98 protein-coding genes, 3 pseudogenes and 1 riboswitch (1 of these 102 running past the window's edge) are annotated in these 115,343 nt (G+C 71.0%); of the genes and pseudogenes, 44 read left to right on the forward strand and 57 right to left on the reverse strand.

The window, feature by feature from the left end; translation table 11 throughout:
• From ACIP89_RS11980 to ACIP89_RS12000, 5 genes and pseudogenes are all read right to left on the reverse strand, one after another.
• Positions 1–135, reverse strand: a pseudogene (locus tag ACIP89_RS11980) (ketol-acid reductoisomerase); the annotation flags it as partial.
• 97 nt (positions 136–232) lie between these two features.
• A complete protein-coding gene (gene ilvN / locus ACIP89_RS11985) occupies positions 233–760 on the reverse strand; it encodes an acetolactate synthase small subunit (protein WP_073738667.1) in 528 nt (175 codons plus the stop codon).
• A gap of 22 nt (positions 761–782) precedes the next feature.
• On the reverse strand, positions 783–2,639 hold the full coding sequence (locus tag ACIP89_RS11990; protein WP_401920078.1) for an acetolactate synthase large subunit: 1,857 nt from the start codon (positions 2,637–2,639) through the stop codon (positions 783–785).
• 217 nt (positions 2,640–2,856) lie between these two features.
• Positions 2,857–5,694: a putative bifunctional diguanylate cyclase/phosphodiesterase gene (locus ACIP89_RS11995; protein WP_401928175.1), complete on the reverse strand. Its 2,838-nt coding sequence runs from the start codon at positions 5,692–5,694 to the stop codon at positions 2,857–2,859.
• A 283-nt stretch (positions 5,695–5,977) separates the two neighbouring features.
• Positions 5,978–6,940, reverse strand: coding sequence for a 2-hydroxyacid dehydrogenase (locus tag ACIP89_RS12000; RefSeq protein WP_402114610.1), 963 nt, complete (start codon positions 6,938–6,940; stop codon positions 5,978–5,980).
• Positions 6,941–7,038: 98 nt separating this feature from the next.
• On the opposite strand from ACIP89_RS12000, the gene ACIP89_RS12005 reads away from it, so the two are divergent.
• The 3 genes from ACIP89_RS12005 (at position 7,039) to ACIP89_RS12015 (ending at position 9,790) form a co-directional block, all read left to right on the forward strand.
• Complete coding sequence (locus ACIP89_RS12005; protein ID WP_401928170.1) at positions 7,039–8,031, forward strand: aldo/keto reductase; 993 nt, start codon at positions 7,039–7,041, stop codon at positions 8,029–8,031.
• 321 nt (positions 8,032–8,352) lie between these two features.
• The gene (locus ACIP89_RS12010; RefSeq protein WP_402114613.1) at positions 8,353–9,528 is read left to right on the forward strand and encodes a PQQ-dependent sugar dehydrogenase; all 1,176 of its coding nucleotides are present in this window, start codon (positions 8,353–8,355) and stop codon (positions 9,526–9,528) included.
• Between the two features lie 31 nt (positions 9,529–9,559).
• Positions 9,560–9,790, forward strand: a complete 231-nt coding sequence (locus tag ACIP89_RS12015; RefSeq protein ID WP_402114616.1) for a DUF6191 domain-containing protein — start codon at positions 9,560–9,562, stop codon at positions 9,788–9,790.
• A gap of 248 nt (positions 9,791–10,038) precedes the next feature.
• On the opposite strand, the gene ACIP89_RS12020 is transcribed toward ACIP89_RS12015, so the two are convergent.
• From ACIP89_RS12020 to ACIP89_RS12085, 14 genes are all read right to left on the reverse strand, one after another.
• The gene (locus tag ACIP89_RS12020; RefSeq protein WP_402115197.1) at positions 10,039–13,218 is read right to left on the reverse strand and encodes an AAA family ATPase; all 3,180 of its coding nucleotides are present in this window, start codon (positions 13,216–13,218) and stop codon (positions 10,039–10,041) included.
• A 58-nt stretch (positions 13,219–13,276) separates the two neighbouring features.
• Positions 13,277–13,456 (reverse strand): hypothetical protein, encoded by a 180-nt coding sequence (locus tag ACIP89_RS12025; protein WP_401920092.1) that lies wholly within the window; start codon positions 13,454–13,456, stop codon positions 13,277–13,279.
• Between the two features lie 230 nt (positions 13,457–13,686).
• Positions 13,687–14,349 (reverse strand): hypothetical protein, encoded by a 663-nt coding sequence (locus ACIP89_RS12030; RefSeq protein WP_402114619.1) that lies wholly within the window; start codon positions 14,347–14,349, stop codon positions 13,687–13,689.
• Positions 14,350–14,475: 126 nt separating this feature from the next.
• Positions 14,476–16,701, reverse strand: a complete 2,226-nt coding sequence (locus ACIP89_RS12035) for an MMPL family transporter (protein WP_402114622.1) — start codon at positions 16,699–16,701, stop codon at positions 14,476–14,478.
• A 197-nt stretch (positions 16,702–16,898) separates the two neighbouring features.
• Complete coding sequence (locus ACIP89_RS12040) at positions 16,899–18,158, reverse strand: SLC13 family permease (protein ID WP_401928317.1); 1,260 nt, start codon at positions 18,156–18,158, stop codon at positions 16,899–16,901.
• An 82-nt stretch (positions 18,159–18,240) separates the two neighbouring features.
• The gene (gatB, locus tag ACIP89_RS12045) at positions 18,241–19,752 is read right to left on the reverse strand and encodes an Asp-tRNA(Asn)/Glu-tRNA(Gln) amidotransferase subunit GatB (RefSeq protein ID WP_401928158.1); all 1,512 of its coding nucleotides are present in this window, start codon (positions 19,750–19,752) and stop codon (positions 18,241–18,243) included.
• 16 nt (positions 19,753–19,768) lie between these two features.
• The gene (locus ACIP89_RS12050) at positions 19,769–20,002 is read right to left on the reverse strand and encodes a hypothetical protein (protein ID WP_073738655.1); all 234 of its coding nucleotides are present in this window, start codon (positions 20,000–20,002) and stop codon (positions 19,769–19,771) included.
• Between the two features lie 5 nt (positions 20,003–20,007).
• Positions 20,008–21,516 (reverse strand): Asp-tRNA(Asn)/Glu-tRNA(Gln) amidotransferase subunit GatA, encoded by a 1,509-nt coding sequence (gene gatA, locus ACIP89_RS12055; RefSeq protein WP_401928155.1) that lies wholly within the window; start codon positions 21,514–21,516, stop codon positions 20,008–20,010.
• A gap of 6 nt (positions 21,517–21,522) precedes the next feature.
• Positions 21,523–21,819 carry an Asp-tRNA(Asn)/Glu-tRNA(Gln) amidotransferase subunit GatC gene (gatC, locus tag ACIP89_RS12060; protein WP_003966094.1) on the reverse strand — a complete coding sequence of 99 codons (297 nt, stop codon included), beginning with the start codon at positions 21,817–21,819 and terminating at the stop codon, positions 21,523–21,525.
• Positions 21,820–21,999: 180 nt separating this feature from the next.
• Positions 22,000–24,171: a putative bifunctional diguanylate cyclase/phosphodiesterase gene (locus ACIP89_RS12065; RefSeq protein ID WP_401920105.1), complete on the reverse strand. Its 2,172-nt coding sequence runs from the start codon at positions 24,169–24,171 to the stop codon at positions 22,000–22,002.
• Positions 24,172–24,416: 245 nt separating this feature from the next.
• A complete protein-coding gene (ligA, locus tag ACIP89_RS12070) occupies positions 24,417–26,708 on the reverse strand; it encodes an NAD-dependent DNA ligase LigA (protein ID WP_402114624.1) in 2,292 nt (763 codons plus the stop codon).
• 30 nt (positions 26,709–26,738) lie between these two features.
• Positions 26,739–27,764 carry a methionine synthase gene (locus ACIP89_RS12075; RefSeq protein ID WP_371775991.1) on the reverse strand — a complete coding sequence of 342 codons (1,026 nt, stop codon included), beginning with the start codon at positions 27,762–27,764 and terminating at the stop codon, positions 26,739–26,741.
• A 34-nt stretch (positions 27,765–27,798) separates the two neighbouring features.
• A complete protein-coding gene (locus ACIP89_RS12080) occupies positions 27,799–28,488 on the reverse strand; it encodes an SDR family oxidoreductase (RefSeq protein WP_401928149.1) in 690 nt (229 codons plus the stop codon).
• Positions 28,489–28,540: 52 nt separating this feature from the next.
• On the reverse strand, positions 28,541–29,080 hold the full coding sequence (locus ACIP89_RS12085; RefSeq protein WP_401920112.1) for a TIGR00730 family Rossman fold protein: 540 nt from the start codon (positions 29,078–29,080) through the stop codon (positions 28,541–28,543).
• A 77-nt stretch (positions 29,081–29,157) separates the two neighbouring features.
• On the opposite strand from ACIP89_RS12085, the gene ACIP89_RS12090 reads away from it, so the two are divergent.
• Both ACIP89_RS12090 and ACIP89_RS12095 read left to right on the forward strand, forming a co-directional pair.
• On the forward strand, positions 29,158–29,493 hold the full coding sequence (locus ACIP89_RS12090; protein WP_371775992.1) for a DUF427 domain-containing protein: 336 nt from the start codon (positions 29,158–29,160) through the stop codon (positions 29,491–29,493).
• A gap of 116 nt (positions 29,494–29,609) precedes the next feature.
• Positions 29,610–30,410, forward strand: coding sequence for an alpha/beta fold hydrolase (locus tag ACIP89_RS12095; RefSeq protein ID WP_401928144.1), 801 nt, complete (start codon positions 29,610–29,612; stop codon positions 30,408–30,410).
• A gap of 94 nt (positions 30,411–30,504) precedes the next feature.
• Here the strand turns inward: ACIP89_RS12095 and mnmA are convergent, their stop codons facing one another.
• Entirely contained in the window at positions 30,505–31,635 is a 1,131-nt protein-coding gene (gene mnmA, locus ACIP89_RS12100; protein WP_402114628.1) for a tRNA 2-thiouridine(34) synthase MnmA, read from the reverse strand.
• A 61-nt stretch (positions 31,636–31,696) separates the two neighbouring features.
• Between mnmA and ACIP89_RS12105 the strand changes: the two genes are divergently transcribed.
• Positions 31,697–32,359, forward strand: a complete 663-nt coding sequence (locus ACIP89_RS12105; RefSeq protein WP_401920123.1) for an N-acetylmuramoyl-L-alanine amidase — start codon at positions 31,697–31,699, stop codon at positions 32,357–32,359.
• Between the two features lie 70 nt (positions 32,360–32,429).
• Here the strand turns inward: ACIP89_RS12105 and ACIP89_RS12110 are convergent, their stop codons facing one another.
• From ACIP89_RS12110 to ACIP89_RS12120, 3 genes are all read right to left on the reverse strand, one after another.
• Positions 32,430–33,599, reverse strand: a complete 1,170-nt coding sequence (locus tag ACIP89_RS12110; RefSeq protein WP_401920126.1) for a cysteine desulfurase family protein — start codon at positions 33,597–33,599, stop codon at positions 32,430–32,432.
• 128 nt (positions 33,600–33,727) lie between these two features.
• Positions 33,728–34,096: a DUF4190 domain-containing protein gene (locus ACIP89_RS12115; protein WP_402114630.1), complete on the reverse strand. Its 369-nt coding sequence runs from the start codon at positions 34,094–34,096 to the stop codon at positions 33,728–33,730.
• Positions 34,097–34,148: 52 nt separating this feature from the next.
• On the reverse strand, positions 34,149–34,310 hold the full coding sequence (locus ACIP89_RS12120) for a hypothetical protein (protein WP_401920130.1): 162 nt from the start codon (positions 34,308–34,310) through the stop codon (positions 34,149–34,151).
• A gap of 102 nt (positions 34,311–34,412) precedes the next feature.
• Here ACIP89_RS12120 and ACIP89_RS12125 point away from each other — a divergent pair, with 102 nt between their 5' ends.
• Both ACIP89_RS12125 and ACIP89_RS12130 read left to right on the forward strand, forming a co-directional pair.
• The gene (locus ACIP89_RS12125; RefSeq protein WP_401920133.1) at positions 34,413–35,048 is read left to right on the forward strand and encodes a TetR family transcriptional regulator; all 636 of its coding nucleotides are present in this window, start codon (positions 34,413–34,415) and stop codon (positions 35,046–35,048) included.
• Between the two features lie 113 nt (positions 35,049–35,161).
• Complete coding sequence (locus ACIP89_RS12130) at positions 35,162–35,365, forward strand: alpha/beta fold hydrolase (RefSeq protein ID WP_402114633.1); 204 nt, start codon at positions 35,162–35,164, stop codon at positions 35,363–35,365.
• Here ACIP89_RS12130 and ACIP89_RS12135 read toward each other — a convergent pair.
• The 11 genes from ACIP89_RS12135 to ACIP89_RS12185 all read right to left on the reverse strand — a co-directional run bounded on the left by ACIP89_RS12135 (position 35,313) and on the right by ACIP89_RS12185 (position 47,486).
• Entirely contained in the window at positions 35,313–36,305 is a 993-nt protein-coding gene (locus tag ACIP89_RS12135; RefSeq protein ID WP_402114635.1) for a helix-turn-helix transcriptional regulator, read from the reverse strand. The genes ACIP89_RS12130 and ACIP89_RS12135 overlap by 53 nt on opposite strands.
• 37 nt (positions 36,306–36,342) lie before the next feature.
• Positions 36,343–37,209, reverse strand: a complete 867-nt coding sequence (locus tag ACIP89_RS12140) for a thioesterase family protein (RefSeq protein ID WP_402114637.1) — start codon at positions 37,207–37,209, stop codon at positions 36,343–36,345.
• Positions 37,210–37,280: 71 nt separating this feature from the next.
• Positions 37,281–37,940 carry a trimeric intracellular cation channel family protein gene (locus ACIP89_RS12145; protein ID WP_401920141.1) on the reverse strand — a complete coding sequence of 220 codons (660 nt, stop codon included), beginning with the start codon at positions 37,938–37,940 and terminating at the stop codon, positions 37,281–37,283.
• An 18-nt stretch (positions 37,941–37,958) separates the two neighbouring features.
• The gene (locus tag ACIP89_RS12150) at positions 37,959–39,158 is read right to left on the reverse strand and encodes an ABC transporter ATP-binding protein (protein ID WP_401921035.1); all 1,200 of its coding nucleotides are present in this window, start codon (positions 39,156–39,158) and stop codon (positions 37,959–37,961) included.
• 59 nt (positions 39,159–39,217) lie between these two features.
• Positions 39,218–40,306 carry an ABC transporter ATP-binding protein gene (locus ACIP89_RS12155; RefSeq protein WP_401928132.1) on the reverse strand — a complete coding sequence of 363 codons (1,089 nt, stop codon included), beginning with the start codon at positions 40,304–40,306 and terminating at the stop codon, positions 39,218–39,220.
• Positions 40,303–41,313, reverse strand: coding sequence for an ABC transporter permease (locus tag ACIP89_RS12160; RefSeq protein WP_401920145.1), 1,011 nt, complete (start codon positions 41,311–41,313; stop codon positions 40,303–40,305). The genes ACIP89_RS12155 and ACIP89_RS12160 overlap by 4 nt, the downstream gene beginning before the upstream one ends.
• 149 nt (positions 41,314–41,462) lie before the next feature.
• Entirely contained in the window at positions 41,463–43,178 is a 1,716-nt protein-coding gene (locus tag ACIP89_RS12165) for an ABC transporter substrate-binding protein (RefSeq protein WP_402115198.1), read from the reverse strand.
• A 119-nt stretch (positions 43,179–43,297) separates the two neighbouring features.
• Positions 43,298–44,296 carry an ABC transporter permease gene (locus tag ACIP89_RS12170; RefSeq protein ID WP_371633613.1) on the reverse strand — a complete coding sequence of 333 codons (999 nt, stop codon included), beginning with the start codon at positions 44,294–44,296 and terminating at the stop codon, positions 43,298–43,300.
• A 470-nt stretch (positions 44,297–44,766) separates the two neighbouring features.
• The gene (locus tag ACIP89_RS12175; RefSeq protein WP_402114640.1) at positions 44,767–45,612 is read right to left on the reverse strand and encodes an enhanced serine sensitivity protein SseB C-terminal domain-containing protein; all 846 of its coding nucleotides are present in this window, start codon (positions 45,610–45,612) and stop codon (positions 44,767–44,769) included.
• A 171-nt stretch (positions 45,613–45,783) separates the two neighbouring features.
• The gene (locus ACIP89_RS12180) at positions 45,784–46,554 is read right to left on the reverse strand and encodes an enhanced serine sensitivity protein SseB (RefSeq protein ID WP_402114643.1); all 771 of its coding nucleotides are present in this window, start codon (positions 46,552–46,554) and stop codon (positions 45,784–45,786) included.
• A 251-nt stretch (positions 46,555–46,805) separates the two neighbouring features.
• Entirely contained in the window at positions 46,806–47,486 is a 681-nt protein-coding gene (locus ACIP89_RS12185; RefSeq protein ID WP_402114645.1) for an AAA family ATPase, read from the reverse strand.
• A 156-nt stretch (positions 47,487–47,642) separates the two neighbouring features.
• Positions 47,643–47,735, forward strand: a riboswitch (glycine riboswitch).
• 141 nt (positions 47,736–47,876) lie between these two features.
• On the opposite strand from ACIP89_RS12185, the gene gcvT reads away from it, so the two are divergent.
• The 4 genes from gcvT (at position 47,877) to ACIP89_RS12205 (ending at position 52,289) form a co-directional block, all read left to right on the forward strand.
• On the forward strand, positions 47,877–48,992 hold the full coding sequence (gene gcvT / locus ACIP89_RS12190; protein WP_401920155.1) for a glycine cleavage system aminomethyltransferase GcvT: 1,116 nt from the start codon (positions 47,877–47,879) through the stop codon (positions 48,990–48,992).
• A 92-nt stretch (positions 48,993–49,084) separates the two neighbouring features.
• Positions 49,085–49,462 (forward strand): glycine cleavage system protein GcvH, encoded by a 378-nt coding sequence (gene gcvH / locus ACIP89_RS12195; protein WP_401920157.1) that lies wholly within the window; start codon positions 49,085–49,087, stop codon positions 49,460–49,462.
• 19 nt (positions 49,463–49,481) lie between these two features.
• Positions 49,482–50,738: a serine hydroxymethyltransferase gene (glyA, locus tag ACIP89_RS12200; protein WP_401920159.1), complete on the forward strand. Its 1,257-nt coding sequence runs from the start codon at positions 49,482–49,484 to the stop codon at positions 50,736–50,738.
• 168 nt (positions 50,739–50,906) lie between these two features.
• Entirely contained in the window at positions 50,907–52,289 is a 1,383-nt protein-coding gene (locus ACIP89_RS12205) for an L-serine ammonia-lyase (protein WP_401920162.1), read from the forward strand.
• Positions 52,290–52,558: 269 nt separating this feature from the next.
• On the opposite strand, the gene ACIP89_RS12210 is transcribed toward ACIP89_RS12205, so the two are convergent.
• Positions 52,559–54,070, reverse strand: a complete 1,512-nt coding sequence (locus ACIP89_RS12210; protein WP_402114648.1) for an alpha/beta hydrolase — start codon at positions 54,068–54,070, stop codon at positions 52,559–52,561.
• Between the two features lie 166 nt (positions 54,071–54,236).
• Between ACIP89_RS12210 and ACIP89_RS12215 the strand changes: the two genes are divergently transcribed.
• The gene (locus tag ACIP89_RS12215) at positions 54,237–54,989 is read left to right on the forward strand and encodes a MerR family transcriptional regulator (protein ID WP_402114651.1); all 753 of its coding nucleotides are present in this window, start codon (positions 54,237–54,239) and stop codon (positions 54,987–54,989) included.
• A 216-nt stretch (positions 54,990–55,205) separates the two neighbouring features.
• Here ACIP89_RS12215 and ACIP89_RS12220 read toward each other — a convergent pair whose 3' ends face one another.
• Together ACIP89_RS12220 and ACIP89_RS12225 are read right to left on the reverse strand one after the other, a co-directional pair.
• On the reverse strand, positions 55,206–55,946 hold the full coding sequence (locus ACIP89_RS12220) for a MerR family transcriptional regulator (protein WP_402114653.1): 741 nt from the start codon (positions 55,944–55,946) through the stop codon (positions 55,206–55,208).
• A 180-nt stretch (positions 55,947–56,126) separates the two neighbouring features.
• Positions 56,127–56,738 carry a TetR/AcrR family transcriptional regulator gene (locus ACIP89_RS12225; RefSeq protein ID WP_401928112.1) on the reverse strand — a complete coding sequence of 204 codons (612 nt, stop codon included), beginning with the start codon at positions 56,736–56,738 and terminating at the stop codon, positions 56,127–56,129.
• Positions 56,739–56,889: 151 nt separating this feature from the next.
• On the opposite strand from ACIP89_RS12225, the pseudogene ACIP89_RS12230 reads away from it, so the two are divergent.
• Positions 56,890–57,123 (forward strand): annotated as a pseudogene (locus ACIP89_RS12230) (helix-turn-helix domain-containing protein); the annotation flags it as partial.
• An 80-nt stretch (positions 57,124–57,203) separates the two neighbouring features.
• On the forward strand, positions 57,204–57,497 hold the full coding sequence (locus ACIP89_RS12235; protein WP_402115231.1) for a hypothetical protein: 294 nt from the start codon (positions 57,204–57,206) through the stop codon (positions 57,495–57,497).
• Positions 57,498–57,531: 34 nt separating this feature from the next.
• Here ACIP89_RS12235 and ACIP89_RS12240 read toward each other — a convergent pair whose 3' ends face one another.
• On the reverse strand, positions 57,532–58,110 hold the full coding sequence (locus ACIP89_RS12240) for a TetR/AcrR family transcriptional regulator (protein WP_402114656.1): 579 nt from the start codon (positions 58,108–58,110) through the stop codon (positions 57,532–57,534).
• Positions 58,111–58,191: 81 nt separating this feature from the next.
• On the opposite strand from ACIP89_RS12240, the gene ACIP89_RS12245 reads away from it, so the two are divergent.
• The 3 genes and pseudogenes from ACIP89_RS12245 to ACIP89_RS12255 form a co-directional block, all read left to right on the forward strand.
• A complete protein-coding gene (locus ACIP89_RS12245) occupies positions 58,192–58,965 on the forward strand; it encodes an SDR family oxidoreductase (protein WP_402114658.1) in 774 nt (257 codons plus the stop codon).
• A gap of 31 nt (positions 58,966–58,996) precedes the next feature.
• Positions 58,997–59,365 carry a VOC family protein gene (locus tag ACIP89_RS12250; protein WP_402114659.1) on the forward strand — a complete coding sequence of 123 codons (369 nt, stop codon included), beginning with the start codon at positions 58,997–58,999 and terminating at the stop codon, positions 59,363–59,365.
• Positions 59,366–59,407: 42 nt separating this feature from the next.
• A pseudogene (locus ACIP89_RS12255) lies at positions 59,408–59,509 on the forward strand (IS5/IS1182 family transposase); the annotation flags it as partial.
• A gap of 7 nt (positions 59,510–59,516) precedes the next feature.
• Here the strand turns inward: ACIP89_RS12255 and ACIP89_RS12260 are convergent.
• Positions 59,517–59,813, reverse strand: a complete 297-nt coding sequence (locus ACIP89_RS12260) for a hypothetical protein (RefSeq protein ID WP_401928102.1) — start codon at positions 59,811–59,813, stop codon at positions 59,517–59,519.
• 113 nt (positions 59,814–59,926) lie between these two features.
• Here ACIP89_RS12260 and ACIP89_RS12265 point away from each other — a divergent pair, with 113 nt between their 5' ends.
• From ACIP89_RS12265 to ACIP89_RS12290, 6 genes are all read left to right on the forward strand, one after another.
• On the forward strand, positions 59,927–60,574 hold the full coding sequence (locus ACIP89_RS12265; RefSeq protein ID WP_402114661.1) for a hypothetical protein: 648 nt from the start codon (positions 59,927–59,929) through the stop codon (positions 60,572–60,574).
• Between the two features lie 112 nt (positions 60,575–60,686).
• Positions 60,687–62,300 carry an alpha/beta hydrolase gene (locus ACIP89_RS12270; protein WP_402114663.1) on the forward strand — a complete coding sequence of 538 codons (1,614 nt, stop codon included), beginning with the start codon at positions 60,687–60,689 and terminating at the stop codon, positions 62,298–62,300.
• Positions 62,301–63,319: 1,019 nt separating this feature from the next.
• Entirely contained in the window at positions 63,320–63,970 is a 651-nt protein-coding gene (locus ACIP89_RS12275; protein WP_401928095.1) for a GPP34 family phosphoprotein, read from the forward strand.
• A 70-nt stretch (positions 63,971–64,040) separates the two neighbouring features.
• The gene (locus ACIP89_RS12280; protein WP_402114665.1) at positions 64,041–64,775 is read left to right on the forward strand and encodes a DUF3159 domain-containing protein; all 735 of its coding nucleotides are present in this window, start codon (positions 64,041–64,043) and stop codon (positions 64,773–64,775) included.
• Between the two features lie 36 nt (positions 64,776–64,811).
• Positions 64,812–66,062, forward strand: coding sequence for a peptide synthetase (locus ACIP89_RS12285; protein WP_402114667.1), 1,251 nt, complete (start codon positions 64,812–64,814; stop codon positions 66,060–66,062).
• Between the two features lie 167 nt (positions 66,063–66,229).
• Complete coding sequence (locus ACIP89_RS12290; protein WP_402114669.1) at positions 66,230–67,651, forward strand: FAD-binding protein; 1,422 nt, start codon at positions 66,230–66,232, stop codon at positions 67,649–67,651.
• Between the two features lie 381 nt (positions 67,652–68,032).
• Here ACIP89_RS12290 and ACIP89_RS12295 read toward each other — a convergent pair whose 3' ends face one another.
• Positions 68,033–68,455: a hypothetical protein gene (locus ACIP89_RS12295; RefSeq protein WP_402114671.1), complete on the reverse strand. Its 423-nt coding sequence runs from the start codon at positions 68,453–68,455 to the stop codon at positions 68,033–68,035.
• A gap of 41 nt (positions 68,456–68,496) precedes the next feature.
• On the opposite strand from ACIP89_RS12295, the gene ACIP89_RS12300 reads away from it, so the two are divergent.
• Positions 68,497–68,916: a hypothetical protein gene (locus ACIP89_RS12300; RefSeq protein WP_402114673.1), complete on the forward strand. Its 420-nt coding sequence runs from the start codon at positions 68,497–68,499 to the stop codon at positions 68,914–68,916.
• 243 nt (positions 68,917–69,159) lie between these two features.
• On the opposite strand, the gene ACIP89_RS12305 is transcribed toward ACIP89_RS12300, so the two are convergent.
• Positions 69,160–69,423: a hypothetical protein gene (locus ACIP89_RS12305; RefSeq protein ID WP_401920164.1), complete on the reverse strand. Its 264-nt coding sequence runs from the start codon at positions 69,421–69,423 to the stop codon at positions 69,160–69,162.
• Positions 69,424–69,716: 293 nt separating this feature from the next.
• Between ACIP89_RS12305 and ACIP89_RS12310 the strand changes: the two genes are divergently transcribed.
• The 5 genes from ACIP89_RS12310 (at position 69,717) to ACIP89_RS12330 (ending at position 76,447) form a co-directional block, all read left to right on the forward strand.
• Positions 69,717–71,063, forward strand: coding sequence for a molybdopterin-dependent oxidoreductase (locus ACIP89_RS12310; RefSeq protein ID WP_402115199.1), 1,347 nt, complete (start codon positions 69,717–69,719; stop codon positions 71,061–71,063).
• Positions 71,060–71,566, forward strand: coding sequence for a hypothetical protein (locus ACIP89_RS12315; protein ID WP_402114675.1), 507 nt, complete (start codon positions 71,060–71,062; stop codon positions 71,564–71,566). The genes ACIP89_RS12310 and ACIP89_RS12315 overlap by 4 nt, the downstream gene beginning before the upstream one ends.
• A 388-nt stretch (positions 71,567–71,954) precedes the next feature.
• Complete coding sequence (locus ACIP89_RS12320) at positions 71,955–72,941, forward strand: alpha/beta fold hydrolase (protein WP_402114678.1); 987 nt, start codon at positions 71,955–71,957, stop codon at positions 72,939–72,941.
• Positions 72,942–73,595: 654 nt separating this feature from the next.
• Positions 73,596–74,576: a terpene synthase family protein gene (locus ACIP89_RS12325; protein WP_401920175.1), complete on the forward strand. Its 981-nt coding sequence runs from the start codon at positions 73,596–73,598 to the stop codon at positions 74,574–74,576.
• Positions 74,577–74,878: 302 nt separating this feature from the next.
• Positions 74,879–76,447 (forward strand): carboxylesterase/lipase family protein, encoded by a 1,569-nt coding sequence (locus ACIP89_RS12330; RefSeq protein ID WP_402114681.1) that lies wholly within the window; start codon positions 74,879–74,881, stop codon positions 76,445–76,447.
• A gap of 9 nt (positions 76,448–76,456) precedes the next feature.
• Here ACIP89_RS12330 and ACIP89_RS12335 read toward each other — a convergent pair whose 3' ends face one another.
• Positions 76,457–76,582, reverse strand: a complete 126-nt coding sequence (locus tag ACIP89_RS12335) for a hypothetical protein (RefSeq protein WP_402114684.1) — start codon at positions 76,580–76,582, stop codon at positions 76,457–76,459.
• A gap of 509 nt (positions 76,583–77,091) precedes the next feature.
• Here ACIP89_RS12335 and ACIP89_RS12340 point away from each other — a divergent pair.
• Positions 77,092–77,523, forward strand: a complete 432-nt coding sequence (locus ACIP89_RS12340; protein WP_401920181.1) for an STAS domain-containing protein — start codon at positions 77,092–77,094, stop codon at positions 77,521–77,523.
• A 64-nt stretch (positions 77,524–77,587) separates the two neighbouring features.
• On the opposite strand, the gene ACIP89_RS12345 is transcribed toward ACIP89_RS12340, so the two are convergent.
• Positions 77,588–77,803, reverse strand: coding sequence for an EF-hand domain-containing protein (locus tag ACIP89_RS12345; protein ID WP_018102550.1), 216 nt, complete (start codon positions 77,801–77,803; stop codon positions 77,588–77,590).
• A gap of 145 nt (positions 77,804–77,948) precedes the next feature.
• Between ACIP89_RS12345 and ACIP89_RS12350 the strand changes: the two genes are divergently transcribed.
• A complete protein-coding gene (locus ACIP89_RS12350) occupies positions 77,949–78,587 on the forward strand; it encodes a GNAT family N-acetyltransferase (RefSeq protein WP_402114687.1) in 639 nt (212 codons plus the stop codon).
• A 135-nt stretch (positions 78,588–78,722) separates the two neighbouring features.
• Here the strand turns inward: ACIP89_RS12350 and ACIP89_RS12355 are convergent, their stop codons facing one another.
• The 5 genes from ACIP89_RS12355 to ACIP89_RS12375 all read right to left on the reverse strand — a co-directional run bounded on the left by ACIP89_RS12355 (position 78,723) and on the right by ACIP89_RS12375 (position 83,200).
• Positions 78,723–79,910 (reverse strand): hypothetical protein, encoded by a 1,188-nt coding sequence (locus ACIP89_RS12355; protein WP_402114689.1) that lies wholly within the window; start codon positions 79,908–79,910, stop codon positions 78,723–78,725.
• The gene (locus tag ACIP89_RS12360; protein ID WP_401920190.1) at positions 79,910–80,716 is read right to left on the reverse strand and encodes a polysaccharide deacetylase family protein; all 807 of its coding nucleotides are present in this window, start codon (positions 80,714–80,716) and stop codon (positions 79,910–79,912) included. The genes ACIP89_RS12355 and ACIP89_RS12360 overlap by 1 nt, the downstream gene beginning before the upstream one ends.
• 411 nt (positions 80,717–81,127) lie before the next feature.
• Positions 81,128–81,643 (reverse strand): ATP-binding protein, encoded by a 516-nt coding sequence (locus ACIP89_RS12365; protein WP_401928065.1) that lies wholly within the window; start codon positions 81,641–81,643, stop codon positions 81,128–81,130.
• Between the two features lie 251 nt (positions 81,644–81,894).
• Positions 81,895–82,662 carry an enoyl-CoA hydratase/isomerase family protein gene (locus ACIP89_RS12370; RefSeq protein WP_401928062.1) on the reverse strand — a complete coding sequence of 256 codons (768 nt, stop codon included), beginning with the start codon at positions 82,660–82,662 and terminating at the stop codon, positions 81,895–81,897.
• 103 nt (positions 82,663–82,765) lie between these two features.
• The gene (locus ACIP89_RS12375) at positions 82,766–83,200 is read right to left on the reverse strand and encodes a cold-shock protein (protein WP_401920197.1); all 435 of its coding nucleotides are present in this window, start codon (positions 83,198–83,200) and stop codon (positions 82,766–82,768) included.
• Positions 83,201–83,468: 268 nt separating this feature from the next.
• Here ACIP89_RS12375 and ACIP89_RS12380 point away from each other — a divergent pair, with 268 nt between their 5' ends.
• The gene (locus ACIP89_RS12380) at positions 83,469–84,317 is read left to right on the forward strand and encodes a metallophosphoesterase family protein (protein WP_402114692.1); all 849 of its coding nucleotides are present in this window, start codon (positions 83,469–83,471) and stop codon (positions 84,315–84,317) included.
• 87 nt (positions 84,318–84,404) lie between these two features.
• Here ACIP89_RS12380 and ACIP89_RS12385 read toward each other — a convergent pair whose 3' ends face one another.
• Together ACIP89_RS12385 and ACIP89_RS12390 are read right to left on the reverse strand one after the other, a co-directional pair.
• On the reverse strand, positions 84,405–85,661 hold the full coding sequence (locus tag ACIP89_RS12385; protein WP_401920201.1) for an Ig-like domain-containing protein: 1,257 nt from the start codon (positions 85,659–85,661) through the stop codon (positions 84,405–84,407).
• A gap of 311 nt (positions 85,662–85,972) precedes the next feature.
• Positions 85,973–87,214, reverse strand: coding sequence for an Ig-like domain-containing protein (locus ACIP89_RS12390; RefSeq protein ID WP_402114695.1), 1,242 nt, complete (start codon positions 87,212–87,214; stop codon positions 85,973–85,975).
• 154 nt (positions 87,215–87,368) lie between these two features.
• Between ACIP89_RS12390 and glgX the strand changes: the two genes are divergently transcribed.
• Positions 87,369–89,612, forward strand: coding sequence for a glycogen debranching protein GlgX (gene glgX / locus ACIP89_RS12395; RefSeq protein WP_402114697.1), 2,244 nt, complete (start codon positions 87,369–87,371; stop codon positions 89,610–89,612).
• A gap of 9 nt (positions 89,613–89,621) precedes the next feature.
• On the opposite strand, the gene ACIP89_RS12400 is transcribed toward glgX, so the two are convergent.
• Genes ACIP89_RS12400 through ACIP89_RS12415 form a run of 4 tightly spaced genes read right to left on the reverse strand, consistent with a single transcriptional unit; the run spans position 89,622 to position 93,353 of the window.
• The gene (locus tag ACIP89_RS12400; RefSeq protein ID WP_402114700.1) at positions 89,622–90,272 is read right to left on the reverse strand and encodes a response regulator; all 651 of its coding nucleotides are present in this window, start codon (positions 90,270–90,272) and stop codon (positions 89,622–89,624) included.
• 44 nt (positions 90,273–90,316) lie between these two features.
• Positions 90,317–91,606, reverse strand: a complete 1,290-nt coding sequence (locus ACIP89_RS12405) for a sensor histidine kinase (RefSeq protein WP_402114703.1) — start codon at positions 91,604–91,606, stop codon at positions 90,317–90,319.
• A 21-nt stretch (positions 91,607–91,627) separates the two neighbouring features.
• On the reverse strand, positions 91,628–92,416 hold the full coding sequence (locus ACIP89_RS12410) for an ABC transporter permease (RefSeq protein ID WP_401928048.1): 789 nt from the start codon (positions 92,414–92,416) through the stop codon (positions 91,628–91,630).
• Between the two features lies 1 nt (position 92,417).
• Positions 92,418–93,353 (reverse strand): ABC transporter ATP-binding protein, encoded by a 936-nt coding sequence (locus ACIP89_RS12415; RefSeq protein WP_402114705.1) that lies wholly within the window; start codon positions 93,351–93,353, stop codon positions 92,418–92,420.
• A gap of 170 nt (positions 93,354–93,523) precedes the next feature.
• On the opposite strand from ACIP89_RS12415, the gene ACIP89_RS12420 reads away from it, so the two are divergent.
• The 5 genes from ACIP89_RS12420 (at position 93,524) to ACIP89_RS12440 (ending at position 100,260) form a co-directional block, all read left to right on the forward strand.
• On the forward strand, positions 93,524–95,386 hold the full coding sequence (locus ACIP89_RS12420; protein WP_402114708.1) for an ABC transporter ATP-binding protein: 1,863 nt from the start codon (positions 93,524–93,526) through the stop codon (positions 95,384–95,386).
• On the forward strand, positions 95,383–97,242 hold the full coding sequence (locus tag ACIP89_RS12425; protein ID WP_402114710.1) for an ABC transporter ATP-binding protein: 1,860 nt from the start codon (positions 95,383–95,385) through the stop codon (positions 97,240–97,242). The genes ACIP89_RS12420 and ACIP89_RS12425 overlap by 4 nt, the downstream gene beginning before the upstream one ends.
• Positions 97,243–97,410: 168 nt before the next feature.
• On the forward strand, positions 97,411–97,539 hold the full coding sequence (locus ACIP89_RS12430) for a hypothetical protein (protein WP_401928042.1): 129 nt from the start codon (positions 97,411–97,413) through the stop codon (positions 97,537–97,539).
• An 84-nt stretch (positions 97,540–97,623) separates the two neighbouring features.
• Entirely contained in the window at positions 97,624–98,028 is a 405-nt protein-coding gene (locus ACIP89_RS12435) for a hypothetical protein (RefSeq protein WP_402114713.1), read from the forward strand.
• A 186-nt stretch (positions 98,029–98,214) separates the two neighbouring features.
• A complete protein-coding gene (locus tag ACIP89_RS12440; protein WP_401920224.1) occupies positions 98,215–100,260 on the forward strand; it encodes a M4 family metallopeptidase in 2,046 nt (681 codons plus the stop codon).
• Between the two features lie 81 nt (positions 100,261–100,341).
• Here ACIP89_RS12440 and ACIP89_RS12445 read toward each other — a convergent pair whose 3' ends face one another.
• The gene (locus ACIP89_RS12445; RefSeq protein ID WP_402114715.1) at positions 100,342–101,556 is read right to left on the reverse strand and encodes an alginate lyase family protein; all 1,215 of its coding nucleotides are present in this window, start codon (positions 101,554–101,556) and stop codon (positions 100,342–100,344) included.
• Between the two features lie 226 nt (positions 101,557–101,782).
• Positions 101,783–104,389, reverse strand: a complete 2,607-nt coding sequence (glgP, locus tag ACIP89_RS12450) for an alpha-glucan family phosphorylase (protein WP_402114718.1) — start codon at positions 104,387–104,389, stop codon at positions 101,783–101,785.
• Positions 104,390–105,152: 763 nt separating this feature from the next.
• Between glgP and ACIP89_RS12455 the strand changes: the two genes are divergently transcribed.
• The 4 genes from ACIP89_RS12455 (at position 105,153) to glgB (ending at position 113,180) form a co-directional block, all read left to right on the forward strand.
• Positions 105,153–107,204, forward strand: coding sequence for an alpha-1,4-glucan--maltose-1-phosphate maltosyltransferase (locus ACIP89_RS12455; RefSeq protein WP_402114721.1), 2,052 nt, complete (start codon positions 105,153–105,155; stop codon positions 107,202–107,204).
• Positions 107,201–108,907: a maltose alpha-D-glucosyltransferase gene (treS, locus tag ACIP89_RS12460; RefSeq protein ID WP_401920233.1), complete on the forward strand. Its 1,707-nt coding sequence runs from the start codon at positions 107,201–107,203 to the stop codon at positions 108,905–108,907. The genes ACIP89_RS12455 and treS overlap by 4 nt, the downstream gene beginning before the upstream one ends.
• A gap of 239 nt (positions 108,908–109,146) precedes the next feature.
• Positions 109,147–110,550, forward strand: coding sequence for a maltokinase (locus tag ACIP89_RS12465; protein ID WP_401920235.1), 1,404 nt, complete (start codon positions 109,147–109,149; stop codon positions 110,548–110,550).
• Positions 110,551–110,636: 86 nt separating this feature from the next.
• A complete protein-coding gene (gene glgB / locus ACIP89_RS12470; RefSeq protein ID WP_402114724.1) occupies positions 110,637–113,180 on the forward strand; it encodes a 1,4-alpha-glucan branching enzyme in 2,544 nt (847 codons plus the stop codon).
• A 69-nt stretch (positions 113,181–113,249) separates the two neighbouring features.
• On the opposite strand, the gene ACIP89_RS12475 is transcribed toward glgB, so the two are convergent.
• Positions 113,250–114,539, reverse strand: coding sequence for a haloacid dehalogenase-like hydrolase (locus ACIP89_RS12475; RefSeq protein ID WP_401920240.1), 1,290 nt, complete (start codon positions 114,537–114,539; stop codon positions 113,250–113,252).
• A gap of 351 nt (positions 114,540–114,890) precedes the next feature.
• Between ACIP89_RS12475 and ACIP89_RS12480 the strand changes: the two genes are divergently transcribed.
• Positions 114,891–115,343, forward strand: partial view of an IclR family transcriptional regulator gene (locus ACIP89_RS12480; RefSeq protein WP_401920242.1) — the 5' portion only. The gene runs 267 nt beyond the window's last position; only the first 453 of its 720 coding nucleotides appear in the window; it begins with the start codon at positions 114,891–114,893; its stop codon lies off the right edge, out of view.

The raw sequence follows: 115,343 nt of genomic DNA on the forward strand, positions 1-115,343 counted from the left end.
GACACGGACGTCGACACCCGAGTCGCGCAGCGACAGCGCGTGGGCGTGGCCCTGGCTGCCGTAGCCGAGGACCGCGACCTTGCGGCCCTGGATGATGGACAGGTCGGCATCGTCGTCGTAGAACAGCTCGGCCACTGGGTCTTCTCCTTGTGTGCGGGTGTTGCGTCCCACCGTACGGCGGGGTGCGTCGGTTGCGTTTTCGGGTCTCGCCATACGAGCGGCGAGGAGGCGGCTACGCCGTGCGGTCGAGGGCGCGCAGCGACCGGTCGGTGATCGAGCGCGCGCCGCGTCCTATGGCGATGGTGCCGGACTGGACGAGCTCCTTGATGCCGTACTGCTCCAGCATCTTGAGCATCGCCTCCAGCTTGTCGGCTCCGCCGGTCGCCTCGATCGTGACGGCCTCCGGGGAGACGTCCACGGTCTTGGCGCGGAACAGCTGGACGATCTCGACGATCTGGGACCGGGTCTCGCTGTCGGCGCGGACCTTCACCAGGACGAGCTCGCGCTGGATCGCAGCGGCGGGCTCGAGTTCGACGATCTTCAGGACGTTGACCAGCTTGTTGAGCTGCTTGGTCACCTGCTCCAGGGGCAGGCCCTCGACATTGACCACAATGGTGATGCGGGAGATGTCGGGATGTTCGGTGGTACCGACCGCGAGCGAGTCGATGTTGAAGCCGCGGCGGGAGAACAGCGCGGTGATCCGGGCGAGGACACCGGGCTTGTTCTCGACCAGGACGGAGAGCGTGTGCTTGGTGGACATGAAGTCGGTCTCTCTCTGTCTCTCAGTCGTCTTCGTTGTCGCCGAAGTCGGGGCGGACGCCGCGGGCGGCCATGACCTCGTCGTTGGAGGTGCCGGCGGCGACCATCGGCCACACCATCGCGTCCTCGTGGACGATGAAGTCCACCACGACGGGGCGGTCGTTGATCGAGTTCGCCTCGGCGATGACCTTGTCCAGGTCGGCCGGGTCCTCGCAGCGGATCGCGTAGCAGCCCATGGCCTCGGACAGCTTGACGAAGTCGGGCACCCGGGTGCCCTTCGCCGCGTTGCCGTCGGTGTCGGCGCCGGAGTGCAGCACGGTGTTGGAGTACCGCTGGTTGTAGAACAGGGTCTGCCACTGGCGGACCATCCCGAGCGCGCCGTTGTTGATGATCGCGACCTTGATCGGGATGTTGTTGAGCGCGCAGGTGGTGAGCTCCTGATTGGTCATCTGGAAGCAGCCGTCACCGTCGATCGCCCACACCGTGCGGTCCGGCATCCCGGCCTTGGCCCCCATCGCCGCCGGCACCGCGTACCCCATCGTCCCCGCACCGCCCGAGTTCAGCCAGGTGGCGGGCTGCTCGTACTTGATGAAGTGCGAGGCCCACATCTGGTGCTGGCCGACGCCCGCCGCGAAGATCGTTCCCTCCGGGGCGAGTTCGCCGATCCGCTCGATGACCTGCTGCGGCGAGAGGCTGCCGTCGTCCGGCAGGTCGTAGCCGACCGGGTAGGTGTCGCGCCACCGGTTGAGGTCCTTCCACCAGGCGGTGTAGTCGCCGGTGTTGCCCTCGGTGTGCTCGGCCTGGACCGCCTGGACGAGATCGGCGATGACCTCACGGGCGTCCCCGACGATCGGCACGTCGGCGGCGCGGTTCTTGCCGATCTCCGCCGGGTCGATGTCGGCGTGCACGATCTTGGCGTACGGGGCGAAGCTGTCCAGCTTGCCGGTGACCCGGTCGTCGAACCGGGCCCCCAGGGCGACGATCAGGTCGGCCTTCTGCAGCGCGGTGACGGCGGTGACCGCACCGTGCATGCCGGGCATCCCCACGTGCTGGGGGTGGCTGTCGGGGAAGGAGCCGAGCGCCATCAGGGTGGTGGTGACGGGCGCTCCGGTGAGCTCGGCCAGGACCTTCAGCTCGGCGGTGGCGCCGGCCTTCATGACGCCGCCGCCGACATACAGCACCGGGCGCTTGGCCTGGGCGATGAGCTTGGCGGCCTCGCGGATCTGCTTGGCGTGCGGCTTGGTGACCGGGCGGTAGCCCGGCAGGTCCATCTGCGGCGGCCAGGAGAAGGTGGTCTTCGACTGGAGGGCATCCTTGGCGATGTCGACGAGGACCGGTCCCGGGCGGCCGGTGGACGCGATGTGGAAGGCCTCGGCGATCGTGTGCGCGATGTCCTCGGCGCGGGTGACCAGGAAGTTGTGCTTCGTGATCGGCATGGTGATGCCGCAGATGTCGGCTTCCTGGAAGGCGTCCGTACCGATGGCGGCGGAGGCCACCTGGCCGGTGATCGCGACCATGGGCACGGAGTCCATGGCCGCGTCGGCGATCGGGGTGACGAGGTTGGTGGCACCGGGCCCCGAGGTGACCATGCAGACACCGACCTTTCCGGTGGCCTGTGCGTAGCCGGTGGCCGCGTGGCCCGCGCCCTGCTCGTGACGGACCAGGACGTGACGGACCCGGGTGGAGTCCATCAGCGGGTCGTACGCCGGGAGAATGCAGCCGCCGGGGAGGCCGAATACCGTATCGGCCCCGACTTCCTCAAGAGAACGAATCAGGGACTGCGCGCCCGTGAGGTGCTCAACGGCGGCGGAGGACGATCCGCCGGTACGGGCTCGCGGCTGGGGATGGTGGGCCCCGGTGGCCTGCTCGGTCATCGGCATTCTCTTCTCGAAGCTGAGGGTTTTTGCGAGTGTTTTACGACGTTTTGCGTGGTACCGGTGCAACAAAAAACCCCTCGTGCCGTGAGGCAAGCGAGGGGAGCGCGCCGGTGCGGTCTGCAGAGTGTCAGTGAGGGACTCTGCTTCAGCCGACGCGCTTTCCAAGTACGAGAATTCGGGTGCGCATGGCATTGACCCTCTCTCCGACGCACTCGGCGTGTCAAGTGGGTGGGACGGGCGTCTCAGTATGTGATCCGGTGAGGAGCGGGATCGAGCCGCCCGTCAGGACCTGCTGCGCGATGCTGCCGCCGGGCACCGGGAAGTCACCGCGGACCAGCACGCGGCGCAGCCGGTACTCGTCCAGCGGTCCGGAGAAGGCCAAGCCCTGGCCGTGCGTACAGCCCATGGCGCGCAGGGCGAGGACCTGTTCCGGTACGTCGACGCCGTCGGCCACGGACTGCATGCCGAGGTCGCACGCGATCCGCAGCAGTCCGCTGGTGATCTTGTGCAGCCGGGCGGACTCGACGACACCCTCGACCAGGCCGCGGTCCAGTTTCAGTACGTCGATGGGGAGCCGGCGCAGGGCGTTGATCGCGGCGTAGCCGCTGCCGAAGCCGTCGAGCGCGATCCGCACGCCGAGTCGGCGCAGGGCCACCAGCCGCTGTTCGAGTTCGTCGAAGGAGACTCTCGGGTCGCTGTCGGAGACCTCGATCATCAGCGCCCCCGACGGCAGCCCGTAGCGGGTGAGCAGTGCCTCGACGGAGCCGAAGGGCATCGCCTTGTCGAGCAGCCGGCGGGCGGAGAGCCGGACGGCGACGGAGACGTGGTGTCCGGCGCGGGCCCGGTCCGCGGCCTGCTCGACGGCCTCTTCGAGGAGCCAGCGGCCCAGCTCCGCGGTGCGGTCGCTGTCCTCCGCGACGCGGAGGAACTCGGCGGGGGTGAACAGGATGCCCTGGGCGGAGCGCCAGCGGGCCTGGGCGGCGACGGCGGCGACCGTACCGCTGGTCAGATGCACCACGGGCTGGTGGAGGAGTGCGAACTCGCCGTCGCGCAGGGCGGTGCGCAGCCGGACGGCCAGTTCGGAGCGGCGGACCACCTCGGCCTGCATCTGGGGGGCGTACAGCTCGACGCGGTCCTTGCCGCCCGCCTTGGCGCGGTACATGGCGAGGTCCGCGTTGCGCATGAGGTCGTTGGGGGTGATGGCCGGCTCCGCGAAGGCGACGCCGATGGAGGCGGTGACCCGGACCTCTCCGGCGCCGATCCGGTAGGGCCGGGAGAGGGTGAGGCGCAGCCGGTCGGCGATCTCGTGGACCTGGTACTCGCGGGCGGTCTGCTCGCGGCTGCCGTCCCCGACGATGAGGGCGGCGAACTCGTCACCGCCGAGCCGGGCGGCGGTGTCCCCGGCCCGTACGGAGTCCTGGAGGCGGCGGGCGGCCTGGATGAGGAGCTCGTCGCCCGCCTGGTGGCCGAGCCGGTCGTTGGCCGCCTTGAAGCCGTCCAGGTCGATGAAGAGGACGGCGGTGCCCGCGTCACCGGACCGGCGGCCGCCGAGGGTGCGGCGGACCCGGTCGGTGAAGAGTGCGCGGTTGGGCAGGTCGGTGAGCGGGTCGTGCTCGGCGTTGTGCTGCAACTGGGCCTGCAGCCGGACCCGTTCGGTGACATCGCGGCTGTTGAGGATCAGCCCGCCCTGGTGGCGGTTGACGGTGGACTCGACGTTCAGCCATTCGCCGCTGCCGGACCTGAAGCGGCACTCGATACGGGTGGTGGGCTCCTCTGCCGGTGGGGCGGCGAGGAAGCGGCGCACCTCGTGCACCACGGCGCCCAGGTCGTCGGGGTGGATGATCGAGGAGAGCTCGGCACCGACGAGGTCCTCCGCCTCGCGCCCGTAGACACCGGAGGCGGCGGGGCTGACGTAGCGGAGTATGCCGGTCGGGGCGGCGATCATGATGACGTCGCTGGAGCCCTGCACCAGGGAGCGGAAGTGGTTCTCCTTCTGGGCCAGTTCCTGGGTGAGGGCGATGTTGTCGACGAGCATGATGCCCTGCCGGACGACCAGTGCGAGCACCACCGTGCAGCCGGTGAAGACCACCACCCGGTCCACTCTGCGGCCCTCGATGACGTTGTAGAGGATGCCCAGCGTGCAGACGGCGGCGGCGAGGTAGGGCGTCAGCGCGGCCAGCGAACCGGCGATGGGGCGGCTGGTGGTCCGCGGTACGGGCCGCTCCTGGACAGCATGGTCCTCCGCCCGGCCCGCTCCCCAGGGGGCGTAGGCGAGGAGCAGCGAACCGGCGAACCAGCCGGCGTCGAGCAACTGCCCCGAGTGGTACGTCTGGCGCAGCAGCGGCGAGGTGAACAGGGCGTCGCACAACACGGTCAGGGCGAGGGCGGCGATGGCCGTGTTCACCGCGGCGCGGTTGACGCTGGCACGCCGGAAGTGCAGCGCGAGGACCATGGAGACCAGCACGATGTCGAGCAGCGGGTAGGCCAGCGAGAGCGCCGCCCTCGCCACGCTGGCGCCCTCGACGTCCGCCAGATGTGCCGTGTGGGCGAGGGCGAGGCTCCAGGAGAGCGTGAGGAGCGATCCGCCGATCAGCCAGGAGTCGAGTGCCAGGCAGACCCAGCCGGCCCGGGTGACGGGGCGCTTGGCGAGGACGAGCAGTCCGACGATCGCGGGCGGCGCGAAACAGAGATAGAAGAGGTCCGCGAGGGAGGGGCTGGGCACCGGCAGCCCGCGCACGAACTCGTACCACCCCCAGACCGCGTTGCCCCCGGAGGCCATCAGCGAGGAGAACGAGAACAGCAGCCAGGCGGGCCGGAACCGGTTGTCCGCCGCGCGTGCGAAGAGGAAGCAGGAGACGGCGGCGGCCAGGGCTGCGGTGCTGAGGCCGAAGTCACCCATGAAGAGCGCCAGCCGCACCGAGCCCCAGCCCAGGCCCGCGCCCACCGCGTATCCGGCGCAGGCGAGGCCGAGGAGGAGCTGAGGGAGGAGGGCGGGCGTCCTGCCGACGGCCGACCGCCGGGCCAGGAGCGCTCCGCGGGTGCTCGCCGGCGCGCTCAACGGGGCGCTCCCGCGGTCTGCGGACGGCCGCGGCGCCGGCGCACCGGACGCCCCGCCGGCCGTCTGCGGTCACCCCGCCATGTCGGATCGTTCACCCATCGGCCGTACATCGCCCGTCGCCCCCTCGCGTGTGGCTTCCTCCCCGGCGCCGTCCCTTCCACGGCGCAGCCTCCCTTTCGGACGATACACCAGACTCGTCACGCAGGGACATAGTTCCTCTACTCTCCGTGACGACCTGGGGACTTGTCGCCACGGAGTGCCGTGGAGCGTGCTCGCAGCGTGTTCAGCCGGTGGTGCGTACGACGTTGTGGACCGGCTCCCCCGCGGCGAAGCGGCTGAGCTGTCCGGCGATCAGACGCTTGGCCCTCGGCAGGAACGCCGAAGTGCTGCCGCCCACATGAGGAGTGATCAGGACGTTCGGAGCATGCCAGAGTGGATGGCCGGAAGGGAGCGGTTCCGGGTCTGTGACGTCGAGTGCGGCGTGCAGCCGGCCGGACTCGAGTTCGGACAGCAGGGCCTTGGTGTCGACGACGCCGCCCCGGGCGACGTTCACCAGCAGCGCCCCGTCCCGCATCGCGGCGAGGAAGTCCGCGCCCACCAGCCCTTGCGTGGAAGGGTTCAGCGGGGTGGACAGAATCACGATGTCGGCCTCGGGCAACAGCGCGGGCAGGTCGTCGAGCGTATGTACGGGCCCGCGTGCGGTGGTCCGCGCAGAGCGCGCGACGCGCGCCACCCGCGCGCACTCGAAGGGCGCGAGCCGGTCCTCTATCGCCGAGCCGATCGATCCGTACCCCACGATCAGCACCGACTTGTCGGCGAGCGCCGGGTAGAACCCGGACCGCCACTCCTCGTCGTCCTGGCCGCGCACGAAGCCGGGGAAGCCGCGCAGGGAGGCGAGGATCAGGGCGAGCGTCAGCTCGGCGGTGGACGCCTCGTGGACCCCCTTGGCGTTGCACAGCCGCACACCGGCGGGCAGCAGGCCGAGCCCCGGCTCGACGTGGTCGATGCCCGCGGAGAGCGTCTGCACGACCCGTACCGCGCTCATCCCGGCGAGCGGGCGGACCGCGACCTGCGGGCCCTTCATGTACGGAACGACATAGAACGCGCAGTGCGCGGGGTCGGCAGGGTACTCCTGTCCGCCGTTCCAGAAACGGTAGTTGAGACCCTCGGGAAGCCCTTCGATCCCGTCGGCCTCGATCGGCAGCCACACATCGGGGGCCGCGGTGGAATTCATGGTGGAAGTCATGGTCAGGAGGCTATGCGACGGCGCGCGGGGAGCAGAGGTTAGTTTGTGGGTGCGGAGTGTGGCCCCCTGCCGGCGGGGCCGAGGAAGGGTGCGGGGAGTTGGAGCGCAGGAGTCTCGGCGCGGCGGCGCTCGCCGTGGGCGCGGTCGGTCTCGGCTGCATGCCGATGAGCTGGGCGTACGGCGCCCCGCGGCAGCGCGGCGACGAAGCCCTGCGCGCGGTGCACGCGGCGCTCGACGCGGGCGTCCAAGTGCTCGACACGGCCGACATGTACGGACCGTTCACCAATGAGCTGCTGTTGGGGCGGGCGCTCAAGGGGCGCCGCTCCGAGGCCTTCGTCTCCACCAAGTGCGGACTGCTGGTGGGCGATCAGCACATCGTGGCCAACGGCCGGCCCGGCTATGTGCGGCGGGCGTGCGACGCCTCGCTGCGCCGGCTGCAGACCGATGTGATCGATCTGTACCAATTGCACCGGGCCGACCCCGAGGTGCCGGTCGAGGAGACCTGGGGCGCGATGGCGGAGCTGGTGGCCGCGGGGAAGGTCCGGGCGCTGGGGCTGTGTGCGATCGGGGCACGGGCCTCGCGCCGGCCGGGTGCGCGACTGCACGACGGAACGATCCGGCAGCTGGAACGGGTGCAGCAGGTCTTTCCGGTGAGCGCGGTGCAGGCGGAGCTCTCGGTGTGGTCGCCGCAGGCGCTGGAGTCGCTGCTGCCGTGGTGTGCGGCGCGGGGTGTGGGGTTCCTGGCGGCGATGCCGCTGGGCAACGGGTATCTGACGGGGACCCTCACGCCGGGGCAGGGCTTCGAGCCGGAGGATCTGCGGGCCCGGCACCCCCGGTTCACCGCCGAGATGATGGCGGCGAACCAGCCGGTGGTGGTGGGGCTGCGGCGGGTGGCGGAGCGGCACGGGGCGACGCCCGCGCAGGTGGCGCTGGCCTGGGCGCTGCGGCAGGGGCCGCAGGTGGTTCCGGTGCCCGGGACCAAGCGGGAGCGCTGGGCGGTGGAGAACGCGGGGGCGGCCGGTCTGCCGCTGACGGCGCAGGACCTGGCGGAGATCGACCGGCTGCCGCCGGCGCGGGAGTCGTGGGACTGAGCGCGGGCGCGCGGACACCGGCCACTGGCCTCGATCACCGGCCGCTGGTCCGTGAGCACCGGCCGCTGAATATCTGGTCTCTGGGCTGGTCCCTGGTCTCTGATCGAGAAAGTCTGCCGTCATCGGGAACCTCGGGGCGGGCCGCGGTGTAAGAACAGTAGACAGGCGGCCGTCGAAGGGATCGGTGCGGTGATCGGATCTGGGCAGGACCCGATGAGGAGTCGGACGACGCCTCATGGGAGTGGTCGCCTCGCGCGGCTGAGCAGGACACGGCTGAGCAGGGCGCGGCTGGGCCCGGGGGCCGGGGTGCGGCGTGGGGCGGTGGCTCTGCTGGCGAGCGGTGCCCTGGTGCTCGCCGTGGGGTGCTCGTCGCAGGAGGGGGCGGAGAGCACGGCGGGCCAGGGCGCGAGCTCACCGGCCGGGCCCCGGAAGACCGGATCGAGCACGCCGGCCCCGTCCGCCTCGCGTCCGGCGGCCGATCTGCCGCCCGCGAAGGGCTCGGTGAAGGTGGTGTCGACCCTCACGGAAGGGCTGGACTCGCCGTGGGGCCTCACGGCCCTGCCGGACGGCGACCTTCTGGTGTCCTCGCGCGACAAGGGGACGATCACCCGGGTGGACGCGGAGAGCGGGAAGAAGACACTGCTGGGCGCCGTGCCCGGGGTGGCTCCCGACGGGGAGGGCGGGCTGCTGGGGATCGCGGTCTCCCCCACCTTCGGCACGGACCATCTGGTGTACGCGTACTTCACCACCGCCTCGGACAACCGCATCGCCCGCATGCTCTACGACGAGAAGGGGACGACACCCGGTCAGCTGCTGGGCGCTCCCGACACGATCCTGCGGGGCATCCCGAAGGGCTCCATCCACAACGGGGGACGGATCGCGTTCGGCCCGGACCACATGCTGTACGCGGGGACGGGCGAGACGGGGGATCACGGCTATGCGCAGGACAAGAAGTCGCTGGCCGGCAAGATCCTCCGGATGACGCCGGACGGGGAGCCCCTGCACGGCAACCCGCAGGCCGACTCCGTGGTGTATTCGTACGGTCACCGCAATGTGCAGGGCCTCGCCTGGGACAGCCACAAGCAGCTGTGGGCTTCCGAATTCGGCCAGGACACCTGGGACGAGCTGAACCGGATCGTGCCCGGTGGGAACTACGGCTGGCCGGACGCCGAGGGCAAGGCGGGCGAGAAGGGTTTCCTCGACCCCGTGGCACAGTGGAAGACGTCCGAGGCGTCCCCGAGCGGCATCGCCTACGCCAAGGGTTCCATCTGGATGGCCGGTCTGCGGGGTGAGCGGCTCTGGCGGATTCCGCTGTCCGGTGACGAGAGCAAGGAACCTCTGGCGGCCCCGCAGTCGTTCCTGAAGGGGAAGTACGGCCGTCTGCGCACGGTGCTGGCGGCGGGCGGCAACAAGGTCTACCTCGTCACGAGCGAGACGGACACCCGTGGCACCCCGAAGCCGGGAGACGACAAGATCCTGGTGCTTGAGGTGCGGTAGCGGCTACAGCAGGCGGAAGGGTGCGCGGCCCGTGTTCAACTTCTTCGAGGAACTCTTCGCACCCGGACGCAAGCACGCCGCTGAGGAGCAGCGGCGGCTGGAGCTGAGCCGGGTGGATCTCGGCATCGGTGACCCGGCGCGCGGCCCGATAGACCTCACCTCGGGCAAGGTGGTGGTCCGCCGGCCGGACACCGAGGACACAGCACCCGGGGACGCGGAGCCCGGGGACGCGGGTACCGGAGAGCGCGGCGGAACGGTGTAGCTGTCCGCGTCCCCGCGAGGGAGCCTCGGCATCCTGGCGCTCGCCCTCGGCACCGTCCCCGCGTCCCCGCGTCCCCGCGTCCCCGCGCGTCCCCGCGTGCCCGCATCCCCGCGTCCCCGCGTCCCCGCGCGTCCCCGCGTGCCCGCATCCCCGCGGGCGAGCTGCCGGACAGCGCGGCCCCTCCCCCGCCCTCCCCCTCGTCCCCCGTTCCGGTCGCAGGCCCCCGCCCTGCCGCCGGCTCCGGGGCCTCAGGAGCCCGTGGGCGTCCGGTAGAGGCGGAGCCGGTGGGCGAGCGCGGCGGCCTCACCCCGGCTGGCCACCCCGAGCTTGGCCAGGATGTTGGAGACGTGCACGCTCGCGGTCTTGGGCGAGATGTACAGCTCCTCGGCGATCCTGCGGTTGGTGTGGCCGTCCGCGACGAGCCGGTGCACGTCCTGTTCCCGCCGGGTCAGCCCGAAGGACTCGACCGCAGCGGCGGCCGCGGCCCGGAGCTGCCCCTCGGAGCGGTCCCGGCCGGTCCGCTCGTCGGTGGCGCCGTCGCCGTCGGGGACCGTGACGGCCTCCAGGATCTCCGCCCCGGACCCCGAGCCGGAGCCGCCGGCCGGACCAGGGCCGCGAAGCGCGTCGGGGGTGGCGAGGGTGATGCGGGCGCGGCCGGCCAGCAGCTCGATGGTCTCGGTCAGCGGGCGCGCGCCCAGGCGCAGGGATGTGCCGTGTGCCTCGCGCAGCAGGGCGGTGGCCGCGGCCCGGTCTCCGGAGGCCACGAGCAGGGACTCGGCCCAGCGGTGACGGATCTGGGCCAGCTCGTACGGGCGGCACAGCGGGGCGAAGGCCTTGGCCGCCCGGGACCAGTGGCCGGGGGTGTCGAGGCCCTCGGCACGGGCCAGTTCGGCATCGACGAGCAGACCGTAGGCCGCCCACACCGGGACGAGCATCGGCAGTCGCTTGAGGTGGCTGCGGATCAGCGCGAGGTTCGCCGGCCGCCCCGGCTCGGTGGCGGGCAGGCCGCGGGCATCGGCCTCGGCCGCCGCGACGGCGTACAGCAGAGGCAGGGCGTAGCGCTGGGTGCCGGTCGGGAAGCCGGTCTCCGCCTGGGCCTCGAAGGCCGTCCGGGCCTCGCTGAGGCGGCCCTGCTGCACGGCGAGGACGACGGTGTGGCGCACGGCGTTGATGAAGTGCTGGGGCTGCGGGTCACGTGAGCCGAAGCTTCGCTTGTTCAGGGCGAGTTGCCGTTCGGCCTCGTCGAAGTCTCCGCGCGCCAGGGCTACTTCGGTGCGGCGGGCGGCGACCAGGCCCTGGGCCTTGCGGGACTGCGCCACCCGGGCGGCGGCCTCCGCGGTGGCCAGGGCCTCGTCCCAGTGGCCGAGCGAGTACAGGGACATCGCCTGGTTGGTGCGGACCCAGGCCTCCGTGTCGGCTATGCCGTGGCTGTGGCAGATCTCGATCCCGTGATCGGCGGCGGAGACCGCTTCCAGGGAACGGCCCATGGCTTCGAGGGTCGAGGGGAGGTTGATGCTCGCGCGGCCCATGACGCCGACGAGGCAGAGCTCCTCGGCCCGGTCGCGGACGGCGTACATCTCCGCGATGCCGTCGTCGGCGTCTCCGGCGTCCGCGGTCAGCCAGCCCCGGGTGAGACGTGCGTGCAGCTCGATGTACTCGTCACCGACCAGCCGGGCGTACTCCACGGCGCGGTCCGCGGCGGCGAGGGTATCGGCGCCGGGGCGGTGCAGGGCGCCCCAGCCGGCCACGCTCATCAGGACATCGGCGTGCACGGCCGACGGGGGCAGTCCGCGGACGAGTTCCTCTGCGGTGGCCAGTTCCTCCCAGCCGTCGCCCCGGGTGAGGTCCTGGACCAGCCGGGAGCGCTGGACCCAGAACCAGGCGGCGCGCAGTGCGTCGTCCTCGCCCTCCAGGATGCGCAGGGCCTTCTTGCAGAGAGTGAGGGCCCGTTCGCGGTCGCTGCCGAAGCGTGCGGCGACGGTGGCCTCCGCCATCAGGTCGAGGTACCGCAGCGGGGTGGCGTTGTCGCAGCCACAGGCCGGGTAGACCTCGGCGTAGTCGATGGGGCGCAGCGTGGCGCGGATCGCCTCCGGGGCGTCGTCCCACAGCTCCATCGCCCGTTCCAGCAGCCGCAGCTGCTCGGAGAAGGCGTGCCGGTGGCGCGCTTCGACCGAGGCCCTCAGTACGGCGGGCAGCGCCTTGGCCGCGTCGTGCGCCCCGTACCAGTAGCTGGCCAGGCGGGTGGCGCGCTCCCCGTCGCGGACGAGGGTGGGGTCGGCCTCCAGGGCTTCGGCGTAACGGCGGTTGATCCGGGAGCGTTCGCCCGGCAGCAGGTCGTCGCTGACGGCCTCGCGGACCAGGGAGTGCCGGAAGCGGTAGCCGTTGCCCTCCGGGGTGGTGAGCAGCAGATTGGCGCCGACCGCTCCCCGCAGGGCTTCGATGAGGTCGTCCTCGGCGAGGCCGGCGACGGCGGCCAGCAGTTCGTACTCGACGGTGGAACCGCCTTCGGCCACGACCCGGGTGACTCGCTGGGCGTCGTCGGTGAGTGTTTCGACCCGGACGAGCAGGAGGTCGCGCAGCGAGTCGGGGACTCCGGCGCCGTCACCGCACTCCAAGCTGCAGGCGAGCTCCTCGACGAAGAAGGCGTTGCCGTCGGAACGCTCGAATATCTCGTCGACCAGGGCGGGTTCCGGGGTGTCGGCGAGGATGCCGGCGAGCTGGCGGCGGACCTCGGCCCGGCTGAAACGGTTGAGCTCGATGCGGCGGACGGTGCGCAGCCGGTCCATTTCGGCCAGGAGCGGGCGCAGCGGGTGGCGGCGGTGGATGTCGTCGGCCCGGTAGGTGCCGACCACCACGAGGCGGCCCGTGCGCAGCGTACGGAACAGGTAGGCGAGGAGGTGCCGGGTGGAGGCGTCGGACCAGTGCAGGTCCTCCAGGACCAGGACGACCGCGCGCTCCGCCGAGATGCGCTCCAGCAGCCGGCCGGTGAGCTCGAAGAGCCGGGCGGTGCCGTGCTCGTCGGCCGAGTCCCGCCCGGGTTCGCCCAGTTCGGGAAGGAGCCGGGCCAGCTCGCTCTCCTGCCCGGCGCAGGCCGCGGCCATCTCGTCGGGGAGCGTGCGGCGCAGGGCGCGAAGGGCCGCCGAGAACGGGGCGTAGGGCAGACCGTCCGCGCCGATCTCCACGCAGCCGCCCACGGCGACGACGGCCCCCCGGCGGGCCGCCACCGCGAGGAACTCCTCGACCAGACGGGTCTTGCCGACGCCCGCCTCGCCGCCGACGAGCAGCGCCTGCGGTTCTCCGCAGGCGCTGCCGTCCGGTCCGGCGCCCTTCGCGGTGGCGCGTGCGAGCGCGTCGGTGAGCGAGGTGAGTTCTTCTGCGCGGCCGACGAACACGGGGCTGACTGACCTGGTCTCCACGAAGCCGAGCATCGCATACGCGTCTGACAGCCCGGATCCGGGAAGCTGGACCGGCATGGTCTTCCGGCCCTTACGCGGCGTGCGCGAACCGCTGCCGTTCGCGGTCCGCACTCACCTTCCCCCCGCGTTCCTGGCGTGCCGAACTGCGGGCGGCCCGGTCGGCGCGACGTGCTTCCCGGGCGAGCCGCTCGGCGTCGGCGCGGCGGATCAGTTCGGCCTGCATGACCTTGTGGAGCTCGTACTCGTACATGCGATTCCCCTGGTGACGTGGGCCGTTGGGCCCGGTGGCGGCAGTTCGTCTGCCGTGTCTCCACTCTCGTCCTCCGAGGGGTGCCGGCGCATCGGGCGAGTTCCGCATCTCCGGCGGGCCGGTGCCTTAGGCGGGTGCCCGTGTCACCGCACACGGACCGTGAACGCCCCCGCGGATGCCTTAGGCGGCTCCGGGGGGCGCCGTACGGGAGGGGGTGCCTGTCCGCCGGGTCAGCTTCCCGCGGTCGTCGCGGCCGCGGTGGGCAGGGCGACGATGAGGTCGAAGTACATGCCCACGGAGACCAGTACGCCGATCACGCCGAGCGCGATGCCGCCCTTGGCCACCGCGCGGACCCAGCCGGCCTGCGGGTGCGCGGAGGGGGCGCCGAACGCGGGCCGGACCAGGACGTAGCAGCCGACCAGCAGGGCGACGATCCCGAAGAGGCCGTTGACCAGGGCGGTGGCGTGCCAGGCGTCGCCGTAGATCTCGGAGATCTGCTGGGCGGCCGAGCCGCCGGACGATGTCTTGATCTGCCCGATCAGGGTCTCGCGCTCGGCGGCGACCCGGCCGCTCCAGGCTCCGGTGAGCGAGACGATGCCGAGGCCGACGGAGACGACGGCCGCGGCGGCGGTGCCGAGACCGGCGGACTCCTTGTCGGACCCGTCGTCGTCCAGACCGTCATCGAGGCCCTCATCGAGGTCGAAGCCCTGTTCCGCCCCGTCGCCGCGGTCCGCGGGCTCCGTGTCCGCCTTGTCGAGCCGCCCCGCCGTCTCGGGTCGCTCCGCCGCGCCCTTGGCGCCGGCGGTGTCTGTGGCGGCATTCTCTGCCGTCTTCTTCTCTCCGTCGCCCTCGGCGACGGGAGCTGTGGGAGTGAGGGGAGTGGTGGGGTTCATTTCCCGCACGCTAGGCGTCCCGGATGAGAACGTTCTTAACGCGCCGCGGCACCCGGCTCCCGCGCCCCGCTCCCCCGCCCGGCACAGCCGCTCCGAGCCGCTCCGGTCCGCTCTGAGCCGCTCCGGTCAGCGAACGCGCCGGGTGGCCGGTACCGCCGCCCCGTCCGGGCTCGCGTCCGCCGCCGGGATCCGCGTGCTCGGCGACCGGCGTTCGGGCGGCTCGATGCTGAGCCGCGGCAGTCTGCGGTCCAGCCAGCCCGGCAGCCACCAGTTCGCCCCGCCCAGCAGATGCATCAGGGCGGGAACCAGCAGCGTGCGCAGCACGAAGGCGTCCAGCGCGACGGCCGAGGCGAGCGCGATCCCGAACATCGCGATGACCCGGTCGCCGCTGAGCACGAAGGCGAGGAAGACCGAGATCATGATCACCGCGGCCGAGTTGATCACCCGGCCGGTCTCCGCCAGGCCGACCCGGACCGCCCGCCGGTTGTCGCCGGTCTCCAGCCACTCCTCGTACATCCGGCCGACCAGGAACACCTGGTAGTCCATGGAGAGGCCGAACAGTACGGACACCATGATGACCGGCAGGAAGGGTTCGATCGGGCCGGAGCTGCCCAGCCCCAGCAGTTCGCTGCCCCACCCCCACTGGAAGACCGCGACGACCACGCCGAACGAGGAGGCGACCGCCGCCATGTTCATCACCGCCGCCTTCAGCGGGATGCCGACCGACCGGAAGGCCAGCAGCAGGAGCAGGCAGCCGAGCCCTATGACGACCCCGATGAAGAGCGGGAGTTTGCCGATGATGATCTGCGCGAAGTCGTCGTAGCTGGCCGTCACGCCGCCCACATGGGTGCGCAGGGAGGTGTTGTCGGCCGCCCGCGGCAGTACGTCCGTGCGGAGCCGGTCGACGAGCGCGCTGGTCCGCTGGGACTGCGGTGCCGAGTCCGGTACGACGGTGACGAACGCGGTGTCGCCGCTGGAGTTGTACGTGACCGGGTAGGCCCACGCGACTCCGTCGGTGTTCCGCAGCGTCGCGGGCAGCGCGTCCATCGCCAGCCGGTCGTCCGCGCCGTCCAGCTGCGCGGCGATGGTCAGCGGTCCGTTGACGCCGGGGCCGAATCCGCCGGCCAGCAGGTCGTACGCCTGCCGGGTGGTCGAGGACTTCGCGTTGTTCCCCTGGTCGGAGCTGCCGAGGTGGAGCGAGAAGGTGGGGAGCGCGAGGACCAGCATCACCGCCACCGCGATTCCGCCGAGCAGCTTGGGGTGCCGCTCGACGAAGGCGGACCAGCGCGCGGCGAACCCGGTGGGCAGGTCCGGCCGGGGCCCGTCCTGGGCGAGCCGTCTGCGCTCGCGCCCGCTGAGCGCCCGCGTGCCGATGAGGGACAGCAGGGCTGGCAGCAGGGTCACGGCGGCCGCCACGGTCAGCACGACGGTGAGCGAGGCGGCGACGGCGACTCCGTTGAGGAAGTCCAGCCGCAGGATCAGCATGCCCAGCAGCGCGATGCAGACGGTGGCCCCGGCGAAGACGACGGCGCGTCCGGTCGTGGCGACCGCGTACTGCGCCGCCTCCGGGACGCTCATGCCGCGCCTGAGCCCCGTGCGGTGCCGGGTGACGATGAAGAGGGCGTAGTCGATGCCCACCCCCAGCCCGACGAGCATGCCGAGCATGGGGGCGAAATCGGCCACCGTCATCACGTGTCCGAGCAGCGCGATGCCCGCGTACGCGGTGCCGACCGAGACGAGGGCGGTGGCGATGGGCAGCATGCTGGCGGCGAGCGAGCCGAAGGCGAGGAAGAGCACGACGGCCGCGACGACGACCCCGACCGCCTCGCTGAGGTGTACGGCGGGCGCCTCGGTGAGGGCTACGGCCGAGCCGCCCAGTTCGACTTGGAGGTGGGTGCCGGAGGCGGCCTTCGCGGTGTTGACGACCGCCCGGGCCTGCTCCACCGGTACGTCGTCGGCCTGCCGGTCGAAGGTGACCGTGGCGTAGGCCGTGCGCCCGTCCGCGCTGATCTGTCCGGCGCCCTCCTGGGTGTAGGGCCCGCTGACGGCGCCGACGCCGGGCAGCTGTCCGACCGCGTGCAGGGTCCTGGTCATCTTCTGCTCGACGTCGGCCGCCCGCACGGTGGAGTCGTCGGTGTGCCACACGATGGTGTCGGTGTCCCCGCCGAGATTCGTGAAGCCGCTCTTCAGGAGCGCGGCGGCGTGGCCGGATTCGGTGCCGGGTGCCTCGTAGTCGTTCGTGTAGGCACTCCCCGCGATCACCGCGCCGGCGGCCGTGCCGCCGAGGGCGAGCAGCCAGAGGAGGACGACGGCGAGGCGGTGTGCGATGCACCAGCGTGCGATGGCAGCCAAGGGACGAGCTCCCTGCGGGTTCGTGGTCTCCGCGGCGGCTCGGCAGAACCGTCCGCGGGAAAACGCATGACCTTGAGAACCGTCACTCTGACAGCCAACTGTGATCATTTGCCCGATTCGTGGCCTTACTCACAGGCGTCGGGTCCGCGTACGGGCGGACCTGGCTTCGGCCGTCCGGCGGACTCGCCGAGGCCGCCTCACACCCCGATCACCCGCAGCGCCCCCCAGAGCGCGACCGTCGACACCGCCAGCGTCGCCGGTACGGTCAGCAGCCCGAGCCTGGTGAAGTGGCCGAGTTCCGGCGCCTCGTCGTGCGTGTGCAGGATGCGGCGCCACAGCAGGGTGGCGAGCGAGCCGACGTACGTGAGGTTCGGGCCGAGGTTCACCCCGATCAGCGCGGCCAGCAGCGGCCCCGGTCCGGCCGCCGCGACGACCGGGAGCAGCGCGAGGATCGCCGGCAGGTTGTTGATCAGGTTGGCGAGCACCGCCGCGACCGCGGCCACCGCGAGCAGCGCGCCCAGCGAGGATCCCTCCGGCAGGAGCCGGGTGATGCCGGTGCCCAGGCCGTGGTCGACGACCGCCTTGACGACGACGCCCAGCGCCAGCACGAACAGGCAGAACGGCACGTTGGCGGAGCGCGCCAGTCCCTTCGCGGTGGTCTCCCGCCTCACCAGCGCCCGTACGGCCAGCACGACGGCGCCCGCCAGCGCCGCCCACAGCGGTTCCGCGCCCGCGAACGAGGTCACGACGAATCCGCACAGGGTCAGCACCAGGACGACCAGGGTGAAGACGGGCAGTTCCGGCCGGTCCTCGTCCCGCTCCGGCGGGTGCGCGCCCGCCGCCAGGTCCGCCGCGAAGAACCGGCGCAGGATGACGTACTCGACGGCGATCGCCGCCAGCCACGGCAGCGTCATCAGGGCGGCGAAGCGGGTGAAGGAGAGACCGCTGGCCGTGAACGCCAGGAGGTTGGTCAGGTTGGAGACGGGGAGCAGGAGCGACGCGGAGTTGGCGAGGTGCGCGCAGGCGTACACGTACGGGCGGGGGCGGGCCCCGACGCGGGCCGCGGTCGCGAGGACGACCGGGGTCAGCAGGACCACGGTGGCGTCCAGGCTGAGCACCGCCGTGATCGCCGAAGCGACGACGAAGACGCCCGCGAGCAGCGGGCCGGTCCGCCCGCCGCAGGCGCGGGCCACCAGGTCACCGGCGGCCCTGAAGAGCCCCTCGTCTGCGCAGAGCTGGGCCAGTACCAGGATCGCGGCGAGGAATCCGACGACCGGCAGCAGGTCGACCAGCTGGGACCTGGCCTCGGGCCAGGAGACCGCGCCGAGCGCGATCACGAGCACCGCGGCGGGCACGGCGACGGTCGCCTCCGGCAGCCCCCTGGGGCGCACGACGGCGAACGCCAGCACCCCCAGCAGGAGGGCGACGGAGACGATCTCGGCGGTGACGGTGTTCAGCGGACTCTCTCCGGACCGGTGAAAGGGGCGGTGCGCCGGGTGGGACCCGGTGCACCGCCCCCTCGGGACGTGCGGGAAGGGCTCAGCCCTCGACGCCGAGCTTCTCCAGGATCAGCTCACGCACCCGGGCCGCGTCCGCCTGGCCGCGGGTGGCCTTCATGACAGCGCCGACGAGCGCGCCGGCCGCGGCGACCTTGCCGCCGCGGATCTTGTCCGCGATTCCGGCGTTGCCCGCGATGGCCTCGTCGACCGCCGTGGACAGCGCGCCCTCGTCGGAGACGACCTTCAGGCCGCGCTTCTCGACGACGGTGTCCGGGTCGCCCTCGCCCGCGAGGACGCCTTCGAGCACCTGGCGGGCCAGCTTGTCGTTGAGGTCGCCGGAGGCGACGAGCTCGGCCACCCGGGCGACCTGCGCCGGGGTGACGCCCAGCTCGTCGAGACCGCGGCCGGTCTCGTTGGCGTTACGGGCCAGCTCGCCCATCCACCACTTGCGGGCCTGGTCGGCGGGGGCGCCCGCGTCGATCGTCGCGACGATCAGCTCGACCGCGCCCGCGTTGAGGATGGACTGCATGTCGTGCTCATTGATGCCCCACTCCTCCTTGAGCCGGGCGCGGCGCAGCCGGGGCAGCTCGGGCAGCCCGCCCCGCAGCTCCTCGACCCACTCCCGGGCCGGGGCGACCGGCACCAGGTCGGGCTCGGGGAAGTAGCGGTAGTCCTCGGCGTTGTCCTTGATGCGGCCGGCCGTGGTGGAGCCGTCCTCCTCGTGGAAGTGCCGGGTCTCCTGCACGATCGTGCCGCCGGAGTTCAGCACCGCGGCGTGGCGCTGGATCTCGAAGCGCGCGGCCCGCTCGACGGAACGCAGCGAGTTCACGTTCTTCGTCTCGGAGCGGGTACCGAACGCCTCGCGGCCGTGCGGACGCAGCGACAGGTTGACGTCGCAGCGCATCTGGCCCATCTCCATCCGGGCCTCGGAGACGCCGAGCGCCTTGATGAGCTCGCGCAGCTCGGCGACGTACGCCTTGGCGACCTCGGGCGCACGTGCGCCCGCTCCCTCGATCGGCTTGGTGACGATCTCGATGAGCGGGATGCCCGCGCGGTTGTAGTCCAGCAGGGAGTGGGACGCGCCGTGGATACGGCCGGTGGCGCCGCCGACGTGGGTCGACTTGCCGGTGTCCTCCTCCATGTGGGCGCGCTCGATCTGCACCCGGAAGATCTCCCCGTCCTCCAGCTGGACGTCCAGATAGCCGTCGAAGGCGATCGGCTCGTCGTACTGGGAGGTCTGGAAGTTCTTCGGCATGTCCGGATAGAAGTAGTTCTTCCGGGCGAACCGGCACCACTCGGCGATCTCGCAGTTCAGCGCGAGACCGATCTTGATGGCGGACTCGACGCCGATCTCGTTGACGACCGGCAGCGCGCCGGGCAGCCCGAGGCAGACCGGGCAGGTCTGCGAGTTGGCGTCCTGCTTGAGCTCGGTGGAGCAGCCGCAGAACATCTTGGTCTTGGTGCCCAGCTCGACATGGACTTCGAGGCCCATGACGGGGTCGTACGCCGCGAGGGCGTCCTCGTACGACTCCAGGTCAATGACAGCAGTCACGGTGAAACTTTCCCTCTCAGCCCAGCAGGACGTCGTCGTCGCCGAGACGCTTCAGTTCGCGATAGAGGATCGCGAGGCCGGTGACGATGGCGGCGGCGGACACGGTCGCGTCGATGAGGCGCAGCGTGTCGTTGTCGTTCCGCGCGAGCCTGATCTGCTTGGCAACACTGATCGCGCCGAACGCGGTGCTGCCGAGCGATACGTACAGCCCGGTCTTGGACTTCTTGAAGTTCGTGGCCTTCTTTGCCATGGCACTCACAGCGACGGAGCCTCCTCAAGCAGTGGGTGTCCCCACCTTTCCACGAAGGCGGCCTCAACGGCGGCTCCGACCTTGTACAGCCGGTCGTCCTTCATGGCGGGGGCGATGATCTGCAGACCGACCGGCAGGCCGTCCTCAGGTGCCAGGCCGCAGGGCAGCGACATGGCGGCGTTGCCGGCCAGGTTGGCCGGAATGGTGCACAGGTCCGCGAGGTACATGGCCATCGGGTCGTCGGCGCGCTCGCCGATCGGGAAGGCGGTGGTGGGTGTCGTCGGGGAGACGATCACATCGACGCCGCCTTCTCCGAAGGCCTTCTCGAAGTCCCGCGTGATCAGGGTGCGGACCTTCTGCGCGGAGCCGTAGTACGCGTCGTAGTAGCCGGAGCTGAGCGCGTACGTGCCGAGGATGATGCGGCGCTTGACCTCGTCACCGAAGCCGGCCTCGCGGGTGAGCGCGGTGACGTCCTCCGCGGACCTCGTGCCGTCGTCCCCGACGCGCAGGCCGTAGCGCATGGCGTCGAAGCGGGCGAGGTTCGAGGAGCACTCGGACGGCGCGATCAGGTAGTACGCCGAAAGGGCGAGGTCGAAGGACGGGCAGTCCAGCTCGACGACCGTCGCGCCGAGCGACTTCAGCAGTTCGACCGACTCGTCGAAGCGCTGGACGACGCCGGCCTGGTAGCCCTCGCCGGAGAACTGCTTGACGACTCCGACGCGCATGCCCCGTACGGAGCCGTTGCGGGCGGCCTCGACGACCGGCGGGACCGGGGCGTCGATGGAGGTCGAGTCGAGCGGGTCGTGTCCGGCGATGGCCTCGTGCAGCAGCGCCGCGTCCAGGACCGTGCGGGCGCAGGGGCCGCCCTGGTCGAGGGAGGAGGAGAAGGCCACCATGCCGTAACGGGAGACGCCGCCGTAGGTGGGCTTGACGCCGACGGTGCCGGTGACGGCGGCGGGCTGGCGGATGGAGCCGCCGGTGTCCGTGCCGATGGCGAGCGGGGCCTCGAACGACGCGAGGGCCGCGGAGGAGCCGCCGCCGGAGCCGCCCGGGATGCGGGTGAGGTCCCACGGGTTGCCGGTCGGGCCGTAGGCGCTGTTCTCGGTGGAGGACCCCATGGCGAACTCGTCCATGTTGGTCTTGCCGAGGATGACGACGTCGGCGGCCTTGAGCCGCTTGGTGACGGTCGCGTCGTAGGGCGGGACCCAGCCTTCGAGGATCTTCGAGCCGACGGTGGTCGGCATGTCCTGCGTGGTGAAGATGTCCTTGAGCGCCAGCGGGACGCCGGCCAGCGGGCCGAGCTTCTCGCCCGCGGCCCGCTTCGCGTCGACGGCACGGGCCTGCGCGAGCGCGCCCTCGCGGTCGACGTGCAGGAAGGCGTGGACCTTCTCGTCCACGGCCTCGATCCGGGCCAGGTGGGCCTCGGTGACCTCGACGGCCGTGAGCTCGCCGGAAGCGATCTTCGCGGCGGTCTCCGCGGCGGTGAGCTTGATGATGGTGCTGATGTCCGTCATGGCTTTTTAGTCCTCCCCCAGGATCTGCGGCACCTTGAAACGCTGCTGCTCCTGGGCAGGGGCGCCGGAGAGCGCCTGCGCGGGGGTGAGCGAGGGACGGACCTCGTCCGCCCGCATGACGTTGGTCAGCGGCAGCGGATGGGAGGTCGGCGGTACGTCTTGGTCGGCGACCTCGGAGACGCGGGCGACCGCGCCGATGATGTCGTCGAGCTGACCGGCGAAGTGATCGAGCTCTTCGCCCTTCAGCTCCAGACGCGCCAGCCGGGCGAGGTGGGCGACCTCCTCGCGCGTGATGCCAGGCATGCAGCGATCCTCAGGGGTTGGTGTGTGGTTTTGGCCGGACGGACGGTGGAAATGTGCCGCCGACCCCCAATCCTATGGGGTGTCCGGGTGCGCGAAATCAAGCCCGTCCGGCTATTGAGGACAAAGCGGCCGCCGGACGCCTCCGGCTCGCGTCACCGCGGCGCCGCACCCCGTGCCGTCCTACGTCGTCGCCGGCCGCGAGCCCGCCGTCCGCCCGGACGGCCGCTGCTCCGGCTCGGGCGTCGCGGCGGCGGCCACACTCGCCGCGGCTGCCGCGGCCGCCGCCGCTGCCGCCAGCTCGGCCGGCCGCCGCCATCCGTGCTCGCCCCGCGCCCGCAGCCACGCGGTCGTCTCCTGCGGCGGCATCGCGGCCGCCACCAGCCAGCCCTGCACCGCGTCGCAGCGCAGGTCCCGCAGCCGCTCCCAGGTCTCGTCGTCCTCGACGCCCTCCGCGACGACCAGCAGGCCCAGCGAGTGCGCCAGGTCGATCGTGCAGCGGACGATCTCCGCGTCCTCGTGGTCGATGGCGAGCCGGGCCACGAAGGAGCGGTCGATCTTGAGCTCGCTGACCGGCAGCCGGCGCAGGTGCACGAGGGAGGAGTACCCCGTGCCGAAGTCGTCCAGGGACATCTTCACGCCGTGCCCGGTCAGCCCGGCCAGCGTGTCCGCGGCCCGCTGCGGGTCCTCCAGCAGCACGTGTTCCGTTATCTCCAGCTGCAGGGCGCCCGCCGGGACGCCGTGCCGGGCCAGCCGGGCCGCGACGCCGCCCGCGAATCCGGGGGTGTGCACATCGCGCGGGGAGACGTTGACGGCGACCGGGACGAACAGCCCCTGCGCCCGCCACCGGGCGACCTGGGCGAGTGCCGTCTCCAGTACGTACTCGGTGAGGTGCGGCATCAGCCCGGACGACTCCGCGATGGCGATGAACTCGTCCGGAGGGACCCGCCCCCGCTCCGGGTGCACCCAGCGGACCAGGGCTTCGAGGCCGGCCACCTGTCCGTCGAAGCGGACCTTGGGCTGGTAGTGCAGCTCGACCTCGCCGGCGTCCAGCGCACGCCGCAGGTCACCGAGGAGCCCGAGCCGGTCCGGGGTGTTGCTGTCGCGCTTCGACTCGTACACCTCGACGCCCGTGCGGTCGCGCTTGGCCTGGTACATGGCCACGTCCGCGCGGCGCAGCAGCCCCTCGGCGTCCTGCGCGTGATCGGGGTAGACGGCGACACCGGCACTGGCCTCCAGCACCAGGGTGAGCCCGTCGAGGTCCAGCGGGGAGGAGAGCGCGGCGACCAGATGGCGGGCGACCCGCATGGCGCTGGTGGTGGAGTCGGCGGTGGGCAGCAGGACGGCGAACTCGTCGCCGCCGAGCCTGGCCGCCTCCGCCCCGCGCGGCAGGGCCAGGCGCAGCCGGTCCGCTATCTGCAACAGCAGCCGGTCCCCGGCCAGATGGCCGAGGGTGTCGTTGACCGCCCGGAAGCGGTCGAGGTCGATCAGGACCAGTCCGGCCCGGGAGCCGACGCTCTCGGCCTCCTCCAGGGCCGTCCAGGTGCGTTCCAGCAGCCACTGGCGGTTCGGCAGGCCAGTCAGCGGGTCCCGCAGCTGCTCCTCCGCCCGCGCTCGGGCGATCCAGAGCGTGGAGTCGAGCGCGATCAGCGGGACCGCGAAGAGCGGCAGCAGGACCGGCATGGCCATGGCGACGACGCAGATCAGCGGTGCGATGCCGAGCAGCGCGACCGCGACGAGGCCCTGGCGCAGCAGCGCGGTGCGGGCGGCGGTCGGCAGTCCGCCGCCCTGGGGTGAGCGGGCGTACCAGAGCAGCACCCGGGTGACGAGCAGGTAGGTGGAGGCGGCGAGGAGGACTTCCGGGATGACGTCGATGCCCCAGTCGAGTGGCTGCCAGGGCGACTCGACGGTCTGCACCTCACCGAACGCGGCCATGACCAGTGCCGCCGCGCCCACCCCCAGGATGTCCACCGCTCCGTGCAGCAGCCCCTGCCACCAGCGGTGCCGTCGGGCCATCCCGACGAGGACGACCACGACCAGGCTGACCAGTCCGGCGGGCACCCAGCCGTAGAGCAGCAGCACGGCGAGCGTGAGGGCGGCCCCGGAACCGGTGCCGCCCCACCAGCGGTCGCGGCCGAGCGCGACCAGGTGGCCGACGACGATCCCGGTGAGCACGGCGAGCGACCAGCCGGCCTTCCCGTCCGGGAAGATCGCGTGTCCGCCGCTCACGGTCCGGTAGAAGCCGGCCGCGAGCTGGACGGTGGCGAGGCCCACGACGACGGCACCCACCTTGGGCGTGAGTCCGGCGAAACCCTTCAGCCGCGACACCGGTGCGGCGTTCTCGGTCGGTTTCATTCCGTCCCTCTCACAGCCGGCGGTGCCGATGTCACCTGATCGTTCCGTTCCCTGCCACCGCGCCCCGCACACCCGGTGGCCGGGCTCCGCGGGCGCACCCCTCAACAGTAGGCCGCAGAGGGCTTCCAGGGGCAGCGGTCTACATCTCTTGCCCGAATGCGAACCGACCGTCCGTCAGCGTCTGCTATGCGCCGACCGGGTGAATCCGGGCGTACGCGCACGACTCCCCGCACCCCGGCCCGGCGCTACCCACCGGCCCCGGCACCGGCCTCCGTCCCGGCAGCGGCCTCTGTCCCGGCACCCTCCACGGCCTCCGTCCCGGCATCGGCCTCCGTACCGGCCTGCACCGCCACCTCGCGCGCCGCGTCGGGTCCGTCCGCGAGCAGTACGGCGAAGCCGTCCTCGTCCAGCACGTGGACCTTCAGCTGCATGGCTTTGTCGTACTTCGAACCGGGGTTGTCACCGACCACCACGAAGGAGGTCTTCTTCGAAACGGACCCGGTCACCTTCGCCCCGCGGCTCTGGAGGGCTTCTTTCGCGCCATCCCTGGTGTGCGAGTCCAGGGTGCCGGTGACGACGACGGTGAGTCCTTCGAGCGGCCTGGGCCCCTCCTCCTCACCGGCCCCCTCGTCCTCCATCCGGACCCCGGCCTCCCGCCACTTGCGCAGGATCTCCCGGTGCCAGTCCTCGGCGAACCACGCCTTCACCGAGGCCGCGATGATCGGTCCGACCCCGTCGGCGTCGGACAGCTCCTGCTCGGTGGCCTCGTCGATGCGGTCGATGGAGCGGAACTGACGGGCCAGCTCCTGCGCGGCGACCGGGCCGACGTGCCGGATCGAGAGCCCGGTGAGGATGCGGGCGAGCGGGGCCTCCTTCGCCGCCGCGATGGCGTCCAGCATCGCGACGGCGTTCTTCTTCGGCTCGCCCTGCTGGTTGGCGAAGACCAGCGCGGTCTTCTCCTCGCCCGTCTTCGGGTCGCGCTTGGGCAGTCCGCTGTCCATGTCGAGGACATAGGCCCGGATGGGCAGCAGCTGCTCGACGGTCAGTCCGAACAGATCGCCCTCGTCGCGCAGCGGCGGCTCCGCGGGCTCCAGCGGGCGGGTCAGCGCGGCGGCGGCGACATAGCCGAAGTGGTCGATGTCCAGGCACTTGCGGCCCGCCAGATAGGCGACGCGCTCGCGCAGCTGGGCCGGGCAGGAGCGGGCGTTCGGGCAGCGGACGTCGATGTCGGCCTCCTTCATGGGCCGCAGCTCCGTGCCGCACTCGGGGCACTCGGTGGGCATGACGAACGCCCGCTCGGTGCCGTCACGGAGGTCGACGACCGGCCCGAGGATCTCCGGGATCACGTCGCCCGCCTTGCGGAGCACCACCGTGTCACCGATCAGGACACCCTTGCTCCGCACCACGTTCTGGTTGTGCAGGGTGGCGAACTCGACCTCGGAGCCCGCCACTTCGACCGGCTCGACCTGCGCGTACGGGGTGACACGGCCGGTGCGGCCGACGCCGACGCGGATGTTGACCAGCTTGGTGTTGACCTCCTCGGGCGCGTACTTCCAGGCGATCGCCCAGCGCGGGGCGCGCGAGGTGGAGCCGAGCCGGCCCTGGAGCGGGATCTCGTCGAGCTTGACGACGACGCCGTCGATCTCGTGCTCCACCGAGTGCCGGTTCTCACCGAAGTACGTGATGAACTCGCGGACACCGTCGAGGGAGTCGACCACCTTGTTGTACTTGGCGGTGGGCAGGCCCCAGGCCTGGAGCAGTTCGTAGGCGTGCGAGAGGCAGTCGATGTCGAAGCCCTCTCGGGCGCCGATGCCGTGGACGACCATGTGGAGCGGGCGGCTCGCGGTGACCTTGGGATCCTTCTGGCGCAGCGAACCGGCCGCCGCGTTGCGCGGGTTGGCGAAGGGCTTGTCGTCCGCCTCCACCAGCCGGGCGTTCAGCTCCTCGAAGCCCTCCATCGGGAAGAAGACCTCGCCGCGGATCTCGACGAGCGCCGGGACGCGGTCGCCCTTCAGCCGGTGCGGGATCTCCGCGATCGTCCGGACGTTGGGGGTGATGTCCTCGCCGGTGCGGCCGTCGCCCCGGGTCGCGGCCCGGGTCAGCAGGCCGTGCTCGTAGGTGAGGTTGACCGCGAGGCCGTCGATCTTCAGCTCGCACAGGAAGTGGTAGCCGGTGGCGCCGACGTCCCGGGCGACGCGCTCGCCCCAGGTGGCCAGCTCCTCGTCGTCGAAGGCGTTGTCCAGGGACAGCATCCGCTCGCGGTGCTCGACGGAGGTGAACTCCGTCCGGTAGGGCCCCGCGACCTTCTGCGACGGCGAGTCGGGCGTGCGCAGCTGCGGATACGTGTCCTCCAGGGCCTCCAGCTCACGCATCAGCCGGTCGAACTCCGCGTCGCTGACGACCGGCTGGTCGTTCACGTAATAGCGGAAGCGGTGCTCCTCGATCTGTTCGGCGAGGAGTGCGTGCCGCTCGCGCGGCTCGGGCGGCACCTCCGTCCCCGCCTCCACCGGCCCTGCCGTCTGCTCTTCGCCGGCCATCGTTCCGTCCTCCCGTTACCCAGTGCCCCGTTACTCAGGGTTGTCCGCAAGCGATTTCGCGGCCCGGGCGCAGTGGGCGAGCGCGGCCCGTGCGTACGCGGGTGACGCGCCCGCGAGGCCGCATGACGGAGTGATCGCGACGGACTCGGTCAGAGTCCCCGGATTCAGCCCCAGCCTGCGCCACAGCGTCCTGACCCCCATGACGCTACCGCCCGGGTCGGACAATCCGTCCGAGGCGGGGTCTGTGCCCGGCACCACCCCGAGGAACAGCTGGGTCCCGCCCTCGACGGCTTCTCCGATCGCCTCCTCCTCACGCTCGGTGAGCAGCGAGAAGTCGAACGAGATACCGTCCGCCCCGGCCCTGCGCAGCAGCGCGAACGGGACCTCGGGGGCGCAGGTGTGGACGAGCGTGGCGCCCTCGCCCGCCGCGCCCAGCACCTCGCGCAGGGTGGATTCGACGAGCTGGCGGTCCACCGCCCGGTAGGTGCGGTAGCCGCTCGCGGTCCTGACCTGCCCGCGCAGGACGCCGGTCAGGGAGGGTTCGTCGAGCTGGAGGATCACCCGGGCGCCGGGCATCCTGCGGCGCACCTCCGCGAGGTGGTCGCGCAACCCCTCGGTCAGCGATCCGGCCAGGTCGCGGCAGGCGCCCGGGTCACCGAGCACGGCCTCGCCGCCCCGGCGCTCCAGGGCGGCGGCCAGTGTCCAGGGCCCGACGGCCTGCACCTTGAGCGGGCCCTCGTAGCCCTGGGTGAACTCCTCCAGCGCGTCGAGGTCCTCGCCCAGCCAGGAACGGGCCCGGCGGGTGTCGCGCCCCGGCCGGTCGCTGATCCGCCAGCCGCTGGGCTCGACGTGCCCGTACATCTCGACGAGCAGCCCGATGGTCCGCCCGATCATGTCCGCGCCCGGCCCGCGCGCGGGCAGTTCCGCCAGGTACGGCACGCCCTGGCCGTCCCCGAAGGAGCCGGTGACGGTCTTCGCCGCCTCCCGCGCGTCCCCTCCGGGCATCGAACCGATTCCGGTGGCCGGGCACATCCTGAACTTGCTCTTCTCGCTCACGCCGGAAGCCTACGGCCGCTCCGGGCCCGTGCCGTCAGCGGCCGGGGCGCACCGTGAGGTCGTTGACCTCGGCGTCGCGCGGCAGGTCGATCGCCATCAGGATCGTGGTGGCGATGGACTCCGGGTCGATCCAGCGCTCGGCGTCGTACTCCTTGCCCTCCTGCTGGTGGACCTTGGCCTGCATGGGGCTGGCGGTGCGGCCGGGGTAGACGGTGGTCACCCGGACCCCGTTGCCGTGCTCCTCGTGGCGCAGCGAGTCGGCCAGCGCCTTCAGCCCGTGCTTGCTCGCGGCGTAGGCGCTCCAGCCGGCGTGGGCGGCGAGTCCGGCGCCGGAGTTGACGAAGAGGACGTGGCCCTGGGCGACGCGCAGCTGCGGCAGGAAGAGCCGGGTGAGCTCGGCCGGGGCCACCAGGTTGGCGTTGAGCTGGACGTGCCAGGCCTTGGGCGTGAGCTCCCCGACCTGACCGAGCTCGACGACGCCCGCGATGTGCATCAGTGAGTCCAGCCGCTCCGGCACCGGCTGCTGGGCGAAGGCCCAGGAGAGCCGGTCCGGGTTGGCGAGGTCCCCGACGATCGTGCGGGCGCCGGGGTGCAGCGCGGCGAGTTCCCTGGCGCGGCCGGCGTCGCGGGCCAGGAGTACGAGTTCGTCGCCGCGTTCGGTGAGGCGGCGGGCGACTGCTGCGCCGATGCCGGAACCGGCGCCGGTGATGAGGTGAGTGGACATGCCCCCATCGTCGCACCCGTCACGGCACTCCCCTCACGTCACGCCCGGCGCATCACTGCAGGCCGGACCACTCCTCCAGGTAGGCCAGGGCGCCCACGCCGTCCTTGGCGAAGAACACCAGGTCGGTCAGCGGGAGCGGCAGGAAGCCCTCGTCCTCCATGCGCTGGAACTGCTGGCGCAGTCCGTCGTAGAAGCCCGCCGTGTTGAGCAGCACGACCGGCTTGGTGTGCTTGCCGTGCTTCTTGAGCTCCAGGATCTCGGTCGCCTCGTCGAGCGTGCCGGTACCGCCCACCATGATCACGACGGCGTCGGACTTCTCCAGGAGGAGCGCCTTGCGCTCCGCGAGGTCACGCGCGATCACCATCTCGTCCGCGTCGGTACGGGCCTTCGCGGCCAGGAAGTCCACCGAGACCCCGACCAGCCTGCCGCCCGACTCCTGCACCCCGTCGGCCACGACCTTCATCAGCCCGCTCTCGGAGCCGCCCCAGACCAGGGTGTGTCCGCCGCGGCCGATCAGTTCGGCGAATTCGCGGGCGGGCCGGGTGTAGCGCTCGTCGAGGTCGGCGGCGGAGAGGAATACGCAGATGTTCATGGTCTCCACGGTAGAACCCGGCACCGGCGGCCGTCCCGCCGGGGAAGAAACGGGCGCGTCCCGCCGCTGAACCACACATGACTGCCACCCGAGGACACCTCATCACCGTGGAACCCGCCGCCGAGCATGTGCGGGTGATCCGCGACGGCGTACTGCTGGCGGAGAGCCGGCGCCCGCTCGTGCTGCGCGAGACCGGCTGTCCGGTGCGTTACTACCTGCCGCCGGAGGACGTCCGCACCGAGTTGCTGACGGCCTCCGGCACCCGGACCCACTGCCCGTTCAAGGGGGACGCCTCCTACTGGTCGCTGCCGGACGCGGCGGACCTGGTCTGGGCGTACCCGGAGCCGAAGGAGGAAGTCGCCGCGATCAAGGACCACTTCTGCTTCTACGACACCGAGACGGTCGCGGACTGAAGCCCGACCGGAGGTCAGTACAGCTCAACAACCCCTGTGAGCTGGTGCGGAGAGAAAATCCGGAAACTTCTCGCTGCGGGCGATGAGTTTTCCGGCGCCCCGCAGTCCACCTTCACATGGACAAGACTCTCTCCCGCGACGGCACCCCGATCGCGTACCGGCGCCGGGGTGAAGGACCGCCGGTGATCCTGGTGGGCGGGGCCCTGGCCACGGCCGCGACCGACGCCCCGCTGGCCCGCCTGCTGGCGCCCCGCTTCCAGGTGGTCACCTACGACAGGCGGGGCCGGGGCGGCAGCGGCGACCGCGCGCCGTACGCGGTGGAGCGCGAGATCGAGGACCTGGGCGCGCTCGTCGAGGCGGTCGGCGGCCGCCCCTCGGTGTTCGGCGCCGGGACCGGTGGCGCGCTGGCCCTGGAGGCGCAGGCCGCCGGGCTCCCGGTCGATCTGCTCGCGGTCTACGAGCCGCCGTACACCCCCGGCCCCGCCGGTCTGCTCTTCAAGGCGGACTGCACGGACCGGCTGCACCGGCTGCTGTCCGCCGGGGACCGGGACGGGGCGGTGGAGCTGTTCCTGAGCCTGGCGGGCGTCCCGGCCGACCTGATCGCCAGGATGCGGAGTGCGCCGCTGTGGCGGAGCCTGGAGTCCGTGGCGCACACCCTGGCGTACGACGACGCGCTGCTCGGTGACGGCGCGGTGCCGGCCGGGCGGTTCGCCTCCGTCACGGCGCGGACCCTGGTGGTCGGCGGCGGTTTCAGCCCGGACACCGCCAGGGCGGCGGGCCAGGAGCTGGCGCACGCCCTGCCGCGGGGCCGGCACCGCACGCTGACGGGCCAGGCCCAGGAGCTGGCACCACAGGTGATCGCTCCGGTGCTGGCGGAGTTCTTCACCCGGCACGTGTACGCGGTGCAGGCGTCCTGACGGCGCACGCCTCCCAGGGGCTCCAGAGCACTCCGCGCGGCCACGCCCGTACAGGGGTCGGGCGTATCCGCGCGGGGTACGAACGCGGGGCGGGTCAGCCCGCCGCGGCCGTCTCCCGCCGCACCGTCGTCGCGATCGTGGCCGATCCGACCACGCGCGTCCCGTCGTACAGCACGACCGCCTGGCCCGGGGCCACGCCCCGCACCGGCTCGGTGAACGAGACGCTGAGGGTGTCGTCGAGCAGTTCGGCGCTCACCTCGGTCTCGCCGCCGTGGGCGCGCAGCTGGGCGGTGTACGTGCCGGGGCCGGACGGCGGGGTGCCGCACCAGCGGGGCTTGATCGCGGTCAGGGCGGTCACGTCGAGTGCCTCGACGGGGCCGACGGTCACCGTGTTGTTCACCGGGGAGATGCCCAGGACGTAGCGCGGCTTGCCGTCGGGCGCGGGGTGGCCGATGCGCAGGCCCTTGCGCTGGCCGATGGTGAAGCCGAAGGCGCCCTCGTGGGTGCCGAGCTTCGTACCGGACTCGTCGAGGATGTCGCCCTCCGCCGTGCCGCCGAGGCGGTCCGCCAGGAAGCCCTGGGTGTCGCCGTCGGCGATGAAGCAGATGTCGTGGCTGTCGGGCTTCTTGGCGACGGCCAGCCCCCGGCGCTCGGCCTCGGCGCGGATCTCGTCCTTGGTGGTGAGGGTGTCGCCGAGCGGGAACATGGCGTGGGCGAGCTGGCGCTCGTCCAGGACGCCCAGCACATAGCTCTGGTCCTTGGCCATGTCGGAGGCGCGGTGCAGCTCGCGGCTGCCGTCGGCGGCGAGCACGACCGTGGCGTAGTGGCCGGTGCAGACCGCGTCGAAGCCCAGGGCGAGGGCCTTGTCCAGCAGCGCGGCGAACTTGATCTTCTCGTTGCAGCGCAGGCAGGGGTTGGGGGTGCGGCCGGCCTCGTACTCCGCGACGAAGTCCTCCACGACGTCCTCGCGGAAGCGTTCCGCCAGGTCCCAGACGTAGAAGGGGATGCCGATGACGTCCGCGGCGCGGCGGGCGTCGCGGGAATCCTCGATCGTGCAACAGCCTCGCGCCCCGGTCCGGAAGGACTGCGGGTTCGCGGAGAGGGCGAGGTGCACACCGGTCACGTCGTGGCCCGCCTCTGCGGCGCGGGCCGCGGCGACGGCGGAGTCGACCCCGCCCGACATGGCGGCGAGGACACGGAGGGGGCGCTGGGAAGTCTGAGTCATAGCTCCCCCAGGGTACGGGGCGGCGGGAACCGAACGCTCATGGATATGCGTTGTCGACGACATGGGGACGAAGGGCACGACAGGCGCCGAGGGCTCCGGCACCGGTATCAGCCGGCGTTCGGTGCTGATCGGTGGCGCCGTCACGGCGGCCGGCACGGCGGCGCTCGCCCGGGACCAGCTGAAACGTGCCTGGTGGCGGCTGCCGGGCGTGGAGAAGCCCCGTAAGCCCGGCGAGGTGGACTACGCACGGGCCCGGTGGACGGCGGCGTCCCCGTCGAACTGGCGGCGGGCGGACCGCCCCGACGACTACAAGATCGACCGGGTCGTCATCCATGTCACGCAGGGCAGCTTCCAGAGCGCCGTCAGGGTCTTCCAGGACCCGGGGCACGGGGCGGCGGCGCACTACGTGGTGCGCGGGGACGGCCATGTGGAGCAGATGATCCGCGAGCTGGACGTGGCCTTCCACGCGGGCAACCGCTCGTACAACGAACGCAGCGTCGGCATCGAGCACGAGGGCTTCGTGGACCGCCCGCAGGACTTCACGGCGGCGATGTACGCGGCGTCCGCCCGGCTGACCGCCGCGATATGCGGGCGGTACGGGATACCGGTGGACCGGAAGCACATCATCGGGCACGTGGAGGTGCCGGGCGCCGATCACACGGACCCGGGCAAGGGCTGGGACTGGGACCGCTACATGAAGCTGGTGCGGGCGGCGCGGCGCTGAGGTACGCGAAGGGCGCCGGATGCCATGAGCCGGTGCGGGCCGCGCGGCGCCGGGGCCGGGCCGCCGGCGCTCAGCTGAGTCCGGCCGTCCTGGCCCGTTCCACCGCCGGGCCGATCGCCCGCGCCACCTCGTCGATGTCCCGCTTGGTCGTGGTGTGGCCGAGCGAGAAACGCAGGGTGCCGCGCGCCAGGTCCGGGTCGCTGCCGGTGGCGAGCAGGACGTGGCTGGGCTGGGCGATCCCGGCCGTGCAGGCGGAGCCGGTCGAGCACTCGATGCCCTGGGCGTCCAGCAGCAGGAGGAGGGAGTCGCCCTCGCAGCCGGGGAACGTGAAGTGCGCGTTGGCCGGGAGCCTGCCGCCGGGGGCCGGGTCGCCGCCGAGGATGGCGTCCGGGACCTCCGCCAGTACGGCCGCGACCAGCTGGTCGCGCAGGCCGCCGGTCTCCCGGGCGAAGTCCTCGCGCCGGTCGGCGGCGAGCCGTCCCGCGACGGCGAAGGCGGCGACCCCGGGCACATCGAGGGTGCCGGAGCGCACATGGCGCTCCTGGCCGCCGCCGTGCAGCACGGGTACCGGGGTGTAGTCACGGCCGAGCAGCAGCGCGCCGACGCCGGACGGGCCGCCGATCTTGTGTGCGCTGACGGTCATCGCGGCCAGTCCCGAACGGCCGAAGCCGACTTCCAGCTGGCCGAAGGCCTGCACCGCGTCGGCGTGCATGGGCACGTCGAACTCGCTCGCCACTGAGGCCAGTTCACGTACCGGCATGATGGTGCCGATCTCGTTGTTGGCCCACATCACGGTGATCATCGCGACGTCGTCGGGGTTACGGGCCAGCGCCTCGCGCAGCACGTCCGGGTGGACGCGCCCGTGGCGGTCGACGGGGAGGTACTCGACGGTGGCGCCTTCGTGCTCGCCGAGCCAGTCCACGGCGTCCAGCACCGCGTGGTGCTCGACGGGGCTGGCCAGCACCCGGGTGCGGCGGGGATCGGCATCGCGCCGGGCCCAGTACAGACCCTTCACCGCGAGGTTGTCCGATTCGGTGCCGCCGGAGGTGAAAACCACCTCGCTGGGGCGCGCGCCGAGGGCGTCGGCGAGGGTCTCTCTGGACTCCTCGACGGTACGGCGGGCCCGCCGCCCGGCGGCGTGCAGGGAGGAGGCGTTGCCGGTGACAGCGAGCTGGGCGGTCATCGCCGCGATCGCTTCCGGAAGCATCGGGGTGGTCGCGGCGTGGTCGAGGTAAGCCATGGTGGGCTCGATTCTACGAGCCCGCGGCGGGGCGCAGGGCGGGCGCATGGCACCTCGCCGCCCGCGCGCCGCGGAAACGGTGTCCACGCACCGCGATTTCGGTGCCCCGCACACCTGAATCGCTCTTCTCAGCCGCTGAAGCTCCAGCCGATGGCGCCGTTCCCGGTGACGAGGAAGGCGAGCACCACGAGGTCGGCGACACCGAGCGCGAGCCCCAGCAGGGCGCGTCCCCTGCGAGCGGTGGACCGGGCCAGGGCGACGACCGCCATCACGATGGCCGCCGGGCCCAGCAGGATGTTCATCACCAGCAGTCCGACGAGCCCGAGGACGAAAGAGGCGACCGCGAGGGCGTCGGCGTCCCGGCTGGACCGGGTGGACCTGCTGGACCGGACGGAGCCCGCGGCGCCCGGAGTCCCGGCGGCCGAGGTCCCGGCGGGGGCGCCCGGCTCGGTGCCGTCCGTCGTCCCGGAGCGGCGGGTGAGTGTGGTGGGTGTCATGGTGCGGACTCCTTCGGGTCGGATGCGGCGGGGGCGGCGGCCGGCCGTGTCGTCACCGGGACCGGCGCTGCGTGCCGTGGCGCTCGCGCACGGCGAAGACCAGCAGCCAGCAGCCGATGAGGGCGCCGAGGACGAGAGTCAGCGGCAGCGGTATGTGGGCCACCGCTCCCAGCACGATCCCCAGCAGAAGCAGGGCGACGACGAGGACGATCATGGCCGGCCTTTCCACGATTGAGAGCACGAGTGTTCACTGACTTGTCAGTCTAGACCCGCGCGGCCCTTCCCCGCCCCGGAGAACAGTTGTTTACTGAATGGCATGAGTCACACCGCCGGTATCCGCCAGGCCAAGAAGCTGAAGACGCGTCAGGCACTGCTGGACGCCGCTCTCGGACTGCTGGAGGAGCAGAGCCTGAGCAGCCTGGGGCTGCGCGAGGTGACCCGCGCGGGCGGGGTCACGCCGACGGCCTTCTACCGGCACTTCGACGGCATCGCCGCGCTCGGGGTCGCTCTCGTCGAGCAGACGCTGGGCAGCCTGCACGGAATGATCGCCGCGATCCTGGCCGAGACCGGCGACAGCGAGGTCCGGCTCGACCGCAGCGTCGAACTGATAGCGCGCCACGTCCGCGAGCAGCCCGCCCACTTCCGGTTCATCGCCCGCGAGCAGCACGGCGGGGTCGGCCCGGTCCGCGAGGCCATCGCCGCCCAGCTCCGGCGGTTCACCGAGGAGGTGGCGGCCGCGCTCGCCGGAGAGCCGGAGTCGCGGGGCTGGAGCGAGGAGGACCTGCTGATGCTGGGCGGCCTCTACGTCGACCACATGGTGATCACCGCTTCGGCGCTGCTGGACGCGGGCCAGGACGGCGGGCGGGCGGTGGCCGAGGTGGCCCGGCGCCGGCTGCGGCTGGTCACCCTCGGCCGGCTGCACTGGCTGGACGGCGCCCCAGATCCGGCCTGATCCGAAATCCGGTCTGATCCGGACGAAGGACCCTGGGCCGGCGCACGTGAGCGACGAACGACCAGCGGTTCACCGATGAGATCCAGCACCGCTACGCCGATATCGAGCCGCCGGTGCTGATCTGCCGGGGTGCGCGGGACCCCGGGATCCCGGTCGAGCGCGGCCGCGAACTGGCCTCCCTCGCGCCCGGCTCCGAGCCGCGGATCATCGAGGGCGCCGGTCATCCGGTGCGGGAGGACGCCCCCGCCGGACTGACCGCCGCGCTCACCGGCTCCCTGGAGACGCCCCCGGCCCCCGGTCCCCGTACAGCGCCATGACGGCGGCCGCGTGCGCGGCGACCACGGTGCGCGCGGCGGGCGGTGCGAGGACCTCGACGTTCGGGCCGAAGGAGAGCAGGGAACGCGCCCACTCCACCGATTCCACGGCCAGTTCGGCCCGCAGCCACTCGCCGTCCCGCTCCTCCGGCCGGGGCTCCCCGGTGAGCACGGCCGCGTTCAGCCGCAGGAACAGGTCGAGACGGGAGCGGTGCACCCGTACCAGCAGGGTCACTTCGCTCCGCCGTTCCTCGACCTGGCGGCGCAGCACCTCCCACACCTGGGCCAGTTCCACGCCGGGCCTGCGCACCACCGCCTCGTCGGTGAGCACGGCCCGCCGCACCCGGTCCGCGCGGAAGAGCGCGGGCTCCCCGTCCCGGTCGGCCACCAGGTACCAGACGCCCGCCTTCACCACCAGGCCGTAGGGATCGACGGTGAGGGGGCGCGCGGCCCGCGTACCGCTGTGCCGGTAGCTCAGCCTCAGCCGCCGGTCGGAGAAGACCGCGTCGTGCAGCTCGGCGATGTCGACGGCGACCGGCGGACCGCTCATCCAGCGCACCGGGTCGACCAGGATCCGGCGGCTGGTCAGCTCGGCGGCGGGCCGGTGCGGGGCGGGCAGGGCCGCCATCACCTTGCGCAGCGCGGAGCCGATCGCCGCGTCGAGCCCGAGCGCCGCGTGGGCACCGTCCGCCGCCAGCACGAACAGGGCGCGCGACTCGTCGGCGGTGAGCCCGGTGACGTCGGTGCGGAACCCGGGCAGCAGGGCGATCCCGCCGTGCCTGCCGCGTTCCGCGTAGACGGGGACGCCGGACGCGGAGAGCGCCTCCACGTCCCGGTAGATGGTGCGTACGGAGACGTCGAGGCGCTCGGCGAGCTCGGGCGCGGGGACCGGGCCGCGGGTCTGGAGCAGCAACAGGATCGAGAGCAACCGGTCGGACTTCACCGCACCAGCATCCCCGGTTCCGGCTCCGTGCGGAGTGTCAGCCGCGCGGGGCCCTGGCGAGCTGGCGGGACTGGGCGACCAGCCGGTCGGCGCTGTCCCAGACGTCGGCGTCCTCCTCCAGGAAGCCGCCCGCGAGGTTGCGGGTGGTGATGGAGACGCGGAGCGGGCCGGGGGCCGGGCGGCAGCGGATGTGGGTGGTCAGTTCGATGGTCGGGGTCCAGCCCTTGAGCCCCAGCTCGAACGAGGTCGGCGGCAGCGCGTCGACGGTGAGCAGCAGCGAGAGCGGGTCGGCGTCGCGGCCGTCCGCGAGCCCGAACCAGCCGCGCATCTCACCCCTGCCGGACGGCTGCCCCACGGCCCAGCCGACCGTCGCCGGGTCCAGCTTGATGTCGAGCCGCTCGGTGATGGCCGAGCTGCCGGGGATCGGGGCCGGTCCGTCGCTAGGGCCCAGGCAGTGTTCGCGGGGCGGGATGGCGGGCACCTCCGCCGTGGTGCGGACGTCGTCGCTCAGGGCGTCCAGTTCGCAGTAGGTGGCGAGGACCCGGATGCGTTCGACCTCGGTGCCGTCCTCCGCGTACTGGAAGAGGGAGGCCTCGCCGGTGGAGAGGGTGCGGCCGGTCCGGACGACCTGGGTGCGGATCACCGCGGGCCCGGGGACGGACGCGGTGAGGTAGTGCGCGGAGGCCGAGAGGGGGTCCGGGTGCGGGAGGGTCTCGCCGAGGGCGCGGCCGAGCACCGCGAGCAGGTAGCCGCCGTTGACGGCGCGGATGATCGTCCAGCCGGCGGAGAGCTCGGCGTCATAGACGCCTTCCTCACGAAGGGTGACGGCGGTGTCCCGGTCGAACTCGCTGTCACCGATGGTCGCCTGCGCGGTCTCTGCCGCCTGCGTTGCTGCCTGTGCCATGGAACGCACGGTACACCGATTGCATTACTGAGCGGTAGCTTTTTCCGACGGTGAGACGCCGGACACCCGCGCTACCCCTCCTCGGCCGTGGCCGAGCGCCGGTTGTAGGCGCGCGGGGCCCGCCAGTGGTAGCGCAGCGCCAGCAGCCGCAGCGCGAACGCGGTGATCACCGCGGCCCCGCTGGTGAAGGCGTTGAGCGCGTCGAAGCGGATGCAGAGCACGATCATCGCGGCCCCCACGATCGCGGGCACCGCGTACAGGTCGCGGTCCCAGCGCAGCAGCGAGGGCACCTCGTTGGCGAGTACGTCCCGCAGCACACCGCCGCCGACCGCGGTGGTCAGCCCGAGCGCCGCCGAAGCGGTCAGGCCGAGGCCGTAGTCGTACGCCTTGACCGTCCCGGTGACGCAGAAGAGGCCGAGCCCGGCCGCGTCGAAGACGTTGATGCCGACCTGGATGCGCTCGACGTGCGGATGCAGGAAGAAGACCAGCCCGGCGGCGAGCAGCGGGGTGGTGAAGTATCCGAGGTCCGTGAAGGCGGCCGGCGGCACCGCGCCGATGATCACGTCACGGAACAGCCCCCCGCCCAGCGCGGTGACCTCAGCGAGTACCGCGATGCCGAAGACATCGAAGTTCTTGCGTACGGCGAGCAGAGCGCCGGAGATCGCGAAGACGAAGATCCCGACGATGTCGAGCGCATGCTGGACGGTGGGCGTGAACAGTTCGTTGAGCACCGGGCAATTGTGCCGGTCCTACTCCTTGGGGCTCTCCTCCGCCGCCCCCGAGGGTTTCGCGGCGTCCCCCCCGGCGGGTTCGGCGGATTCGGCAGGGGGCGCGGACGGCTTCCCCGCGGAGCTGTCCGGTGTGGCCGGCGTGATCAGTCCGACCGTCTCCCGGGCCACGGCCGGCTGCTCTCCCGGCGCCTGGTCCGGAGCGTTCTCCGGGTGGTGGCAGGCGACCTGGTGGCCGGTCTTCAGCGCGATCAGCGGCGGTTCCTGCGTCTTGCAGATCTCCGTCGCCTTCCAGCACCGGGTGTGGAACCGGCAGCCGCTGGGCGGTGAGATCGGCGAGGGCACATCGCCCTTGAGCAGGATGCGCTCGCTCTTGGTCCCCCGGCGCCGCGGGTCCGGCACCGGCACGGCGGACATCAGGGCCTTGGTGTACGGGTGCATCGGCGCCGAGTAGAGCGACTTGCGGTCCGCCAGCTCGACGATCTTGCCCAGGTACATGACCGCGATCCGGTCCGAGACATGGCGGATGACCGACAGGTCGTGCGCGATGATCACGTACGTGAGGCCGAGTTCGTCCTGGAGGTCGTCGAGCAGGTTGACCACCTGCGCCTGGATCGACACGTCCAGCGCGGAGACCGGTTCGTCGGCGACGACGAGCTTCGGGCGCAGGGCGAGCGCGCGGGCGATGCCGATGCGCTGGCGCTGTCCGCCGGAGAACTCGTGCGGGTAGCGGTTGTAGTGCTCGGGGCTGAGCCCGACCAGCGACAAGAGCTCCTGCACGTGCTTCTTCAGACCGCCCTCGGGCTCGACGCCCTGCAGCTTGAACGGCGCGCTGACGATCGTGCCGATCGTGTGCCGCGGGTTCAGCGAGGAGTACGGGTCCTGGAAGATCATCTGGACGTCGCGCCGCATCGGCCGCATCTTGCCCATGGACAGGTGCGTGATGTCGCGGCCCTCGAACTCGACCTTGCCGCCGGTCGGTTCGATCAGCCGGGTGATCAGCCGGCCCATCGTCGACTTGCCGCAGCCGGACTCGCCCACGACGCCCAGGGTCTCCCCCGGGAACACCTCGAAGCCGATGCCGTCGACGGCCTTGACCGCGGCGGTCTGCCGGCCGAGCAGTCCCTTGCGGATCGGGAAGTGCTTGACCAGGCCCTCGACCCTGAGCAACGGCTCGCGCGAGGCGGTGGCCTGCTCGGGGATCGTCACGTCCTTCTCCAGCACCGGGGCGTTCTTCTTCTCGCTCACGTCACTCACGTCGCTCACATCACTCGGATCGCTCACAGCTTCGGCGCAATCTGTTCGGTCCAGATCCGGGACCGCTCCTCCGGTGCCATGTGGCAGGCGGCGAAGTGTCCGTCACCGACCTGCTCCAGCTCGGGGCGCGTCGTGCGGGTGACGTTGTCCTTGGGGATGTCCGCGTACGGGCAGCGCGGGTTGAACGCGCAGCCGTCCGGGACGTTGATCAGCGACGGCGGCTGGCCCTTGACGGGGATCAGCCGGTCGGTCTCCTCGCGGTCGATGCGCGGCATCGAGGTGAGCAGGCCCCAGGTGTACGGGTGCTGGGGCTGGTAGAAGACCCTCTCCGCGGAGCCGCGCTCGATGCACCGGCCGCCGTACATCACCAGGAGCTCGTCGGCCATCTCCGCGACCACCCCGAGGTCATGGGTGATCATGATGACGGCGGAGCCGAACTCCTTCTGCAGGTCCCGGATCAGGTCCAGGATCTGCGCCTGGACGGTGACGTCCAGGGCGGTGGTCGGCTCGTCCGCGATGAGCAGTTCCGGGTTGTTGACCAGGGCCATCGCGATCATGGCGCGCTGCCGCATACCGCCGGAGAACTCGTGCGGGTGGGAGTCGACCCGCTTGTGCGGCTCGGGGATGCCGACCCGGTCGAGCATCTCGATGGCGCGGGTACGCGCGATCTTCTTGCTGACCTTGTTGTGGACCCGGTACGCCTCCACGATCTGCCCGCCGACCGTGAAGTACGGGTGCATCGCGGAGAGCGGGTCCTGGAAGATCATGGCCATCTTGCGGCCGCGCAGCGCGCGCACCCGGTCGTCGGACGCGCCGATCAGCTCCTCGCCGTCCAGCCAGACCTCGCCGGAGATGCGGGCGTTGGGGGCCGTGCGGTGCAGGCCCATCACGCCGAGCGAGGTGACGGACTTGCCCGAGCCGGACTCGCCCACGATGCCGAGGGTCTGTCCGGGCTTCACGTCGAAGCTGACGCCGTCGACCGACTTGACCAGGCCGTCGTCCGTCTTGAAGTGGATGCGCAGGTCCCGGACGGAGAGGAAGGCCTCGTCGCCGGCCCGCGTGGCGGCGGGCTCGCCGGCCGCCGCTGTCTGTGACTTGGAAACCTCGGTCACGAGTACCTCACCCTGGGGTCGATGGCGGCGTACACCAGGTCCACCAGCAGATTGCAGACGACGATGAAGAAGGCCGCGATGAGCGTCACGCCCATCACGATGGGCAGGTCGTTGCCCCGGACCCCGTCGATGGCGTAGAAGCCGAGGCCCTGGAACGAGAACACCTGCTCGGTGATGACCGCGCCGCCGACCAGCAGGCCGAAGTCCATGCCGAAGATGGTGACGATCGGGGTGAGCGCGGCCCGCAGACCGTGCTTCCCGATGATCACGTTCTCCTTCAGCCCCTTGGCACGGGCCGTACGGATGTAGTCCTCACCCATGGTCTCCAGCATCCCGGCTCTGGTGATGCGGGCGTAGAGCGCCGAGTAGAGGAAGGCCAGCGAACACCACGGGATCAGCAGGTTCCAGGCCCATTCCAGCGGATTGTCCGTGAACGGGACGTAGGTGATGTTCTCCCAGACGGGCCACTGCACGGTGAACACGCCCAGCGCGAGCATGCCGGTGAAGAAGATCGGCAGCGAGACACCGGCGAGGGCGACGGCCATGAAGAAGCGGTCGAGGATCGAACCGCGCTTGAGCGCGGAGACGACACCGATGGCCACCCCGCTGATCAGCCAGATCACCGCGGCACCGATGGCCAGCGAGAAGGTGACCGGGATACGTGCGGTCAGCTCGGGCCAGACCTCGACGTGGTTCTTGAAGGAGAAGCCGAAGCACGGGGCACCGCAGTGCGAGACCTCGGGGCCGAACGTGTAGTCCGCGCCGACGAAGATCTGCTTGATGAAGTGCCAGAACTGCTCGTACAGCGGCTGGTCGAGGCCGAGGTTCTGTTTGACCGCGAGGATGGACTGCGGATTGGCGTCCTTGCCCACGTACTGGGCCGCCAGTTGGTCCATCGTCTGCCCGGCGAGCCGGGGGACGAGGAAGAAGATCGCGAAGGTGACTGCGCTGACGATCAACAGCAGCAGTACCGCGCCGAAGACGCGTCGGATGATGTACGCAGCCACAGCTATCCGGCGCCGGTATCTGTCTGCCGGGGGTGACCCGTGCGGTCGGACACCGTGCCTTCACCTGCCTTTCAGGACAATTCTGGGGGCCCGGGGGGCCGCTCCCCGGGCCGCGCCGTGTGCGCGCGGCCCGGGGAGCGGGGCCGTACCTACTTGGCGGAACCCATCAGCACGTAGTCGTACATGCCGAGGTAGGCCTGGGTGACCGTGACGTTGGTCGCGGACTTCGGCCGGAGCAGCAGGTTCTTGCGGTAGATCAGCGGCACGGCGGTCGCACCTTCGGCCACGGCCTTGTCGACGTCGCCCCACGCCTTCTCACGGGCGGCGGTGTCGGTGTTGGCGATGCCCTCGTTGAGCAGCTTGTTGATCTTCGGGTCGTTCAGTTCCTGAACGTTGTTGCCACCGGACGGCTTGATGGCCGAGCCGTTGATGATCTGGTCCAGGAAGCCGAAGCCGGTCGGCCAGTCGGCACCCCAGGCGCTCATGATCATGCCGAGCTTGTTCGCGTGCACGTAGCTCGGGTTGCCCGCGAAGTTCGAGAAGTACTTGCCGGCCGGGAAGCTCTTGATCTCGGCGTTGATGCCGATCTTCTTGAGCGAGGCCTGCACCGCGGTGACCATGGCCATCTCGGCGGGGCGGTCGGAGCGGGCCGAGATCTTGGTGTCGAAGCCCTTCGGCTTGCCGCACTGCTTCAGCTCGTCCTTGGCCTTGGCCTCGTCGCCCTTGTGGCCGGCGGACTCGTACAGGTCGAACTTGCTGTAGCCGTTGACGGTCGGCGGCAGCAGGGTCGTCGCGACGTCACCCTTGGGGTCGCCACCCTGGGCGGCCTGGACCGACGCCTTGTCGAGGCCCCACTGGACGGCCTTGCGGCAGTGGATGTTGTCGAACGGGGCCACGTTGACGTTCAGACCGATGTACGAGGTGGCGCCCGCGTACGAGTTGTCCGTCTGCTTCTTCAGGTCGGGCTTGGTGATCACGTCCGGCTGGGTGGCCGGGGCGACACCGGTGCCGCCGCCGTCAACGGTGATGTTGTCGGAGATCAGGTTGTTGTCGACCGTCTCCTGCTTCACCTTGAAGCGGATCGTCACCTTGTCCGGCAGGGCCGGACGGTTCGGGTCGGTCTTCGGGTCCCAGTTGGAGTTGCGCACGAGGGTCGCGCCGCGGCCCTCGTCGTACGACTCGAACTTGTACGGGCCCGAGGACACGATGTGCTTCACGTAGTCGGCACCCTTGTCCTTCGAGGCCGGCACGGGGGCCGTCTGCGAGAAGGTCGCCAGGTAGTCGAAGTCCGCGAAGGGGTCCTTCAGCTTGAAGACGATCGTGCTGTCGTCCGGCGTCTCGATGGAGGAGATGCCGCCCGCGCTCTTGTCCTTGTACGGGCCCTTGTACTTGTCGCCGCCCGCGAGGTGCGCCTTGAAGTACGTCGGGCCGTTGGACAGGGCCTCCGGCGCGAAGTTGGAGCGCTCGACGGCGTACTTGACGTCCTTCGAGGTGATCGGGGTCCCGTCCTCGAACTTGAGACCCTTCTTCAGCGTGTACGTCCAGGTCTTGGCGTCCGGGCTCGACTTGCCGAGGCCCTCCGCGAGGTCCGGGACGACCTCCAGGCCGTCCTTGCCGGCGGCCGGCTTGAAGGACGTCAGGGTGCGGCCGTACAGGCGGGAGAGGTTCTGCACCCAGCCGTAGTAGGTGTTGCCGGGGTCGAGGGAGTCGGGCTCGTCGGAGAGCTCGATCTTGACGGTCCCGCCCTTCTTCTCCGACTTGTTGACGACCGACGTCAGCGCGGCGTCGGTGGCACCGGAGCCCTTGCTGTTCCCGCCGCCGCCGTTGTCGTCGTCGGAACCGCTGCACGCGGACGCGCCCAGCATCAGGACCACAGCCGTGGCAACCACCGCTGTCGTTTTACTGGTCTTCACCTGAGGAAATTCCCCTCAATCGATGGTTGCCATGGCATGTCGCACGCCGTTGTGGCGAGCGCCCTTGGGACCTACTTGCTACGGGGGTCGAGGGCATCACGCAGCCCGTCTCCCAGCAGGTTGAACGCCAGGACCGTGACGAAGATGGCCACGCCTGGCACGATCATGTACATCGGGTCGTTCCGGTAGAAGTCGATCGCGTTCGTGAGCATCCCGCCCCAGGAGGCCTGCGGCGGGGCGATACCGACCCCGAGGTAGCTGAGACCCGCCTCGAAGAGGATGTTCGAGGGGATCAGCAGCGTGGAGTAGACCAGGATGGGCGCCACCAGGTTCGGCAGCAGCTCCCGGAAGAGGATGAAGGGGCCGCGGGCCCCCAACGAGCGGGCCGCCTCGACGAATTCGCGGTTGCGCAGGCTCATCGTCTGGGCCCGCACGATACGGCCCATGTACGGCCAGCTGAAGAAGCCGATCACAAAGATCAGTACCGCGAGCCGCAGCGGCAGCCCCTCAAGACCGAACGCGCCGTCCTGCAGCGCCGCCGAGATGGAGATCGCGAACAGCAGCAGCGGGAAGGCCAGGAAGGTGTCCATCATGCGGCTGATGACCGTGTCGACCCAGCCGCCGTAGAACCCGGAGACCACGCCGAAGAAGACGCCGATCACCACGGAGAGCAGGGTGGCGCCGACGGCGACGACGAGGGAGACCCAGGAGCCCTCGATGATCCGGGACAGGATGTCGCGTCCGTACTGCGGTTCGACGCCGAGCGGATGGCTCCAGCTGATGCCGCCCCAGTCACCCTTGGGCGCCAGCAGCGCGGGGTCGATGAGGTCCTGGTGGAACTCGTTGGGGTCCAGCCCGAAGACGGCCTGGATCGGCTTGGAGAGGACAGCGAGCAGGACCAGCAGGATGACAACGATGCCGCCCGCGACGGCCACCTTGTCGCGCTTGAAACGCGACCAGGCGATCTGTCCGAGCGAACGGCCTTCGATCTGGCTCTGCTTGACTCCCGTGAGTACTGCCTCCGGCTGAGCCTCGGCAGCCGATCCGGTGGTCTCGATCGGTGCGGTCACAGTGCCTTTGACCCCTCCCGCCGGCGGTGGCCGGCCCTTGCTCGCCGCGGTAACGGCCTGGCGCTTGTGGGCCGCGCGTGTTCACGTGGCTTCTGGCGTCTCGGTGCGAAAACGGTGCGGAACTCTGTGCGGAAACTCGGTGCGGTGCTCGGTGCGGTACTGGGTGCGGAAATGCGTCTGCGGAATGTCCGCCGGGGCAACCTCGTACAAAGGGCCGACGATCCCCACTAGCCGGGAGTCTTCAACGCAGTTGCGATCACCCGCCAGACCTGACGGGGAATGTTTGCTCAAACGTGATGCGGTCAGTGAGCTTCCGTTATCCGGACAGGTGGATCGAGTGAGCGGACCACTCGCCCGCTAATCCACCAGAACGGACATGACGCCCAACAGGCGTTATTGAGTGGCTATTTGGGTGACCGGGAGCGTCGCCTTGTCCGCCGGAGGGGCGTATGTCCGCTCCGGCGGGCGCACTAGTAGGTGTGCGGGGCCGGTCCGGGGGCCTGCGGATAGCCGTAACCGGGAGCGACGACGCCGCTGCGGCCGGCCGGGGCGTGCGACTCGCGGTCGTAGAACGGACGGGAGTTGCCCCGCAGCCACATCGCGACGGGGTCGTACTCGTCGGACATGGCGACGGTGGAGACCGGCAGCCCCTCCGGGACCGCGCTGACCGACTGCTGCATCATCGCGCGCACCGCGTCGACGGACGGCTGGCTCGTGTCGTACAGGTCGAGGCCGATGGCGAGGTACGGCACGCCGAGCGCGGGCTGCACCCAGGCGCGGCGCAGCGAGCGGATCGCCGGGGTGTGGTGGGCGTTCCGCGTCAGCTGGGCGTAGAACTGCGGGGTCTCAAGGGCGGGGTCGCTGATCCGCAGCGGACCGGCGGGCATCCGGTCGAGGCCGGTGGCGATCCGGCGAAGGTCGAGCCAGGGGATGCCCACGCCGCCGCCCGGGGCGTGCGGGTTGAGCCAGATGCCCCAGCGGTCGGGGAACAGCGCGCGGGCGATGTCGCGGCCGCCCACCACCTCGTGGGCCCGGCTCCAGCCGCTGGCGGCCAGCTCCTGGGCGGAGGTGACACAGGGGGCGTAGCCGAGGCCCTCGATCTCCATGTTGCCGTACTGGGCGTCGGGCGAACCGGCCCGGCCGTGCCAGAGCAGCATCCAGATCCGGTCGGCCGCCAGGGCCTGGAGCAGAGCCTCGTACGCGTCGTAGCGACCGGGCGTCACTTGGCGCAGCAGGTGCTCGACCTTTTCCCGGGCTCTCGGCTCCGCTCGACCAGGGGAGACCCCATCAGTCGCCCCCGTGCCTGACGCACTCACCCTGGTCCCGCCCCTCTTCGATCCACTGTGTCGGCCTGCCGCTCCCGGGGCACACGGGTGCGGCGCGGTGCCGAGGCACCAGCCATCAAACCAGCTTAGGTGCCGGTCATGACACCGGCTTGACGTCATGGCCCGCCGCCGTCACCCCCGGTGCGGCCGGTCAACCCGGTCCTACTCGGCGGGGCGCTGGAAGAACGGCCGGATCCGCGCCCGCATCCAGTCGGCGACCGGGTCCTGCGCCACGTCGAGCAGGACCAGGTTGACCGGCCACGGCGGCTCGACGCGGCCGAGCGCCCGGCCGAGCGCGTCCATGGGGGCGTTGCGCCCCGCGCCGTCCCAGGTCGAGAACTCGACGCCGACGAAGAGGACGGGGTCGCCGCCCTCGATGCTGGCGAGGGTCCTGCGGGCGCTGAGCACGACACCGCTCCGGGCGAACTCGTCGGCGGCGGCGGCGAGGAAGTCGACGGGCTCCTCCTTCCAGTCCGGCTCGTAGAGCCGGACCCGGCCGCCGCCGGCCGGCCCGTCGAGCACGCTGCGTCCGGCCCGGCAGAGTTCGGCCACGGCGGGCGGCGGCAGCGGCATGCCGACGACGCCGCCCGGGTTCACCGCCAGGCCGAGCTGCGGGGGCAGCCCGCGGGCGAACTCGACGGCGGGCGCCACGGTGAAGGACATATGGGTGCCGACACAGCTGAGGAACTGCTGCTCGGAGCTGAACACGGGGACGTACACCCCGCCGTCGAGCTCAAGCGTGGGCAGGTCCAGGTCGGTGGAGTCCGGCCCGCCGCCGTTGGGCAGCGGCACCCAGAGATGGCTGCGGCCGAGCACCTCCACGAGCCGGCCGCCCGCTTCCGGGCTGCCGAGCGAAGCGCCCAGTACTTCTTCTAGCTCATTGGCCGGCCATCCGCCCTGCGGGTGGAAGGAGTCCTGCGCCGGAGTGTTCACTGATTACCTCTCTAGGGCCCGTCGTCGAACTGCCGTCTGCCGCGCGACGCCATGCACGCACTCTCGCCGCCCCGGTCCCGGGCCCCGGTACGTCCAGTACCGGGGCCCGGGACCGGCACGCCGGGAAACGGGGTCTCCCCCGCTTGAGCGAAGCCGAGAGCCCGGGGAGGCACCTGACGCCGTCCGGCCGCCCTACGGGCAACGACGGCAGTTCGGCGAAAGGCCCTGGCCCCGTGCCATGCAGCAAGAGGTTAGGGCCTGTCGTCCGCGAAGGTGATCCGGGTCAGCAGCGCCGCCGCCTCGCGGTCCAGCAGGACCGCCGATACGCAGCCGAGCGGCAGCAGTCCGGTCTCGGTGTCGCGCAGCAGCCTCCGCAGCGCCCCGCGGTGCCGGGCGAACGCGTATCCGGAGACGCCGCGCCCCCGCTCGATCTGCCCGGCCCGCGCCGTCTGCGGGGAGACGTCGATCAGAACGAGGTGCAGGACGCGGCCGCGCCGCCGGGCGTCGCGGCCCAGCCAGCCGCGCACCCAGGCCTGGGTACCGCAGTCGTGGACGACGACGGAGACGCCGGAACGCAGCACCCGCCACAGCCCCCAGTAGTGGGCGACGCGGACGAGCGGACGGTAGAAGGCGTACGGGACTAACCGCGGCAGCAGGGCGGCCCAGCGGTCCCTGGTGTCCTGGGAGTCGATCACGCGGGCGGACACGGCCCGCTTGATCAGGGTCGATTTGCCGCTGCCCGGCAGCCCGGAGACCACCACCACATCGCCCGCCACGAAGTGCAGGGCGCGCGGGCTGTGCCCGGCCCGGTAGCGCAGGTCCCGGACGACGGGTCCGTGCGGGCCCCGTGCCTCCCGGGCCGGCGCACCCGGCTGTGCGGGCAGTGCGCCGTGCGCGGCCCCCGCGGTCGTCGCGTACCGCTGCAACGTCATCGCCATCCCCCTGTCGGCCGACCCACACCTGCCAAGAAGTGTAAAGAAAAGGTAATGCGGCACAAGCGCGCGACCCGCCGGATCCGGTGGGGTACCGGCGCCCCACTGACCGCGGATGCGTGCGATGATGGCCCGGCCAACTGCATAAAGGCCGCTTGAATCCGCGCGGGAGAGTTCCGGCCACAGGCCGGGCGCCGAAGGAGCAAGATCCTCCCTTGAATCTCTCAGGCCCCGTACCGCGTGGATGAGGCAGATCTGAAAAGCGAGTCGCCCCGCGGCTCCACCCAAGGTGCAAGCCGAACCCCTCCGGGGCCTCTCGGCGAACCTCTCAGGTTCCGATGACAGATGGGGAGGGATCGTCCTCGTCGTCATGCCCTGGGAGCCATATCCATGAGCACCGCCCCCCGCCTCACCGCCCTCGATGCCCTGCACCGTTCGCTGGGCGCGACCATGACCGACTTCGCGGGCTGGGACATGCCCCTGCGGTACGCCAGTGAGCGCGAGGAGCACCTCGCCGTGCGCACGAAGGCCGGCCTCTTCGACCTCTCCCACATGGGCGAGATCACCGTCACCGGCCCGGCCGCGGTGGACCTCCTGAACTTCGCGCTGGTCGGCAACATCGGCACCGTCTCGGTGGGCCGGGCCCGCTACACGATGATCTGCGCCGAGGACGGCGGCATCCTGGACGACCTGATCGTGTACCGGCTGGCGGAGACCGAGTACATGGTGGTCGCCAACGCGGGCAACGCCCAGCTGGTGCTCGACACGATCACCGAGCGCGCCGGGGGCTTCGACGCCGAGGTGCGCGACGACCGCGACGCGTACGCGCTGCTGGCCGTCCAGGGCCCGGAGTCCCCCGCCATCCTGGCCGCCGTCACCGACGCGGACCTGGACGGCCTGAAGTACTACGCCGGGCTGCCCGGCACGGTCGCCGGGGTCCCCGCGCTGATCGCCCGTACCGGCTACACCGGCGAGGACGGCTTCGAGCTGTTCGTCGCCCCCGGCCACGCCGAGCAGCTGTGGCGGGCGCTGACCGAGGCCGGCGCCTCCCGCGGACTGATCCCCTGCGGGCTGTCCTGCCGCGACACGCTGCGCCTGGAGGCGGGCATGCCGCTGTACGGGCACGAGCTGACCACCTCCCTCACCCCGTTCGACGCCGGTCTCGGCCGGGTCGTGAAGTTCGAGAAGGAGGGCGACTTCGTCGGCCGCAAGGCCCTGGAGTCCGCCGCGGAGCGCGCCGAGACCGCCCCGCCCCGCAAGCTCGTCGGCCTGGTCGCCGAGGGCCGCCGGGTGCCGCGCGCCGGGTTCCCGGTCGTCGCCGGCGGCCAGGTCATCGGCGAGGTCACCTCCGGCGCCCCCTCGCCCACCCTCGGCAAGCCGATCGCCATGGCGTACGTCGACGCCGCGCACGCCACGCCCGGCACCGAGGGCGTGGCGGTGGACATCCGGGGCAGCCACGAGCCGTACGAGGTCGTGGCGCTGCCGTTCTACAAGCGCCGGAAGTAACGGCCGCCCGCGTCCAGAAGTGACGCAGTCGCGTCTCACACCGTAAGACCATCGTTCATCAGCACTCCCCCGCGTACAGGAGAATTCAGGTCATGAGCAACCCCCAGCAGCTGCGGTACAGCAAGGAGCACGAGTGGCTGTCGGCCGTCGAGGACGGCGTGGCCACGGTCGGTATCACGGAGCACGCGGCCAACGCGCTCGGTGACGTCGTCTTCGCCCAGCTCCCCGAGGTCGGTGACACGGTGACCGCGGGCGAGACCTGCGGCGAGCTGGAGTCGACCAAGTCGGTCAGCGACCTGTACTCGCCGGTGAGCGGCGAGGTCACGGCCGCGAACCAGGACGTCGTGGACGACCCCTCGCTGGTGAACTCCGCGCCGTTCGAAGGCGGCTGGCTGTTCAAGGTGCGCGTCACGGAGGAGCCGGCCGATCTGCTCTCCGCCGACGAGTACACCGCGTTCTCCGGCAACTGAGACCCCAAGGGACCACCTGATGTCGCTTCTCAACTCCTCTCTCCACGAGCTGGACCCGGACGTCGCCGCCGCTGTCGACGCCGAGCTCCACCGTCAGCAGTCCACCCTCGAAATGATCGCCTCGGAGAACTTCGCTCCGGTCGCGGTCATGGAGGCCCAGGGCTCCGTCCTGACCAACAAGTACGCCGAGGGCTACCCCGGCCGCCGCTACTACGGCGGCTGTGAGCACGTCGATGTGATCGAGCAGATCGCCATCGACCGGATCAAGGCGCTCTTCGGGGCCGAGGCCGCGAACGTGCAGCCGCACTCCGGCGCGCAGGCCAACGCCGCCGCGATGTTCGCGCTGCTGAAGCCGGGCGACACGATCATGGGCCTGAACCTGGCGCACGGCGGTCACCTGACCCACGGCATGAAGATCAACTTCTCCGGGAAGCTCTACAACGTGGTCCCGTACCACGTGGACGAGACCGGTCTCGTGGACATGGCCGAGGTCGAGCGCCTCGCCAAGGAGTCCAAGCCGAAGCTGATCGTCGCCGGCTGGTCCGCCTACCCCCGCCAGCTGGACTTCGCCGCCTTCCGCCGCATCGCGGACGAGGTCGGCGCGTACCTGATGGTCGACATGGCGCACTTCGCTGGCCTGGTCGCCGCGGGCCTGCACCCCAACCCGGTGCCGCACGCCCACGTCGTCACGACCACCACGCACAAGACCCTCGGCGGTCCGCGCGGCGGTGTGATCCTCTCCACCCAGGAGCTCGCCAAGAAGATCAACTCGGCGGTCTTCCCGGGTCAGCAGGGCGGCCCGCTGGAGCACGTGATCGCGGCCAAGGCGGTCTCCTTCAAGGTGGCGGCGGGCGAGGAGTTCAAGGAGCGCCAGCAGCGCACCCTGGACGGCGCCCGCATCCTCGCCGAGCGTCTGGTGCAGCCGGACGTCACCGAGGCCGGCGTCTCCGTCCTGTCCGGTGGCACGGACGTGCACCTGGTCCTGGTGGACCTGCGCAACTCCGAGCTGGACGGCCAGCAGGCCGAGGACCGGCTCCACGAGCTGGGCATCACGGTCAACCGGAACGCCATCCCGAACGACCCGCGCCCGCCGATGGTCACCTCGGGCCTGCGGATCGGCACGCCTGCGCTCGCCACCCGCGGTTTCCAGGCCGAGGACTTCACCGAGGTCGCGGAGATCATCGCGTCCGCCCTGAAGCCGTCCTACGACGCGGACGACCTGAAGGCCCGCGTCGTCGCGCTCGCCGAGAAGTTCCCGCTGTACCCCGGCCTGTAGTCCGGACCTGCACATTTGCACATTGGGGCGGGGCACCACGCACACTGAGAGGTGAGCGGGGTGCCCCATCCCTTGCCCCCCGCTCCTGCCCCGCCCTTCGGGCCGACCCGGCCCGTACCGCACCACCCGGCAGACAACGGCGTCTACCAGCGCTTTGAGGAGTTACCCGTGGCCATCTCGGTCTTCGACCTGTTCTCGATCGGCATCGGCCCGTCCAGCTCCCATACGGTCGGCCCGATGCGCGCGGCCCGCATGTTCGCGCGCCGGCTGAAGAACGAGGGCCTGATCGCCCACACCGCCTCCATACGCGCCGAGCTGTTCGGCTCGCTCGGCGCCACCGGCCACGGCCACGGCACGCCCAAGGCCGTGCTGCTCGGGCTGGAGGGCGAGTCCCCGCGTACCGTCGACGTCGAGACGGCCGACGACCGGGTCGCCGAGATCCGCTCCACCGGCCGGCTCAACCTCCTCGGCATGCACGAGATCGACTTCGACGCCGACAAGCAGCTGGTCCTGCACCGCCGCAAGAGGCTGCCGTACCACGCCAACGGCATGACCGTCTTCGCGTACGACCGCGACGGCGCCCCGCTGCTGGAGAAGACGTACTACTCGGTCGGCGGCGGCTTCGTCGTCGACGAGGACGCGGTGGGCGAGGACCGGATCGTCCTCGACGACACCGTGCTGAAGCACCCCTTCCGCACCGGCGACGAGCTGCTGCGGCTGGCCCAGGACACCGGTCTGTCGATCTCCTCCCTGATGCTGGAGAACGAGCGGGCCTGGCGCACCGAGGACGAGATCCGCGCCGGTCTGCTGGACATCTGGCGCTCCATGCAGGCGTGCGTCTCCCGCGGCATGTCCCGCGAGGGCATCCTGCCCGGCGGCCTGAAGGTCCGCCGCCGCGCCGCGAACACCGCACGCCAGCTGCGCGCGGAGGGCGACCCGCAGACCCACGCGATGGAGTGGATCACCCTCTACGCGATGGCGGTCAACGAGGAGAACGCCGCCGGCGGCCGCGTCGTCACCGCTCCGACGAACGGCGCCGCCGGCATCATCCCGGCGGTGCTGCACTACTACATGAACTTCGCGGCGGGCGGCGCCACGGAGGCGGAGAAGGACGACAGCGTCGTCCGCTTCCTGCTGGCCGCCGGCGCGATCGGCATGCTCTTCAAGGAGAACGCCTCCATCTCCGGCGCCGAGGTCGGCTGCCAGGGCGAGGTGGGCTCCGCCTGCTCCATGGCCGCGGGCGCCCTCGCCGAGGTGCTGGGCGGCACCCCCGAGCAGGTGGAGAACGCCGCCGAGATCGGCATGGAGCACAACCTGGGCCTGACCTGCGACCCGGTCGGCGGCCTCGTCCAGATCCCGTGCATCGAGCGCAACGGCATGGCGGCGGTCAAGGCCGTCACGGCCGCGAAGATGGCCCTGCGCGGCGACGGCAGCCACAAGGTCTCCCTCGACAAGGTCATCAAGACCATGAAGGAGACGGGCGCCGACATGTCCGTCAAGTACAAGGAGACGGCCCGGGGCGGGCTCGCGGTGAACATCATCGAGTGCTAGGCAGATGGGCCCTGACCAGCGCGTTTGTCTTTCAGCGCTGTCAGGGCCTTCCCTGCTTACGCGGCGGAAAGTCCCTGGAACCTCCCTGGGACAGACGTGAAAGTCCCTGAAAAGTCCTGGGATGTCCCCGCTTTGCCGCGTTCTTGAGGAATGCGCGGTGCCTCCAGGACGACCATGCGCCCTGGCCGTTGCCGAGTACGGAGTGCAACCGGTACACGCGTCGGGTAGCGAGACCTACGCATCACGAGACCGCGAGCGATCATGGCGGGTCAGTCCGCGCGGCAGGACGTGTCCTTCGTGGGCATCTCGCCCTCGACGAGGTAGCGCGTGGTGGTGTTCAACGCGCAGGAGTTCCGGCCCAGGACGTAGACACCGTGCCCGCTGTCGTCGACGCTGATCAGCCGGGCGCGGTCGCCGAACTTCTCGCGCAGCATCCTCCCGCCCTGGTGCGGGGTCGACGCGTCCCGCCGGTTCTGCAGGAGCAGCACGTTGCGCGGGCCTTCGGCGTCGACCTCCACGGGCGGTTCAGCGGAGGGGTACGGCCAGAAGGCGCAAGGGGTGATGTTGGCGGTGGCGGCGCCATACAGCGGGTAGCGTTCGCGGTCCTCGGCGACGCCTCGCCGGTAGGTGGTGATGTCCACGGGCCACTCGGCGTCGTTACAGGTGACGGCGAGGAACACGGTCAGTGCGTTGTCGGTCGGCGACAGCGCGCCGTCCGCCGTTTCCCCGGTGGCGGCCGTCAGACCGCGGGCCGCGGCCTCGTCGCCTTCGCGCAGCGTCTGCCAGGTCTGCGCCAGCGTGGGGTACTGCGCCTGCTTGAACAAGTGGCCGAACGTCAGGAGACGGAAGAGGCCGCCGTCGATCCCCGCGACCGGAGCCTTGTCGAGCCTGCCAGCGATGGCGAGGTAGGACGCCCGTACCTGCCCAGGTGTGCGGCCCAGGCCGTAGCTGTCGTGCCGGCTGGCGGCCCACTTCGCGAAGTCCGGCAGGGTCTGCTCCATGCCGAGCGCGTAGCGGCGCATGCCGTCGCGGTCGAGGTGAGTGTCTCCGATGTTGCTGTCGAGCACGATCCGGTCGGAACGCTCGGGGAACATCGACGCGTAGGCGGCGCCGAGGGCCGTGCCGTACGAGTAGCCCAGGTAGCTGGTCTTCTCCTCGTCGAGCGCGGCTCGGATCCGGTCCAGGTCGCGGGCGGTGTTCGCGGTGGTCAGGTGGCGCAGCCTGCCATCGTCGTCGTTGTCCGCGCACTGCTCGGCTGCCTTCTCAGCGACCTTCGCCTGCGCGGTGACCGCAGCGTCATCGACCGCGTAAGGCGGGATGTTGGAGTAGTAGAGGCTGTCTTTGGTGAAACCGCAGCTGACCGGTGTCGAATGACCGATCCCGCGGGTGTCCATGCCTATCAAGTCGTAGCGGTCGGTGACGCTGCTGGGCAGGCCCTGGGCCACCAGCAGCGCGGACAGCGCCAGCCCGGATCCGCCGGGACCGCCCGGGTTGAGCATGAGGACGCCGCGCCTCTTGTCCGGGTCGGCGGCGGCCAGCCGCGAAACGGTGAGGCCGATCTGCTCGCCTTCCGGCTCGGCGTAGTCCAACGGCACGCGCACGGTGGCGCACTGCAGCACGGTCGGAGCGGCTTCCGCCCCGACGTCGTCGGGGCACTGGCCCCACTCCACCTGAGGCGTTTTCGTCTCCTCGGCGGCGGCGGGCACAGTGATCAGTGACGCGCCCAGACCGATGACCGCCAGGAGGGCCAGGTTTCGGCCGGCACCGCTTTGTCGTTTCATGTCCAGTCTCCGCATATCGGTGCGTGGGGCATGGTCGCGTCCATCACACTCCCTGCCCCTGGGGCACGGTCAACCGCTGGCGAGCCGGAACCGAAGGGAGTTGACCGTGCCCCAGGGGCAGGCTTTTCAATGGCCACCGGGCACGATCCTGGAGAGGGGGCTCCTGATGGCGTGGAGTACCCGTCGGCTGGCGGAACTCGCGGGGACGACCGCCAAGGCCGTCCGGCACTACCACGGGATCGGCCTCCTGGACGAGCCGGAACGGGCGTCCAACGGCTACAAGCGCTATGGCGTCAACCATCTGGTGCGCCTGCTGCGTATCCGCAGACTGACCGACCTCGGTGTGGCTCTCGCAGATGTCCCCGCGGTCGAGAGCGGTGATGAGAGGGCACGGCAGATCCTTCGGGACCTCGACGCCGAACTCGCGGCGGACATCGAACGCCGACAGCGGATGCGGCGGGACCTGGCGGCCATCATGGACAATCGGGCCGCGCTCGACATGCCCCCGGACTTCAAGACGCTTGCCGACGACCTGCCCGAAACCCAGCGATCCCTGCTGGTGGCCTACTCCAGCATCCTCACACCCGAAGCGATTGCCGCCCTCAAGGAACAGCTTTCGGGACCCCGTGGCGACCTCGAAGCGGAGTTCGCGGCGCTCGAGGAGGACGCACCCGAGGACGTACGGCAGCGGCTGGCCGAGCAGATGGCGCCCGAAGCCCGCGAGCAGCACCGAGCCCACCCTGTTCTGGCCGACCTCGGGCGGGCCTCGCACCGGGAGAGGGCGCTCGCGGACTCGGTGACCGTGCACGCCTTGACCGAGTTCTACAACCGCGCGCACCTCGACGTGCTGCGACGCGTTCACGGCATCCTCGTCGAGAACGGCACCGCAGGGAGCGAGAGCGACGACGCCCAGCAGTGAGGGCAGCGCCGGTTAGGCGCACACCGCATCTGGGCCGCCCGCGCAGCGTCGGACCGGCCTACCGCAACGAGGCACGTGCGACAGCGGACCACACCGACCACGGTTCGCTGATGTCCAGGTGGTGGCAGTGACGACGACTCCTGCATGCACTCGTCACACCATCTGGCGCGCACTGGGCCACACTCACCGAGTCACGAAACGGCGCTCTGAGTACGGTCACCGAGGGGCATCGTCATCGGACAGGAGCCCGTCGAGCCGCTTCATCACATCCACCTGGGCTGGATTGTAGAGATCGCTGATGGCTTTGCCGATGGTGCGGGCGGTGTGCTGTCGACCGCGCGGGGCGTCTGAAGCGAGATCGCTGAGCCCGGGATGGCGGACCCGGAGGCCTCGAACGTACGGCACGAGACGCTCGGCGAGACTCTGGCGGGTCACCTCGTCGGCATCGGCCGGAAGCTCGTTGAGTTCCAGTGCCACCGGCTGCGGCTCCTGATGGAGCAGGTCGGCATAGGCATCCATCCCGCTGGGTCCGAGGACCGTACCGAGGACGGTGACGAACGAGCGGTCCGGGGCAGGAAGCTCGGCGGTCCTGTCCACGGAGACGAAGCGGAGGGGTAGATCGCTCGCAGCGCGTCCGCGCAGGAGGGCGTCCACCTCGACGCGGGCGTGTTGCAGGCGTTCGATGGTGGCGGCCAGCTCTGTGTCGAGAGCCCGCAGATCACGCGGATCGGGGCCCGAATCCGAGTCGTCGTCCATGCCCGCAATCTGGGACAGGGAGAAGCCCAGAGCGGTGAGGCGCTTTATCCGGAGGAGCCGGACGAGGTGGCTGACGCCGTACTGCTTGTATCCGTTGGAGCGACGCTCCGGCGCTTCAAGCAATCCGATGTCGTGGTAATGCCGTACGGCCCTGAGGCTGACGCCGCCCAGCTCCGCCATCTCCCGGGTGCTCCACGCCATGATCGAAATCTCCCTCGCCGTCTGGTGCCGTGTCTTTGCGTTTCTTTGCGGTCGCCGTGGGGAATTCGAGTCCGGCAACTGCCCGGCGGGCGGATAGCCGCCGACCATGCCGGTCTGTCCACGCCGATGCCCGTCGCGCCGTGGTCTCGCGCCTCGGCGCGAAGGGGTGGCTGGTCCGGTTCACGGCCGAGGGGGTCCGGCGGATGGTGCGGGGCCGGTGGAGAGGACGTGGTCGACGGCGGCGTTGAGGGTCTCGGTCTCGGCGATGAGGACGGATTCGCGGGTGGGCAATGCGCGTTCGACCGAGAGTCCGTTGAGGACGGTGAGAAGGAACCTGACGTTGCGGGTGTGGTCTCCCGGGGGCAATGCGCCCTCCTCGGCGAGCACAGCCAGCCAGTGTTCGACCAGACGCTCCGCCTCCCGCTCGTGGGCGAGGTAGGCGGTGCGTACCGGTTCGGTCGGCTCGGGCTCGATGAAGCTCCGATAGACCGTGCCCCACGCGGTGCGCGCGTCCTCGTTGGTACCGAGCGGTGCGAGAACCTGCCGCAGGCAGTTCAGCAGCCGTTCGCGGGGCGCCAGCGTCCGGTCCCGGATCGGGTCGCCGGGCAGCAGGTGTTCGTAGATCCTCACGAGCAAGCTGTCCTGCAGCGCGCGCTGGGTGGGGAAGTGGAACCTCAGCGAGCCGGTGCTCACCCCCGCACGCGCGGCGACCGCGCGCACGCTCAGCTTCGCCGCTACGTCCTCGGCGATCATCTCCGCAGCGGCCTTGAGGATCTTCTCGCGTGTTTCCATCCCGCTCTCCTTCGCTTCTCCCAGCACCCTTCACTGTGCTAGCACGCCGTACTAGTACAGCATGCTAGCGCTCCGATCGGGAAGGTTCGCCGAGGCGGTCGTCCGGGCGGCTGGATGCACGGTGACATCCGCTCTGACTGCTGGGGGTGTAGTGGCTGAGCTTGTCCATGTGCGCAGGCTGACCGGCCAGGAGGGGCAGAAGCTGCAGCAGATCGTGCGCCGGGGCGGCACCATTTCGGTGCGCTACCGGCGCGCGACGATGCTGCTGGCCTCGGCCGGTGGGAACCGGGTGCCGGTAATCACGAAGCTGATGCAGGCTGACGAGGACACCGTCCGCGACGTGATCCACCGGTTCAATGAGATCGGCCTTGCCTGCTTGGACCCCTCGCTCTTGCGCAGCGACTCCCTCCTGCTGGGCTACGACGCGTTCCACCTGGCCGATCGGCTCATGACCCAGCCACGCGATTGGACAACAGCAGGATCCGGGCGCATCCGTTCCTGGACGGCAAGCACGTGGCCGAGTCGAAACTGCCCGCGGCCTTCCCGGTCTACGGGGGCGTCATCGAGGTGGCGATGAGCAGCCACGGCATCAAGCGCTGCCACTATCGCCCCCTGGACGGACAGCCGCCTCAGCTCACGCCTGACCCCGCCTCCGCGGAGGGACGGAGTGCGCGCTTCGGCACCCGCCACCCGGGACTGAGCGGGGCGATCGCCATCGGATCGGTGCTGCTGGTCATCGGTGGGAGCGGTCAGGAGTGACGGGCAGGGCCCGGCCGGTGGCGCCCGCCCCGGCTCAGGGTGACTGCGGGGCGCCGTGTCGCAGGCCGTCGAAGAGGAGGGCGGTGATCTGCCGGGCCTCGACCAGCCAGCCCTCCGTGACGCGCATTCCGCAGATGCCGCCCAGGGCACGCAACAGAGTTGGCCCTGTGACGTCGTCGCGGACGGTGCCGGCCACACTGCCTGCTTCGAGCAGCAGGGAGAGGGCACCGGCCATACGCGTACGGGCGTCGCCGAAGACCGGTGAGTCCGTCGCCATGATGCTTTCCAGCACACCGGACATCCCCTTGCCCACCGCCGCGTGGTCCACGAGCAGCAGCAGGAAGCGCCGCAGCGCCTCCTCCGGGGCGTGCTGGTCCAGCAGGACAGCGGGCGTGGCGCACAGGTCGTCGACCTCTTTGCGGTAGACCTCCTCGATCAGCGCGTCGCGGGTTTCGAAGTGACGGTAGAGCGTTCCGACGGCGACGCCGGCGCTGCGGGCGATGTCCTCGACGTGCGCGTCGGCGTCGCCGCCGAGGAACGCCTGGCGGGCCGCGGACAGCAAGGCCTCGCGGTTGCGTCGCGCGTCGGCACGCAGCGGGCGTGGTTGCGGCAAGAGAACCTCCATAAGGTGAGTCCGGTTCCGTTTACGTGTACCTTTTCCGGAGTCAGGTTCATCTTACGGAGGAGAGACCCCATGCCCATCACAGACAACAGCCTCGACGGCCTACGGGTACTGGTCACCGGCGGCAGCCGGGGCCTGGGCGCGGCAACCGTGCGCCGCTTCGTCGCCGCGGGCGCGACCGTACTGACGGCCTCCCGCAGCCGGCCCGAGGAGGACAGCGGTGCCACATTCCTCGCGGCAGACCTCTCCACGCAGCAGGGAGTGGCCGAACTCGGCCGCCGCGTCGTCGAGCAGGTGGGCGGCGTGGACGTGCTCGTGAACAACGCGGGCGCGGCGAGCTCCCCGGCGCCGACGCTGAGCCGGTCGGACGAATCCTGGCAGGCGGACCTGGAAATGAACCTCCTCAGCGCCGTGCGCCTGGACCGGGCCCTGGTGCCGGGAATGGTCGAGCGGGGCTCCGGCGTCGTCGTGCACGTCTCCTCGATCGCCAGCCAACTGCCTCAGCGCACCGAGGCGTCCTACGCCGCCGCCAAGGCCGCGCTCAACACCTACAGCCGCGAACTGGCCACCGAAGTCGGCGCACACGGGGTGCGCGTGGTCTGCGTCCTTCCCGGCTTCGTCATCACCGACGGCGCCACCGCCCACCTGAAGCACATGGCCGAGAAGCAGGGCATGACCACCGAAGAGGTCACCCGGCAGATCGTGGACCACCTGAACGTTCCCATGGGCCGCCCCGGCGATCCCGAGGATGTCGCCGAGATGATCGCCTTTCTCGCCTCCGGCCGCGCGAAATGGCTCACCGGAGCGCAGTTCCGCGTCGACGGCGGCATCATCCCGACCGTCTGAGCAACCACCGACAGCACGAACAGGACACCCCATGCCCATCACCCTGGCCTCCGTGATCATCGACGCCGCCGACATCGAGAAGGAAAGCTCGTTCTGGCACCGGCTGCTCGGCGGCTCCCTCACCCCCACGCCGACGCACCACTTCCTCCAGGCTCCCGGCCTCCCGGTGATCGTGGTCCAGTCCGCTCCCGGACACACCGCCCCGAACTGGCCGGACGGCACCTCCCAGCAGATGCACCTCGACTTCGGCGTTGACGACCTCGCAACCGCCGACCGCACGGCCACCGACGCCGGCGCCACCCGACTGCGCCCCACCGACGAGATCACCCCGGAAACCCGCACCGGTAGCCGGGTCTACGCCAGCCCGGCCGGACACCCCTTCTGCCTGCGCTCAACCTGAGCCGGCCGTCCACCAGGCCGCGCCTGTCGTCAAACGATGGCAGGCTCCAAGCACCACGTGATCACCGACGGGCACGGCGCCCCGCTCGCCGTCATCCTCACCGGCGGCAACCGCGACGACGTCACCCAGCTGCTGCCCCTGCTGCACGAGCTCATAAGGACTGTGCCGTAACTGCTGCTTGCCACCGGCGCCTCACCTCCTCGGCGAGCACGGCCAGCCAGTGTTCGACCAGACGCTCCGCCTCCCGCTCGTGGGCGAGGTAGGCGGTGCGTACAGGTTCGGTCGGCTCGGGCTCGATGAAGCTCCGATAGACCGTGCCCCACGCGGTGCGCGCGTCCTCGGTGGTACCGAGCGGTGCGAGAACCTGCCGCAGGCAGTTCAACAGCCGTTCGCGGGGCGCCAGCGTCCGGTCCCGAATCGGGTCGCCGGACAGCAGGCCTTCCTTCACTTCTCCCGGCTTTCCCCACGCCGCTAGTACGCCGTACTGGTACAGCGTGCTAGCGTCTTACTAGCACGCTGTACCAGTACGGGTGCGGCCGAGGCGCGAGGGGTGCGCGGAGCATGGTGTTGAAGCAGTGGGCGGCATCGAGGCGCCTCAAGCCGGGCGACAGCAGGGAACTGCAGCGGTTCCGCTGGTGGCAGCTCCCCGTGCGCTCCCTGTTCTGGTTACGGCTTCCCGGTGGCGGCGGCCAGGAACGCCTCTACGCCGTCGACGTACGGCACTGGGCGCGATTGGACAACAGCAGGATCCGGGCGCATCTGTTCCTGGACGGCAGGCACGTGGCCGAGTCGAAACTGCCCGCGCTCCTCCCTGTCGACGGGGGCGTCATCGAGGTGGCGATGAGCAGCTACGGCATCAAGCGCTGCCACTATCGCCCCCTGGACGGACAACCGTCTCAGCTCACGCCCGACCCCGCCTCCGCGGAGGGACGGAGGGCGCGCTTCGGCACCCGCCACCCGGGACTGAGCCGGGCGATCGCCATCGGATCGGTGCTGCTGCTGGTCATCGGTGTGGGTCTGAACCTGCTGCAGCTCGCTGAACCCGTCTCTCACATCCCCCCCGTCACACAGCGGGTCGGAACCTTCGTATCGCCGATACACCTGCCGATCTGGCTGAACCTCGCACTGGGAGGCGGGGCCGTTCTGGCGAGCATGGAGCGCGCTCTCCGCCTGCGGTACTCCTCCCTGCTCGACGCGGCCGGTCACTGACTCATCGAAGCGAGGAAGGCACGACCACACCAGCCCTCCTCGGTCGACCTCTCGCGCGACCGACGTGTCGGACCGCATGGAATGGCACACGTAGGACGAAAGGAAGATGATCATGATCCAGTTGAGGCCACGGACCGCCGCCAAGTACGGGACTGCGTTCGCCACAGCCCTCATGGTCCTGACGGGGTGCTCGTCCGGAGCCTCGGGGCCGCGCAGCACGTCCGCAACGGGCGCGTCGGCCCCGGCCCCCTCCCCTGACACGGTCACTTGGAGCACGTGCGGGAAGGACCTGGAATGCGCCACGATCAAGGTTCCGCAGGAATACACCGACCCCGAGGGCGCACAGATCCCGCTCGCGGTCATGCGGCACCGGGCCACTGATCCCGCTCAGCGCATCGGCAGTCTCATCTTCAACCCGGGCGGACCCGGGGTCGCCGCCACCGAGACACTGCGCAATCTGCCCAAGACAGCCGGTACTCCGGGCGCTTTCTCGTCCGCTGTGCTCGCCAGATTCGACGTCATCGCGATGGACCCGCGCGGCGTCGGCCAATCGCAGGCCGTTCGCTGCCTGACCGACCAGCAGCGAGCCGACGCCGCCGGCACCTCCTTCGACCCGGCGATCCCCGGGGGCAAGCCTCTTCCGCGGCTGCTGGCCGACGCCGCCGCGTTCACCGACGGCTGCGCCAAGCACCAGAGCAAGAAGTTCCTGGCCAGCCTTTCCACCGACAACGTGGCTCGCGACATCGACCGAGTCCGCGCCGCGCTCGGCGAGAAGAAGATCACGTACTACGGCTTGTCCTACGGCACCGTGGTCGGCCCGATGTACGCCACACTCTTCCCTCACCGAGTCCGCCAGATGGTGCTCGACGCCCCCGTCGACACCAACCAGTGGTTCGGCGACTCCCTCCCCTTCCAGAACGACGTCGCCGTGGCAAGCGAACGAACCCTCAACGCCTGGTTCAAGACCTGTCGCGCCGAAGGGGCCGCAGTATGCCCGTTCGGGGCAGGTGACCCGGAGGCGGCGTTCGACACACTCATCGACACGTTGGAAGCGAAGCCGCTGAAAATCGCACCCGCCCAGGGGGGCGCCACCCCGGGCGGCGAACTCGACGGTGCCATGACCCTGGAGACCACCCGAGCCCTGGCCGGCGACCAGAACACCTGGCCCTTGCTGACCTCGGCACTGCTGGCCGCGCAGAAGGGCAACGGCGCACCCCTCTATACCCTGTGGAGCAGCGTCACGGTATCCCCCTTCCCCGTCCCCACCGCGATGTTCGAAACGCACACTGCGGTACGCTGCGCCGACTGGAAGACCCCGTCCGGCATCGCCGCGCACAGGGCCGCAGCCACAAAGGCCACTACCGAGGCGAAGCGGATCGGGACCCGGGCCGCCTACTCCGCTCTCAACTGCGCACGGTGGCCCGCGCCGAACAAGGACCGCGTCACCAAGCCGCTCACCGCCGCCGGTGCGCCACCGGCACTGGTGGTCGCAGGCCGACTGGACCCCGTCACCCCCCATCACTGGGCCGAGAACATGACCCGGACTCTGGACGCCGCGGTCCTGCTCACACGTGAAGGAGTCGGACACGGCTCCTACGGCATCAACTCGTGTGTCAACAAGGCAGTTGACGCCGCGCTCCTCCACGGCACCCACCCCGCCGACGGCACCGTGTGCAAGACGGAAACGCCCGCAACCACCCGCCCCCTCGTCCCTGCGAAGCGTTGAGTCACAGCCAGCCGTCACCCGTCCACGCATACGCACGGCATGACCTCAGAACAGCGGAAGGACCTACGCACGGGCTGACTGATGTTCAAGGCCACAGCTAAGGGCCGGCCCGCATTTCCCGCCGGGTGCGCGACGATAGCCAAGACACCTCGTCACGTTGTCGGAGCGTCCCGATACATCCAGTATGTGGACCTCCTTCGCTTTGCGATACGCCGCGCCTGGACGCCACGCGCTTGATCCACCGGGAATTGCGTCCTCACGCAACCCACTTCAGGGCCCCACCCGTGCGTGATTCTGCGCCGGCTTGGTGAACTGACGCACCGCAAAAGCGGACAGAGAATAGTCCCTGCGTTCTCAACCAAGACGCTCTCGGTGATGTAATCCGCGGTTGCTGACAGCGCAGGTCAAACAAGGCAGAAGGAAAACCCGTGCCTTGACCTCGTTGCCACCCTGCTCACAGCACACCACCTGGCCAGTTCAAGGAGAGACCGCCCCGCCTCCGGCGACTCCGATTGCACCAGCGGTCTCTCCCACTGCTGCTACCGCACGTCCAGCACACCTTTCGCCGACGGCCCAGCGGCACGGCCAGGGTCCGCCGGGAGCCCGGCACGTGAACGGTCATAACTGCGCGGGTCCCGTGCATCCCGCACGTCCTGTCGGGACGCCCCAGGCGCGAGGCGGACGCCGGATACGCCTCTGTCACGACGGCGGACTCGGCGCGCACCATGCAATAGATCCCGACATGTCCATTCTCCAGGTCGTACAGAACTATGCCGTAACGTCACCAGTTTCACGGCTCGAACCGGAGGTAGGAGAACCACTGAAAAGCAAACCAGGGGCGAGGACGTAGCCGTTACTCCCTAATGGATGGGCAAACATCCATTTCGTTCCACCTGCCCCCTGACAGGGATTAAAGGAAGAACGGGTGCGACCGATGAGCCTCTCCCCTGCACACATTTCACTCTCTTATCGGCGATAGAAACTCTTGCCCACTTCGGCTAGCACAAAGGGGAGTTCTGATGCCCACAAATCTCGCTCAGAAACTGTACCTGCTCTGCTACACCCCCAAGAAGGAAAAGTTCCAGCTCGACAACATTCAGGGGCGCGGCCAGCTGTTGCGGGCCGGGGCGATGACTGAGCTGGCCCGTAACGGTCTGCTGGACGCGACCGGGGGGAAGGTTCGGCGGCTCTCCGGCAATCCGCCGGAGGATCCGTTCACGGCATCGGTCTGGTACGACCTGCCCGAGGACAAGCCCAAGGGCTGGCTGAAGTTCCTGCACAACAAGGCGCACACAGCCGAAACCCCGGTCCGCGACCAGTTGCTCGCCTCCGGGGATGTCGCCATCGAACGGCAGAAGAAGCTGGGGGTCGTGTCCACCAACAGGGTCACCGTGGTGCACCCGGACCTGGTGCACGCCCTGCAGGACCGGGTGCGCGCGAGCGTGCTCGACGGCGCTCCCGCCGATGACCTGACGGACGAGCTGGCCATGGCCGTCCTGGCGGTCGAGCTGGAGCTCACCTCGGTGTGGAGCAAAGAAGACCGCCGCACCCACAAGTCCGCCCTGAAGGCCCAAGCGGCGCGGTTCGACGCGTTCGTCCCCGGACTGCGCAAGGCACTGCGCGACTCCTATCTCGCGAGCCGGGCCGTGGGGGGCGGCTGGAGCGCCTGAACCGCACCACGACCGCAACGAGAAATTCCCGAGAGACGCTGCAACCGCAGCCCGTGACCAGGAGTGATCGATGACCCAACTCGAAGGCGAGCACGCCCCCTCCCCAACTCACGACCGGGGCAACACAGGCGCGCCGCCCCCCGCCCCGGGTTCGCCCATGCTCGAGTCCATGGGCGGCATCGCGGGCTTCGTCTACTCGACCGTCCCGGTCGTGGTGTTCGTGATCGCACTCGCCTTGCTGTCGACGAAGGCAGCCGTGATCGCGGCGGTAGCAACCGGTGCGGTGCTCACCATGGCCCGGCTGGTGCGTGGAGAACGCCTTCTCGCCGCTTCGGGCAGCCTGACCGGTGTTCTGGTCGCGGCAGGCATCGTCGCACTCACCGGATCCGCCAAGGACTTCTTCCTGCTGGGCATCTGGGTGGCCTTCGCAGGATTCCTCGCCACCTTCGGTTCGGTCCTCCTCCGCCGCCCCCTGACCGGTGTGGCGTGGAACCTCCTGCACGGTGGCGCGCACGCCTGGCGCCCGGACCGTCAGGTTCTGCGGGCACACGACATAGCCACGCTCGCAGCGGCGAGCGTCCTCGGCGCCCGGTTCGTGGTGAAGCAGTGGCTCTACGTGCATGACGCCACCGGCTGGCTCGCCTTCGCGAAGATCGCCATGGGCACCCCCCTCACCGTGGTCGCCGCACTGGTCGTCGCCTGGGCCTTCCGTGCGACGTCCAAGCGTCTGGTGGACAGCCGACCGGTCCCGACCATCGCTCGGCACGAGGCCGAACTCCCCCCTCGTCAGGATGCGCCCAGGTAACGAGCAGTCACATCACCTCAGCGAGGAAGGAACCTCATGTCGATCAGCCACACGCAAACAGAGACGGCGCGGGAACTCGGAGCCTTCGAGCGGACCATCGATCTCTACATGCACCGAAACCCTGTCCAGTTCTCCCTGGTCGCCGAGATCGACCGCAAGGTCTGTGAGCAGACGCTGGCACGGGCGCTGAAGCAGGTGCAGGCACAGCACCCGCTGCTCCGCGTCTCGGTCGACCGCCGGTCCGCTCAGGCCCGGTACCGCTGGGCAGAGGGGCCGGTCAGGATCGAATCCGCCGCCGAGGGAACGCCGTGGCAGTCGGTCGTCGCCCGTGAGCAGACGTGCCCCATCGCGCCGGAGCCCGGCCCGCTCCTGCGGACCGTACTGATTCCCGCGGAAACAGGCAGCGTCATCGTGCTGACCTTCGCCCACCAGATCACCGACGGCACCGGCGGCATGCGCGTGGTGGCGGACCTCGTCGCCGCCCTCGACGGCGACGAGGAGAGCGGTAGGCCGACCCCGGGGCAGGATGCGCCGCCCTCCCAGGAGGCGCTCCTGCAGGCCCTCGACGCGGCGACGCCTCCCGTCGGGCCGCCCCAGGACGAGCTGATGAACCCGCCCGGCGAGCTGACTCAGTTCTCGGGACGGACACCGCACGTCTCCGCTTTGGCCCTGCAACGCGGTCTGACCGCACGCCTCGTGGCCCGCTGCCGCGCGGAGGGCGTGTCCGTGCACGCCGCGCTGTGCGCTGCCGCCGGCACGGTCTTCCATCGTGCGGGCCGCACCCGGGTGCGGGTGCTGAGCCCGGTCGACCTGCGCCGTGCCGCGGGTCTGCCCGACGCCGTCGCCAACCGGTTCGCCGGAGCGCGAACGGTCAGCGAGGCATCCCAGGCCGAAGATTTCTGGAAACTGGCCCAGCACCATCACCAGGATCTGGAACACCAGCGGACACCTGGGTTGCTCAGAGCCGGTGCGCAGGCGCTGGCCCAGCAGCCGCCGACCACCCCCGAAGAGGCCGAGACGATGATGACCGCCGTCACCGCCGCCGACATCCAGATCACCAATCTCGGGGTGGTCGAGGCGCCTGCACACGTCCGCGCCCGACTCACCGCTCTGTGGGGGCCGGCGCAGACCACCCAACTGGCCGGTGAACACGTCCTGGGTGTCGCCACGTGCGGGGGACGCCTACGAATGACGGAGCTGACCCACGACCCCCTGGCCGTCCTGCTGCCCGAGATGGCCACCGTCCTCGCCCAGCAGTGCACCGAACCCGACGCCCCCTCCACCTGATGAGTGCAGGACACCGAGCACCCTCCCAGACACACCGTCGGCCATCCGGCGGTTCGAACCGCCCGGGACACCCCCGAACGGGCAGAGCGCCACCGAACCGACCCGGCCACCACATCCACACCACGCCCTCGACAGCCGCACCCCATGAGCGACACACAGGAGTGACCATGCAGTCCCGTACCGACGCCCACGAAACAGTCGATACCGCCTTCCTGGCCGAGCTGCGGTCCCGTATTCCTGCGGACCGTGTGCTCACCAGCGGACCGGAGTACACGCGAGCCGTGGCGCTGTTCAACGCAGCGGTCGATGTCCGCCCTTCGGTCGTCGTGCGGTGCGCGAGCACCGCTGACGTGCAGGCGGGAGTACGCGCTTCTCGCAACCACGGAGTGCCGCTCTCCGTGCGTGGCGGGGGTCACGACTTCTGGGGCCGGGCGTTCCGTCCCGGTGGGCTAGTTCTCGATCTGACCGAAATGAGAGACGTGCAGGTGGACGTCAACCACGGTTACGCGACAGTCGGCGGCGGGGCTCTCTCTTCGGACGTCGTCTCAGCCGCCGAGCGGGCGGGCCTGACCGCCGTCACCGGAACGGCGGGCTCCGTCGGCATGGTCGGCCTCACGCTCGGCGGCGGCTACGGCCCCCTCCTGGGCCAATTCGGGCTCGCAGCCGACAACCTGCTCAGCGCCGAGGTCGTCCTGGCCGACGGCTCACGACTGAACACCGACGCCGAACACCACCCGGACCTCTTCTGGGCGTTGCGCGGCGGCGGCGGCAACTTCGGCGTCGTGACCTCGGCACGGATCCGCCTGCACCCCGTACCGACCGTCATCTCGGGAACCATCCTGTACCCGATCGACCAGAGCGCCGGCATACTGGCCGACCTCGGCGAGGTCCTTCAGGACAGTCCCGACGAGCTGACGGTAGACGTGGGGTTCCTTCCCGGCCCGGATGGCAAGCCGACGGTGTACGTTGCGCCGACCTGGTCGGGGAACCTTGAGGCGGGCAATGCCCAGAACGGGCCGGTACGCACTCTGGCCAGACTCGGTACACCCGTGCTCGCCGAGATCGGACCGGTCGCCCGTTCCGCAACGCTGGCAGCGACGGACGCCATGTTCCCACCGGGACGCATGGGCGCGATCCGCACACGGACCGTCCAGAGCGTCACGGGCTCCATCGCAACCGTCCTGGACCGGGCCGCCCGGGAGTTCACCTCACCCTTCTCCGCGATCGTGTGGCACCAGTTCCACGGTGCGGCCACCCGCCCCACTCTCGGTTCCACGGCTTTCGGCCGACGCGAACCGCACCTCATGGTCGAGCTGATCTGCATGTGGGAGAACGGCGAGAACAAGGACCATACAGGCGGTGGCGACGGCAGGTCCTCGCACCTGCGCTGGCTGGAAGAGACTCACGCAGCCCTGGAACCGTTGTCACTGCCGGGTGGCTACGTGAACTTCCTGGGGCCGGAGACTCCCGACCAGGTAGCGAACTCCTACGGGCCGAACACCGAACGCCTGCTCTCCGTGAAGTCCGCAGTCGACCCGGACTCGGTCTTCTCCGCCACACCGCTCCCTACATCCACCGCCGACGCGTGATCCCCGCGCGTGTGAGGCGAAGGAGACATCGCCGACCTGGTCAACGGCGGCGACCCCTCATCCCTGCCTCCTGCTGATCAACCCTGGAGCCTGCCGGCCCCCGACCTTGGCCCACGGCACGGTGGCCGCACGCCCTTCCAGGGCTGCGTGCGACGCACGGCCGGAGCACGACAGCCACCGCGAGCAGAACAGTTGCGTCGGAAGGAGCGCATCGCTCGACCAAGCGGATATGTGGTGTGCTGCGCTGGGACAGCTTGTCTGTCGTGCTCACCCGGAAAGTCGTGTCGCCAGGCACGTACAGGCGGCACCCCGGCTGAAGAAGCGCCCCGACAAGCTGACCGGGAAGCGGGAGCGGACCGCGATCTACGGCACCGGGAAGCGCTATCGAGTGAAGGGGCTTCCCGGCATCCAGGACCGGTCGTTCCACACCAGCGAGGACGCGAAGCAGTGGCTCGCCGGCGCCAGGACGGACTCCAGCCGTGGTGAGTTCGTCGATCCCCGCAAGGGCGAGATACTTGTCGCCGACTGCATCGCCGAGTGCTGGTGGGCGAGCCGCTCCGACGAACCCTCGACGGCGGACCCGATGCGCAGCCGCATCCGGAACCACATCATCCCGTTGGTGGGCGACCACGCCCTGCGTGAGATCGACGCGTCCGCTCTACGGGCCTTCAAGGCAGCACTGCTCACGAGGGTCGAAGAGTCGACGGCAGAGCTGATCTGGGGACAGCTGTCCTCGATCTTCGGCAGCGCCGTCGACGACCAGCGTCTGCTGCGCAACCCGATGAAGGCGAAGAACAGCGTCAAGCCCCCACGAGCAATCGACAGCAAGGCCAAGGCGTGGTCACGTGAGGTCGTCGACGCCGTCCGCGCGGAGTTGCAAGGACCACTACCAGATCGCGGTCGATCTCGGCATCGGCCTCGGGCTGCGCCAAGGCGAAGCGTTCGGTCTCGCCGAAGAGGACTTCGACTTCACGACTGGAGTCGTCCACATCCGCCGCCAGCTCAGGTGGGACATCAAAGGCCGCCCCTACTTCTCGCTCCCCAAGGGGCGCAAGACCCGCGAGGTCCCCCTGCCGGCCAACCTCGTCCTCCGGGCCCGAGCTCACTTCCGCCGGTTCCCGTCGACTTCCTGCACGTTGCCCTGGCGGAACCCGGAGACCCCCACCACCGCGCTCGAAGAGCGCCAGCGGAAGCCGATCACGGTCGAACTGATCCTCACCTCGTCGCAGGGCCATCTACTACTGAAGTCCCCGAGAAGTCCCTGATGGCATGCAGGGCAGCTCATCTACCCCCGAACATGCAGGTCAAAGGCATAGTGCGACAAGGTACGGACATGTTCGTCAAGTACAAGGAGACCGCCCGGGGCGGGCTCGCGGTGAACATCATCGAGTGCTGAGAGGCGGCCGCCGGACGACTGCCGGCCCTGCGGCTCCGACGGCCGGGGTGCCGACGGGAGAACGAGCGAGGGCCCGCCCCGCGGTGGGACGGGCCCTGCACGGTGCGGGAGATCAGCCCCGGCTGAGGTACTCGGCGTAGAAGCTGCCGCCCTCGGCCTCCAGCTCCGCCTTGTGCTGCTTGCCCCACGTGATGCCGTACGGGCCACCGACGTTGAAGAACTCGGTGTTCTCACGCGAAGCGTCGAACTCGTAGTAGTTGGCCCCGATCTTGCCGGCCTCCTCGCCGCCTCCGCCGCCATAGGCGGCGGCCGGGGCGGCGGCCATGAATCCTGCTGCGGCAACGGTGGCCAGCGTGATTGCGATACGGCGAACCATGGGTCACTCCTTTTGCGGTACATCGCGGATAGTGCGGGTGATTCATCATGAACCGGGCGGAGCGCCGAACGGGTCAGGCACGCCAAGCCAGCCCCGGAAGTTGCACCGAATGGATTCCCCCGTTGCCCCAACTGCCAGCATGCGCCCCTGAATACGCTCGGCGCACGCCTGGTAGACGAGCGCGCCAGGAGTAATGCCGCGTCCCTGACGAGCCGGACGCTATGGTCCACTTTCTGACATTTGTCTCACGTCGTGTCCGATTCACGAGGGGCGTCATGGAAGACGGACAGCCGATGGCCCCGGACCGGACCGGTTCGACCCTCCGGCGACCGGCGGAACACCGGTCCGCGCTCTCCGGTCTGCTGCGGGACGGACCGCCGGCCGGGCCGACCCGGCGGGGTTTCTGGCGCAGCCCGTTGCGCGGTCCCTGGCTGACGTCCGTGCTCGGCGCGGTCCTGCTGGTGGGCATCACGGTGATGTTCGTAACGGGACTGCTCTCGTACGCCGCGTACAACCCCGGTCTCGGCGCCAACGACAGGACTCCGGACCGGGGGTGGCTGGGCTTCTACCTGTTCTCATGGCCCACCCACCCGTACTGGCTCTACCGGCTCACCCAGGGCGTCCACGTCACGCTCGGGATCGTGCTGATCCCGGTGCTGCTCGCAAAGCTGTGGTCGGTGGCCCCCAAGCTGTTCGCTTGGCCGCCGGTCAGGTCGGCCGGCCACGCGCTGGAGCGGCTCTCGCTGCTGCTGCTCGTGGGCGGTGTGCTGTTCGAGTTCGCCACCGGGGTGCTCAACATCCAGCTGGACTACGTCTTCCCCGGCTCGTTCTACCCGCTGCACTTCTACGGTGCCTGGGTCTTCATCGGCGCCTTCGTCGTCCACATCGCCTTCCGCATCCCCCTCATGGTCCGGATGCTGCGGAGCGGCGGCCTCCGCGAGGAGCTGCGGAGCCCGGCGAGCGCGGACCGGAAGGACCCGGCGGACCCCACGGAGCTGGTGACCCCGCGCCCCGCCGCCCCCACCATGTCGCGCCGGGGGGCGCTGGGGATGGTCGGGGCCGGCTCGCTGGTGCTGCTCGTGGTGACGGCGGGGCAGAGCATCGGGGGCGTCCTGCGGTCCACCGCGCTGCTCGCGCCGCGCGGACAGGACCCCGGGCCCGGCCCCAACGGATTCCAGATCAACAAGACCGCGGCGAGCGTGGGAATCAGGGCGCGGGACGTGGGCCCCGGCTGGCGGCTCGTCGTACGGGGGCCCGGCCGGGAGCGGGTCTTCACCCGCGCCCAGGTACTGGCGATGCCGCAGTACACGGCGGCGCTGCCCATCGCGTGCGTGGAGGGCTGGTCCACGGAGGACCAGGAGTGGAGCGGGGTGCGGCTCGCGGATCTGGCGACACTCGCCGGCTTCACGGGCGCGGCACCCGGCGTGTTCGTCCAGTCCGCCCAGCGGACGGGGTCGTTCCGTTTCACCACACTGCGCGGCAACCAGGTCCGTGATCCGCGTTCCCTGCTGGCCCTGCGGGTCAACGGGGCCGAGCTGTCCCCCGACCACGGCTACCCGGCGCGGGTCATCGTCCCGGCCAACCCGGGCGTGCACAACACCAAGTGGGTCACCCGGCTGACCTTCGGGGAGCACCCGTGAACCGGTTCCGCACCCTGTACGGGGCCTCGCCGCTGCACCTGCTGCTGGTCCTCTGCTCGTTCGCCCTCACCGGCTACGCCGGAGTGCGGCTGCTCGGCGGCGCCGAGCCCTGGAAGGTCGTCATCTGGTTCATCGGCGCCGCGTTCCTGCACGATCTGGTGCTGCTGCCGCTGTACACGGTGACCGACCGGGCCGCCCAGACCGTCCTGGGCGAGCGCCGGGAGCCCTCGGCGGCCGGTGGGGCCGGCCGGCCGGTCCAGGGATGGATCAACCACGTCCGGGTTCCGGTCTTCCTCTCCGGACTGCTGCTGCTGACGTACTTCCCGCTGATCCTGGGCCGGGTGAGCCGGCGCTACACGCTGTACACCACGCTCTCGGCCGATGTGTTCCTCGGGCGCTGGCTGATCATCACGGCCGTCCTGTTCGCCCTGTCCGCCGTGGCCCTGCTGATCCGGATGAGCCGCTCCCGCACTCGGGGGCCGGGCACCGGCACACCGTCGTGAGCCCTCACCCGGCGAGGCCGGAACCGCTCGCCAGGGACTGCTCCACGTCGGCCGTCGGCGCGGACGACACCGACGCGTGCGGAGCCACGCGCGCCCGAACGCCTGGCGGGGTCGGCCGCCTCATCGCGCAGCAGGCCCCGGAGAACTCGCGGACGCGGTGCTGGAGTTCACCGCACGGGTCGACGACGAGCAGGCCTGAACCCCGGAATCCCGGAGCCGTCCCGCGCCCCGGACGCGCGTTTGCCGGAGCGGCAACACGACTCGCGGGCGGCCCGGCCCCCGTCGCATGATCGTGTCCGGTGCCGTCGGGCGGCCGCCGGGCGGTACGGGTCCGGGGGCGCGGCTGTGAACGGCCCGCACCACACCGAACCAGAGCCGCGGAGGATCCATGTCGCACCAGCCCGCCCCGTCCCCGGAGCCCACCCACCGCACCGTCCCCTCGCCGGCCGGGCGCGTCCACCTGGTCGAGCAGGGCACCGGACCGCTGGTGCTGCTGCTGCACGGATTCCCGGAGTCCTGGTACTCCTGGCGCCACCAGTTGCCCGCACTGGCCGCCGCCGGGTACCGGGCGGTCGCCATCGACGTCCGCGGCTACGGGCGGTCCTCCCGGCCCGAGGACGTCGCCGCGTACCGGATGGCCGCGCTCGTCGAGGACAACGCCGCCGTGGTGCACGCGCTCGGGGAGTCGAGCGCGGTGCTGGTCGGCCACGACTGGGGCGCCACGATCGCCGCGAACTCCGCGCTGATCAGGCCCGACGTCTTCCGCGCGGTGGGACTGCTGAGCGTCCCGTACACCCCGCGCGGCGGTCCGCGCCCCAGCGAGATCTTCGCGGGGATGGGCGGGGACCAGGAGTTCTACGTCTCCCGGTTCCAGGAGCCCGGCCGGGCGGAGAGCGAGATCGAGCCGGACGTCCGGGGCTGGCTCGCGGGCTTCTACGCGGCGTTCTCCGCCGACACCATGCCCGAGCCGGACGCCCCGGACCCGCACTTCGCCGGACCCGGCGGGACGCTGCGCGAACGCTTCCCCGACCGGCGGCCCGGCTGGCTCGGTGGCGCCGACCTCGACTTCTACGCGGGCGAGTTCGAGCGGACCGGAATGAGCGGGGCGCTCAACCGCTACCGGAACATGGACCGGGACTGGGAGGACCTCGCGGAGTTCGACGGTGCGCCCATCACCCAGCCGTCCCTCTTCCTGGGCGGCTCCCTGGACGCCTCCACCACCTGGCTGGCCGATGCCGTCGCGGCCTATCCCACGACCCTGCCCGGCCTGGTCTCCTCGCACCTCCTGGACGGCTGCGGCCACTGGATCCAGCAGGAGCGCCCCCAGGAGGTCAACCGGATCCTGACGGGCTGGCTCGCCTCGCTGCCCGCCTGAACCGGCTCTACGGTGAGAGGGGCCCGGCGAGCCGGACCGGGCCCCTCGGACCGACCGGACGCACAACCGCAGCCCACCACCCCGCCACACCCAGGAGTTCCCCAACTGCTCATAACTGAGCAGGCGTTCACGGCCAACACACATTTTCAGTCACCAGCGGCTTCCCTCCCCCGCATACTGGGAGTTCACTGGTCGTGACGAGTGGTGATGCAATCGCCGTGCACGTCAGGCGGTCCGCTGCCATGAACCCACAGGGCCCGGCTCCGATGCCCACGCCCCGGCGGAGGAAAGAGGACAGCGATGACAGCCGCCCCTCCCGCGACGCACCCCCGACGGGATCCGGCCGTCCGGCCCGGTCGCGCCGTTTCACACAGTGCTTCGCGGCATCCTCGCACCGACCAACCGTCCGGCCGCTGATCCGCGGCCGCGGCGGTCCGCCGCGGCCGGTTCCACGGCCGCACCGCCCCTACCCCGGCCCGGTGCGGACACCGCCCCCGACGGCACGGCCCCGGCCGAAGCGCCGATCGGCAAGGCCACGTCCACCGCTCGCCGCTCCGGCCGTGCGTGCGCGGTTGATTCCGCGCCTGCCCCTTCCATGTCCGTATCGTTTCGACGAGGTGCACAATGAGCAAGATCGCGCTTCCAGAATTTCACATGCCGTTCGAAAGTGCGGGATGCAATCCCGGGGTCGAGAAAACCAAGCAGGCCGCCTGGGAATGGGCCGATTCCAGCAATCTCGTCCTGTCACCGGTGGCTCACAAGAAAATGCTCCGGACCCGCCCGGAGCTCTGGATCTCCCTGATTTTCCCCCAGGCCGCACAGAAACACCTCGACCTGTTCTGCCAGTGGCTCTTCTGGGCCTTCCTCGTCGACGACGAGTTCGACGACGGCCCGGCCGGCCGCGACCCCGGGCTGTGCGAGTCGGCGATCACCCATCTGGTGGACGTGCTCGACGGTGCCCGCGCACCGGTCGGCCCCATGGAGCACGCCCTCGGCGAACTGTTAGTCCGGACCTGCGCGGACCGGCCCGCGCACTGGGTGCGGCAGTTCCGCAGGGACACCGCCGCGTGGCTGTGGACGTACTACGCGGAGGCGGTCGACCGGGCGGCGGGCCATGTACCGAGCACCGCGGATTTCGTGAAGCACCGGCGTGACTCGGTGGCCATGCAGCCGTTCCTCGACCTGCACGAGATCGCTGCCGGAATCGATCTCCCGGAATCCGCCCGGAGCCTTCCCGCCTATATCGCGCTGCGCAATGCGGTGACCGACCACTCGGGCCTCTGCAACGACATCTGCTCCTACGAGAAGGAGGCCCTTCTCGGATATGAGCACAACACGGTCCGGCTGCTCCAGCGGGATCGCGGATGCACGCTCCAGGAGGCCGCCGACGAGGCCGGAATCCTGCTGGCCCGTATCGCGGACCGCGTGCAGCGGGCCGAGAAGGAACTCGAAGAGGAGATGGAAGCCGCCGGAATCGAGGGCCTCCCGCGAGCCGCCCTTGAGCGCTGCGTCCAGGACTACCGGGGGCTCGTACGGGGTGACTTCGACTACCACGCGCGGGCGGAGCGGTACACCCGCCCCGACCTCCTGGAGATCGACGAACAGGACTCCCTCTCCCGGAACTTCGCAGCCTGACGGGGTGCCCGGCAGGGCCCGGCGCCCCTGCCGGGTTCTGCCCCCGACGGCTCCCGGCCCCGGAAAGGGGGAACACAGCAGCGATTTCCGGACATTCACCGTCCCGATCCGTTCTCCGGCCCCGGCCGGCCCGCCCGTGACCGGAAACACGCGTCGGCGGGGGCGGCCGCTGTCCGGCGCCGCCGCCCCCCGAATGGCCGACCGCCCTCTGCCGTGATGTGCTGGTACGTACGCCCGATGCCAGGCGGCGGTTCCGATGACCCGAACTCGCCTGCCGTACCGCAGAAGGGCTGGAGGCATCCATGACTGCCGCACCTCCTCCGAACTCCGGACCCGCGTCCGAGCCCGGATTCGCGTCCGCGTCCGCCCGGGAGCCCGCGCACGAGGCCGCCTCCGGCGCCGGCCCCGCCGGCCGGAGCGCCCCGCACGCGGAGACGGTCCAGGGCACCGTCCGGGGCGCCTACGAACAGGGGGTCGCCGTCTTCCGGGGCATCCCGTACGCGGCGGCGCCGGTGGGCCCGCACCGGTTCCGGGCACCGGCACCGGCGGAACCCTGGGACGGGATACGGGAGGCGGTGGCCTTCGGTCCGACGGCGCCCAAGCGGCCGTACGCCCCGCCGCTGGACCGGCTGCTGCCCGACCCGGAGGTGGACGGCGACGACTGCCTCAACCTCAACGTGTGGACCCCGTCGCCGCTTCGCTCCGGACTGCCCGTCCTCGTCTGGATCCACGGCGGCTCGCTGCTGCACGGCTCGTCCGCCGTACCGCTGTACGACGGAGCCGCCTTCGCCCGCGACGGTGTGGTCCTCGTGTCGCTCAACTACCGTCTCGGCATCGAGGGGTTCGGGGTCTTCCCGGACGCGCCCGCCAACCGGGGGCTGCTCGACCAGCTCGCGGCGCTCGGCTGGGTGCGGGACAACATCGCGGCGTTCGGCGGCGATCCGGACCTGGTGACGGTGTGCGGCGAGTCGGCGGGGGCCATCAGCATCGCCGCACTGCTCGCCGCCCCACGGTCCCGGGGGCTGTTCCGGCGTGCGGTGCTGCAGAGCGGGGCCCCGTCCGCGCTCCCCGTGGACAAGGCCCGCCGCACCACCGAGCTGATCGCGAAACGGCTGGGGACGGCGGCGACGGCACGGGCCCTGGCCGTCGCGGACCCCGCCGCGCTGCTGGCGGCGCAGACGGCCGTGACGAGCGGCGGCTCCCCGCTGACCGGCGGGAACTCCTTCCGGATCGTGGTGGACGGCGAGCTCTTGCCCCGCGATCCGGCCGAGGCCCTGTGGGACGGCGCCGCCTCGGGCGTCGATCTGCTGATGGGCTCCAACACCGAGGAGTACCGGCTCTGGTTCGTACCCCGCGGGCTCACCGAGCGGCTCTCGCGCACGAGACTCCGGCTGGCCCTGCTGAAGTTCCGGGTGCCGGGCGCCACGGCCCGTACCTACCGGGCGAACCGGCCGGAGGCCACCCCCGGCGAACTGCTCGGCGCCCTCGCCACCGACCTGCTGCTGCGCGTGCCGCTGAACCGGCTGGCCGACGCCCGGGTGGGTGCCGCCGGCTCGACCCACCTCTACGAGTTCGGCTGGCCGTCCCCCGTCCAGCGGCTCGGCGCCTGCCACGGGCTGGAGGTCGGGTTCGTCTTCGACAACCTGGACCGGCCGGACGCGGTGCTGCTCGCGGGCCGGGACGCGCCCCGGGAGCTGGCCGACGCGATGCACGCGGCGTGGGTACGGTTCGCGGTCTGCGGTGATCCGGGCTGGCCCGGCTGGGACGCCTCGCGGCCGGTGATGCTCTTCGGACCCGGCGCGCCCGGGACGGCGCTCGCCCCGCGCGACGACGAGCTGCGCGGCTGGGCGCCCTACCGCGGCCGGCGCTGAGCACGGCGGTCAGCGGGTGCTGGGCCGGTCCGTGCCGTCCGCGGCGTCCGGTCCGTCCGCCTCCGCGTCGGCCTGCTTGGCCTGGACATCGGGGTCGGGGACCGTCGAGCGGTACGGGCCGGGTACGACGGTCACCACCACTGACCCGACCACGACGGCCGCCGGCGCGAACAGTTCGGCGCGCCCGGCGGTGGGCGGCCGCCGGGTCTGACGCCGGCCTCCGGCGCGTGGCCGGCGCCAGTGCGCTCACGACGGCAACCAGCGCCGGTCTGGCCGGCGGGGTGCGCCCGCAGGCCGAGGTGAGGACGGCATCGGGAGGCAGCGGGCGCAGGGCGCCGCGGGTGCCGGTCACCGCGGGGGCCGCCGTGCCGAGTACGGCCGCCGGTGGCCGGCGGCGGGCGGATGCGGGCACGAGTGGGGGGAAGCACCACCCACCCCTCCCTGAACGACAACCACACAGACGGGCCCGCGACGTCCACCGCACCATCGAACATTCACCCGGAAGGACGCATTACGGCAGGCGCGAACGTTTCTGCATCCCCACCCGGCGCGAGCGTCGGGTTAGGTTCACCGACTGTCACCTCACTGACAGTCACCCAGGCCCCGGGTGCCTCCGCGGATTCGGCGCTGCGAGGAGAGGCATCATGACCGAGAGGCTGTCCCCCACGGCATCCCCCACCCTGGTCCCCCTGCCCGAGCCGTGCGGCCACGTGTACCGCAGGAACGGCCGGACGGTGGTGGCGCTGCGCGACGAGATCGACATCGCGACCGCGACGCTCATCGCGCCGGCCCTGGACGGCGCCACCGCTGACGGGTCGCCGCATGTGGTGGTCGACCTGACCGAGGTGAGTTTCCTCGACTGCTCGGGGCTGACGCTGCTGTGCCGGGCCCGGCGGCGGGCGCTGGACCGGGACGGGCGGTTCTGGCTCGTCTGCGACTGCCCGCGGATTCTGCGGCTGCTGCGGGCGGGCCGGCTGCACGACCTGTTCCGCCCGGTGGCGACGCCGGACGACGCCTTCGGCGTGCGGGAGGCACCGGAACCGCAGGACGGTGGGACCGGCGCGTCCGGGCCGTGAGCGGGGCCGCCCCCGCTCCACCCGGCCCCCGGCCCGCCGGCCGGGGGTCAAGGGCGGGCCGGCGTCAGCCCTTGTTCTGCGCGGCCCAGAACTCGTCGAAGGTGAGCAGCCCGTCACCGTTCGCGTCGTGGGAGTTGATCACGGCCTGCGCGACCGGCTCGGTGACGTAGGGGTCCCCCAGCTGGGCCATGACGCTCTTGTACTCGGCAGCCGAAATCAGCCCGTCGCCGTTCAGGTCGTACCGCTCGAACGCCTTGCGCGCCGACTCGATGTCCGCCACTGTTCCACCCCTTCGTAATGCCTATATGACGGAGGTCAGATTAACGGGCGGGACGGATGGCGATCGCCGCGGCCGGTCGTCGATCATGGGTGGGACCGTCCGCCGCCCGGCGGACGGCGGTCCGGGACGGGGAGAGCACGGCGCGATGACCGAGGCACTGGCGGGGATTCTGGCAGCGGCGGCGCAGGGGCGGTTCCCGCCGCCGAACGGGTCCACGACGGTGGTGCGGCAGCCGAACGCGCGGGACGCCGGGGTGCTCGCGTTCACCGCGCACTCGGTGGTGTTCACGGACGAGGACCCGCGCTGGGTGCGGGCTGCCCTGGCCGGCACCCCCGGTGACGCGCTCGCCGCGACGATGAACCCGCACTTCCTCGGCGCGCTGACGGCCCGCACCGGCCGGCACATGAACACGATCGACCTGCTCACGGTGGCGCCCGCGCTGCCGGGCGCTCCGGAGCTGGAACTGCTGGAGATCCGGGACCCCGGACACCCCCGGGTGGCACGGGCGATGAGCTTCCGCGAGGAGGTGCGGGTCTGGCGGACGGAGGGCGGGGTGCTGGTCCTCGGGCGCGGGGTCGCGGGGCGCTGGGAGGCGGCGATCGAGGTGGCGGAGGAGGCGCGCGGGCGGCGGCTCGGCGAGCGGCTGGCGCGGGCGGCCCGGCAGCTGGTGCCGGGCCCGGTGGTGTGGGCGCAGCAGTCGCCGGGGAACGCCCGCAGTGTGCGGACGTTCCAGGCGGCGGGCTACCGGCCGGTGGGCTCGGAGGCGCTGCTGGTCAAGGGGTGAGCCACGGTGAGCCACCAGGGCTCCCCCAGGCCCCGCGCGACCCGCGCGCCCTAGACCACCCAGACCACCCGCGTGCCCCAAACCACCCGCGCGACCGGGCGACCCGCGCCACCCAAACCACCCGCGCGACCCGCCTCAGCGGAAGACGCCGGTGTGGCCGAGCGAGTAGCGCCCCGGCTGCGGGTAGACGGCGAGGCCGTGCGGTCCGCTGCCGACCGGAATCCGGGCGAGCTGCTTGCCGCTGGTGGTGTCGATCGCGTACACCTCCGCGTTGTAGCGTCCGGTCAGCCAGAGGACCTTGCCGTCGGCGGAGACGCCGCCCATGTCGGGGCTGCCGCCGCCCGGCAGATGCCACTTCTTCGCCAGCTTCCTCCGTGCGAAGTCGAAGACGGAGACGGAACCCTCGCCCCGGTTGGAGATGTACATCTCCTTGGCGTCGCGGCTGACGTAGAGCCCGTGGCAGCCCTTGCCGGTGGGCAGCAGCTTCGGGGTGGTGAACTCCTTCCCGTCCAGCACCCACATGCCGTTCGCCACCATGTCCGCGATGTAGAACGTGCTTCCGTCGGGCGACAGCTTCACGTCCTGCGGCATGGCGCCCTTGAACGGCAGCTTCTGCTGGCCCACCACCTTCATCCGGGCCGTGTCGACCTTGAGGAGTTCGCCGGAGAACTCGCAGGAGACGATGAAGTACCGGCCGTCCGCCGAGAAGTCCGCGTGGTTCACCCCCGCGCAGCTGACCGGGACGGCCTTGGCCGTCTTCATGGTGTGCGCGTCGCGGAAGACCAGCTGACGGTCCATCGAGGCCATCACGATGGCGTACTTGCCGTTCGGCGTGAAGTAGAGGTTGTACGGATCGGAGACGTCGACCGTCTTCCCCGCCTCGCCGGTCGCCGGGTCGATCGCGGTGAGGCTGTCGCCGACATCGTTGTTGACCCAGAGGGTCTTGAGGTCCCAGGACGGGACGACGTGCTGCGGCTGCCGGCCGACCGGGATGGTCTTGATGACCTTGTACGTGGCGGGGTCGATCACCGTCACCGTGTTGGAGTTGGTGTTGGGGACGTACACCCGGGACGGGAAGCCCTTGACGGCCGGTGACAGCTTTCCGGCGGCGTCGGCCGCGTACACGTTCGCGGGATCGAGCACCGGGGGCATCCCGGCCAGTCCGGGCGGCGCGGGCGGGGTGACGTGCTCGGCTCTGGCGGGTGCGGCGGCCTCGGTCGCGGTGCCGGCGGCCGGCTTCGCGGCGGGGGTGCCGCAGCCGGTGAGTGCGGCGAGCAGGACGCCCCCGAGCAGGGCCGCGGTGCGCGTGGTGGAGGGATGCATCAGGTCAACAGCTCCGTGGTCGTCACCGCACGCAGTCGGCGGCGGTCGAGTTCGGTGAGAAGGAGGGGCAGCGCGGCGACCGTGTCCGCGTAGCCGAAGTGCATGCTCACCACCGATCCGTTGCGGATCTCACCGGCCACCTTGCGGGTGACGGCCGCGGCGCCGGGCGAGGTGAAGTCGAGGGAGTCCACGTCGTAGGAGAGGACGTGCGGGTAGCCCGCGCGGACGGCGAGCCGCTGGACGAGCGGGGTGGCGAACTGGGTGCGCGAGGGCCGGAACCAGGTGCCGATGGAGCCGGTGAGCCGTCGCAGCCGCTGGGCGCAGCCGGTGATCTCCGCGTACGCCCGCGCCTCGTCCATCGAGGAGATGTCGATATGCCGCTGGGTGTGGTTGCCGAGGTCGTGGCCGCCGTCGAGGATCCGGCGGGCCATCTCGGGGTGTTCGTCGAGCCAGCCGCCGACCGCGAGGACGGTGACCCGCGCTCCGGCCCGTTCGGCCTCCGCCAGCACGGTCCTGGCGATGGCGGGGTCGCCCTGGCCGTGGAAGGTGAGGGCGACGCGGGCGCGGTCGCGGGGGCCGTGGCCGATCTGCACCGGCTGCCCGGGGAAGCGGCGCGGGGCGGGTGCGGGGGCGTGCGCTCCGGCGGAGGCGGCCGGTTTCCTCGGTGCCGGGTGGGTGAGGGTCTCCGCCCCGGTGCCGGCTGTCTCCCGGTTCCCGCAACCGGCGGCGAGGCCCGCGGCGAGGGCGGCCCCGGCTCCCGCGCGCAGGGCGCCGCGGCGGTGCACCGGCGTGTCGGAGATGTTCATGTGCAGAACATTAAGTGCGCAATGTCGGGAAAATAACAATTGAGCCTTTTAGTCGCTTCAAACGGTCACGCGGATGCGCGCGACCGACGCCCGCGGCGATCATTGAATCACTCACCAAGCTCCGGCAGCACTCATGGATTTCCAGGCGAGTGACCCAGCACACCTAGGATTCTTCGAAAGAATCACCTAGGTTGTATAGCTATGGGTGATTTGCGGCTTTGGCGATGTAGTCGCCCGTCTGCCATAGTCGGTGACACGACCCGCACTGACCCGGGCCGGGTCGTCATAAGCGGCCGTGGACACACCCCCCATGTCACGGCCCCCACACAGCAGCCCCCGCAGCGCCGCACCACGGCCGAACCGGGGGCTTCTGTGTGTCAGCAGCCCGAGCGGCCTGCCGCCCGGGGGCCGTCAGCGGTCGGAGATCCGCATCTCGAACCAGGTGATCTTGCCGCGCGGCAGCAGATCCACACCCCACCGGTCGGAGAGCTTGTCGACGAGGAAGAGGCCCCGCCCGCTGATATCCATCGCCTGTACGGGCATGAGGCAGGGCAGTCCGCGCGAGGGGTCGCGCACCTCGATCCTGATCCAGCCGCGGCGGCGCAGCATTCGCAGCCCGAAGACCCTGGCACCGGTGTGCCGCACCGCGTTGCCGACGAGTTCGGAGACGAGCAGCACGGCGTACTCGCCGGTCTGCGGGGAGAGCGCCCACTGCCGCAGCACCACACAGGAGGTGAGCCGGCGGGCGGTGGCCGCGGATTCCGGGCGGGAGGGCAGCCGGACCTCGTCCTCCGTCGGGTTCCCGAACAACTCCAGCGCCTTGAACGCCTGTTCGTCCTCCACGGCCGGCATCCTCCGTGCCGCTGCCGCGCCGCTGCGCTGTCGCGGCTGCTCCACACCCTCCAGGCCCGCCATGGACACCATCATGGCCGCACGGCGGACACTCCGGGGCCGTTCCGAGGGAATCCCCACCCCGGAATCAGCGATTCCGCAGGGACCTGCTGGCATATGCCACGGGCAGAACGCCCCCATTCGCGCCCCCGCTGACCTGCGCGAACGCCGCATCCGAGCGGGTTTACCGGCACTGAGGGAGCGCTGAGCCTTAAGGTTGCCTTAAGGCTCAGCTAATCCGCCCGCACGGATGAACGCGCCGTGATCTGTTCCCAACTGGCGTTCGGTCAGAGGAATTTGGCCTTGCCCGGTCCTTCGTCCACGAAGCTGCGCATACCGCGCTCCCGGTCCTCCGTGGCGAAGAGTCCGGCGAACCAGGTTCGTTCGATCGTGAGACCCGTGTCGATGTCCGTCTCCAGTCCGGCGTCCACCGCCTCCTTGGCGGCGCGCAGCGCGAGGGCGGGGCCCTTCGCCAGCTTCGCGGCCCAGGCGTGCGCGTGCTCGTACACCTCGGCGGCCGGTACGACCCGGTCCACCAGACCCATGGCCAGCGCCTCTTCGGCCTTCACATGGCGGCCGGTGAAGATCAGGTCCTTGGCCTTCGCGGGGCCCACCAGACGGGCCAGCCGCTGGGTGCCGCCGGCCCCCGGGATCAGTCCGAGCATGATCTCCGGCTGCCCGAGCTTGGCGTTGTCCCCGGCGATCCGGAAGTCGGCGCAGAGGGCCAGCTCGCAGCCGCCTCCGAGCGCGTAGCCGGTGACGGCCGCGACGACGGGCTTGGGGATCCTGGCCACCGCGGTGAAGGACTCCTGCAGCGCCTTGGACCGGACCACCATCGCCGGGTGGTCCATCACCTGCATCTCCTTGATGTCCGCGCCCGCCGCGAACACCTTCTCGCCGCCGTAGAGCACCACGGCGCGCACGTCGTCGCGCCCGGAGGCCTCCTCCGCCAGCTCGCGCAGCCGGTCCTGGGTGGCGATGTCCAGAGCGTTCATCGGCGGACGGTCCAGCCGGATCGTGCCGACGCCGCCGCTTACTTCGAGGGTTACGGTCATGGGAGGCAGGTTAGACCCCGCCCCCCACGTGCCGGCCGGTCGGCACCGGCGCCCGGCCGGGGGCCGGTGCCGTTGGTCGCAGACCCCAGCCCCCGGCCGGCTCTCAGCCCTCGACCCAGCCGTGCTGCTTGGCGAACTGCAGCAAGCCCTGGCGTGCCTGGAGGATGTGCGCCGCGGTGAGACCGGGCGCCGCCTCCAGCAGCACCTCCGTCACCTCCCGCACGTACTCCCGTGAGTTGAGCACATCGCACAGCACGTCGTCGCCGTCCGCGACCTGCCTGGCAGCGGAATCGGAGCGCCCATGGAAACCGGCGGCCGGGGCCGCGTTGCCGCTGCCGGGGGCGAGCTGCACCGCGGACGCCTTCAGCCCCCGGTCGCCCTGCTCGATCTCGAACCCCACCAGCAGACCGGGCCTGAGGGAGGCCTCGGGGATACGGAGGTCGTTCACATGCAGGAAGACGTCCTCGCCCCCGTGATCGGGAGCGATGAACCCATAACCCTTGACGCCGTCGAACCGCACCACACGACCGGTGACCATCAGAACCAACCTCTCAACGAAACCCCGGGACACCCCTGCCGCAGCGGCCGGGCCCGGACCTCGTACACCACTCCGGACCCGCCCCGCGACTGCCTGCGCACCACTGTGCCAGGAGTCGTGGCCCGGCAGCCACCGCTTCGCGGCGGATCACGGGCGCCACCCGCCGAACGCCGGACCCGCGCGGGCCCTCAGGTATACGATTCCGGAATTCCGGTCTCCACAGTGAAGCCGCACGTCACGTCAGCACGGACTGGAAGGACTGGCCTCGGTGTCCCACGGAAAGCTGCTCGCGCTCAGCGACCAGCACATCGCCCATCCGGAGAACCGGCGCATCACGGAATCGCTCCGGCCGGAGTCCGACGAGGACTGGCTGCTCGTCGCCGGGGACGTCGGCGAGAAGTTCGAGGACATCGCCTGGGCGCTGGAACTGCTCTCGAAACGGTTCAGCAAGGTCATCTGGACCCCCGGAAACCACGAGTTGTGGACCCACCCCTCCGACCCCGTCACCCTGCGCGGCGTCGCCCGCTACCAGGCCCTGGTCGAGGTGTGCCGGAGCCTCGGGGTACTGACCCCGGAGGACCCGTACCCGGTCTGGCACGGCGGGGAGGAACCCGTCACGGTCGCCCCGCTGTTCGTGCTGTACGACTACTCCTTCTTCGCGCCCGGGACCGGCACCAAGGAGGAATCCCTGCGGGTGGCCCACGAGTCGGGGGTGGTGTGCACCGACGAGTTCCTGCTCCACCCCGACCCGTACCCCTCGCGTGACGCCTGGTGCCGGGCCCGGGTAGCCCTCACCGAGGAGCGGCTCGCGGCCGTCGACCCCCGGTACGGCACGGTGCTGGTCAACCACTATCCGCTGGTGCGGGACCCCACGCTGGTGCTGCGCCACCCCGAGTTCGCCCAGTGGTGCGGCACCACGCTGACCGCCGACTGGCACCTGCGCTTCCGGGCGGTCGCCGCCGTCTACGGCCACCTCCACATCCCCCGGGTGACCTGGCACGACGGGGTCCGCTTCGAGGAGGTGTCGATCGGATACCCGCGGGAGTGGCGTCCCCGGCCGGCCCGCACCCCGCTGCGCCAGATCCTGCCCCCGCCCGCGTCGCCCCGGGCGGAGTGACCCGAGCCGCACGCATGACGCCGGCCCCCGGACCACAGTGTGGTCCGGGGGCCGGCGTCATGCGTGTCCGTGGTCAGTGCCGCGGGGTTACTTGGTCCACTGCGCCCAGTCCATGTTCCAGCCGTTGAGGCCGTTGTCCGGCGGGATCGTCTTGTCGTGGGAGTTCGTCACGACCACGACGTCGCCGATGAGCGAGTTGTTGAAGAACCAGGCCGCCGGGGTGCTCGGGTCACCGCCGCCCCGCGCGTCCAGCATGCCGACGCAGCCGTGGCTGGTGTTGGTGTTGCCGAAGACGCCGGAACCGCCCCAGTAGTTGCCGTGGATGAAGGTGCCGGACGTGGACAGGCGCATCGCGTGCGGCACGTCCTTGATGTCGTACTCACCGCCGAAGCCGACGGTGTCACCGTTCATCCGGGTCACCCGGAGCTTCTCGCTGATGACCATCTTGCCGTTGTACGTGGTGGTGGCCGGGGCACCGGCGGAGATCGCGATGTCCTTGATCTGCTTGCCGTCGCGGACGACCTTCATCCGGTGCGTGTCCGCGTCCACGGTGCTGACCTGGCGGCGGCCGACGGTGAACGACACCGTCTTGGCCTGCTTGCCGTAGACCCCCGGGCGCCCCTCGACGCCGTCGAGGTTGAGCTTCACGGTCACCTTGGTGCCGGCCGCCCAGTAGTCCTGCGGCCGGAAGTCCAGGCGGTCGTTGCCGAACCAGTGGCCCGCGATCTCGACGGCCGGCTCCGCGGTCACCTTGATGGCCTTCTCGACGGCCTCCGGGTCGGTGATGCCGCGGGTGAAGTGGATCGAGACCGGCATGCCGACACCGACCGTGGAACCGTCCTCCGGGGTGTACTGCCCGATGAAGGTGTTCTTCGGGACCAGCGTGGTGAACGCGGTGTCCTTGGCGGACTCACGGCCCTTCTCGTCCTTGGCCACGGCGTGGACCTTGTACTTGGTCGCCGAGGCCAGGTGCTGGTCCGGCTCCCAGCTCGCGCCGTCCGCCGCGATCTTCCCCTCGACCTCGGCCCCCTTGGGGTCGGAGACCTTGACCGTGGAGAGCTTCCCCTGCTCGGCCGAGATCTTCAGCGCCCCGCTGGTGGCGACGGAGTCGGCACCGTCCTGCGGGGCGACCTTCACCACGGCCTGGGAGGCGCTGGTGTCACCGGACCCGGCCCCGCCCTTGCCGGCGCCGCCCTTGCTCGCGTCCCCGCTGTCCTCGCCGCCGCACGCCGTCACCAGCAGCAGCAGCGCGCCCAGCACCAGGGCCAGCAGCCCGGTGGGCCCGCGTCCGCGCCGCCCGCTGTCCGCCCTGACCGATGTCCCCGATATCGGCTGCCCGTTCAATGTGGTCGTCTCCCCTCGCACGGCCTGGCCCCGCCAAGGCCGGCCCTGGGAGCTCGCAGGCTCCCGCCCCCGCGCGCTGCATATGCGCGCTCAGCGAAAGATAATCACACCGGCTGCGGACAGATCTCCTCCGGAATGTCACCGTTCCGTCCCAACTGGTTCAGGACTTGCCCTGGTCGGAGGCTCCGTCCGCGCGAGGGGCTGCACGGGGCGGCGGCCCGGCCCCTCCCGGAGGCTCCGAGAGGGGCCGGAAGGCTCCCGGACGGGACGGCGAAGGCTCCGGGACAGACCGGCGAGGGCCCCAGGACGGCTCAGTGGACGGCGGAACCCGCCTTCCACTGCTGCCAGTTCATGTTCCAGCCGCTCAGCCCGTTGTCCGGTGCCACCTGCTTGTCCTTGGAGTTGACGACCTCGACGACGTCACCGATGAGGGTCCGGTCGAAGAACCAGCCGGCCGGGGTGGACCCGCTGCCGCCCCGCTCGTCACGGAGCCCGATGCAGCCGTGGCTGACGTTGGTCGAGCCGAAGATGTCCTCGTCCGACCAGTAGTTGCCGTGCAGGAAGGTGCCGGACTCGGTGAGCCGGATCGCGTGCGGCACGTCCTTGATGTCGTACTCGCCGCCGAAGCCGACGGTCCGCCCGTCCATCCGGGTCACCTCGTGCATCTCGCTGACCACCATCTTGCCGTTGTACGTGGTCGTCGTCGGGGAGCCCGCCGTGATCGGGACCGTGGAGACGATCTCCCCGTCCCGGCGCACCTGCATGGTGTGCGCGGCCGAATCCACCCGGGACATCTGATCCCGGCCCACAGTGAAGCGCACGGTCTTGCGCTGGCTGCCGTACACCTGCGGCGCCCCTTCCACATCGCGCAGCCCCACCTCGACGGTGACCTCGGTTCCCGGCTCCCAGTACGCGGCCGGGCGGAAGTCCAGCCGGTCGGCACCGAACCAGTGCCCGGCCACCTCGACCGGCGGATCGCTGGTCACCCGGATGGCCCGCTGCACGGCCGCCCTGCGGGTGACCGGGCGGCTGAACTCGAAGGAGACGATCATGCCGGTGCCGACCGTGGACCGGTTCTCCGGCTTGAAGTAGCCGATGAAGCGGTGCTCGGGCACCACCGTGGTGAAGGTGGTGTGGCGGGCGGAGCGGTGTCCGGCGCCGTCCACCGCCACCGCGTCGACGCTGTACTTGGCGGCGAGCCCGAGCCGGCCCGCCGCGCCCCGCGTCGTCTGTGGCGTCCACGAAAGGCCGTCCTTCGCGATCAGGCCCCTCAGCTCCTGCCGCTGCGCGTCCTCGATCCGGGTCACCTTGACGCTCTCCAGCCGCCCGTCCGGGACCTTCACCTCGACCTTGCTGTCCGCCTTCACGTCCTCTGCCCGGTCCCGCGGGGTGATCCGGATCGCCTCCTGCGGCGACCGGGACTTCCCGCCGATGATCGAACCGGCACCCGAACAGCCGGTCAGAACAACCAGTACGGCCAGTACGACGAGCAGTCCCGGCCGTCTCAGCACGGTGGCCTGTCTCGCGCCTGCCTTCTTCGCTACGTGGTTCACGTCCCCCCAACGACCGGGGCCGCCGGAGGGAAACGTGAGTGCGGGGCCACTCGTGGGCAGAACAGAGGGGACGACCACACTCGGGGAGCCGCGGCCGGGACGCCGCGCGCTCCCTTTCGGTGCCGGTCCCCCAAGAGCCGCGGGAGGCGAGCAGGTGTCGAGCGCAGCCGAGCAGGAGGCAGTGCCGAAGACGGGTCCGAGACCGGCCGGCCGGGCGGTGGAACGGCCCGCCACCGCCCCCGGGCAGCGGGCGCCCGCCGTGTGGCCCGGTACGCCGATGCCGCTCGGAGCCCGCTACCGGGTGGGGCCCGACGGGGTGGCGGGCACCAACTTCGCGCTCTGGGCGGGCGGGGCGGAGGCCGTGGAGCTGTGCCTCTTCGAGGAGGACGGCACCGAGACCCGGCTGCCGCTGACCGAGCTGACCCACGAGATCTGGCACGGCTTCGTACCCGGTGTGCGGGCCGGTCAGCGCTACGGCTACCGGGTGCACGGCCGCTGGGACCCGTGGACGGGCGCCCGCTGGAACCCGGCCAAGCTGCTCCTCGATCCGTACGCACGGGCCGTGGACGGCGATTTCACCCTTCCGGCCGAGGTGTACGGCCATGTGAGGGACTGGCCCGAGCAGCAGGCCGCGGACACCGTGCGCGACGAACGGGACTCCGCTCCGTACGTCCCCAAGGGGGTGGTCGTCCACGATGACGACGACTGGGCCGAGGACCGGCGGCCCAAGACGCCCTGGGCCGACTCCGTCATCTACGAACTGCACGTGCGCGGCTTCACCGAGCGCCACCCGGGCATCCCGGAGGAGCTGCGGGGCACCTACGCCGGACTCGCGCACCCCGTGGCGATCGGGCATCTGAAGCACCTCGGGGTGACGGCCGTGGAGCTGCTGCCGGTCCATCAGTTCGCCCATGAGGACCATCTGCTGCGGCGGGGGCTGCACAACTACTGGGGATACAACTCGATCGGCTACTTCGCCCCGCACGCCGGCTACTGCGCGAGCGGCACCGCGGGCCAGCAGGTCGGCGAGTTCAAACGGATGGTCCGCGCCATGCACGACGCCGGGATCGAGGTGATCCTCGACGTGGTCTACAACCACACGGCGGAGGCGGGCGAGCTGGGCCCGACGCTGTCACTGCGCGGCATCGACAACCGCGGCTACTACCGGCTCCAGTCCGACGCCCGCAGATACGCCGACTACACCGGCTGCGGCAACACCCTGCACGTGGTGCAGCCGAACGTGCTGCGGCTGATCACCGACTCACTGCGGTACTGGGTCACCGAGATGGGCGTGGACGGCTTCCGCTTCGACCTGGCGGCGGCGCTCGCCCGCTCGATGCACGACGTGGACATGCTCTCCCCGTTCCTCGCGGTGATCGCCCAGGACCCGGTGCTGCGCCGGGTGAAACTGATCGCGGAGCCGTGGGACGTGGGCAACGGCGGCTACCAGGTCGGCGCCTTCCCGCCGCTGTGGACCGAGTGGAACGACCGCTACCGCGACGCCGTGCGGGACTTCTGGCGCGGCGCGCTGCCCGACGTACGCGATCTCGGCTACCGGCTGACCGGATCGAGCGACCTGTACGCGTGGGGCGGCCGCCGCCCGTACGCCTCGGTCAACTTCGTCACCGCGCACGACGGCTTCACCCTGCGCGACCTGGTGAGCTACGAGCAGAAGCACAACGAGGCCAACGGCGAGGGCAACCGCGACGGCACCTCCGACAACCGGTCCTGGAACTGCGGCGCCGAGGGCGAGACCGACGACCCCCAGGTCAACGCGGTGCGCCTGCGCCAGCTGCGCAACCTGCTCACCACCCTGCTGCTGTCCACGGGGGTTCCGATGCTGGTCGCGGGCGACGAGATGGGCCGCACCCAGGGCGGCAACAACAACGCCTACTGCCAGGACAACGAGGTCAGCTGGGTCGACTGGTCGCTGCTGGAGCAGCCGCGGTGGCGGGCGCTGACCGAGCTGACGGCCCGGGTGCTGGCGCTGCGCCACGCCCATCCGGTGCTGCGCCGCCGCGCCTTCTTCTCCGGCCGGCCTCAGGCCCCGGACGGGCTGCGGGATCTGGCGTGGTTCACCCCGCAGGGGGCCGAGATGACGGAGCAGGACTGGTACGCCCCGGCCGCGACGGTCGGGCTCTACCTCTCCGGCCGGGACATCCCGGGCCGGGACGCCCGGGGCGAGCCGGTGACCGACGACAGCTTCCTCGCGGTGCTGCACGCCGGTGACCGTCCGGTGGACTTCCGGCTGCCGGGGCCGCCGTGGGCGCGGGACTACGAACTGGTCCTGGACACCGCGCGGGAGGACCAGTCCACCGCACCGGGCACGGTCCACCGGGGCGACTCCGCTCTCACGGTGCCCTCGCGATCGTTCCTGCTGCTGCGGGTACGGGAGTGAGCCGGGCACTCAGCCCAGGATTCCCCGCTCGTACGCGACGGCGACGGCCGCCGCGCGGTCCTTGGCGCCCAGCTTGGCGAAGACATGGGTGAGGTGCGTCTTCACCGTGGCCTCGCTGATGAACAGCAGGGCGGCGATCTCCCGGTTCGACGTCCCCCTGGCGACGAGTTCGAGCACTTCGCGCTCCCGCGCGGAGAGCGTCTCACCGCCGGCCGCGGCGGGCGCGCGCACCCGGGAGACGAGCCGGGACGCGATGGCGGGCGACAGGACGGTGCGGCCGTCGGCGGCGGCGCGCACTCCGGTGAACAGCTCCTCGCGCGGAGCGTCCTTGAGCAGGTATCCGGTCGCACCCGCCTCGATCGCGGGCAGGGTGTCGGAGTCGGTGTCGTACGTGGTGAGGACCAGGACCCTGGAGCGGGCGCCGCGCCGGGTCAGTTCGGTGATGGCCGCGACTCCGCCGCCGCCGGGCATCCGGAGGTCCATCAGGACGACGTCGGGGTCGAGCCGGACGGCCATCTCGACGCCCTCGACCCCGTCGGCCGCCTCGCCGAGCACCTCGAACTCCGGCGCGGACGCGAACATCCCGCGCAGCCCGTCCCGTACGACGGGGTGGTCGTCGACGACGATCAGGGTGAAGACGCGCGCGGGTTCCTCAGCCATAGCGGCCCACCGTACTGTGCCCGCGCCCGCCTGCCGGCCGGAGGTCACCCGACGGCGTCCCGGTCGTCGCGGACCAGCGGGACCCGGGCGCAGACCGCGGTGCCGAGACCGGGGCCCGTCTCCACCTCGACCGTGCCCGCGATCCGTTCGGCACGCGCCCGCATGCCGCCGAGCCCGAATCCGCCGGCGCCCCGGTACGGCCGCACCGCGCCGGGGTCGAAGCCGCGACCGTCGTCCCGCACGTCGAGGGTGATCTCGTCGCCCATGTAGGACAGGGTGACGCCGGTCCGGGAGGCGGCGGCGTGGCGGCCGGCGTTGGCGAGGGCCTCCTCCGCGATCCGGAGCAGGGTGGCGCCGACCTCGTCGTGCAGCGGCTCCGCCGTGCCGGTGACGGTGAACTCGGCCCGGACGCCGGTCCGCTCCGACCAGGTGGTGACCGTCTTCCTGAGGGCGCCGGGCAGATCGTCGTGCTCCAGCGCGGCCGGCACCAGATTGTGCACGGAGCGGCGCGCCTCGCCCAGGCTGTGCCTGGCCAGCGCGGTGGCCCGCAGGAGGTGCTCCCCGGCCAGCTCCGGATCGGTGACCGCCGCCGACGTCACGGCCTGGAGCTGGGCGATGATTCCGGTCAGCCCCTGGGCGATGGTGTCGTGGATCTCGGCGGCGATCCGGCTCCGCTCGTCGGCCACGCCGGCCTCACGGGCCTGGACCAGGAGCTGGGCGTGCAGTCCGGCGTTCTCCGCCATGGCCTGTTCGAGCCGGGCGTTGGCCAGCTCCAGGGCGGCGATGGTCTCGTCCCGGGTACGGGACTGCTCCGCCTCCCGGCTGCCGATCTGGGCGAAGACCATGGTGAGGGTCCCGTGCAGGGCGAAGAGGATGACGAAGGCGATCCAGTTCATGAGGCTGACGGGCGGCAGTCCGCTGCCGGACTGTGAGCCCGCCATGATGGCGGCGGTGGCCAGCAGCCCGGCCCTGACGCCCCTGCGCGGGAGCAGCCGGGCGGCGTCGAAGTAGCCGAGCGTCGTGAAGATGGCGAAGAACGGGTTGCACCAGGTCAGCCAGAAGGCCAGCAGGGTGCGGACGACGAAGTAGGACTGCGCCGCCCGCGACCCCGCCGCCGTCCACGTCCGTCCCCACCAGAGCTGGAGGACGAGGGCCAGCGGAACGAGGACCGAGACGGCGTACATGTCCTGGCGGGACATGATCAGGTCACCGGTCACGGCCGAGACCGCGGTGGCCAGGGCGAGCAGCCCGTACGGTCCGTACCGGAAGAACCGCTCCCACCACTGCTCGGCCGTCGGCGCCCCGGACACGGCTTCCCGCTCATCCACCCACATGGCTGAAGTCTCCCCGGTCCCCTACTCCCAGCGGAACGTGCGGATCGCGACCGCCGCCACCGCCACCGCCCACAGCACCATCACCCCGAGGCAGCCCCAGCTCGGCCAGGCTCCGGAGGCCGCCCGGTCCAGCGCCTGGGAGGCCGCGCCGAACGGGGTGGCCTGGACGATGTGGCGGAGGGTGCCTGGCATGGCCTGCACCGGCACCCAGACGCCCGCCGTGAACATCATCGGGAAGAAGACGACCGAGCCGATGGCGGCCGAGATCTTGGTGGTGCGGGAGACCGCGCAGACCAGCGAGCCCAGGGCCAGCACGCAGGCGACCGCCAGCAGCAGCGCCAGCAGGTAGCCGAAGGGCTGTCCGGGCAGCCGCACACCGAACGCGATCCGGCCGACCGCCATCACCAGCACGGCGGAACCGAGCGCCGCGACACCGTGCAGGACGATCTGCGCGCCGAGCAGGGCCGCCGGCCGCACCGGAGTGACGGACATCCGGCGCAGGATGCCGCGCTCGCGGTAGCCGGTCAGTACGGGCGGCATCGCCTGGAGCCCCGCCATGATCATGGCGAGCAGCACCGCCACGGGGACGTAGAGGTCGATCACGCGCCGGCCGCCGAGCCCGTCGTCGTGCTCCCGGAAGGACGGGATCAGTCCCAGGACCGTCATCAGCACGGTCGGGAAGACCAGGATCCAGAAGAGGCTGCCGGGTTCGCGCAGGAAGAGCCGGGTCTCGGACCTGAGGACCGCGAACGAGGCGCCGGCGGGGGCGGGGCGGGGGGTGCGTGCGGGGGCGGTGTGCGAAGCAGCCATCTCAGACTCCCCGTTCCGTGGGTTCGTAGCCGGCGGCCGGGCCGGAGTGCTCGGTGAGGTCGAGGAACGCGTCGTCCAGGGTGGCTTCGGAGACGCGCAGTTGGTGCGCGGTGATACGGAGCCGGGCCAGCAGCGAGATGACGGCGTTGACGGTCTCGTCGGTGCCGTTGATGACGATGCGGCCGCCCCGGCTGTCGCACGAGGCCGCGCCGGGCAGCCCGGTCAGCTCTTCGTCGAGCGGCCGCGAGGGCGTGAACGAGATGACCGTGGAGCTGCCGGCCCTGGCGATCAGCCCGGAGGGGGTGTCGAGGGCGGCGAGCCGGCCCTTGTCGATCACGGCGATCCGGTCGCAGAGCCGCTGGGCCTCCTCCATGAAGTGGGTGACGAGCAGCACCGTGACGCCGCTGTCGCGTACCTCCTCGATCAGCTTCCAGGTGTCGCGCCGGGCGCGCGGGTCGAGGCCGGTGGTCAGCTCGTCGAGGACCACGACCCGGGGACTGCCGACGAGGGCGAGCGCGATGGACAGCCGCTGCTTCTGGCCGCCGGAGAGCCGGCCGAAGCGGGTGGTGAGCCTGGTGTGCAGGCCGAGCCGTTCGGCCAGCGACCGCCAGTCGGCGGGGTCCGGGTAGAACGCGCTGTAGAGCTCCAGCGCCTCGCCCACCGTGATCTTGGGCTGGAGTTCGCTCTCCTGGAGCTGGGCGCCGAGCAGCAGCGTCACCCGGTCGTGGTCGGCGACGGGGTCGAGCCCGGCCACGCGGACCGTACCGGAGTCGGGGACCCGCAGTCCCTCGACGCATTCGACGGTGGTGGTCTTGCCGGCGCCGTTGGGACCGAGGATCCCGAAGATCTCCCCCTCCTCGACGGTGAAACTCACCCCGTCCACCGCGGGGCGTCCGGCGTAGGCCTTGCGCACCCCGGCCACTTCGATGATTGCCATGACACGAGCGTCCCGGCCCCGGCCCGCGCGCTCAATCCACCATCGCGCTCGAACCGGCATCAGCCGATCGGCTGATGCCGGACTACGACCGTTCCGGTCCCGGCGGCCGCCGGGACCGGAAGGAAAAACCAGATGAACGATGTCAGTGGTGAACCGTAGGCTCGCGCCCGATGCCCGAAGAACATGTAGAGCCCAAGGACCGGTCCACCGCCAACTCCCTGATGCGGCTGTGGCCGTATGTGAAGCCGGTGCGGGTCCGGCTCGCGTCCGCGGTCCTGATCGCGGTCGTCGCCTCGTGCCTCGGGCTGGTGATCCCGTTCGTGCTGAAGTGGATGGTCGACGGCCCGGTCGCCGGCCGGGATCCGGGCGGCGTCTGGCTCGGGGCGCTGTACCTGCTGCTGCTCGGAATCGCGGAGGCGGTCCTGTTCGGCCTCCGGCGCTGGGTGGTGGCGCGTCCGCTGGCCGACGTCGAGGCGTCGATGCGGGCCGCCCTGTACCGGCATCTGCAACGGCTGCCGGTGGCCTTCCACGACCGGTGGCCGTCGGGCCAGCTGCTGTCGCGCGGGACCACGGACCTGATGCTGGTGCGGATGTTCCTGGCCTTTCCGCTGATCTATCTGGTGGTCAACTCCACCACGATCGTCGCCGGGTTCGTGATTCTGCTCGGCCAGGAGTGGACGCTCGGCCTGGTGCTGCTGGTCCCCGTCGTGCCGCTGATGATCGTCTGCTCGGTCTTCGAGGCGAAGTACTCGCTGGTGGCGCGCAAGGCCCAGGACCAGGTCGGCGATCTGACGACGGTGGTCGAGGAGAGCGTGCTCGGCATCCGGATCGTGAAGGGCTTCGGCCGGCACCGCAGCCAGGCCCTGGCGTTCCGCGCCCTCGCCCAGCGGCTGCGGTCCACGGAGCTGGACAAGGCGCGGCTGCTCGCGGGCATCTGGGCCCTCATCACGACGATCCCCGAACTCGCCATCGGAGCGGCGCTGGTGCTCGGCACGATCGAGGTGGCGGACGGCGGTCTTTCGGCGGGCACGCTGGTCGCCTTCCTCTCCACGGCGCTGGCGCTGCGCTGGCCGGTCGAGTCGATCGGCTTCCTGCTGGCGATCTCCCAGGAGTCGGCGTCGGCGACCGACCGGTTCTTCGAGGTGATGGACGTGGCCGAGGAGGAGGAGACCGCGACGCACCGGCCGGCGGGCCCGTCCGGTGCGGAGTCCGGGGCGGGCGGCATGGTCTTCGAGGGGGTCCGGTTCCGTTACCCGGACGCGGCGCCGGACTCCGCCGCCGTGCTGGACCGGATCGATCTGCGGATCCGGCCCGGCGAGACAATGGCCCTGGTCGGGGCCACGGGCAGCGGCAAGACCACGCTCACCGCGCTGGTGCCCCGGCTGCACGACGCCACTTCGGGGCGGATCACCCTGGACGGGGAGGACATCACGGCGATGCCGCGCGAGCGGCTGCGGGAGCTGGTGTCCGTGGCGTTCGAGGAGCCGACGCTCTTCTCCGCGAGTGTGGCGGAGAACGTCCTGATGGGTGCGGAGGGCGCCGGTGAGGACGCGTTGCGGCGGGCGCTCTCGGTCGCGCAGGCCGACTTCGTCCACGATCTGCCGCACGGCACCGGCACCCAGGTCGGTGAGCAGGGGCTGAGCCTCTCCGGCGGTCAGCGCCAGCGCCTCGCGCTGGCCCGCGCCGTCGTCGGCCGGCCGCGCTTCCTGGTGCTCGACGACCCGCTCTCCGCGCTGGACGTGCACACGGAGACGCTGGTCGAGGCGGCGCTGCGCAGTGTGCTGAAGGAGACCACGGCGGTGGTGGTGGCCCACCGGCCGTCCACCGTGATGCTCGCGGACCGGGTGGCGCTCCTGTCGGAGGGCCGGATCAGCGCGGTCGGCACCCATCAGGAACTGCTGCGAAGCAGCGCCGAGTACGCCTGGCTGATGTCCGGCGCGGAGCTCCCGGACGCCGTGGACGCGTTCCCGGCGGGCCCCGGCACCGACATCCTGGACGTGTACGCCCCTGCCGAGGAGGGCAGCAGCCGATGACCAGCACCACGACGGGACGGCCCACGGAAGAGGGCGAAGAGAAGCCCGCGCCGGCCCCGGCCCCCAAGGACTCCTTCGACCGCGACGACCTCCCCACTGCCCGTAGCGCGACGCGCGAGCTGCTCCTGTCGCTGCTCCGCCCGCACCGCGCCCGGGTCGTGGTGGCCGCGCTCTTCCTGCTGGTCCAGCAGATCGCGGTGCAGGCGGGCCCGCTGCTCGTCGCGTACGCCATCGACAGCGGGGTGCCCGCGTTCCGGGACGAGGACTACGGGCCGCTGATCGCCGTGGGCACCGGCTACGCCCTCTGCGCGGCCGGCGCGGGAGCCATGCAGTACGCGTTCATCAGAGCTGCGGCGAGGGTCAACCAGGACGCCCTGCTCGATCTGCGCGGCCGGATCTTCCGCCATGCCCAGGCCCTGAGCGTGGACTTCCACGAGCGGTACACCTCCGGCCGGCTGATCTCCCGCTCCACCACCGATGTGGAGTCGCTGCGGGAGCTGCTCAGCGAGGGGCTCCAGGAGCTGATCGGGGTCGTCCTCTCCTTCGTCTCCATCTCCCTGGTGCTGCTCTGGCTGGACTTCGCGACGGGCGCCGTCGCCGTGCTCTCCTTCGCCCCGCTGTACCTGCTGGTACGGCAGTACCAGCGCCGGGCCGGCGTCATCTTCGCCGCCCGCTCGACGGCGATCGCCGCGGTCATCGTGAAGTTCGCGGAGACGATGAACGGCATCCGGCCCGTCCAGGCGTTCCGCCGGGAGCCGGCCAACGACACGGTGTTCCAGGAACTGAACCACGAGCACCGGCGCACCAACGGCGACGCGATGATCGAGAACGCGCGGTACGTCGCCGGGTCCCGGCTGATCGCCAACACCGCGGTGGCCGCCATCGTGCTGTGGGGTGCCTACCGCGTCGCCTCCGGCACCCTGGCCCTCGGGGTGCTGGCCGCGGTGGTGCTCTATCTGCGGCGGCTGTACGACCCGATCGACCGGCTGAGCATGTTCCTGAACTCCTACCAGTCGGCGGCGGCCTCACTGGCGAAGATCGCGGGCCTGCTGGCCCAGACCCCCACGGTCCCGGAGGCCCTGCAACCGAGGGAGCTGCCGCCGCTGGAGGGCGAACTGCCGGGCCGCGAGGTGGTCTTCGAGGCGGTGAGCTTCGCCTACCGCACGGGCGGTGAGGTGCTCCCCCGCTTCGATCTGACCGTTCCGGCCGGCCAGACGATGGCCGTGGTCGGTTCGACGGGCGCCGGAAAGTCGACGCTCGCCAAGCTGCTGGCCCGCTTCTACGACCCGACCGAGGGCCGGGTGCTGCTGGACGGCACCGATCTGCGGGACCTCGCCGTACCCGAACTGCGGCGCGGGGTGGTGATGGTGACCCAGGAGGCGTTCCTGTTCTCGGGGACCGTCGCCGAGAACATCGCGATCGGCAGCCCGGACGCGACCCGCGAGGAGATCGAGCGGGCCGCGAAGGCGATCGGCGCCCACGAGTTCATCAGCGGCCTGCCCGACGGCTACGACACCGACGTGCGCAAGAGGGGCGGCCGGATCTCGGCCGGCCAGCGCCAACTGGTCGCCTTCGCCCGCGCCCTGCTGGCGAACCCGGCGGTGCTGATCCTCGACGAGGCGACCAGCTCCCTCGACATCCCGGGCGAGCGGGCGGTGCAGCGGGCGATGGACACCGTGCTGCACGGCCGCACCGCGGTGGTGATCGCCCACCGGCTGTCGACCGTGGAGATCGCGGACCGGGTCCTGGTGATGGAGCACGGCCGCATCGTGGAGGACGGCGCCCCCGCCGAACTCATCGGCGGCACGGGCCGGTTCGCGGGGCTGCACCGGGTGTGGCGGGAGAGCCTGGTCTGAGCGGCGGGGTGCGCTGCCGAGACCGCCGGTTCCGGACGTGATCGGCACGGACCGGTGCGTGGTGGGCAGGCACCAGGACACGCGGGTGCCCCGGTGCGGGCGCACCGGGGCGGAACGGCGGCGTGGGACGATGCCCGGCGCGGTGTCGGCGGGGAGTGGGGTGTCGCCATGGCGACGGCCACGAAGGCGCTGTCCGTGCTGCGCGCGGAGGGCCTGGCGCTGTCCGTGCCGGGCGTCGGCACCGTGATCACGGAGCGTGGACCGCGGCGCGCGGCCGCCGGGAGGGCCCGGCGCTGAACCTCGAACGGATCGTGGGCGCCGCCGTCGGACTGCCCGACCCGAGGGGCTGCCGTCGGTGTCGACGCGGCGGGCCGCGACGGTGTGGGCACGTCCACGATGGCGCTGTACCGCCATGTCCCGGGCAAGGCCGAGCCGGTGCGGCTGATGTCGGAGGCGGCCCTCGGTGAGCGTCCGCTCGGACCCGTACCGCAGCGCCGGCGGACCGGGCTGCAACTCGCCTCCCGCCGGCTGCGCGCGATGTACGGGCGGCATCCGTGGATGGTCCAGGCGGTGGCGCCGGCGCCCGGCATGGAGGCGCGGGCGCTCCAGGACACCGGGCTTTCGGACGAGGAGTGGATGACGCGGAACGAGCCACAGTTCGAAGCTGTCTCGACAGGTGGTCACTTCCCGGTTCTTCACCGTCTTTTCGAACACGAGACTTCGAGCCGTACCTCGGCGTCCTCTTCGAATTCGGGCTCCGCAGGACTCTGGACGGCATCGCGGTGATGATCGGCGAAACGTCCGCTTAACGAACATGACCATTACCGCAACGGACGAATTCCGGCCATCTTGTTGACGCGGTCCTGACAGCAACACCCTTCTGCTGACACTGTTCACCCCGTTCTGCGCACTGCCTGCTCTGCCCGGACGGCTCACTCAGCCGCCGGTACCCCCCTTGCAGAAGGAGTCCGCGTGAGATCCACGCCCAGCCGTCGTACCACCGCGACCGGCGCTCTGATAGCCGCAGCAGCTCTCCTGGCCGCCGGAGTCCAGACCGGCACAGCCACCGCAACACCGGCCGGCGACACCGGCGCCGCCGCCATCACCGCCGCGGCATCCGCGGGCGCCGACCACGGCGCACTGCCCCGGCAGCTCTCCCCCTCCCAGCGCGCGGAGCTGATCCGCGAGGCGAACGCGAGCAAGGCGGCCACCGCCAAGGACCTCGGTCTCGGCTCGCAGGAGAAGCTCGTCGTCCGGGACGTGATCCAGGACAACGACGGCACCACGCACACCCGTTACGAGCGCACCTTCGGCGGGCTCCCGGTGCTCGGCGGCGACCTGATCGTCGAGGCGTCGAAGGCGGGCGCGACCCAGAGCGTCACCAAGGCGTCCAAGGCGACCACCGCCCAGCTGAAGGCCGTGGACACGACCGCGAAGGTCGCCCCGGCGGCGGCCGAGAAGCAGGCACTCGGCGCCGCGAAGGCCGACGGCTCGGCGAAGACCGCTGCCGAGAAGGCGCCCCGCAAGGTCGTCTGGATGGCGAGCGGCACACCGCAGCTCGCCTACGAGACCGTGGTCGGCGGGCTCCAGGACGACGGCACCCCCAACGCGCTGCACGTCGTCACGGACGCGACCACCGGCGCGAAGCTCTACGAGTGGCAGGGCATCGAGAAGGGCACCGGCAACACCGAGTACAGCGGGCAGGTCACGCTCAACACCTCGGGGTCCTACAACCTGACCGACACCACCCGCGGCAACCACAAGACGTACAACCTGAACCACGGTTCGTCGGGTACGGGCACCCTCTTCTCCGGCTCGGACGACATCTGGGGTGACGGCACCCCCCAGAACGCCGAGACCGCCGCAGCCGACGCGCACTACGGTGCGGCCGAGACGTGGGACTACTACAAGAACGTCCACGGCCGGACGGGCATCAGGGGTGACGGCGTCGGCGCGTACTCCCGCGTCCACTACGGCAACAGCTACGTCAACGCCTTCTGGGACGACAGCTGCTTCTGCATGACGTACGGCGACGGCAGCGGGAACGCCTCCCCGCTGACCGCGCTGGACGTGGCCGCGCACGAGATGACGCACGGCGTCACCTCGAACACCGCGGGTCTGAACTACAGCGGTGAGTCCGGCGGCCTCAACGAGGCGACCAGCGACATCTTCGCCACCGCCGTCGAGTTCTACTCCAACAACGCCAGCGACAAGGGCGACTACCTCATCGGCGAGAAGATCGACATCAACGGCGACGGCACCCCGCTGCGCTACCAGGACAAGCCGAGCAGGGACGGACTGTCCAAGGACGCCTGGTACTCCGGCATCGGGAACGTCGACGTGCACTACTCGTCGGGCCCGGCCAACCACTTCTTCTACCTGCTCTCGGAGGGCAGCGGCGCCAAGACCATCAACGGCGTCTCGTACAACTCCCCGACCTCCGACGGCCTGCCGGTGACCGGCATCGGCCGCGACAAGGCCGCGCTGATCTGGTTCAAGGCGCTCACCACCAAGTTCAGCTCCACCACCAACTACGCGGGTGCCCGTACGGGCACGCTCGCCGCGGCCGGTGAGCTGTACGGCACGACCAGCGCCGAGTACAAGGCCGTGGCCGACGCCTGGGCCGGCATCAACGTCGGCGCCCGTCCCGGCGGCGGCACGGACCCCGGCGGCACGGTCTTCGAGAACACCACCGTCACGGCCATCCCGGACCACGGTTCGGCCGTCACCAGCTCGGTCAACGTCACCGGCCGCACCGGCAACGCCCCGAGCACCCTCAAGGTCGGCGTGGACATCACCCACACCTACCGCGGTGACCTGGTCATCGACCTGGTCGCCCCGGACGGCACGGCCTACCGGCTGAAGAACTCCTCCTCCACCGACTCGGCGGACAACGTCCAGACCACGTACACGGTCAACGCCTCCTCCGAGGTGGCGAACGGTACCTGGAAGCTGAAGGTCCAGGACGTCTACTCGGGCGACACCGGGAAGATCAACAGCTTCAAGCTCACCTTCTGAAACCGGCAGCACCGCATGCCACGCAGCTGACGCGGCATCCCGCCCGGGAGGAGTACGGACTCCTCCCGGGCGGTCGCGCGCTCAGCTCGGGTTCTCCGCGTGGGTCAGCGTCTCCCAGGCGACGAACAGGTTGTCGGTCCCCGCGGGCCTGCGCTGCTCCGTGAGGGTCTGGGTGTTGGTCATCGCGATGCCCATCCGGTTGTGCAGCGCGTTGAACCCGACCTCGGTGACCGGCCCGAGGCTGTCCTTGAGCGATCCGCCGCAGAGCGAGGACGGAACCGCCGCCCCCAGCTGGTACTTGGCATGCAGGCCCAGGGCGTGGCGCAGCCGGTCCGCGATCTCCGGGTAGAGGTCCTGCCCCTGGATCCGACTGGTCTCCGCGATGTGCGAGATGGCGGAGAGTCCGTAGCCGGTGTGGGTGAGGTCGCGGCAGGTCTCCTGGGAGAGCCCGTCCATGAACATCGACTGGCCCTGCCAGTAGTTGATGATCTTGTCGCGGGTGTCGAGCCCGCTGCCCGGCGCGGTCCTGGGCAGCGCCCCGTCCGAGGTCAGATAGATGTACGCGGGAACCCGCCCGCGGAACTTGCCGACCGCCTTGTCGTACGAGGTGCGGTCCTCCAGGAAGACCGAGATGCCGATCGCGGCCTCGGTCATGCTCAGTTCCCAGTTCCCGTTGCTGTTGGACCCGTTGATGACCTTGGGCAGGTAGACGTCGCGCAGCATGGTGGCGAACCGGCCCGCGTTGGGCCAGCCGCTGTACGTGTACTTGATGATCTCGGCGGCCCGCGGCCAGGAGGAGCCGGCCCAGCCGGTCTGGAGCGGGGCGTTGCTGTTGGTGTGGTCCTTGATCACGGCCGACCAGGCGTCCATCAGCTCGATGGCCTTGGCGGCGTAGCGGCTGTCCTGGGTGATGTACCAGGCGAGCGAGAGCGTGTAGGCGGCAATCGCGTCCTCGCGCTCGTCGGTGCAGCCGTAGTTGGGGTTGGAGTACGAACCGCACTCCACGACGGCCCTGGGCTTGGCCGTCCGGCTGAGCGAGGCGTACTTGCTCGCCATCATCTGGTCGTACGCGCCCTTCCAGGGCTGCGCTCCCGCCTGCACCTTGGCGCGCACGAAGTCCAGCTGGGGACGGCTGACGAGGACGCCGGGGTGGGTGAAGGCGGCCGGGGCGGCGGCCGCCGGGACCGGCTGCGGGGCGGCCCGCCCGGCCGAGGCCGGGGTCATCGAGAGGCCGGTGATCAGTGCCGCGAGAGCGGTGGCGAGGCCGAGGCCGCGTCCGATGGTTCCGGTGCGCATGTGGGGGTGCCTTCCGGTGCGGGGGAGGTCCGGCAACTCGGCCCGAAAGCCGTGGAGTTCATACACATGAACTCTGAGTCGAGTTGTGAACCCTGCGATGAGTGAGGAACTTAAAGGCATCGCATGAGCACGTCAAGCACATGTGTTCAGAGGACGAAGGGCCCGGCACCGGGCGGCGGAAGCCGCCGTCCGGTGCCGGGCCCCCGCCGGAGCGCGGAACGCGACGTCAGCGCATCAGCAGCCCCGCGCCCTCACCGGTGCCCCCCGCCGGCTGCGCGACCAGGCCGAGTTCGGCGCCACCGGCCAGCAGCCGGTGGGCCGGCAGCACCCGCACCGTGTACCCGTAGGGACCCGTGCGGTCCAGGGCCAGCGGGCCGTCGTACAGCCACCGCCCCTCCAGGTCCTGGCCGCCGGCCGGCTTCAGCGGGAAGATCTGCGCCTCGGTGATGGCGTCGGCGGCGTCCACCCGGCCGGCCACCGCCTGCACCTCCACATCATCCGGCTCCAGCGCGCCGAGGGTGATCCGGACCCGCAGCGCCAGCGTCGAGCCGAGCTCCGCGGAGCCGCCGCTCGCCCCGGTGGGCGTCACCGCCTCGACGTGGTCGACCGCCACCCGGGGCCAGGCCGCCCGGACCCTGGCCTTCCAGTCGGCCAGCTCGCGTGCGGTGGTGGCGTCCAGGGAGCGCTGGGCGAGGGCCGCGGGGGCGTAGAGCCGCTCCACGTACTCACGGACCATGCGCCCCGCGAGGACCTTGGGGCCCAGGGTGCCCAGGGTGCGTCGGACCATCTCGATCCAGCGGTCCGGGAGCCCCTCGCCCCCGTGGTCGTAGAAGCGCGGGGCGACCCGGTCCTCGATCAGCTCGTAGAGCGCGTTGGCCTCCAGATCGTCACGCCGGTCCTCGTCCGTGGCGGAGCCGTCGGCCGTCGGGATCGCCCAGCCGAAGTCCGGCTCGAACCACTCGTCCCACCACCCGTCCAGGACCGAGAGGTTGAGGCAGCCGTTGAGTGCCGCCTTCATCCCGCTCGTACCGCACGCCTCCAGCGGGCGCAGCGGGTTGTTCAGCCAGACATCGCAGCCCGGGTAGAGCTTCTGGGCCATCCCCATCCCGTAGTCGGGCAGGAAGACGATGCGGTGGCGCACCCGGGGGTCGTCCGCGAACCGGACCAGCTCCTGGACCAGCCGCTTCCCGCCGTCGTCGGCCGGATGCGCCTTGCCCGCCACGACGATCTGGATCGGCCGCTCCGGGTGGAGAAGCAGCCTCCGCAGCCGGTCGCGGTCGCGCAGCATCAGCGTCAGCCGTTTGTACGAGGGCACCCGGCGGGCGAAGCCGATCGTCAGCACGCCGGGGTCGAGCACGCCGTCGATCCAGCCCAGTTCGGCGGGCTCCGCGCCCCGGGTGCGCCAGGAGGCGTGCAGCCGCTCCCGCACCTCGGTCACCAGCCGCTCGCGCAGCGTCCGCCGCACGTCCCAGAGCTGCCGGTCGGGGATGTCGGCGGCGGAGTCCCACCGGCCCGGGGTGCCGCCGGACTCGGTGCGCAGCCGGTAGATCTCGGGGGCGACCCAGGTGGGGGCGTGGACCCCGTTGGTCACGGAGGTGATCGGCACCTCAGGGGCGTCGAAGCCCGGCCAGAGCCCGGCGAACATCTCCCGGCTGACCGCCCCGTGCAGGGTGGAGACCCCGTTGGCCCGCTGGGCGAGCCGCAGTCCCATCACGGCCATGTTGAAGACGCCGGGGTCGCCGCCGTCGTACGTCTCCGTGCCCAGGTGCAGGATGCGTTCGGCCGGGACGCCGGGCAGCTCTCCGTCGTCACCGAAGTGACGGGCGACCAGTTCGCGGTCGAACCGGTCGATACCGGCCGGCACGGGGGTGTGGGTGGTGAAGACGGTGCCCGCCCGTACGGATTCCACCGCGGCGGCGAAGTCCAGGCCGTCGCCGGAGAGCTCCCGGATGCGTTCCAGGCCCAGGAATCCGGCGTGGCCCTCGTTGGTGTGGAACACCTCGGGCGCCGGGTGGCCGGTGAGCCGGCAGTAGCTGCGCACGGCGCGCACGCCGCCGATGCCCAGCAGTATTTCCTGGAGCAGCCGGTGCTCGCTGCCGCCGCCGTACAGCCGGTCGGTGACCTCGCGTTCACCGGGGGCGTTGCCCTCGACGTCGGAGTCGAGCATGAGGAGCGGCACCCGGCCGACCTGGGCCTGCCAGATGTGGGCGCGCAGCGAGCGCCCGCCGGGGAGCGCCAGGACCACCTCGCTCGGTGTCCCGTCGGCTTCGCGCAGCAGGGTGAGCGGCAGCTCGTTGGGGTCGAGGACGGGGTAGTGCTCCTGCTGCCAGCCGTCCCGGGAGAGGCTCTGGCGGAAGTAGCCGTGGCGGTAGAGCAGGCCGACGCCGACCAGGGGGACGCCCAGGTCGCTGGCGGCCTTGAGGTGGTCCCCGGCGAGGATGCCGAGGCCGCCGGAGTACTGCGGCAGGGCCGCGGTGACCCCGAACTCGGGTGAGAAGTAGGCGATGGCGGCGGGCAGCGCGACGCCCTGCGCCAGCTGCTCCTGGTACCACCTGGGGCCCTGGAGGTAGTCCCGGAGACCGGCGGAGACCTCGGTCAGCCGGTGCAGGAACTCCTCGTCCCGGGCCAGCTCCGCGAGCCGGCCCGCGGACACGGCGCCGAGCAGGCGCACGGGGTCACCGTCCGCCGGCCGGCCGGCCACCGGGTCGACGGCCTGGAAGAGCTCACGGGTCTCGGTGTGCCAGGACCAGCGCAGATTGCGGGCGAGGTCGCTGAGCGGTTGAAGGGGGTCGGGAAGGACGGGACGCACGGTGAATCGACGAATGGCCTGCACGTGTTCCACCTTTACAGGGGACGTCCGGATCCGAGGGGACGCACCACGGTGTGCGCCGCTCCGTCACCCTCGACGTTAGCCGGGTGCGCACTCGGCAACCACGGCGCACGGCCGTCCGGCGGCGTGCGACCCCGGCGGTCCGACCGCCCCCTCCGCTCCCTGCTCCTGCGCACCGCCAGGCACGGGATGTAGATCCAGGCACATCCGTCACAGGCGTTATGGCCGATTCCCTCACCTCGTACGGCCTTGTGGGCCTTCGCCCCGCAGGGAAGGCTTCCCAGTGGCGCCCGCAGTCCCCGCGTGCACCGGATTTCCGCGACCCCGCGCACGCGCGGCGGAGCCCGGCGCATTGAGACCGTCACAGATACGCCCGAGTAGTTAACAAACCACCGGATTGGCCCACCGGCATCCGTGGGAAGGCTTATCCGGTACCCGGAACGAATGCGTTCGGACGACAGTTCAAGGCGATCCGGCTCGGACCCCGTAGTCGGTTCGTCCGCCGTTCGGCGGCTGTCCGCCCGCGGTTCGTATGCAATCGGTGCGGCCCGCGCGTATTCGATCCACACCCGTGCACCACACCCGCGACCCATACATTCGAGTGCCATTCGAGTGAACGCGGACAGGAGCGGCCATGCCCACACCCCACCAGTCGTCAACGGAGCAGCTAGAAAGGACGGAACCCCACCATCGCGGCGCGCGCCTTCAGCCCTCCGCAGCCGCAACGCGCCCGGTTGAGTCCGAGCTCCAGTCCCCAGGTGATTTCATGATCGGTCGCATTCCCGTCCTCGACGTCCGCCCGCTCGTCGATTGCGGAAGAAGGCCCGCCAAGGCGGTTTCCGGCGAGACCTTCGAGGTCTCGGCGACCGTCTTCCGCGAGGGTCATGACGCGGTCTCGGCCAATGTCGTCCTGCTGGACCCGAACGGGCGCCCCGGCCCCTGGACGCCGATGCGCGAACTCGCCCCGGGCACCGACCGCTGGGGCGCGGACGTGACGCCCGGTACCGAGGGCCGCTGGACGTACACGGTCGAGGCCTGGAGCGATCCGGTGGCCACCTGGCGGCACACCGCGCGGATCAAGATCCCGGCGGGGATCGACACGGCGCTCGTCCTGGCCGAGGGCGCCGAGCTGTACGAGCGGGCCGCGGAGGGCGTGCCCAAGCGGGACGGCCGCGAGGCGGTGCTGGCCGCGGTCGACGCCCTGCGCGACACCTCCCGTCCGGCCGCCGCCCGGCTGGCCGCCGCGCTCACCCCGGAGGCGGCGGCCGCGCTGGACCGCCATCCGCTGCGTGAGCTGGTCACCGCCTCGCGGCCGCTGCCGCTCGTCGTCGAGCGCCGGCGTGCCCTGTACGGCTCCTGGTACGAGATGTTCCCCCGCTCGGAGGGCGCCAGGACCGAACCGGCCGTACCGGCGAAGCCCGCCGGGAAGGGCCGCTCGGCCAAGGCGCGGGCCGCCGCGGCGCAGCCTCCCCGGATCGTCAGCGGCACCTTCCGGACGGCTGCGGAACGGCTCCCGGCGGTCGCGGCGATGGGCTTCGACGTGGTGTACCTGCCACCGATCCACCCGATCGGGACCACCCACCGCAAGGGCCCGAACAACTCCCTCTCGCCCGCCCCGCACGATGTCGGGGTGCCCTGGGCGATCGGCTCGGCCGAGGGCGGCCACGACGCCGTGCACCCCGATCTCGGCACTCTCGACGACTTCGGCCATTTCGTGGAGACGGCCCGGAACCTGCGCATGGAGATCGCGCTGGATTTCGCCCTCCAGTGCTCCCCCGACCATCCGTGGGTCACGGAACATCCCGATTGGTTTCAGCACCGGGCGGACGGCTCCATCGCCTACGCGGAGAATCCTCCCAAGAAATACCAGGACATCTATCCGATCGCCTTCGACAAGGATCTCCACGGAATTGTCACGGAGTCCGTGCGTATCCTGCGCTTCTGGATGGATCACGGAGTTCGGATCTTCCGCGTGGACAATCCGCACACCAAACCGGTGATCTTCTGGGAGAAGGTGATCTCCGAGATCAACGGAACCGATCCCGATGTGATCTTCCTGGCCGAGGCATTCACCCGTCCCGCGATGATGCACACCCTCGCCACCATCGGATTCCAGCAGTCGTATACGTACTTCACCTGGCGGAACAGCCGGCAGGAAATCACCGAGTACGTGACGGAGCTTTCCACCGGGACGGCCTCCTTCATGCGGCCCAATTTCTTCGTGAACACCCCCGACATCCTCCCCGGATACCTCCAGGACGGCGGCAGGCCCGCCTTCGAGGCACGGGCGGTGCTCGCGGCGACACTCTCCCCGGCCTGGGGGGTGTACGCGGGGTACGAGCTCTGCGAGAACACCCCGATCCGCAGCGGCAGTGAGGAGTACCTCGACTCGGAGAAGTACGAGATCCGGCCCAGGGACTGGGAGGCCGCCGAGCGCGAGGGCCGGTCGCTGGCCCCGCTCATCACCACGCTCAACCGGATCCGGCGCCGCCACCCGGCGCTGCAGCAACTGCGTGACGTGCACTTCCACTCGTCCGACAACGACGCCCTGATCGTGTACAGCAAGCGGTCGGGTTCGAACATCGTTCTGATGGTCGTCAACCTCGACCCGCACCACACCCAGGAGGCGACCGTCTCGTTGGACATGCCGCAACTCGGCCTCGACCGGCACGAGAGCGTGCCGGTGCGCGACGAGCTCACCGGCACTTCCTATCACTGGGGCAGGACCTTCTATGTGCGTCTGGAGCCGGGCGTCACGCCCGCGCACATCGCCGTCCTGCGACCGTCCCCGCCGACCGGAGGGTCACCCACACCATGATCGTCAATGAGCCCGTCCACGACACGTTCGAGGACACCCCGGCCAAGGACCGCGATCCCGACTGGTTCAAGCGAGCCGTCTTCTACGAGGTACTCGTCCGTTCCTTCCAGGACTCCAACGGCGACGGCATCGGAGATCTGAAGGGCATCACGTCCAAACTGGACTACCTCCAGTGGCTGGGCGTCGACTGCCTCTGGCTGCCGCCGTTCTTCAAGTCACCGCTGCGCGACGGCGGTTACGACGTCTCGGACTACACCGCCGTACTCCCCGAGTTCGGTGACCTCGCCGACTTCGTCGAGTTCGTCGACGCCGCGCACCAGCGCGGGATGCGCGTGATCATCGACTTCGTCATGAATCACACCAGCGACCAGCACGACTGGTTCCAGCAGTCCCGTACCGACCCCGACGGGCCGTACGGCGACTACTACGTCTGGGCCGACGACGACAAGCAGTTCCAGGACGCCCGGATCATCTTCGTCGACACCGAGACGTCCAACTGGACCTTCGACCCGGTGCGCAAGCAGTACTACTGGCACCGGTTCTTCTCGCACCAGCCCGACCTCAACTACGAGAACCCGGCCGTGCAGGAGGAGATCATCTCCGCCCTGCGGTTCTGGCTGGACCTCGGCATCGACGGCTTCCGGGTCGACGCCGTGCCGTACCTCTACCAGCGCGAGGGCACCAACTGCGAGAACCTCCCGGAGACCCACGGCTTCCTCAAGCGGGTCCGCAAGGAGATCGACGCCAACTACCCGGACACCGTGCTGCTCGCGGAGGCCAACCAGTGGCCGGAGGACGTCGTCGACTACTTCGGCGACTACCGGGCGGGCGGCGACGAGTGCCACATGGCGTTCCACTTCCCCGTGATGCCGCGGATCTTCATGGCCGTACGCCGCGAGAGCCGCTACCCGGTCTCCGAAATCCTGGCCAAGACACCGGCGATCCCGTCCGGCTGCCAGTGGGGGATCTTCCTGCGCAACCACGACGAGCTGACGCTCGAAATGGTCACGGACGAAGAACGCGACTACATGTACGCGGAGTACGCCAAGGATCCGCGGATGCGGGCCAACATCGGTATCAGGCGGCGCCTGGCACCCCTGCTGGACAACGACCGCAACCAGATCGAGCTGTTCACCGCCCTGCTGATGTCGCTGCCCGGCTCGCCGATCCTCTACTACGGGGACGAGATCGGGATGGGCGACAACATCTGGCTGGGCGACCGGGACGCCGTACGCACCCCGATGCAGTGGACGCCCGACCGGAACGCCGGCTTCTCCTCCAGCGACCCGGGCCGGCTCTTCCTGCCCACGATCATGGACCCGGTCTACGGCTACCAGGTCACCAACGTCGAGGCGGCGATGGCCTCGCCGTCCTCGCTGCTGCACTGGACGCGCCGGATGATCGAGATCCGCAAGCAGAACCCGGCGTTCGGCCTCGGCTCGTACACCGAACTGCCCTCGTCCAACCCCGCGGTGCTCGCCTTCACCCGTGAGCACGGGGACGACCTCGTGCTGTGCGTGCACAACTTCTCACGGTTCGCGCAGCCGACGGAGCTGGATCTGCGGTCCTTCAGCGGGCGCCATCCGGTGGAGCTGATCGGCGGGGTGCGCTTCCCCGCCGTCGGCCAGTGGCCCTACCTGCTGACTCTCGCCGGACACGGCTTCTACTGGTTCCGCCTCCGCAAGGACGCGCCGCCGAGCTGACCGGCGGAAGGCGCACGGGCTCTGGTGCGGGGCGGTTTCCGCCGCTCCGCACGGGGCACTCTCCACCCATATCGAGCCCTTCAGGACCCTTCCTGGATCCTCCTGGCGTTTCGTTCCCTCCGAGTCGAGTCCGTACGGACCATCCTGACCCGACACGTCCCGCACAGCCGGACAGCCAAAGCCGCAATCCGGGACACTCTTCGCATCCTGTGGTGTGCCCGGGGAAAGGACGCGATGCCATGTCGGAGGCTGCATCCGCTCAGGTCACCCTGGCGAACAGCACAGCCCTGCTCCCGTCTCTCGGACCGCTGCTCCACGATTGGCTGCCCCGGCAGCGCTGGTTCGCGGGCAAGGGACGGCCGATCACGGCCTTCTCGCTCGTGTCGGCGACCGAGATACTGCCGGTCGAGAAGTCCGGCGACACCGCCGCCACCGGTACCGGCCCCGGACTCCTGCACCTGCTGGTCCGGGTCCATCAGCCCACCATGCCCGCCCAGCCGCCCGTCGACAGCTACCAGTTGCTGCTCGGCGTACGGCCCACGCTGCCGACCCGGCTGGCCCCCGCCCTCATCGGCCATGTGACGGAAGGCCCGCTGGCCGGGCTGACCGTCTACGACGGGCTGCACGACCCGCGCCTCGCCGCCCTGCTGCTGGAGCGGCTGCGCACCCCCGGCGCGCTCGGCGCGCTCCGGTTCGGCCGGGGCACCGCCCCGGTCCCGGCCGGTCTCGCGCCCCGGGTGCTGGACACCGAGCAGTCCAACTCCTCGCTCGTCTACGGCAACGCCTACATCCTCAAGATCTTCCGCCGGGTCTTCCCGGGCACCAACCCCGATCTGGAGCTTCCCCTCGCGCTCTCCCGCGAGGGGTGCGGGCGCGTTCCGGCCCCCGTCGCCTGGTTCGAGTCGGCCGTTCCCGAGCCCCTCACGCTCGGGGTGCTCCAGCCCTTCCTGAGCGGCGCGCAGGACGGCTGGCAGCTCGCCCTGCGCGCGCTCGCGACGGGCGACGACTTCGGCCCCGAGGCCCACGCGCTGGGGCGGGCCACCGCAGAGGTGCACACCGCGCTCGCCGCGGCGCTGCCCACTCCGGCGCTGCGCCGGGGCGAGAGCGAGGAGCAGGCCGCCGGTATGGTGCGGCGGCTGGAGGCGGCCGCCCACGCGGTGCCGGAGCTGGTGCCGTACGTCCCGGGGCTGCGCGCCGCGTTCGACGCCGTGACGGCGCTGGGCCACCGGGGACGGAGCTGGGCGGCCCAGCGGGTGCACGGCGATCTCCATCTCGGCCAGACCCTGCGCGGGGCCGACGGATTCTGGTCGCTGATCGACTTCGAGGGCGAACCGGCCCGCCCGCTCACCGAGCGCCGCAGCCCGCAGCCACCGGTGCGCGACATCGCCGGCATGCTCCGGTCCTTCGACTACGCGGCCCGCTCGCACCGGCCCTGGAACGCCGACTGGGCGGCCCGCTGCCGCTCCGCCTACTGCGACGGCTACGCCGCCGCCTCCGGCGTCGATCCGCGAGCCGAACCAGAGCTGCTGCGGGCCCACGAGACCGACAAGGCGGTGTACGAGGTGCTGTACGAGGCACGGCACCGGCCCGACTGGCTGCCGGTCCCGATGGCCGCGATCCACCGCCTCGCCGCCGCCGGCTGACCCCCGCCGCGCGGACCGGCCCGCACCCGGTCCGCCGCCCTCCCGCCCCACCCGCCCCCGTCCACACCCCCGAGGAGGCTGTCCCTGTGACCGCCCGCAAGCCCTCCCGCAAAGCCCCCGCCCCCGCCACGAGCACCTCTGAGGCCACGCCAGGCGCGCCCGCAGCCGCGTCCGCGTCCGCAGCCGCTTCCGCCGAGCACGCCGACGGCGCCGCGGGCCCGGCGACCGGCACCCTCGGACCGCTGGAGGCGAGCGCGCCGGCCCCGGAGCCGGTCACCACGCCGATGCCGGCACCGGACGCGGCCCCGTCCGTCGCGCCCACGCCCTCCCCTGCCGCCGCCTCCACGTCCGCAGCCGCTTCGGCATCCGCTCCCGTCAAGCGGGCGAAGCGGGCGGCGGCTCCGCCCCGGCCACGCCGGGCCGGCGGCGGTCAGGGGGTCCGCCCGGCCCGCCCACTGGACGACGGGGACCGGGCCCGGCTGCTGGCGGGCGAGCACCACGCCCCGCACGACCTGCTCGGCGCGCACCAGATCCGCGGCGGTGTCGCCTTCCGGGTGCTGCGGCCCTTCGCACGGACGGTCACCGTGCTGGCGAAGGGGCTCAGGGCCCAGCTGCACGACGACGGCGACGGCTTCTTCTCCGGACTCCTGCCGATGCCGGCGGTCCCCGAGTACCAGCTCCTGGTCGGCTACCCGGACAACGAGATCGAGATCCATGACCCGTACCGCTTCCTGCCCGCGCTCGGCGACCTCGACCTGCACCTGATCGGCGAGGGCCGGCACGAGGAGCTGTGGACCGCGCTGGGTGCCCGGCCGATGGAGCACCAGGGCGTCACCGGTACCCGGTTCACCGTCTGGGCCCCCAACGCCCGCGGGGTACGCGTCTCCGGCGACTTCAACTACTGGGACGGCACCGGCTTCCCGATGCGTTCGCTCGGCTCGACCGGAGTGTGGGAGCTGTTCCTGCCCGCGATCGGGGAGGGCGCCCTCTACAAGTTCGACATCTGCCGCCCGGACGGCACGCACACGCTGCGCGCCGACCCGATGGCCCGCCAGGCCGAGGTCCCGCCCGCCAACGCCTCGGTCGTGACGGCCGCGCACCACGTCTGGCGGGACCAGGAGTGGATGGCCCGTCGCGGGGACGTCCCGGTCCACGAGGCGCCGCTGTCCGTCTACGAGGTGCACCTGCCGTCCTGGCGGCCCGGCCTCACCTACCGCCAGCTCGCGGAGCAGCTTCCCGCGTACGTGCGCGATCTGGGGTTCACGCACGTGGAGCTGATGCCGGTCTCCGAGCACCCCTTCGGCGGCTCCTGGGGCTATCAGGTGACCGGTTTCTACGCCCCGACCTCCCGGATGGGCCCGCCGGACGACTTCCGCTTCCTGGTCGACGCGCTGCACCGGGCCGGGATCGGCGTCCTCGTCGACTGGGTGCCCGCGCACTTCCCGCGCGACGAGTGGGCGCTCGCGGAGTTCGACGGCCGGCCGCTGTACGAGCACTCGGACCCGCAGCGGGCCGCGCATCCGGACTGGGGCACGCTCGAATTCGACTACGGCCGCACCGAGGTACGCAACTTCCTTGTCTCCAACGCCACTTACTGGTGCGAGGAGTTCCACATCGACGGGCTGCGGGTGGACGCCGTCGCCTCGATGCTCTACCTCGACTACTCGCGCGAGGAGGGCGAGTGGTCCCCGAACGAGCACGGCGGCCGGGAGAACCTGGACGCCGTCGCCTTCCTCCAGGAGATGAACGCCACGGTCTACCGGCGCAGCCCCGGCGTCGTCACCATCGCCGAGGAGTCCACCGCCTGGGACGGCGTCACCCGCGCCACGCACCACGTCGGTCCGGGCGGTTTCGGCGGGCTCGGCTTCGGGCTGAAGTGGAACATGGGCTGGATGCACGACTCGCTGGAGTACGTGTCGAAGGAGCCGGTGCACCGCAAGTACCACCACAACGAGATGACCTTCTCGATGGTGTACGCGTACAGCGAGAACTACGTGCTGCCGATCTCGCACGACGAGGTCGTGCACGGCAAGCGGTCCCTGGTCAGCAAGATGCCGGGCGACTGGTGGCAGCAGCGCGCCAACCACCGCGCCTACCTCGGCTTCATGTGGGCCCACCCCGGGAAGAAACTCCTGTTCATGGGCCAGGAGTTCGCCCAGGGGGCCGAGTGGTCGGAGGGCCACGGCCCCGACTGGTGGCTGCTCGATCCCTCGTACGCCGCGGAGAGCGACCACCGGGGCGTACGGACCCTGGTCAGCGATCTGAACACGGTGTACGGCTCGACGCCCTCGCTCTGGCAGCGTGACACGGTCCCGGAGGGCTTCGCCTGGGTGGAGGGGCACGCCGCGGAGGACAACGTGTTCGCGTTCGTCCGGTACGACGGGGACGGATCACCGCTGATCGCCGTCTCGCACTTCTCCCCGGTGGTGCGGCACGACTACCGCATCGGGGTGCCGGACGGACCGGCGTCCTGGGTGGTGGTGCTGAACACGGACGCGGGGCGGTACGGGGGCGGCGACGTGCGCAACGAGGAACCGCTGAAGCCGGAGGCCGTACCGTTCCACGGCAGGGAGGCGAGCGTGACCCTGACGCTCCCGCCGCTCGCGACGGTGTGGCTGCGGCCCGCCTGACAGAACGGCGGCGGCCCCGGGGGGTCCCCCCCGGGGCCGCCGCCGTTCTCCTGCCGTGCCGGTCCCGCGTCAGTAGACCGTGTCCCGCTGGTCGGGTACGACGCTGCCGTCGCCGCGCCGCACGGGGCCGAAGGAGCCGTCGGGCTCGGTGCGGGCGGCGGTCGCGCAGGGGTAGGCCGTGGTCCTGCGGGGCAGCGGCTCGATGAACATCGGGTTCACGACCCAGCGGCCGTCGGCGTTGTCGTAGGCACGGCACATCACCTCGTTCTTGTTGCGGTTGAGCACGAGGTGCGCTCCGGTGGCGTCACCGACGAACGTCACGTCGGTGTCGGCGTCACCACCGCCGAGCGTGATCCGCCGGTCCGGGGCCTGCCGGTGCCAGGCGGCCCGGCCCTTGATCCCGTAGATCTCCTGGTTGATCCAGCAGCGCTTGCCGTCGATGTACGGGATGGCCTCGCCCTCGGTGACGCCCGTCCCGCCGCAGCCCTCGTTCCTGGTCGTGATGCGGCCCTCGCGGTCGAGGACGGAGCGGATGGCGACGGTGTGCGCGCGGTCGATTCCGATGCCGCGCGACCAGACCTCGGTGACCGGCTCCGAACCCGCCGAGACGATCCAGACGTCGAACCCGGCCTGCTGGAGCGTACGGACGAGGTCGCGCTGCTGTTCGTAGTACCGCACGTAGGCCGGGAGGACGTGGGTGCCGACGGTGCGGGTCGCGCCGACGGGCGCGGCGAGGGCCTCCGCGCGGGCGGCCGCCGTGTACGCACGCAGTTCGGGGACGGTGTGGCCGGCGAACAGCTGGGGCACCCAGGCGTACTGCGGAACCGTGCGCCGGTGGTTCCACTCCCCCGCGAAGGCGGCCTCGCCGCTCATCGTGGTGCCGTCCTCGCGGATCTGGAGGATCTCGTCGGCGCAGCGGGCGTCGGTGGAGGTGGGCAGGGGCGCTCCCACCGCGACGTCCGTGCCGCAGGCCTCGGTGAGGGCCTTGTCCGCGGTGTCGGTCAGCCACTTGCTGGTGTCCTTCCAGCGGGCGGGCCGGAGGATCTTGTCGTGCCGCAGGGACCAGCTGATGGTGGCGTCGGTGACGTCGTTCTTGGTGATGGTGTTGTCCCAGTCGAACGCCGCGACCGGGCGTGGTCCGCCCCTGCCGCGGCAGCTGCCGCGCTCGTCGATCACGCGCTGCAACCGGGCGCGGTTGTCGCCGTACCAGGGGAGTGCGTCGGAGAGTTGGGGGCAGCGGGCCGTCGGCGTCACGGACACGCGACCGGCCGGGGAGGCTGCCACGGGGCCGGCCGCGGCGGCGACAGCGAGTGCGGCGGTCACCGCCGAGGTCCACGCGAGAACTAGTCGGGTGCGCATGCGAGTGGACCGTACATCAATGTTTCCGCGGTGTTGAGGGGGCGCGCGCCACTCCGCGGACTCGGGCGGAGGCCGTGCGGATCGAGGTCCGGACCACTCCGGCAGTACGCCGGTGCTTCGGACGTCTCCGTATGGAAGACGCGGGCAAGGCGTGCACCACACCCTCTGGATTCTTGTATTCCTAGGCCAATGGCCGTGCAGAAGGTGAATTCAAAGGCAAACTCCCGCCAGCTATGCATCTGATGGGGTGTCTGATGTTTTTCCTCGGACGACCATTGACGGCCCTCCGAGTGCGGTGTTTAAGTGACGCATCTCGATCGGAGACAGTGTCCTCTTATAGGAGACAGCGCAGTGGTTACTCAGATCCTCACTTCCTCGCTCAAGACGCTGGAGGTTCTCGCCGCCCTTGCCGACGAGCCGCAGGGCGTGGGCGTCTCCGATCTCGCCCGTCGCACGGGAGGCAGCCGCGGTTATGTGCACCGGCAGCTGGTGACGCTGTGCGCGGGCGGCTGGGCGGAGCAGGCGGAGGACGGGACCTACCGGCTCAGCCTCCGTGTCTCCAGGCTCTCCGACGCCGCGTTCGCCCAGGCCGGACTCGGCCACCGGGCCACCGCGGCGATGGAGGAACTGGCGGCCCTGGTCGACGAGACGGTGTCCTTGGCCGTCCTCGACGGCGACTCGGCGCGGATCGTCCAACGGGTCGAGGTGGACCGTCTGCTGCGTGTCGATTCCCGGATCGAGGCCCGGATGCCGATCTCGGACACCGCCTCCGGGCGGGTACTCACCGCCTGGGCGCTCCCGCAC

Origin of the sequence: Streptomyces sp. NPDC088730 (assembly GCF_044751215.1) — a bacterium.
In the GTDB taxonomy this organism is placed as follows: domain Bacteria; phylum Actinomycetota; class Actinomycetes; order Streptomycetales; family Streptomycetaceae; genus Streptomyces.

Bases quoted from the DNA above. Each gene is read 5' to 3' on its own strand.
- ACIP89_RS12020 (WP_402115197.1), bottom strand. From the start codon at position 13,218: ATGCTCGGCTTCGTGGAGACCAGGTCAGTCAGCCCCGTGTTCGTCGGC.
- ACIP89_RS12250 (WP_402114659.1), top strand. From the start codon at position 58,997: ATGCCCATCACCCTGGCCTCCGTGATCATCGACGCCGCCGACATCGAG.
- ACIP89_RS12210 (WP_402114648.1), bottom strand. From the start codon at position 54,070: ATGAAACGACAAAGCGGTGCCGGCCGAAACCTGGCCCTCCTGGCGGTC.
- ACIP89_RS12265 (WP_402114661.1), top strand. From the start codon at position 59,927: ATGGTGTTGAAGCAGTGGGCGGCATCGAGGCGCCTCAAGCCGGGCGAC.
- ACIP89_RS12110 (WP_401920126.1), bottom strand. From the start codon at position 33,599: ATGGCTTACCTCGACCACGCCGCGACCACCCCGATGCTTCCGGAAGCG.
- ACIP89_RS12340 (WP_401920181.1), top strand. From the start codon at position 77,092: ATGACCGAGAGGCTGTCCCCCACGGCATCCCCCACCCTGGTCCCCCTG.
- gatA (WP_401928155.1), bottom strand. From the start codon at position 21,516: ATGACGGACATCAGCACCATCATCAAGCTCACCGCCGCGGAGACCGCC.
- ACIP89_RS12215 (WP_402114651.1), top strand. From the start codon at position 54,237: ATGGCGTGGAGTACCCGTCGGCTGGCGGAACTCGCGGGGACGACCGCC.
- ACIP89_RS12375 (WP_401920197.1), bottom strand. From the start codon at position 83,200: ATGGTCACCGGTCGTGTGGTGCGGTTCGACGGCGTCAAGGGTTATGGG.
- ACIP89_RS12365 (WP_401928065.1), bottom strand. From the start codon at position 81,643: ATGATGGTGTCCATGGCGGGCCTGGAGGGTGTGGAGCAGCCGCGACAG.
- ACIP89_RS12290 (WP_402114669.1), top strand. From the start codon at position 66,230: ATGCAGTCCCGTACCGACGCCCACGAAACAGTCGATACCGCCTTCCTG.
- ligA (WP_402114624.1), bottom strand. From the start codon at position 26,708: ATGGCCGGCGAAGAGCAGACGGCAGGGCCGGTGGAGGCGGGGACGGAG.
- ACIP89_RS12090 (WP_371775992.1), top strand. From the start codon at position 29,158: ATGACTGCCACCCGAGGACACCTCATCACCGTGGAACCCGCCGCCGAG.
- gcvT (WP_401920155.1), top strand. From the start codon at position 47,877: ATGAGCACCGCCCCCCGCCTCACCGCCCTCGATGCCCTGCACCGTTCG.
- ACIP89_RS12050 (WP_073738655.1), bottom strand. From the start codon at position 20,002: ATGGCAAAGAAGGCCACGAACTTCAAGAAGTCCAAGACCGGGCTGTAC.
- ACIP89_RS12220 (WP_402114653.1), bottom strand. From the start codon at position 55,946: ATGGCGTGGAGCACCCGGGAGATGGCGGAGCTGGGCGGCGTCAGCCTC.
- ACIP89_RS12430 (WP_401928042.1), top strand. From the start codon at position 97,411: ATGGCGACGGCCACGAAGGCGCTGTCCGTGCTGCGCGCGGAGGGCCTG.
- ACIP89_RS12455 (WP_402114721.1), top strand. From the start codon at position 105,153: ATGATCGGTCGCATTCCCGTCCTCGACGTCCGCCCGCTCGTCGATTGC.
- glyA (WP_401920159.1), top strand. From the start codon at position 49,482: ATGTCGCTTCTCAACTCCTCTCTCCACGAGCTGGACCCGGACGTCGCC.
- ACIP89_RS12105 (WP_401920123.1), top strand. From the start codon at position 31,697: ATGGGGACGAAGGGCACGACAGGCGCCGAGGGCTCCGGCACCGGTATC.
- ACIP89_RS12330 (WP_402114681.1), top strand. From the start codon at position 74,879: ATGACTGCCGCACCTCCTCCGAACTCCGGACCCGCGTCCGAGCCCGGA.
- ACIP89_RS12360 (WP_401920190.1), bottom strand. From the start codon at position 80,716: ATGAACATCTCCGACACGCCGGTGCACCGCCGCGGCGCCCTGCGCGCG.
- ACIP89_RS12305 (WP_401920164.1), bottom strand. From the start codon at position 69,423: ATGGTTCGCCGTATCGCAATCACGCTGGCCACCGTTGCCGCAGCAGGA.
- ACIP89_RS12275 (WP_401928095.1), top strand. From the start codon at position 63,320: ATGCCCACAAATCTCGCTCAGAAACTGTACCTGCTCTGCTACACCCCC.
- ACIP89_RS12415 (WP_402114705.1), bottom strand. From the start codon at position 93,353: ATGGCAATCATCGAAGTGGCCGGGGTGCGCAAGGCCTACGCCGGACGC.
- ACIP89_RS12080 (WP_401928149.1), bottom strand. From the start codon at position 28,488: ATGTCCACTCACCTCATCACCGGCGCCGGTTCCGGCATCGGCGCAGCA.
- ACIP89_RS12370 (WP_401928062.1), bottom strand. From the start codon at position 82,662: ATGACCGTAACCCTCGAAGTAAGCGGCGGCGTCGGCACGATCCGGCTG.
- ACIP89_RS12165 (WP_402115198.1), bottom strand. From the start codon at position 43,178: ATGCTGGGCGCGTCCGCGTGCAGCGGTTCCGACGACGACAACGGCGGC.
- ACIP89_RS12325 (WP_401920175.1), top strand. From the start codon at position 73,596: ATGCCGTTCGAAAGTGCGGGATGCAATCCCGGGGTCGAGAAAACCAAG.
- ACIP89_RS12405 (WP_402114703.1), bottom strand. From the start codon at position 91,606: ATGTGGGTGGATGAGCGGGAAGCCGTGTCCGGGGCGCCGACGGCCGAG.
- mnmA (WP_402114628.1), bottom strand. From the start codon at position 31,635: ATGACTCAGACTTCCCAGCGCCCCCTCCGTGTCCTCGCCGCCATGTCG.
- ACIP89_RS12270 (WP_402114663.1), top strand. From the start codon at position 60,687: ATGATCCAGTTGAGGCCACGGACCGCCGCCAAGTACGGGACTGCGTTC.
- ACIP89_RS12350 (WP_402114687.1), top strand. From the start codon at position 77,949: ATGACCGAGGCACTGGCGGGGATTCTGGCAGCGGCGGCGCAGGGGCGG.
- gatC (WP_003966094.1), bottom strand. From the start codon at position 21,819: ATGCCTGGCATCACGCGCGAGGAGGTCGCCCACCTCGCCCGGCTGGCG.
- ACIP89_RS12420 (WP_402114708.1), top strand. From the start codon at position 93,524: ATGCCCGAAGAACATGTAGAGCCCAAGGACCGGTCCACCGCCAACTCC.
- ACIP89_RS12410 (WP_401928048.1), bottom strand. From the start codon at position 92,416: ATGGCTGCTTCGCACACCGCCCCCGCACGCACCCCCCGCCCCGCCCCC.
- ACIP89_RS12320 (WP_402114678.1), top strand. From the start codon at position 71,955: ATGTCGCACCAGCCCGCCCCGTCCCCGGAGCCCACCCACCGCACCGTC.
- ACIP89_RS12400 (WP_402114700.1), bottom strand. From the start codon at position 90,272: ATGGCTGAGGAACCCGCGCGCGTCTTCACCCTGATCGTCGTCGACGAC.
- ACIP89_RS12245 (WP_402114658.1), top strand. From the start codon at position 58,192: ATGCCCATCACAGACAACAGCCTCGACGGCCTACGGGTACTGGTCACC.
- ACIP89_RS12185 (WP_402114645.1), bottom strand. From the start codon at position 47,486: ATGACGTTGCAGCGGTACGCGACGACCGCGGGGGCCGCGCACGGCGCA.
- ACIP89_RS12285 (WP_402114667.1), top strand. From the start codon at position 64,812: ATGTCGATCAGCCACACGCAAACAGAGACGGCGCGGGAACTCGGAGCC.
- ACIP89_RS12085 (WP_401920112.1), bottom strand. From the start codon at position 29,080: ATGAACATCTGCGTATTCCTCTCCGCCGCCGACCTCGACGAGCGCTAC.
- ACIP89_RS12280 (WP_402114665.1), top strand. From the start codon at position 64,041: ATGACCCAACTCGAAGGCGAGCACGCCCCCTCCCCAACTCACGACCGG.
- ACIP89_RS12125 (WP_401920133.1), top strand. From the start codon at position 34,413: ATGAGTCACACCGCCGGTATCCGCCAGGCCAAGAAGCTGAAGACGCGT.
- ACIP89_RS12095 (WP_401928144.1), top strand. From the start codon at position 29,610: ATGGACAAGACTCTCTCCCGCGACGGCACCCCGATCGCGTACCGGCGC.
- ACIP89_RS12065 (WP_401920105.1), bottom strand. From the start codon at position 24,171: ATGAAACCGACCGAGAACGCCGCACCGGTGTCGCGGCTGAAGGGTTTC.
- ACIP89_RS12030 (WP_402114619.1), bottom strand. From the start codon at position 14,349: ATGAACCCCACCACTCCCCTCACTCCCACAGCTCCCGTCGCCGAGGGC.
- ACIP89_RS12310 (WP_402115199.1), top strand. From the start codon at position 69,717: ATGGCCCCGGACCGGACCGGTTCGACCCTCCGGCGACCGGCGGAACAC.
- ACIP89_RS12445 (WP_402114715.1), bottom strand. From the start codon at position 101,556: ATGCGCACCGGAACCATCGGACGCGGCCTCGGCCTCGCCACCGCTCTC.
- ACIP89_RS12000 (WP_402114610.1), bottom strand. From the start codon at position 6,940: ATGACTTCCACCATGAATTCCACCGCGGCCCCCGATGTGTGGCTGCCG.
- ACIP89_RS12120 (WP_401920130.1), bottom strand. From the start codon at position 34,310: ATGATCGTCCTCGTCGTCGCCCTGCTTCTGCTGGGGATCGTGCTGGGA.
- ACIP89_RS12115 (WP_402114630.1), bottom strand. From the start codon at position 34,096: ATGACACCCACCACACTCACCCGCCGCTCCGGGACGACGGACGGCACC.
- ACIP89_RS12225 (WP_401928112.1), bottom strand. From the start codon at position 56,738: ATGGAAACACGCGAGAAGATCCTCAAGGCCGCTGCGGAGATGATCGCC.
- ACIP89_RS12025 (WP_401920092.1), bottom strand. From the start codon at position 13,456: ATGTACGAGTACGAGCTCCACAAGGTCATGCAGGCCGAACTGATCCGC.
- ilvN (WP_073738667.1), bottom strand. From the start codon at position 760: ATGTCCACCAAGCACACGCTCTCCGTCCTGGTCGAGAACAAGCCCGGT.
- gcvH (WP_401920157.1), top strand. From the start codon at position 49,085: ATGAGCAACCCCCAGCAGCTGCGGTACAGCAAGGAGCACGAGTGGCTG.
- ACIP89_RS12475 (WP_401920240.1), bottom strand. From the start codon at position 114,539: ATGCGCACCCGACTAGTTCTCGCGTGGACCTCGGCGGTGACCGCCGCA.
- ACIP89_RS12355 (WP_402114689.1), bottom strand. From the start codon at position 79,910: ATGCATCCCTCCACCACGCGCACCGCGGCCCTGCTCGGGGGCGTCCTG.
- ACIP89_RS11990 (WP_401920078.1), bottom strand. From the start codon at position 2,639: ATGCCGATGACCGAGCAGGCCACCGGGGCCCACCATCCCCAGCCGCGA.
- ACIP89_RS12140 (WP_402114637.1), bottom strand. From the start codon at position 37,209: ATGGCACAGGCAGCAACGCAGGCGGCAGAGACCGCGCAGGCGACCATC.
- ACIP89_RS12465 (WP_401920235.1), top strand. From the start codon at position 109,147: ATGTCGGAGGCTGCATCCGCTCAGGTCACCCTGGCGAACAGCACAGCC.
- ACIP89_RS12425 (WP_402114710.1), top strand. From the start codon at position 95,383: ATGACCAGCACCACGACGGGACGGCCCACGGAAGAGGGCGAAGAGAAG.
- treS (WP_401920233.1), top strand. From the start codon at position 107,201: ATGATCGTCAATGAGCCCGTCCACGACACGTTCGAGGACACCCCGGCC.